Annotated in this window: 108 protein-coding genes (1 of these 108 only partly in view); 65 read left to right on the forward strand and 43 right to left on the reverse strand. The window is 74.9% G+C overall.

Translation table 11 applies throughout. From position 1 onward, the window contains the following. Positions 1 to 91: 91 nt before the first annotated feature. Positions 92 to 520 (reverse strand): ester cyclase, encoded by a 429-nt coding sequence (locus EV188_RS28370; protein WP_166660136.1) that lies wholly within the window; start codon positions 518 to 520, stop codon positions 92 to 94. 45 nt (positions 521 to 565) lie between these two features. Further along, positions 566 to 1,138, reverse strand: a complete 573-nt coding sequence (locus EV188_RS28375) for an HD domain-containing protein (RefSeq protein WP_133829704.1) — start codon at positions 1,136 to 1,138, stop codon at positions 566 to 568. 31 nt (positions 1,139 to 1,169) lie between these two features. Here EV188_RS28375 and EV188_RS28380 point away from each other — a divergent pair, with 31 nt between their 5' ends. Together EV188_RS28380 and EV188_RS28385 are read left to right on the forward strand one after the other, a co-directional pair. Further along, positions 1,170 to 2,747 carry an HNH endonuclease signature motif containing protein gene (locus EV188_RS28380; protein WP_133829705.1) on the forward strand — a complete coding sequence of 526 codons (1,578 nt, stop codon included), beginning with the start codon at positions 1,170 to 1,172 and terminating at the stop codon, positions 2,745 to 2,747. Positions 2,748 to 3,112: 365 nt separating this feature from the next. After that, complete coding sequence (locus EV188_RS28385; RefSeq protein ID WP_243742062.1) at positions 3,113 to 3,916, forward strand: GAF and ANTAR domain-containing protein; 804 nt, start codon at positions 3,113 to 3,115, stop codon at positions 3,914 to 3,916. Positions 3,917 to 3,964: 48 nt separating this feature from the next. Here the strand turns inward: EV188_RS28385 and EV188_RS28390 are convergent, their stop codons facing one another. After that, a complete protein-coding gene (locus EV188_RS28390) occupies positions 3,965 to 4,603 on the reverse strand; it encodes a VOC family protein (protein ID WP_133829707.1) in 639 nt (212 codons plus the stop codon). A gap of 85 nt (positions 4,604 to 4,688) precedes the next feature. On the opposite strand from EV188_RS28390, the gene EV188_RS28395 reads away from it, so the two are divergent. Together EV188_RS28395 and EV188_RS28400 are read left to right on the forward strand one after the other, a co-directional pair. Further along, a complete protein-coding gene (locus EV188_RS28395) occupies positions 4,689 to 6,248 on the forward strand; it encodes an MFS transporter (RefSeq protein ID WP_133829708.1) in 1,560 nt (519 codons plus the stop codon). A 54-nt stretch (positions 6,249 to 6,302) separates the two neighbouring features. Next, positions 6,303 to 6,515, forward strand: coding sequence for a hypothetical protein (locus EV188_RS28400; RefSeq protein WP_133829709.1), 213 nt, complete (start codon positions 6,303 to 6,305; stop codon positions 6,513 to 6,515). Positions 6,516 to 6,525: 10 nt separating this feature from the next. Here EV188_RS28400 and EV188_RS28405 read toward each other — a convergent pair whose 3' ends face one another. Then, entirely contained in the window at positions 6,526 to 6,849 is a 324-nt protein-coding gene (locus EV188_RS28405) for a MarR family winged helix-turn-helix transcriptional regulator (protein ID WP_424922959.1), read from the reverse strand. A 313-nt stretch (positions 6,850 to 7,162) separates the two neighbouring features. Here EV188_RS28405 and EV188_RS28410 point away from each other — a divergent pair, with 313 nt between their 5' ends. Then, a complete protein-coding gene (locus EV188_RS28410) occupies positions 7,163 to 7,834 on the forward strand; it encodes a maleylpyruvate isomerase family mycothiol-dependent enzyme (RefSeq protein ID WP_243742063.1) in 672 nt (223 codons plus the stop codon). On the opposite strand, the gene EV188_RS28415 is transcribed toward EV188_RS28410, so the two are convergent. The 8 genes from EV188_RS28415 to EV188_RS28450 form a co-directional block, all read right to left on the reverse strand. Beyond that, on the reverse strand, positions 7,821 to 8,669 hold the full coding sequence (locus tag EV188_RS28415) for an FHA domain-containing protein (protein ID WP_133829710.1): 849 nt from the start codon (positions 8,667 to 8,669) through the stop codon (positions 7,821 to 7,823). The genes EV188_RS28410 and EV188_RS28415 overlap by 14 nt on opposite strands. A gap of 25 nt (positions 8,670 to 8,694) precedes the next feature. Further along, positions 8,695 to 9,837, reverse strand: coding sequence for a hypothetical protein (locus EV188_RS28420; protein WP_133829711.1), 1,143 nt, complete (start codon positions 9,835 to 9,837; stop codon positions 8,695 to 8,697). Then, complete coding sequence (locus tag EV188_RS28425) at positions 9,834 to 10,346, reverse strand: CvpA family protein (protein WP_133829712.1); 513 nt, start codon at positions 10,344 to 10,346, stop codon at positions 9,834 to 9,836. Before EV188_RS28425 ends, EV188_RS28420 begins: the two co-directional genes overlap by 4 nt. 98 nt (positions 10,347 to 10,444) lie before the next feature. Then, positions 10,445 to 11,935: a hypothetical protein gene (locus EV188_RS28430; protein ID WP_133829713.1), complete on the reverse strand. Its 1,491-nt coding sequence runs from the start codon at positions 11,933 to 11,935 to the stop codon at positions 10,445 to 10,447. Then, entirely contained in the window at positions 11,932 to 12,756 is an 825-nt protein-coding gene (locus EV188_RS28435) for a polysaccharide deacetylase family protein (RefSeq protein ID WP_133829714.1), read from the reverse strand. The genes EV188_RS28430 and EV188_RS28435 overlap by 4 nt, the downstream gene beginning before the upstream one ends. A gap of 4 nt (positions 12,757 to 12,760) precedes the next feature. Continuing rightward, positions 12,761 to 12,940 carry a hypothetical protein gene (locus tag EV188_RS28440; RefSeq protein ID WP_133829715.1) on the reverse strand — a complete coding sequence of 60 codons (180 nt, stop codon included), beginning with the start codon at positions 12,938 to 12,940 and terminating at the stop codon, positions 12,761 to 12,763. A gap of 45 nt (positions 12,941 to 12,985) precedes the next feature. Then, the gene (locus tag EV188_RS28445) at positions 12,986 to 14,311 is read right to left on the reverse strand and encodes a glycosyltransferase family 2 protein (RefSeq protein ID WP_133829716.1); all 1,326 of its coding nucleotides are present in this window, start codon (positions 14,309 to 14,311) and stop codon (positions 12,986 to 12,988) included. A 146-nt stretch (positions 14,312 to 14,457) separates the two neighbouring features. Further along, on the reverse strand, positions 14,458 to 15,573 hold the full coding sequence (locus EV188_RS28450) for an N-acetylglucosamine-6-phosphate deacetylase (RefSeq protein ID WP_166660137.1): 1,116 nt from the start codon (positions 15,571 to 15,573) through the stop codon (positions 14,458 to 14,460). An 80-nt stretch (positions 15,574 to 15,653) separates the two neighbouring features. On the opposite strand from EV188_RS28450, the gene EV188_RS28455 reads away from it, so the two are divergent. Continuing rightward, positions 15,654 to 16,214, forward strand: coding sequence for an MOSC domain-containing protein (locus EV188_RS28455; RefSeq protein ID WP_243742064.1), 561 nt, complete (start codon positions 15,654 to 15,656; stop codon positions 16,212 to 16,214). 63 nt (positions 16,215 to 16,277) lie between these two features. After that, the gene (locus tag EV188_RS28460) at positions 16,278 to 17,489 is read left to right on the forward strand and encodes an MFS transporter (protein WP_208114411.1); all 1,212 of its coding nucleotides are present in this window, start codon (positions 16,278 to 16,280) and stop codon (positions 17,487 to 17,489) included. A gap of 30 nt (positions 17,490 to 17,519) precedes the next feature. On the opposite strand, the gene EV188_RS28465 is transcribed toward EV188_RS28460, so the two are convergent. Both EV188_RS28465 and EV188_RS32035 read right to left on the reverse strand, forming a co-directional pair. Then, on the reverse strand, positions 17,520 to 18,239 hold the full coding sequence (locus EV188_RS28465; RefSeq protein WP_166660138.1) for an IclR family transcriptional regulator: 720 nt from the start codon (positions 18,237 to 18,239) through the stop codon (positions 17,520 to 17,522). After that, the gene (locus EV188_RS32035) at positions 18,236 to 18,688 is read right to left on the reverse strand and encodes a hypothetical protein (RefSeq protein WP_166660139.1); all 453 of its coding nucleotides are present in this window, start codon (positions 18,686 to 18,688) and stop codon (positions 18,236 to 18,238) included. The genes EV188_RS28465 and EV188_RS32035 overlap by 4 nt, the downstream gene beginning before the upstream one ends. A 69-nt stretch (positions 18,689 to 18,757) precedes the next feature. On the opposite strand from EV188_RS32035, the gene EV188_RS28470 reads away from it, so the two are divergent. From EV188_RS28470 to EV188_RS28480, 3 genes are all read left to right on the forward strand, one after another. After that, complete coding sequence (locus EV188_RS28470) at positions 18,758 to 19,843, forward strand: mandelate racemase/muconate lactonizing enzyme family protein (RefSeq protein WP_133829719.1); 1,086 nt, start codon at positions 18,758 to 18,760, stop codon at positions 19,841 to 19,843. Between the two features lie 25 nt (positions 19,844 to 19,868). After that, positions 19,869 to 21,035 carry an iron-containing alcohol dehydrogenase family protein gene (locus EV188_RS28475; protein WP_243742065.1) on the forward strand — a complete coding sequence of 389 codons (1,167 nt, stop codon included), beginning with the start codon at positions 19,869 to 19,871 and terminating at the stop codon, positions 21,033 to 21,035. Between the two features lie 270 nt (positions 21,036 to 21,305). Beyond that, complete coding sequence (locus EV188_RS28480; protein WP_208114417.1) at positions 21,306 to 22,460, forward strand: fatty acid desaturase family protein; 1,155 nt, start codon at positions 21,306 to 21,308, stop codon at positions 22,458 to 22,460. A 16-nt stretch (positions 22,461 to 22,476) separates the two neighbouring features. Here EV188_RS28480 and EV188_RS28485 read toward each other — a convergent pair whose 3' ends face one another. Continuing rightward, complete coding sequence (locus EV188_RS28485; protein ID WP_133829721.1) at positions 22,477 to 23,727, reverse strand: helix-turn-helix domain-containing protein; 1,251 nt, start codon at positions 23,725 to 23,727, stop codon at positions 22,477 to 22,479. A 118-nt stretch (positions 23,728 to 23,845) separates the two neighbouring features. Between EV188_RS28485 and EV188_RS28490 the strand changes: the two genes are divergently transcribed. The 5 genes from EV188_RS28490 to EV188_RS28510 are packed head-to-tail and all read left to right on the forward strand — an operon-like array spanning position 23,846 to position 29,445. Next, positions 23,846 to 25,105, forward strand: a complete 1,260-nt coding sequence (locus EV188_RS28490; RefSeq protein WP_133829722.1) for an alpha/beta hydrolase — start codon at positions 23,846 to 23,848, stop codon at positions 25,103 to 25,105. Positions 25,106 to 25,146: 41 nt separating this feature from the next. Then, positions 25,147 to 27,210 carry a threonine--tRNA ligase gene (thrS, locus tag EV188_RS28495; RefSeq protein WP_133829723.1) on the forward strand — a complete coding sequence of 688 codons (2,064 nt, stop codon included), beginning with the start codon at positions 25,147 to 25,149 and terminating at the stop codon, positions 27,208 to 27,210. Then, complete coding sequence (locus EV188_RS28500; protein WP_133829724.1) at positions 27,210 to 27,848, forward strand: HIT family protein; 639 nt, start codon at positions 27,210 to 27,212, stop codon at positions 27,846 to 27,848. Before thrS ends, EV188_RS28500 begins: the two co-directional genes overlap by 1 nt. Next, complete coding sequence (gene pgsA, locus EV188_RS28505; protein ID WP_133829725.1) at positions 27,845 to 28,528, forward strand: phosphatidylinositol phosphate synthase; 684 nt, start codon at positions 27,845 to 27,847, stop codon at positions 28,526 to 28,528. The genes EV188_RS28500 and pgsA overlap by 4 nt, the downstream gene beginning before the upstream one ends. Further along, complete coding sequence (locus EV188_RS28510; RefSeq protein ID WP_243742066.1) at positions 28,525 to 29,445, forward strand: phosphatidylinositol mannoside acyltransferase; 921 nt, start codon at positions 28,525 to 28,527, stop codon at positions 29,443 to 29,445. Before pgsA ends, EV188_RS28510 begins: the two co-directional genes overlap by 4 nt. Before the next feature lie 4 nt (positions 29,446 to 29,449). Here EV188_RS28510 and EV188_RS28515 read toward each other — a convergent pair whose 3' ends face one another. From EV188_RS28515 to EV188_RS28525, 3 genes are read right to left on the reverse strand one after another with little or no spacing between them, the layout of a single operon-like run. After that, positions 29,450 to 30,187 carry a DUF899 family protein gene (locus tag EV188_RS28515; RefSeq protein WP_133829726.1) on the reverse strand — a complete coding sequence of 246 codons (738 nt, stop codon included), beginning with the start codon at positions 30,185 to 30,187 and terminating at the stop codon, positions 29,450 to 29,452. After that, positions 30,177 to 30,545 carry a metalloregulator ArsR/SmtB family transcription factor gene (locus tag EV188_RS28520; protein WP_133829727.1) on the reverse strand — a complete coding sequence of 123 codons (369 nt, stop codon included), beginning with the start codon at positions 30,543 to 30,545 and terminating at the stop codon, positions 30,177 to 30,179. The genes EV188_RS28515 and EV188_RS28520 overlap by 11 nt, the downstream gene beginning before the upstream one ends. Beyond that, entirely contained in the window at positions 30,535 to 30,981 is a 447-nt protein-coding gene (locus EV188_RS28525; protein WP_133829728.1) for an SRPBCC domain-containing protein, read from the reverse strand. The genes EV188_RS28520 and EV188_RS28525 overlap by 11 nt, the downstream gene beginning before the upstream one ends. 159 nt (positions 30,982 to 31,140) lie before the next feature. Here EV188_RS28525 and EV188_RS28530 point away from each other — a divergent pair, with 159 nt between their 5' ends. From EV188_RS28530 to EV188_RS28565, 8 genes are all read left to right on the forward strand, one after another. Beyond that, positions 31,141 to 32,340, forward strand: coding sequence for an ROK family transcriptional regulator (locus EV188_RS28530; protein ID WP_133829729.1), 1,200 nt, complete (start codon positions 31,141 to 31,143; stop codon positions 32,338 to 32,340). 151 nt (positions 32,341 to 32,491) lie between these two features. Then, positions 32,492 to 33,352 (forward strand): trehalose-phosphatase, encoded by an 861-nt coding sequence (gene otsB, locus EV188_RS28535; RefSeq protein ID WP_243742067.1) that lies wholly within the window; start codon positions 32,492 to 32,494, stop codon positions 33,350 to 33,352. A 49-nt stretch (positions 33,353 to 33,401) separates the two neighbouring features. Continuing rightward, complete coding sequence (locus EV188_RS28540; RefSeq protein ID WP_243742068.1) at positions 33,402 to 36,023, forward strand: glycoside hydrolase family 65 protein; 2,622 nt, start codon at positions 33,402 to 33,404, stop codon at positions 36,021 to 36,023. Then, positions 36,020 to 36,769 carry an HAD family hydrolase gene (locus EV188_RS28545; protein ID WP_133829730.1) on the forward strand — a complete coding sequence of 250 codons (750 nt, stop codon included), beginning with the start codon at positions 36,020 to 36,022 and terminating at the stop codon, positions 36,767 to 36,769. The genes EV188_RS28540 and EV188_RS28545 overlap by 4 nt, the downstream gene beginning before the upstream one ends. Then, the gene (locus EV188_RS28550) at positions 36,766 to 37,743 is read left to right on the forward strand and encodes an ROK family glucokinase (protein ID WP_166660140.1); all 978 of its coding nucleotides are present in this window, start codon (positions 36,766 to 36,768) and stop codon (positions 37,741 to 37,743) included. The genes EV188_RS28545 and EV188_RS28550 overlap by 4 nt, the downstream gene beginning before the upstream one ends. Continuing rightward, entirely contained in the window at positions 37,740 to 39,182 is a 1,443-nt protein-coding gene (locus EV188_RS28555; RefSeq protein WP_133829731.1) for a sugar porter family MFS transporter, read from the forward strand. The genes EV188_RS28550 and EV188_RS28555 overlap by 4 nt, the downstream gene beginning before the upstream one ends. Positions 39,183 to 39,333: 151 nt before the next feature. After that, on the forward strand, positions 39,334 to 40,530 hold the full coding sequence (locus EV188_RS28560; protein WP_133829732.1) for a glycosyltransferase family 4 protein: 1,197 nt from the start codon (positions 39,334 to 39,336) through the stop codon (positions 40,528 to 40,530). After that, entirely contained in the window at positions 40,527 to 41,576 is a 1,050-nt protein-coding gene (locus EV188_RS28565; protein WP_243742069.1) for an NUDIX hydrolase, read from the forward strand. The genes EV188_RS28560 and EV188_RS28565 overlap by 4 nt, the downstream gene beginning before the upstream one ends. Here EV188_RS28565 and EV188_RS28570 read toward each other — a convergent pair. Continuing rightward, positions 41,573 to 41,974: a VOC family protein gene (locus EV188_RS28570; RefSeq protein WP_133829733.1), complete on the reverse strand. Its 402-nt coding sequence runs from the start codon at positions 41,972 to 41,974 to the stop codon at positions 41,573 to 41,575. The two genes, EV188_RS28565 and EV188_RS28570, sit on opposite strands and share 4 nt — an antisense overlap. Positions 41,975 to 42,057: 83 nt before the next feature. Here EV188_RS28570 and EV188_RS28575 point away from each other — a divergent pair, with 83 nt between their 5' ends. The 7 genes from EV188_RS28575 (at position 42,058) to pdxT (ending at position 46,623) form a co-directional block, all read left to right on the forward strand. Beyond that, a complete protein-coding gene (locus EV188_RS28575) occupies positions 42,058 to 42,642 on the forward strand; it encodes a TetR/AcrR family transcriptional regulator (protein WP_133829734.1) in 585 nt (194 codons plus the stop codon). A 101-nt stretch (positions 42,643 to 42,743) separates the two neighbouring features. Continuing rightward, positions 42,744 to 43,646, forward strand: a complete 903-nt coding sequence (pdxS, locus tag EV188_RS28580; protein ID WP_133829735.1) for a pyridoxal 5'-phosphate synthase lyase subunit PdxS — start codon at positions 42,744 to 42,746, stop codon at positions 43,644 to 43,646. A 43-nt stretch (positions 43,647 to 43,689) separates the two neighbouring features. Next, positions 43,690 to 44,199, forward strand: a complete 510-nt coding sequence (locus EV188_RS28585; protein WP_133829736.1) for a hypothetical protein — start codon at positions 43,690 to 43,692, stop codon at positions 44,197 to 44,199. Positions 44,200 to 44,219: 20 nt separating this feature from the next. Further along, a complete protein-coding gene (locus tag EV188_RS28590) occupies positions 44,220 to 44,666 on the forward strand; it encodes a hypothetical protein (RefSeq protein ID WP_133829737.1) in 447 nt (148 codons plus the stop codon). A 133-nt stretch (positions 44,667 to 44,799) separates the two neighbouring features. Then, positions 44,800 to 45,594, forward strand: a complete 795-nt coding sequence (locus EV188_RS28595; RefSeq protein WP_133829839.1) for a glucose 1-dehydrogenase — start codon at positions 44,800 to 44,802, stop codon at positions 45,592 to 45,594. 103 nt (positions 45,595 to 45,697) lie between these two features. Then, positions 45,698 to 45,970 (forward strand): hypothetical protein, encoded by a 273-nt coding sequence (locus tag EV188_RS28600; RefSeq protein ID WP_133829738.1) that lies wholly within the window; start codon positions 45,698 to 45,700, stop codon positions 45,968 to 45,970. A gap of 20 nt (positions 45,971 to 45,990) precedes the next feature. Further along, complete coding sequence (gene pdxT / locus EV188_RS28605) at positions 45,991 to 46,623, forward strand: pyridoxal 5'-phosphate synthase glutaminase subunit PdxT (RefSeq protein WP_133829739.1); 633 nt, start codon at positions 45,991 to 45,993, stop codon at positions 46,621 to 46,623. Here pdxT and EV188_RS28610 read toward each other — a convergent pair. Both EV188_RS28610 and EV188_RS28615 read right to left on the reverse strand, forming a co-directional pair. After that, the gene (locus EV188_RS28610; protein ID WP_133829740.1) at positions 46,592 to 46,984 is read right to left on the reverse strand and encodes an SCO5389 family protein; all 393 of its coding nucleotides are present in this window, start codon (positions 46,982 to 46,984) and stop codon (positions 46,592 to 46,594) included. The genes pdxT and EV188_RS28610 overlap by 32 nt on opposite strands. A gap of 25 nt (positions 46,985 to 47,009) precedes the next feature. Next, positions 47,010 to 47,954, reverse strand: coding sequence for an ATP-binding protein (locus tag EV188_RS28615; RefSeq protein ID WP_133829741.1), 945 nt, complete (start codon positions 47,952 to 47,954; stop codon positions 47,010 to 47,012). Positions 47,955 to 48,030: 76 nt separating this feature from the next. Here EV188_RS28615 and EV188_RS28620 point away from each other — a divergent pair, with 76 nt between their 5' ends. Beyond that, positions 48,031 to 49,050: an LLM class flavin-dependent oxidoreductase gene (locus EV188_RS28620; RefSeq protein ID WP_133829742.1), complete on the forward strand. Its 1,020-nt coding sequence runs from the start codon at positions 48,031 to 48,033 to the stop codon at positions 49,048 to 49,050. Here the strand turns inward: EV188_RS28620 and EV188_RS28625 are convergent. Further along, on the reverse strand, positions 49,026 to 51,209 hold the full coding sequence (locus tag EV188_RS28625) for a heavy metal translocating P-type ATPase (RefSeq protein WP_279536778.1): 2,184 nt from the start codon (positions 51,207 to 51,209) through the stop codon (positions 49,026 to 49,028). The genes EV188_RS28620 and EV188_RS28625 overlap by 25 nt on opposite strands. Next, positions 51,187 to 51,474, reverse strand: coding sequence for a DUF1490 family protein (locus tag EV188_RS28630; protein ID WP_133829743.1), 288 nt, complete (start codon positions 51,472 to 51,474; stop codon positions 51,187 to 51,189). Before EV188_RS28630 ends, EV188_RS28625 begins: the two co-directional genes overlap by 23 nt. Before the next feature lie 139 nt (positions 51,475 to 51,613). On the opposite strand from EV188_RS28630, the gene EV188_RS28635 reads away from it, so the two are divergent. Genes EV188_RS28635 through EV188_RS28645 form a run of 3 tightly spaced genes read left to right on the forward strand, consistent with a single transcriptional unit; the run spans position 51,614 to position 53,647 of the window. Continuing rightward, positions 51,614 to 52,123 (forward strand): SRPBCC family protein, encoded by a 510-nt coding sequence (locus EV188_RS28635; protein ID WP_133829744.1) that lies wholly within the window; start codon positions 51,614 to 51,616, stop codon positions 52,121 to 52,123. A gap of 10 nt (positions 52,124 to 52,133) precedes the next feature. Next, a complete protein-coding gene (locus tag EV188_RS28640; RefSeq protein WP_133829745.1) occupies positions 52,134 to 53,177 on the forward strand; it encodes an LLM class flavin-dependent oxidoreductase in 1,044 nt (347 codons plus the stop codon). After that, on the forward strand, positions 53,174 to 53,647 hold the full coding sequence (locus EV188_RS28645) for a winged helix-turn-helix transcriptional regulator (protein ID WP_243742071.1): 474 nt from the start codon (positions 53,174 to 53,176) through the stop codon (positions 53,645 to 53,647). Before EV188_RS28640 ends, EV188_RS28645 begins: the two co-directional genes overlap by 4 nt. Positions 53,648 to 53,650: 3 nt before the next feature. Here the strand turns inward: EV188_RS28645 and EV188_RS28650 are convergent, their stop codons facing one another. The 3 genes from EV188_RS28650 to EV188_RS28660 form a co-directional block, all read right to left on the reverse strand. Continuing rightward, positions 53,651 to 54,124: an SRPBCC family protein gene (locus EV188_RS28650; RefSeq protein WP_133829746.1), complete on the reverse strand. Its 474-nt coding sequence runs from the start codon at positions 54,122 to 54,124 to the stop codon at positions 53,651 to 53,653. 59 nt (positions 54,125 to 54,183) lie between these two features. Next, a complete protein-coding gene (locus EV188_RS28655) occupies positions 54,184 to 55,578 on the reverse strand; it encodes a PQQ-dependent sugar dehydrogenase (protein ID WP_243742072.1) in 1,395 nt (464 codons plus the stop codon). A 74-nt stretch (positions 55,579 to 55,652) separates the two neighbouring features. Beyond that, positions 55,653 to 56,147 (reverse strand): PaaI family thioesterase, encoded by a 495-nt coding sequence (locus EV188_RS28660; RefSeq protein WP_133829747.1) that lies wholly within the window; start codon positions 56,145 to 56,147, stop codon positions 55,653 to 55,655. Between the two features lie 246 nt (positions 56,148 to 56,393). Here EV188_RS28660 and EV188_RS28665 point away from each other — a divergent pair, with 246 nt between their 5' ends. Genes EV188_RS28665 through EV188_RS28675 form a run of 3 tightly spaced genes read left to right on the forward strand, consistent with a single transcriptional unit; the run spans position 56,394 to position 58,652 of the window. After that, entirely contained in the window at positions 56,394 to 57,155 is a 762-nt protein-coding gene (locus EV188_RS28665; protein ID WP_133829748.1) for a YebC/PmpR family DNA-binding transcriptional regulator, read from the forward strand. A 1-nt stretch (position 57,156) separates the two neighbouring features. After that, a complete protein-coding gene (locus tag EV188_RS28670) occupies positions 57,157 to 57,654 on the forward strand; it encodes a GNAT family N-acetyltransferase (protein WP_133829749.1) in 498 nt (165 codons plus the stop codon). A 5-nt stretch (positions 57,655 to 57,659) separates the two neighbouring features. Then, the gene (locus tag EV188_RS28675) at positions 57,660 to 58,652 is read left to right on the forward strand and encodes an endonuclease/exonuclease/phosphatase family protein (RefSeq protein WP_133829750.1); all 993 of its coding nucleotides are present in this window, start codon (positions 57,660 to 57,662) and stop codon (positions 58,650 to 58,652) included. Here the strand turns inward: EV188_RS28675 and EV188_RS28680 are convergent. After that, complete coding sequence (locus EV188_RS28680) at positions 58,636 to 59,715, reverse strand: winged helix DNA-binding domain-containing protein (RefSeq protein WP_166660141.1); 1,080 nt, start codon at positions 59,713 to 59,715, stop codon at positions 58,636 to 58,638. The genes EV188_RS28675 and EV188_RS28680 overlap by 17 nt on opposite strands. After that, a complete protein-coding gene (locus EV188_RS28685) occupies positions 59,712 to 59,978 on the reverse strand; it encodes an acylphosphatase (protein ID WP_133829752.1) in 267 nt (88 codons plus the stop codon). The genes EV188_RS28680 and EV188_RS28685 overlap by 4 nt, the downstream gene beginning before the upstream one ends. 54 nt (positions 59,979 to 60,032) lie before the next feature. Here EV188_RS28685 and EV188_RS28690 point away from each other — a divergent pair, with 54 nt between their 5' ends. After that, positions 60,033 to 60,653, forward strand: a complete 621-nt coding sequence (locus EV188_RS28690; protein ID WP_133829753.1) for an alpha-ketoglutarate-dependent dioxygenase AlkB — start codon at positions 60,033 to 60,035, stop codon at positions 60,651 to 60,653. Between the two features lie 6 nt (positions 60,654 to 60,659). On the opposite strand, the gene EV188_RS28695 is transcribed toward EV188_RS28690, so the two are convergent. After that, positions 60,660 to 61,781 (reverse strand): mandelate racemase/muconate lactonizing enzyme family protein, encoded by a 1,122-nt coding sequence (locus tag EV188_RS28695; protein ID WP_133829754.1) that lies wholly within the window; start codon positions 61,779 to 61,781, stop codon positions 60,660 to 60,662. A 79-nt stretch (positions 61,782 to 61,860) separates the two neighbouring features. Continuing rightward, entirely contained in the window at positions 61,861 to 62,325 is a 465-nt protein-coding gene (locus EV188_RS28700; protein WP_208114419.1) for a nuclear transport factor 2 family protein, read from the reverse strand. Between the two features lie 154 nt (positions 62,326 to 62,479). On the opposite strand from EV188_RS28700, the gene ruvC reads away from it, so the two are divergent. The 9 genes from ruvC (at position 62,480) to EV188_RS28745 (ending at position 72,777) form a co-directional block, all read left to right on the forward strand. Further along, a complete protein-coding gene (gene ruvC, locus EV188_RS28705) occupies positions 62,480 to 63,076 on the forward strand; it encodes a crossover junction endodeoxyribonuclease RuvC (RefSeq protein ID WP_133829755.1) in 597 nt (198 codons plus the stop codon). Between the two features lie 14 nt (positions 63,077 to 63,090). Then, positions 63,091 to 63,936, forward strand: coding sequence for an alpha/beta fold hydrolase (locus EV188_RS28710; RefSeq protein WP_166660143.1), 846 nt, complete (start codon positions 63,091 to 63,093; stop codon positions 63,934 to 63,936). 55 nt (positions 63,937 to 63,991) lie between these two features. After that, positions 63,992 to 64,600 (forward strand): Holliday junction branch migration protein RuvA, encoded by a 609-nt coding sequence (gene ruvA, locus EV188_RS28715; protein ID WP_133829756.1) that lies wholly within the window; start codon positions 63,992 to 63,994, stop codon positions 64,598 to 64,600. Positions 64,601 to 64,635: 35 nt separating this feature from the next. Next, positions 64,636 to 65,706, forward strand: coding sequence for a Holliday junction branch migration DNA helicase RuvB (gene ruvB, locus EV188_RS28720; protein ID WP_166660144.1), 1,071 nt, complete (start codon positions 64,636 to 64,638; stop codon positions 65,704 to 65,706). Between the two features lie 69 nt (positions 65,707 to 65,775). Next, the gene (yajC, locus tag EV188_RS28725; protein ID WP_133829757.1) at positions 65,776 to 66,246 is read left to right on the forward strand and encodes a preprotein translocase subunit YajC; all 471 of its coding nucleotides are present in this window, start codon (positions 65,776 to 65,778) and stop codon (positions 66,244 to 66,246) included. A 115-nt stretch (positions 66,247 to 66,361) separates the two neighbouring features. Continuing rightward, on the forward strand, positions 66,362 to 68,176 hold the full coding sequence (gene secD, locus EV188_RS28730) for a protein translocase subunit SecD (RefSeq protein ID WP_133829758.1): 1,815 nt from the start codon (positions 66,362 to 66,364) through the stop codon (positions 68,174 to 68,176). After that, a complete protein-coding gene (gene secF / locus EV188_RS28735; RefSeq protein ID WP_424922960.1) occupies positions 68,173 to 69,582 on the forward strand; it encodes a protein translocase subunit SecF in 1,410 nt (469 codons plus the stop codon). Before secD ends, secF begins: the two co-directional genes overlap by 4 nt. Beyond that, the gene (locus EV188_RS28740; RefSeq protein ID WP_133829759.1) at positions 69,579 to 70,121 is read left to right on the forward strand and encodes an adenine phosphoribosyltransferase; all 543 of its coding nucleotides are present in this window, start codon (positions 69,579 to 69,581) and stop codon (positions 70,119 to 70,121) included. Before secF ends, EV188_RS28740 begins: the two co-directional genes overlap by 4 nt. Before the next feature lie 232 nt (positions 70,122 to 70,353). Beyond that, entirely contained in the window at positions 70,354 to 72,777 is a 2,424-nt protein-coding gene (locus tag EV188_RS28745) for a RelA/SpoT family protein (RefSeq protein WP_243742073.1), read from the forward strand. A gap of 3 nt (positions 72,778 to 72,780) precedes the next feature. On the opposite strand, the gene EV188_RS28750 is transcribed toward EV188_RS28745, so the two are convergent. The 5 genes from EV188_RS28750 to EV188_RS28770 all read right to left on the reverse strand — a co-directional run bounded on the left by EV188_RS28750 (position 72,781) and on the right by EV188_RS28770 (position 77,403). Beyond that, a complete protein-coding gene (locus EV188_RS28750; protein ID WP_133829760.1) occupies positions 72,781 to 73,596 on the reverse strand; it encodes an ABC transporter permease in 816 nt (271 codons plus the stop codon). Continuing rightward, positions 73,593 to 74,552, reverse strand: a complete 960-nt coding sequence (locus EV188_RS28755) for an ATP-binding cassette domain-containing protein (RefSeq protein WP_133829761.1) — start codon at positions 74,550 to 74,552, stop codon at positions 73,593 to 73,595. Before EV188_RS28755 ends, EV188_RS28750 begins: the two co-directional genes overlap by 4 nt. 86 nt (positions 74,553 to 74,638) lie before the next feature. After that, positions 74,639 to 75,478, reverse strand: a complete 840-nt coding sequence (locus tag EV188_RS28760) for a DUF4097 family beta strand repeat-containing protein (protein ID WP_133829762.1) — start codon at positions 75,476 to 75,478, stop codon at positions 74,639 to 74,641. 66 nt (positions 75,479 to 75,544) lie between these two features. Beyond that, positions 75,545 to 76,024 carry a type II toxin-antitoxin system HicB family antitoxin gene (locus EV188_RS28765; RefSeq protein ID WP_133829763.1) on the reverse strand — a complete coding sequence of 160 codons (480 nt, stop codon included), beginning with the start codon at positions 76,022 to 76,024 and terminating at the stop codon, positions 75,545 to 75,547. Between the two features lie 68 nt (positions 76,025 to 76,092). Beyond that, positions 76,093 to 77,403, reverse strand: coding sequence for an AI-2E family transporter (locus EV188_RS28770; protein ID WP_133829764.1), 1,311 nt, complete (start codon positions 77,401 to 77,403; stop codon positions 76,093 to 76,095). A gap of 87 nt (positions 77,404 to 77,490) precedes the next feature. Between EV188_RS28770 and pyk the strand changes: the two genes are divergently transcribed. After that, complete coding sequence (gene pyk, locus EV188_RS28775) at positions 77,491 to 78,909, forward strand: pyruvate kinase (RefSeq protein WP_133829765.1); 1,419 nt, start codon at positions 77,491 to 77,493, stop codon at positions 78,907 to 78,909. Between the two features lies 1 nt (position 78,910). Then, positions 78,911 to 80,080, forward strand: coding sequence for a MalY/PatB family protein (locus tag EV188_RS28780; RefSeq protein ID WP_208114412.1), 1,170 nt, complete (start codon positions 78,911 to 78,913; stop codon positions 80,078 to 80,080). A 55-nt stretch (positions 80,081 to 80,135) separates the two neighbouring features. Here EV188_RS28780 and EV188_RS28785 read toward each other — a convergent pair whose 3' ends face one another. Continuing rightward, on the reverse strand, positions 80,136 to 83,069 hold the full coding sequence (locus EV188_RS28785) for an FAD-binding and (Fe-S)-binding domain-containing protein (RefSeq protein ID WP_133829766.1): 2,934 nt from the start codon (positions 83,067 to 83,069) through the stop codon (positions 80,136 to 80,138). 111 nt (positions 83,070 to 83,180) lie between these two features. On the opposite strand from EV188_RS28785, the gene EV188_RS28790 reads away from it, so the two are divergent. From EV188_RS28790 to acs, 4 genes are all read left to right on the forward strand, one after another. Continuing rightward, positions 83,181 to 83,615 (forward strand): CoA-binding protein, encoded by a 435-nt coding sequence (locus EV188_RS28790; protein WP_166660145.1) that lies wholly within the window; start codon positions 83,181 to 83,183, stop codon positions 83,613 to 83,615. Next, positions 83,612 to 84,127 carry an STM3941 family protein gene (locus EV188_RS28795; RefSeq protein WP_133829768.1) on the forward strand — a complete coding sequence of 172 codons (516 nt, stop codon included), beginning with the start codon at positions 83,612 to 83,614 and terminating at the stop codon, positions 84,125 to 84,127. Before EV188_RS28790 ends, EV188_RS28795 begins: the two co-directional genes overlap by 4 nt. Then, positions 84,127 to 84,738 (forward strand): protein-L-isoaspartate(D-aspartate) O-methyltransferase, encoded by a 612-nt coding sequence (locus EV188_RS28800; protein ID WP_133829769.1) that lies wholly within the window; start codon positions 84,127 to 84,129, stop codon positions 84,736 to 84,738. The genes EV188_RS28795 and EV188_RS28800 overlap by 1 nt, the downstream gene beginning before the upstream one ends. 91 nt (positions 84,739 to 84,829) lie before the next feature. Further along, positions 84,830 to 86,749 carry an acetate--CoA ligase gene (gene acs / locus EV188_RS28805; RefSeq protein WP_133829770.1) on the forward strand — a complete coding sequence of 640 codons (1,920 nt, stop codon included), beginning with the start codon at positions 84,830 to 84,832 and terminating at the stop codon, positions 86,747 to 86,749. 9 nt (positions 86,750 to 86,758) lie between these two features. Here acs and EV188_RS28810 read toward each other — a convergent pair whose 3' ends face one another. Further along, the gene (locus EV188_RS28810) at positions 86,759 to 87,670 is read right to left on the reverse strand and encodes an SDR family oxidoreductase (RefSeq protein WP_133829771.1); all 912 of its coding nucleotides are present in this window, start codon (positions 87,668 to 87,670) and stop codon (positions 86,759 to 86,761) included. A gap of 38 nt (positions 87,671 to 87,708) precedes the next feature. Next, positions 87,709 to 89,430: a malto-oligosyltrehalose trehalohydrolase gene (gene treZ / locus EV188_RS28815; protein WP_243742074.1), complete on the reverse strand. Its 1,722-nt coding sequence runs from the start codon at positions 89,428 to 89,430 to the stop codon at positions 87,709 to 87,711. 130 nt (positions 89,431 to 89,560) lie between these two features. Here treZ and EV188_RS28820 point away from each other — a divergent pair, with 130 nt between their 5' ends. Continuing rightward, positions 89,561 to 94,573: a SpoIIE family protein phosphatase gene (locus EV188_RS28820; protein WP_166660146.1), complete on the forward strand. Its 5,013-nt coding sequence runs from the start codon at positions 89,561 to 89,563 to the stop codon at positions 94,571 to 94,573. Between the two features lie 11 nt (positions 94,574 to 94,584). Here EV188_RS28820 and EV188_RS28825 read toward each other — a convergent pair whose 3' ends face one another. After that, positions 94,585 to 95,229 carry a response regulator transcription factor gene (locus EV188_RS28825; RefSeq protein WP_133829774.1) on the reverse strand — a complete coding sequence of 215 codons (645 nt, stop codon included), beginning with the start codon at positions 95,227 to 95,229 and terminating at the stop codon, positions 94,585 to 94,587. After that, on the reverse strand, positions 95,226 to 97,331 hold the full coding sequence (locus tag EV188_RS28830; RefSeq protein ID WP_133829775.1) for a sensor histidine kinase: 2,106 nt from the start codon (positions 97,329 to 97,331) through the stop codon (positions 95,226 to 95,228). The genes EV188_RS28825 and EV188_RS28830 overlap by 4 nt, the downstream gene beginning before the upstream one ends. Positions 97,332 to 97,473: 142 nt before the next feature. Here EV188_RS28830 and EV188_RS28835 point away from each other — a divergent pair, with 142 nt between their 5' ends. The 6 genes from EV188_RS28835 (at position 97,474) to EV188_RS28860 (ending at position 102,203) form a co-directional block, all read left to right on the forward strand. Then, complete coding sequence (locus tag EV188_RS28835; protein WP_133829776.1) at positions 97,474 to 98,229, forward strand: hypothetical protein; 756 nt, start codon at positions 97,474 to 97,476, stop codon at positions 98,227 to 98,229. A gap of 44 nt (positions 98,230 to 98,273) precedes the next feature. Continuing rightward, positions 98,274 to 98,912 carry a hypothetical protein gene (locus EV188_RS28840; RefSeq protein ID WP_133829777.1) on the forward strand — a complete coding sequence of 213 codons (639 nt, stop codon included), beginning with the start codon at positions 98,274 to 98,276 and terminating at the stop codon, positions 98,910 to 98,912. A 149-nt stretch (positions 98,913 to 99,061) separates the two neighbouring features. Then, positions 99,062 to 100,057, forward strand: coding sequence for an aldo/keto reductase (locus tag EV188_RS28845; RefSeq protein ID WP_243742075.1), 996 nt, complete (start codon positions 99,062 to 99,064; stop codon positions 100,055 to 100,057). A 56-nt stretch (positions 100,058 to 100,113) separates the two neighbouring features. Continuing rightward, the gene (locus tag EV188_RS28850; RefSeq protein ID WP_133829779.1) at positions 100,114 to 100,911 is read left to right on the forward strand and encodes an alpha/beta fold hydrolase; all 798 of its coding nucleotides are present in this window, start codon (positions 100,114 to 100,116) and stop codon (positions 100,909 to 100,911) included. Positions 100,912 to 100,987: 76 nt separating this feature from the next. Further along, the gene (locus tag EV188_RS28855) at positions 100,988 to 101,167 is read left to right on the forward strand and encodes a hypothetical protein (RefSeq protein WP_133829780.1); all 180 of its coding nucleotides are present in this window, start codon (positions 100,988 to 100,990) and stop codon (positions 101,165 to 101,167) included. Positions 101,168 to 101,177: 10 nt separating this feature from the next. Beyond that, positions 101,178 to 102,203 (forward strand): ferric reductase-like transmembrane domain-containing protein, encoded by a 1,026-nt coding sequence (locus EV188_RS28860; RefSeq protein ID WP_133829781.1) that lies wholly within the window; start codon positions 101,178 to 101,180, stop codon positions 102,201 to 102,203. A 142-nt stretch (positions 102,204 to 102,345) separates the two neighbouring features. On the opposite strand, the gene nhaA is transcribed toward EV188_RS28860, so the two are convergent. The 3 genes from nhaA to glgX are packed head-to-tail and all read right to left on the reverse strand — an operon-like array spanning position 102,346 to position 108,797. After that, a complete protein-coding gene (gene nhaA, locus EV188_RS28865; protein WP_133829782.1) occupies positions 102,346 to 104,226 on the reverse strand; it encodes a Na+/H+ antiporter NhaA in 1,881 nt (626 codons plus the stop codon). Between the two features lie 18 nt (positions 104,227 to 104,244). Beyond that, on the reverse strand, positions 104,245 to 106,581 hold the full coding sequence (treY, locus tag EV188_RS28870; protein ID WP_133829783.1) for a malto-oligosyltrehalose synthase: 2,337 nt from the start codon (positions 106,579 to 106,581) through the stop codon (positions 104,245 to 104,247). Next, positions 106,578 to 108,797, reverse strand: coding sequence for a glycogen debranching protein GlgX (gene glgX, locus EV188_RS28875; RefSeq protein ID WP_133829784.1), 2,220 nt, complete (start codon positions 108,795 to 108,797; stop codon positions 106,578 to 106,580). The genes treY and glgX overlap by 4 nt, the downstream gene beginning before the upstream one ends. 146 nt (positions 108,798 to 108,943) lie before the next feature. Here glgX and EV188_RS28880 point away from each other — a divergent pair, with 146 nt between their 5' ends. From EV188_RS28880 to EV188_RS28900, 5 genes are all read left to right on the forward strand, one after another. Beyond that, the gene (locus EV188_RS28880) at positions 108,944 to 109,372 is read left to right on the forward strand and encodes an HIT family protein (protein ID WP_133829785.1); all 429 of its coding nucleotides are present in this window, start codon (positions 108,944 to 108,946) and stop codon (positions 109,370 to 109,372) included. Continuing rightward, positions 109,369 to 109,983 carry a histidine phosphatase family protein gene (locus tag EV188_RS28885; RefSeq protein WP_133829786.1) on the forward strand — a complete coding sequence of 205 codons (615 nt, stop codon included), beginning with the start codon at positions 109,369 to 109,371 and terminating at the stop codon, positions 109,981 to 109,983. Before EV188_RS28880 ends, EV188_RS28885 begins: the two co-directional genes overlap by 4 nt. Beyond that, a complete protein-coding gene (locus EV188_RS28890) occupies positions 109,980 to 110,612 on the forward strand; it encodes a TMEM175 family protein (RefSeq protein ID WP_133829787.1) in 633 nt (210 codons plus the stop codon). Before EV188_RS28885 ends, EV188_RS28890 begins: the two co-directional genes overlap by 4 nt. Positions 110,613 to 110,650: 38 nt before the next feature. Continuing rightward, a complete protein-coding gene (locus EV188_RS28895; RefSeq protein WP_133829788.1) occupies positions 110,651 to 112,333 on the forward strand; it encodes an MFS transporter in 1,683 nt (560 codons plus the stop codon). A 91-nt stretch (positions 112,334 to 112,424) separates the two neighbouring features. Next, positions 112,425 to 113,244: the 5' portion of an amidase gene (locus tag EV188_RS28900; protein WP_133829789.1), read on the forward strand. The gene runs 737 nt beyond the window's last position; only the first 820 of its 1,557 coding nucleotides appear in the window; the start codon lies at positions 112,425 to 112,427; its stop codon lies beyond the right edge, outside the window.

Here is a 113,244-nt window from a genome sequence, read left to right on the forward strand (position 1 = left end):
CGGGCGGCGTCAGACACCCCCACCTCGCCCGAAGGGCCTTCCTCGTTCAATCAGCCACGCCGACCGTCACCAACGTCCTGGCCGAGTACAGCTAGGTCGGCGGCGGGACGGCGCCGACCTGGACCAGCAGGCCCAGCATGTCCGAGCACGTCCAGCGCTCGGCGCACCGGCCGTCGCGGAAGTGCAGGATCGTGATGCCCGGCAGCGCGATCTCGCGGCCGGTGGCCGGGACGCCCATGAAGTCGCCGTCGTGCCTGCCCGCCAGCGTGAAGCGGCTCGTCAGGCGATCCCCGTCGCCGAAGGTCTCGTGCAGCTCGATCCGGTTGCCGGGGAACGCGGCGAGGAGTGCCTCGTAGAACGCGCGGACGGCGCTCTTGTCGAGGGGGCCCGGCGCGAATCCGTGCAGGAGGACGTCGTCGGTGTAGAGATCGAGATAGCCGTCGAGATCACCCGCGTTCCACCGCTCGATCGCCTGTACGAGTGCGTTCTCGTGGCGCGTCCCGGGAACGGTCGTGCTCATGGCGGGCGTCCGTGACCCGGGCATCCGCGCCGAGATCTCCTCGCGCTACGACTCGACGCTGGCCTGGTCCCGCTCGAGGCCCGCGGCGTCCATGCGGGCCGTCGTGCGGTCGACGGCGGCGCGGAGCTCTGGTTCGGCCCGGTCGAGGAAGGCCGTGACCAGGTCGTCGGGCCCGTAGCGGCGGCGGATCTCGGTCCAGCGCTCGTCGGGCGTCAGCCGCTGGCCCTGCGGCCCGGTGACGGCGTCGCAGTACCAGAGCGCGTCGCGGGTGGGGCTCGCCTCGTCTGGGAGGGGGTCGAGGCCCTCGACGCCGCGCATCCCGGCCTCGATCGCCGCTCCCGAGTGGTGGGCGACGAGCGCCACGACGCGCGCGTCGTACCCGCGTGCGGTGAGGAATCGCGCGCCGTCGAGCGGGTGGAAGCGGACGCGCGCGACGACGGGGGAGTAGCCGATGTCGTGCAGCACGGCCGCCTGGATCAGCGGCTCGCGGTCGACCCCGGAGAGCGCGGAGATTCGCAACGCCTCGCGCGCGACCGACTGGACGTGGAGCCAGCGATCGGGGAGATGGTCGGCGAGGAGCGTCTCCGCGAGCGACCGGGCGTCGGCGAACGTCGGCATGCTGAGACGGTCTCAGTGAACGGGCCCGGCGTTGTCGGGGGTCGGGTCTACATTCGAACACATGAGCGAATACGTGGTGGGGGCGGCGGAGCGCGAGGCGCTCGAGTCCGCTCGTGCCGAGATGATCGCTCAGCGCCGCGCCTACTACCGCCGCCTCGAGAGCATCGCTCGGATCGCCGACCTCGGGACGGCGGCGAACACCGGATATCGATCAATCGAGTCGCTGGTCGCGGATCGGGACAACCTCGACCTCGCCGACGCCAAGCGGCTGGTCATGGAGGCGGCGGACCTGTGTGCGCGGTCCTCGTTGCTGGGGGAGGCGCTGCCGGCGCGGTTGCCCTGCACCGGCGCGGCGTTGTCGGCGGGGCTGGTCGACCCGGCCCACGTGAAGATCATCCGGGAGACGATGGCCCACCTGTCGGGGTTGGCGTCCCCGCCGCCGCCGGATGAGCTGGCCGGGGTGGAGGAGACCCTCGCGGAGAAGGCGCAGGTGTTGCCGCCGCGGATGTTGCGGCAGTTGGCGAAGGGGTTCATCGATTTCTACGACCCTGATGGCGCCGCTCCGCCCGACGGTGAGGCGTGCCGCGACGAGATGCACCTGTTGCGGTGCAAGAACGGGTCGCTGGTGTTCAAGGGCACGCTGCACGATCGCCTGGACGCCGAGGCGGCGGTCGAGGTGTTCGGGGTCCTGTCCGAGCGGGCCGGCGCCGACGACGAGCGCACGCTGCCGCGGCGCCAGGCGGATGCGTTCAAGGACCTCACCCAGGACGCCCGCGGCCCGCGAGGTCTGGCCACCGACGCCCGCCAAGAACAGCACGACGCCGACGCTGCCGACGATCCGGCCGACGATCCGGCCGACGATCCGGCCGACGATCCGGCCGACGATCCGGCCGACGATCCGGCCGACGAAGCGGACGGCTCCGCCGGCACCGACTCGAGCAACGCCGAGGCCAGCGACGAAGCCGGCAGCGGCGCGACGGCCGACAGCGGGACGGCCGACGGCGCGGCCGGCGGCGGCGATGCACCGGGCGAGGCGCCGGGCGAGGCGCCGTTGGCGTTGATCCCCGAGCCGCGGCGCGCCGACTCAGCCAAGGCCGGTTGGACCGAGCGGCCCGGGCGCGCGCTGCTCACCATCACCATCGACCACCGCTGGCTCTGCGAAGCCCTCACCGACAAGGGTGGCTACGGCACCCTCGATTCCGGGCACCACGTCGACGCGGCCACGGTTCGGCGGTGGGCGTGCGACGCCGAGATCATCCCCATGGTCCTCGGCGCGAAATCCGAACCCCTCGACGTCGGCCGCAGCCAACGCACCGCGCCCGACGCGATCCGCCGCGCCTTGAACCACCGCGACGGCGGCTGCGCGTTCCCCGGCTGCACCCGACGACCCCGGCGCTGCGAAGCCCACCACGTCCGGGAATGGCTCCAGCACCGCGGTCCGACCGCGCTCGACAACATGTGCCTGCTCTGCCGGCACCACCACCAGCTGCTCCACCACGGCCACTGGACCATCCAGATGATCAACGGCCGGCCGTGGTTCACCCCGCCCTGGATCATCGACACCGAACGACGACCCCGACCCGGCGGACGACCACGCGTCCCCACCTGACCGCGCCGAACGCTTCGGAAACCGAAGCGTTTCCGCCAGAGAGTTCGAGGTCCGGGGGATGCGGAGCAGCCGCGCGCCCCACGCCCGGCCACCCGTCCGGCGGTCACGTCGAACGTCGCCGTGTCCCGTCACACCGCCGCGTCGGGCTCTGTTTAGTATTTCCGGGCCGCGGTCGAACAGACGGCCGCTTCGTGGATCGGGGCGCGGGCTCTCGCCGTGCGCTCGCGTGGTCCTCCTGTCGTGCCTGACTGCTCGCGCCCATGTCCGGGGTGGGGGCGACGGTCGTGCGCGCGGAGCACCAGCGGCACGACTTCTCCCTGTGTCGCCCCGGGTCTCGTAGCGACCGTGGAAGGTGGGGGAACCGCGTGCACCCGGGCCAGGCCGAGCAGCTCGTCGTCGCTCTGCGCAAGGCAGCCCAGACCCTGCTCGAGCGCAAGAGCATCCGGGATCTCCAACAGACCCTCTCGGAGATCGTCGCCGCCGCCGTCGAGACCGTCCCCGGCGCGACCGCCGGGGGGATCTCGGTGAGCGAGGACGGGATCGTCGACACCCGCAACCCGACGAGCCGCGGCATCTCCGAGCTCGACCGGCTCCAGGGCGAGCTGCACGAGGGGCCGAGCATCACCGCGATCGAGAGCCCGACCGAGGACGGGGTGGTCATCGCGCAGGACCTCGCCGGGGCCGACGCGCAGCGGTGGCCCCGGTTCGCGCCGGCGGCGGTCGCGGCGGGCTACCGGTCGATGCTCTCGGCCCAGCTCGCCACGGCGGGTCCGATGTGGGCGTCGCTGAACCTCTACGCCGCCGAGGCCGACGTCTTCGACCTCGAGGCGCGCCTGACGGCCGGGCTCTTCGGGGTGCAGGCCGCGATGCTCCTGCACGGCAGCGAGCAGGCCGTCCACCTCGGCAAGGCCGTCGACAGCCGCGACGTCATCGGCCAGGCCAAGGGCATTCTCATGGAGCGCTTCGTCGTCGACGAGACCGAGGCGTTCCAGATGCTCGTGGAGTCCTCGCAGAGCACGAACCTCAAGCTCGTCGACGTCGCGCGGTGGCTCGTCGGGGAGGTCAAGCGCCGCCGGGCCCGCCGGACGCCCGGCGAGGGAGCCCGTATCGACGGCGCCCGGATCGAGGGTTCCCGCCTCGACGGCGAGCTGTTCCCGCCCGAGCGCTGACGGTCAGAGCGCCGTCGGTCAGAGCACCGTCGGGCAGAGCGCTGACGGTCAGAGCAGCACGACCCCGGCCGGCGTCCGCAGCTCCGCCCGCAGCGCCGGGGGACCGTCGGCGACGGTGACGCACCCCGAGAGCCCCAGCGCGGCGAGGCGTCGCCGCAGGTCCGGGGCGTCGGGCGACGAGAGGACCAGGCGCTCCAGGCGGACGCCGACGTCCTCGAGGGCGTCGGTCGGGTGGGCGCCGCCGGGGGAGTCCCAGGCGATCAGCGAGGGAACGAGCCCGCTGCCGTCGCCGGGCAGGGTCCCGTCGCGCGGCACGGTCAGCGTCCACGCGAGCGCGTCGCGGGTGAGGTGCAGGCGCTCGCCGTGGTCGTCGGGAACGGGCGGCAGCACGGCCGGGCGCGCGACCCAGTGCACCAGCCGCGGGCCCTCGGCGAGGCGCCCCCGGAGGTCGGCGGTGTCGAGACCGAACCACCGCGGGCGGCCCGGCGCCGGCGCCTCGGGGTCGACGGCGATCAGCTCGAGGTAGGTGGCGCCGCCGAGCGCCAGCAGGGCGTTGTGGGTGCCGAACAGGGCATGGCGCCCGCCGGGGCCGAGGCGCACCCCGAGCTGCTCCTCGAGCGCGGGGACGCCGTGGGTCAGGTCCTCGGCGGCCACGACGAGGTGGTCGACGGCGGGTGCGGGCGGCACGGGTCCGACCGTACCGAGCAGACTGAGATACGAGAAAACAACGAGTCAGTTGTTCTATAGGACCAAGACTGTTAGCGTCGCTCCGATGACACCCCCCGCGACCACGGGACGCCGTGCCTGGATCGGGCTCGCCGTCCTGGCGCTCCCGACGCTGCTGCTCTCGCTCGACATGAGCGTGCTCTACCTGGCGCTCCCCGCCCTGTCCGCGGACCTCGGCCTCGGGCCGACCGCGCAGCTCTGGGCGATGGACGTCTACGGCTTCATGATCGCCGGCTTCCTCGTCACGATGGGCACGTTCGGCGACCGCATCGGGCGCCGGCGGCTCCTGCTCATCGGGGCGGCGGCGTTCGGGGTCGCGTCGGTGGCCGCAGCGTTCTCCACCGGGCCGGCGATGCTGATCGCGACCCGCGCGCTGCTCGGGATCGCCGGGGCGACGCTGATGCCCTCGACGCTCGGCCTGATCCGCACGATGTTCCCCGACCCGCGGGCACGCGGCACCGCCATCTCGATCTGGATGAGCTGCTTCATGGGCGGCATGACGGTCGGCCCGCTGCTCGGCGGAGTGCTGCTCGAGGCGTTCTGGTGGGGCGCGGCGTTCCTCATGGGTGTGCCGGTGATGGTGCTGCTGCTGGTGGTCGGGCCGGTGCTGCTGCCCGAGACCCGCGACGCCGCCGCCGGGCGTCTCGACCTCGCCAGCGTCGCGCTCTCGCTGGGCGCCGTGCTCCCGGTGGTGCACGGGCTCAAGTCGCTCGCCGCGTCGGGCCCGGAGCCCGAGGCGCTGGTGGCCCTCGCGGTCGGGATCGGTCTCGGCGCGCTGTTCGTCCGCCGCCAGCTCCGGCTCGACGCCCCGCTGCTCGACCTGCGGCTGTTCCGCCGCCGGGCCTCGGCCGGCGCGCTGGGCATCAACGTGGGCGGCGGTGTCGTCATGGCCGGCACGTTCCTGCTGCTCACGCTGTACCTGCAGCTCGTCGCCGGCCTGTCCGTGCTGACCGTCGGGCTGGTGCTCGCGCCGCTGCAGGCCGCGATGGTGGTGGCCTCGCTGCTCGCCCCGCGCCTCGCCCGCTCGATCCGCCCGGCCCGCGTGACGGCCGCCGGCCTGCTCGTCGGCGGGGTGGGGCTCGCGATCGTGGGCCTGCTCGGCGCCGGCGCGGGCGGCGGCACGGTGGTGCTGCTCGCGGGCTTCCTGCTCGCGTCGGTGGGCATCGCGATGCCGACGGCGCTCGGCACCGACCTGCTCGTCGGCTCGGTGCCCGAGGAGAAGGCGGGGTCGGCGGGCGCGCTCTCCGAGACCAGCGGCGAGCTGGGCATCGCGCTCGGCGTCGCGACGCTCGGGAGCCTCGCGACGGCCGTCTACCGCGACGTCCTCGTCGTCCCGGCCGGCACGCCCGCCGAGCTCGCCGACGCGGCCCACGCCGGGATCACCGAGGTGGCCGCCGCCGGGCCGTCGCCCGCCCTCGCGGCGGCCGTGGACTCGGCGTTCACGGCCGGCCTCGGCGTGGCGGCCACGGTCGGCGCGGTCGTCTTCGCCGGACTCGCGGTCGTCGCGACGGTGGCCTTCCGTCACGTCCCCGTGACGGCCGCCGCCGAGACCGCACCCGGGACCGACGACCACCCGGCGGAGCAGCGCGAACCCGCGATGGCCTGAGCCCGGCACGACGGCCCCGGCAGACGGCACGGCGGCACCGGCTACGGTGCCGCCATGCCGGGCTTCACGTGGCCGCCGCCAGCCACCGACCGCAACCGGTTCCTGTGCGGCCTGCAGGTGGTGGTCTACGCGCTGGTCACCGTGTACTTCGGGATCTTCGCGATCGCCACCGGGGCGTTCCTGCCCTGGGCGATCTTCACGGTGGCGCTGGCCGCGACGTTCGTGGCCGGCGTGGCGCTCGTGCTCATGCGCGCCGAGCGCCGCTGAGCACGGACCGTCAGCTCGCCGAGCCCGTCGCCACGGTCTCCCAGCGCCGGGACAGGGTGTCGAGCCGCTCGAGGAGCTCCGAGAGCCCCGAGGCGTGCTCGGCCATCAGCTCGTGCTCCAGGGCGTTCACCCGGTCCTGCAGGCGCTGCAGCGCGGCGCGCCCCTCCTCGGTGAGGCCGAGGAGCTTGCGGCGTCCGTCGGCCGGGGCCTGGGTCCGTTCGATGAGCCCGCGGTCCTCGAGGCGACGGCACACGTCGGCCATCGTCGAGCGATCCAGCGCGACCGTGTGGGCCAGCGAGCCCTGGTCGAGCTTCGGGTGAGCCTCGACGGTCACCAGAACGGCGTATTGCGGACCGGTCAGCACCGGATCGACCCGGCGTGCCCAGGCAGCGATGTAGGCCTGGTGCAGACGTCGGGCCAGATATCCGGGCGCTTGGCGTATGACGGCTGGAGTGGCCGGGCCACCCTCCGAGTTCGTCGCGTCCCCCTCGCGTGACATTCGTCCACTGTGACACAACTCAGTGACACACAACGCATTACCCGCGGTCACGAGACTGACAAGCGGTCGTGTGACGCGCTCACCGGGGCGCGCGGTCGGTTGTTCGTACAGTGAGCGAACGTCCGGGCACGGTGGGATCGTTCGTTCCGTGGACGAGATCGCGGAGTGGAGCCGCGCGCAGCAGCGCGTCATCGCGCTGGTGGACGGGCTGACGGCGCAGCGGGCGGAGACGACGGTGCCCGCCTGCCCCGACTGGACGGTGCGGGACCTTCTCTCGCACATGGTGGGTCTGGGGGCCGACGTCCTCGCCGGCGACGAGCCCGACGACCACAACGAGGAGTGGACCGCGAGGCAGGTCGACGCGCGCCGCAGCCGCGACGTGGCCGCCCTCGTCGCGGAGTGGGAGGTCGTCGCCGAGCCGCTGCGCGCGTGGATGGCCGAGCACGGGACGCGGCCGCTCGGGGACGTCACGATCCACGAGCAGGACCTGCGGGGCGCGCTGGACGCGCCCGGCGGCCGGGACACCCCGGCGATGGCGGCGCTGCGCGACCGGTTCGTCGGGCGCCTGGCCCCGCGGCTCGATCCCGGCCTGCCACCGATCGCGCTGGTGGGGGAGCAGTGGTCGTGGTGCTCGGCGGGCGAGCCCGCGGACGCCGCGGTCGAGGTGCGCGCCTCCGACTTCGACCTCGCCCGCGCGCTGATGGCCCGGCGCTCCGCGGCGCAGCTGCGCGCGTGGACCGTCCGCGGCGACGTGGAGCCCTACCTGGACGCCTTCGCCACGCTGGGTCCGCTGCCGGAAGAGGACCTCACGGACGGGTAGAGGCACCCGCCCGCGGCACCTGGCTCGGGAACAGCAGGCGCACGTCGTCGAGGGTCACCAGCCGCAGGTGGATGACCTGCTCGACGACCGCGATGCGCCAGCCCCGGGTCTTGTCGTTGAGGCGCAGGCCGCGCAGCCAGCGCTGGGCGTGCCGGAACGCCTCGCTCTGGGTCTTCGGGCTCGGCGCGGGGCGCCCCTCGGCGCGGTGCCAGTCGGCGATCTGCTCCGCGTCGCCGTGCACGTCGCGCGGCACGCTGCCCGGCGCGCTCGCCGCGGCGATGATCGTCGGGCCGCACGCGGCCACCAGCACCGACCACCACGTCTCGGCGGTCGGCAGCGACGTGTCGATCGTGCGGCCGCCCGCGAGCCCCCCGCTGGTGGTCGGCCCGGCGCCGGCCGTGGGCGCGAAGCGCAGCAGCGCCAGGGTCAGCTCCTGGCCGTCGGGGAACCAGAGGCCGAGCGAGGACCGGTCGTCGCGGACGAGCAGGCCGTTGCCCGTGCGGATGCGGTCCTTGCCCGGCACCCCGGGCACGAAGAGCGTCAGCAGGGCGCCGTGCCGCTGCCGGTTGATGATCAGGTAGGCGTCGTCGCGGACCTCGATCTCGGCGGCGAGCCGCGAGACCCGGTCGTCGGGGACGGTCACGTGACGGGTCCCGCCCTGACCCGGGCCGCGCCCGGAGGCGTCGCCGCGTCCGAGCGTGATCCGCTCGCCCCACGGCACCGACTGCGTGTACTCGGTGCGCACGTCGAGGACCGCGAGGCCGCCGACGGGCATGCGGGGCGAGGGGGCGTGCGGGGGACCGGACCGGGGCGGGCGCGCGGCGGGTCGCGTCACGCCACCTCCCGGGTCGGGTGGGGCCTCACTCGCCCCTGCTGCGGCGGGGCTCCGCCGGTCGACGCCAGGATACGCCGGGGCGCCCGGTGCCCCGGGCCGTCGCGACGACCCGGTCGACGAGGGTCGGGCGCGCCCTGACCTGTGTGGCGACCTGCGTCCCGACCCGCGCGGTGTCCGGCGCGGTCGGCGCCGTCACGGTGGCGTCGGTGCGGCGGTGGACGACGGTCCGTGGGCCGTGCCCACGACCGTCTCCCCGGCCGATGGTCGAGCTCCGCTGCGCTCCGTCTCCCCGGCCGATGGTCGAGCTCCGCTGCGCTCCGTCTCCCCGGGACCCCCCGACGAAGTCCCGGGGAGCCCCCGCCGACCCCCGCGCCGGGGCCGGCCGAGGCGGTCGCGCCGGCGGACGCGGTAGCGCCGGGCCCGGCCGGCCGGCTGCCCCCGGCACGACCGGGCCGGGCAGTCCCGGCGGGGAGGGGGGACCCGCCGGAACAGGGGGCGCCGACACCGACGAGGGGGTCGGGTCGGTGGCGGACGTGGTGGCCGCGGGCGTCGCGGCGGGCCGGGAGAACGCGGCGGTGACGATCACGCGGCCGACGGGGACGTCGGGGCCCGCGAGCAGGTGCAGGAACGTCCGCTCGGCCATCCGGCGCGCCTCGGTGCTGCGGGCGTGCTCGAGGTAGCCGCTGAGCAGCTCGTCGGCCAGCACCTCGAGCGGCCAGCGGGCGGCGACGTCGGCGAGGTCGTCGGGGTGCAGCTCGACCCACAGGTGCGGCGCCGTGACGCGCTGGCCGCGCGGCGTCCACACCAGCGCCTCCTCGGAGGCGAGCCGTCGCGCCGCGGCGCGGACCAGCCCGTCGCCGTGCACCCACGGCCGCCCGAGCACGCCGCGCAGGGCCCGGCGCACGCGGTCGCCGGTCGAGGCCGGGCCGAGGTCGGTGGTGGGCAGGGCGTCGGCGACCCCGGCGAGGGGCCCGGTGAGGGAGCCGGACGCGCCGCGCGTCGAGCGACCGCTCCAGGAGACAGCGAGCCAGGCGCCGACGGCGGTCGCGCCGACGAGGACGACGAGCAGCAGGGCCAGGAGGAACGATCCGGAGCCCCACCAGGTCAGCAGGAGCAGCGCGAGCGCGCCGCCGCCGACGAGCCGGGGGAGCGTGGCGGGCGGCCTCATCGCGTGCCCCCGTCGGCCAGCGTCGGTGCCTCGGCCGGCAGCAGCACCAGCGGGTTCGGCAGGTGCTCCGCGGCCGCACCGAGCACGGTGCTGCTCCGCGCGGCGTCACCGAGCCCGGACGGGCCGAACGCCGTGATGACCCCGGTGGCGAGCACGAGCAGCATCAGCGCCAGCGCGCCGTGCGCGGCGACGCCGAGGACGCGGTCGGTCAGGCCCGGCCGACGGAAGCCGCCCCCGGTGCGCCGGGCGAGGGCGTCGCCGAGCCGGTGGCCCACGCCCCAGCCGATCAGCGCGCCGACCAGCGCGGCGCCGATGACGAGTGCGCCACGGGAGACGCCGTCGTCGGTGGTCACGAGCATCGGGACGAGCCAGCGGGCCAGCGCGCCGGCCAGCAGGACGCCGGCCACGGCGCCCGCGACGCGCAGCACGAGCCCGGTGCCGCCCCGGCGCCAGCCGCGCAGCGCGGCGATCGCCACCACCGCGAGCACCACCACGTCGACGACGGTCATGGCACCTCCCGAGACTCGGCCCCTGCCCCGGCCACACGTCGCCGGGTGACACCGAGTCAACGCCCCCCGCGACGGTGCCGGCGGGGGACGTTCGGGAACTAATTCCCGGAATCGGCGGGGCCGGTCCCCTCGAGGGGGACCAGCACCTCCTGCATGCCGGGGCTGTCCACGGGTCCGCCGGCCATGCGCGTCAGGAAGCCGATCACCCCGGCCGACCCCCAGTGCCACGACGGCTCCCCGCCGAGGGTCCACGCGCCCGCCTCCCGGGTCGCGCCCCACCGGTGCTCCGGGGTCGCGACCGCGAGCAGCCAGTTGCGGGCCGCGCGGGCGGCGCCGGAGAACTCGTCGTCGCCGGTGACCCGGCCCAGCGAGTCGAGGAACCAGCCGGTGCCGGCCGCGCCGCTGTTGGTGGCGGTGTGGACGATCGGGCTGCCCTCGTACTCGGCCCAGGCGCGCCCGACCGGCTCGGTCAGCGACACGTCGACGAGCCAGCGCCCGGCGGCGCGGGCCCGCTCGAGGTGGCGGGCGTCGCCGAGGATCGCGTGCGCCTGCAGCGACACCCAGCCGATCCCGGCCGCGCCTTCCTCCATGCCGGTCGCGCGGTTCGGGTTGTCGGGGACGAGGGCCTGCGACCCGGCGCCGAGCAGTATCGGCCAGGTCACCCCCCGCCCGGCGGGCTGCGCGGTCAGGTCGAGGAAGCCCAGCGCGGACTCGGCGTCGCGGCGCCAGCGCTCGTCCCCGGTGGCCTGGTACATCCGCAGGAACACGAAGGCCGCGCCGGCGGTGCCCGAGAGGAACCCGGTGTTGCGCCGCGGCTCGTCGTCGCGCTCGGGCAGGCCGCCGTCGTCGTCGAGACGGCTCGACAGGTACGCCGCGCCGCCGGCCGCGTGGGCGGTGAGCTCGGGGTCGCGCAGGCGCTCGCCCATCACCGAGAGCGCGTAGACGATGCCGGACTGGCCCTCGCCCATCCCGTGGCGGTAGGAGGGCTCGCTCCCGCCCTCGACGTCCGCCCACGCCCAGCGGCACCGCTGCGGGCAGGGGAGGCCGTCGACGCCCTCGGCGCGGTCGAGCACCCACTGCAGCGACGCCCGGGCGCCCTCGCGGTAGCGCTCCTCGCCGGTGGCCTCGCCGATCCGCCACAGCACCTCGGCCACGCCCGCCGCGCCGTCGTCGAACGACGTGTAGGCGCGGTCGGCCGGGCCGCCCGGGTTGACGTAGTCGGGGACGCGGCCGGCGCGCGAGGCGCCGAGCAGGAAGTCGCCCGCCCCGCGGGCCCCGGCGAGCCAGGGCTCCCGGGCGGCGGGGTCCGGCGTCGCGGCGGCGAGCGCGAGGAACCCGTGCGCGATCCCCGCCGCGCCGACGTCCCGGTCGGTCTGGCGGTTCGGGGCCTGGATCGAGCTCGTCCAGGCCCGCGCGCCCGGGAAGCCCTCGCCCAGCGGGTCGGGCACCGCGTCGGCGAGGAGGCGCTCGGCGAACGCGGTCGGCAGCGGCGGGGCGCCGGTGCCGGGGTCGGGCTCGTCGGCGGGCGCGGTGGCGCAGCCGGCGGCGAGCAGGCCCGCGGCGAGGACCATGACGATGCTCCTGATCACGGGACGACCGCCGCCGGCGACCCCTGGTTGACCGCCGAGCGGACCGGCGACGGCGCGACGACCCCGAAGGTGAAGCCGCGTGCGCGCAGCTCGTCGATCGCGCGCGGCAGGTACTCGAGCTGGTCGGGCGCGCAGGTGACGACGTCGCCCGCGTCGTGGAGCAGGATCATCGCCTGGTCGGCGGCCTCGGTGACCACGTACCGGGCGACGGCGTCGGCGCCGGGGCACTGGAAGTCGCCGGGCTCGTTCGAGGTCCACTTCCAGTGGACGCCGCCGGAGATGCGCAGGCGCGCCAGCGCGGCGTCGCCGTCGGGAGAGGGCTGGCCGAAGGGGTAGCGGAACAGGGTGGGGCGCACTCCGGTCTGGTCGGTGAGGAGCTGGTTCGTGCGCTGGATCTCGACCTCGGCCTCCTCGGGCGTCAGGTCCGGGAACCACGCGTGCTGCCACCCGTGGTTCGCGACGACGTGGCCCTCGGCCTGCACGCGGCGCACCAGCTCGGGGTTGTCGGCCGAGTGGTTGCCCTGCAGGAAGAAGGTGGCCCGGACGCGCTTGGCGGCCAGCACGTCGAGGATGTACGGGGTCAGCTGGCGGGACGGCCCGTCGTCGAAGGTCAGGGCGACGCGGGGGCCCGGGCGCTGGTCGGGTGCCGGCGGGAGCGCCCGGTCGGCGGCCGTCGGGGTGTACCGGGGTCCCAGGGCGAGCTCGCCGCGGTCGGCGGCGCCGGCGAAGTTCGCGCCGAACGTGATCACGACCGTCGCGAGCAGCGCGACGAGGAAGAACAGGAGCGATCGGACGTTGCGACGCCGGTCGTCGAAGGACACGCGCTCAGCGGCGGAGGCGGGCGCCGCGGCGCACGATCCGGACGAGCAGCATCGTCGTGAACAGCACGGTCACCGCCATGAGCACCGCGGCCATGGCGTTGATCCCCGTGGCCGCGGCCAGGGCGAGGCCGGTGGTGCCGCCGCCGACCCCGCTCGTCAGGTACATCGAGTGCTCGCCGTACATCCCCGCGTCCGTCCCCTTCCGAACCCTGATCGATTCCGTGCCGAACTACCAGGCCTGGCGCCGCGCGTTGAGGCACCGCCAGGCCGCGACCACCGCACACAGCTCCAGGAAGAACCCGTAGAAGTCCTCGACGACGAGGATCGCCACGAGAGCGACGTCGGTGACCGACCGCCCCGGCAACCGCCACATCGACGTCACCCGCTCCAGCCACATCACCGCGAGCGGGATGAGCCCGATCAGCGCGTACCGGAACGGCACGGCGTAGACGATCATCAGCGTGAGCATCGTCAGGAACAGCACCCGGAAGAACACGCTGAACGCGAACAGCACGTAGGACAGGCAGTCCTGGCGCGTCGCGGTCGACCAGCCGCGCTTGAGGCACTCGTCCATGCCGCCGCGGCCCCAGCGCAGCCGCTGGACCCAGAGCTCGCGGAACGTGCCGGGCGGGGTCGTGTAGACGTGGGCGCGCTTCGCGGCCGCGACCCGGTAGCCGCGGGCCTTGAGCTCGAGGGTCAGCGCGTAGTCCTCGATCAGCGAGGACCCGTCCCACGGCTCGCCGGCCTCGCGGGCCTTGGCGACCGCCGCCAGCGCCGCGCCGCGGTACATCGCCGCCGCGCCGCTGGCCACCGAGACCCGCCAGCGCCGCAGGTCGCGCAGGTCGTCGTAGCGGGTGTACTCGAGGCGCTGCAGGCGCCAGACCAGGCCCTTGCCCGGCGTCGCCCAGTAGCGCGCGCAGACCGCGCCGAGCACGGCGTTGTCGCGCAGCTCGCCGGCCATCTCGGCGACCGTGTCGGGCAGGAGGACGGTGTCGGCGTCCATCGTCAGCACGAGCTCGGCGTCCTGCGCCGCCACGCGCCAGCCGTGGTTGAGCGCGCCGGCCTTCTTGTCCGGGTTGTGCGCCATCTCGAGGACGGTGACCGGGTAGCGGCGCGCGATCTCGGCGGTGCGGTCGGTGCAGTTGTTGGCGACGACGACGATGCCGGAGATCTCGAGCCAGTCGGGGACGTCCTGGGCGAGCAGGCCCTCGACGGTGGCCGCGATGCCCTCCTCCTCGTTGTGCGCCGGCACCAGGACCGCGACGGTGGTGGTCCGGACGCGGGTCCTCGCCGGGGCCTTCGCGGGGACCTCGGCGGCGGGGGTCTTCGGCGCGGGGGTCTTCGGCGCGGGGGGCTTCACCGCGGGGGGCTTCGCCGCAGGGGCCTGGGCGGGTGCGGGCGCGGCGACCGTGGTGCGCAGCTGGATCGTCGGCGCGTCCGGGTCGCTCGAGCGGCGGGCCGGGCGGTGGCGCGTGCCGGTCGGCGCGGCGGAGGAGGGGGTGCGGGACGGGGACCCGGTCGGTCGCCCGGTCCGTACGGCCTGGCTGCTCGCCACGTCACCTCGCTCGCGTCGTCGGGTCCTCGGGCCTCACTCGAACGGGCATCACCCGATCGGTGGGCCGCTCGCCGGACATACCGTACACAGCCGGGATTTCGTTACACCATCGTGAGAAATCGGGTGTTCCGCGTGACACCACCGTGTCACTCAGTGGTGGCCTGTTGGTCCACCTCACGGCCCTCGACGAACACCCGCGTGACGCTCAGTGTGTCCTCCAGGAGGACGAGATCCGCGGCGACACCCGGCGTGAGGCGGCCCACGTCGCGGCGTCCGAGAAGCCGCGCGGGCACCGTCGTCGCGGCGCCGACGGCCGCCACGAGCCCCACCCCGGCCCCGACGGCCGTGCGGACGCCGCGGACCAGGGGCGCCGCGGCACCGGCGAGCCCGCCCGCCGCGTTGCGCACCGTCCCGTCCGCGAGCGTGACCGGCACCCCGGCCAGCCGGAACGGGCCGTCGGGCATCCCGGTGGCGGCGGTCGCGTCGGTGACGAGCGCCCAGCGCCCGGGGGCCGCCGCCGCGGCCAGGCGCAGCATCTCGGGGGCGACGTGGTGGCCGTCGCCGATGAGGGTCGGCACGACCTCGGGGCGGGTGAGCGCGACCGCCGCGAGGCCCGGCGTGCGGTGCTCGAGCCCGCTCATGGCGTTGTGGAGGTGCGTGACGGCCCGGACGCCGCGGTCGATCGCCGCGTGCGCGGCGGAGGTGTCGGCGTCGCTGTGGCCGGCGGACACGACGACGCCCCGCGCGCGGAGGAGGTCGACGAGCGCGCCGGCACCCGGGAGCTCGGGGGCCAGGGTGACGACGTCGACCCGGCCGGCGTCGAGGAGGCGGGCGAGCAGCGCCGGGTCGGGGTCGCGGCGGTGCTCGGGCGGGTGCGTGCCGATCCGGGCGGGGGAGAGGAACGGACCCTCGAGGTGGGCGCCGAGCAGGTGGGCGCCCGGCGCGTCCCGGGTCCGCGCCTTGTCGAGGCGGGCCAGCGCGGCGGCCGTGCGCCCGGGGTCGTCGGTGATCAGCGAGGGGCACAGGGCGGTCGTGCCGTCGCGGGCGGCGGCCGCCCGGACCGTCGCCACCTCCTCGACCGACGCGCTCGCGAGGTCGACGCCCGCGTAGCCGTGGCAGAGCAGGTCGACCAGCCCCGGGATCGCGATCCGTCCGCCACGCGCCGCCGGGAGGCCGACCGCGGCGACCCGCCCATCGGCGATCTCGACGTCGCCCGGGCACCACGCGCCGTCGACGATCGCCCCGGACGCACCCAGCCGCACGAGCCCCAGTGTGGAGCGACCGTGACGACCCGTGTCCCGCGGACACGGGTCGGCGCCACCGACGCCTACCGTGGACGGCGGTGACCGCCATCGAGATCGTGGGCTTCGTCGTCTCGCCCGCGCACGCCTACGAGGGACGACCCGGCGACGGACCGCTCCCGGTGCCGACGAGCACGCCCGACGAGATCAGCATCCGCGCCGGTCACGGCGTCGTCGGCGACCGCTACGCGGGCCGGGCGGCGCACCGGGAGGCGGCGGTCACGGTGCTCGCGATCGAGGCGCTCGAGGCGGTGGCCGCGGAGCTCGGCGTGCCGCCGTTCGACCCGGCGGCGGCCCGGCGCACGATCCTCACGCGCGGGCTGGAGGTCGAGGCGCTGCGCGGGCGCGAGTTCACGCTCGACTCCGGCGACGGGCCGGTGCGCCTCGGCGGCGGGCGCCCGGCGGCGCCGTGCGCGTGGATGGACGCGGTGCTCGCTCCCGGCGCCCACGCGGCGCTGCGGGGGCGCGCGGGGGTCCGGTGCGCCGCGCTCTCGTCGGGGATGCTGCGCCTCGGGCCGGCGACCGTCACGGTGGCCGACGGGCTCGGTGAGCCGGACCCCGCCCGCGCCGGCGAGCCCCGCCGGCGGCGCGCCCGCGTGTGAGGCCGGCGTGGGATCCGTCTCGACCATGAGCCCCGGGCGGCCCCGGACAGGCAGGGTCGTGCGGTGAGCGCGGAGACCGGCACCACGGCCGGCACCACAGACGGCACCACTGGGACGGCCCGGCCGAGCATCGGGCGCGCCCGCACGCTGCTGCTCGCGGTGCTGTGCGGCGCCGCCGTCGCGAACATCTACTACGCGCAGCCCCTGCTGCACACGATCGGCGAGGCCTTCGGGGTCGGCGACGGCACGGCGGGGCTCCTCGTCACCGCCTCGCAGGTCGGCTACGCGATCGCGCTCGCGCTGCTCGTGCCGCTCGGCGACCTGCTCGAGCGCCGCCGGCTCGTGACCGTGCTGCTCGCGGCCTGCGCCGTGGTGCTCGCGCTCGCCGCGGCCGCGCCCGGCTTCGCGCTGCTCGCCGCCGCGGTCGTCCTGATCGGCGTGACGTCCGCGGTGGCCCAGATCGCCGTCCCACTCGCGGCGTCGCTGGCCGGCGACCACGAGCGCGGCCAGGTCGTCGGCACCGTGATGAGCGGGCTGCTCATCGGCATCCTCGGCGCCCGCACGGTCGCCGGATTCGTGGCCGAGGTCGGCGGGTGGCGCTGGGTGTTCGGGGCCGCGGCGGGCGTGATGGTGCTGCTCGCGGTGGTCGTGCGCCTCGGGCTGCCGGTGGTCCCACCCACCGAGTCCGCGACCTACCCGCGCCTGCTCGGGACGGTGCTCACGCTCGTCCGCGACCAGCCCGAGCTGCGCCGCCGGATGATGCTCGGCGCCGTCGGCTTCGGGTGCTTCACGATCCTGTGGACCTCGATCGACTTCCTGCTCTCCGCGCCGCCGTACTCCTACGGTCCGGGGCTGGTCGGGCTGTTCGGGCTCGCGGGCCTCGCCGGGGCGGCGATGGCGATCCTGGCGGGGAAGCTCGCCGACCGCGGGCACCAGCGCCTCGTCGTCACCGTGGCGCTCGGCGTGCTGGTCGGGAGCTGGGCGCTGCTCGGGCTCGGCGGTGTGTCGGTGATCGCGCTGATCGCCGGCGTGATCCTGCTCGACCTCGCCCAGCAGGGCCTGCAGATCAGCCACCAGAGCGTCATCTACGCGCTCGCCCCGGAGGCCCGCAGCCGCGTGACCACCGCGTTCATGGTCTCGACGTTCATCGGCGGCACGCTGGCCTCGGCGGGCGTGGCGGTCGTCTACCCGGCGGCGGGCTGGCTCGGGGTCTGCGTGCTCGGCGCGGCGGTCGCCCTGGTCGGCGTCGTGATCTGGTTCCTGCCCCGTACGTGAGTACTTTCCGGGCGGAGGCCCGGAAAGCACTCACATGGGGTGAGCACCCAGGGTGGCGGACAGGTCCGAGGCGGCGGCCGCCGTGGCCGCCGCGTGGGCCGCGAGGTGGGGGCGCAGGCGGGCGGCGGGCCCGGAGACGGTCAGCGCGCCGACGATGCCGCCGTGGAACCCGCGGACGGGGGCCGCGGCGCCGGCCAGCGCCGGGTCGAACTCGCCGTCGACGACCGCGAACCCGGCGTCGCGCACGGCCGCGAGCACCTCGGGGTCGGCGCCGACCGCCCGCGCCGCCGCGCCGTCGCGCTCGGAGAGCAGCACCCGCCCGGTGGACGTGGTCGCCGCGGGGACGTCGTCGACGTCGAACCGGGCCCGCGGGGCGCCCCCGCCCGCCTCGGCGGTCAGCAGCGTCGCCACCCGGGGCCCGTGCAGGCGGCAGAGGTGGGCGTTCTCGCCGGTGCGCGCCGCGAGCGCGACGAGCGCCGGGCCCGCCGAGCGCACGAGCCGGGCCTCCGCGGTCCCGGCGGCGAGGGCGTACAGGCGCCAGCCCAGGGCGTAGCGACGCGAGCGGTCGTCGCGCTCGACGAGGCCCTCGTCCTCCAGCGCCGCGAGCGCACGCGAGACCTGGCTCGCCTCCCGCCCGGTGATCGCGGCGAGCCTGCTCACCCCGAGCCCGGCGGCGCGGGCCTCCGGGGCGGCGAGGACGGCGAGCAGGTCGACGTCACGGCGCAGGCCCGCCGACCGGGGGCGGGTCACGCGGCCAGCTCGAGCATCGCCAGCGCGACCACCCCGCCGAGCGTCCAGGCCGCCGTGCGCCACCAGTTGGTCCGGGTGAGCCGGGTGAGGACGTCCGCGTCGAAGCTCTGCGCCAGCCGCTCGTGGCAGGGCACGGAGATCGCGAGCGTCACGGCCACCGTCGCCGCCCCGCACGCCCCGGCCGCCACCGCGAGGAGCAGCGGGACGCCCGCCGGCCGCCAGATCAGCAGCACCGCGCACGTCACCCCCTGCACCAGCCACGGCAGGCCGATGAGCCGCCCCATGAGCCGGGTGTGGCGGCCGTGGACGTCGACCCAGCCGGACCGGTCCATGGCCGCGAACCCCGGGTAGACGAGCAGCTGGACCGTCCACACCAGGCCGACGCAGAACCACACGGCGGCCGCGTGCAGGCCGAGCAGCAGCGTCCCAGCCAGGTCATTTGCGCTCACCGCACGGATTGTTGCCGATCGGGGCGGCGGGTTCTCTACTGGCGTCGACCAGCCCCGGGAGTTCGCCGCGTGAAGATCACCGACATCCGCCTCGAGCACCGCGAGACCGTGCTCGACCCGCCCTGCTACGCCGCCTGGGACCCCGAGCCCCGCACCCGGTTCGCCGCCACGATCGTGCGCGTCGAGACCGACGAGGGCGTGGTGGGCGTCGGGTCCGGCGACACGATGGCCGGGTTCGCCGACCACCGTGAGCTCTTCCTCGGGACCGACCCGCTCGCCACCGAGGTCCAGGTCCGCCGCATCGAGTCGGTCGGTTTCCACGCCGGGCGGTTCTGGCCGCTCGAGGCCGCGATCTGGGACATCGTCGGCCAGGTGGCCGGGCTGCCGGTGGCCACGCTGTTCGGCGGCGTCACCGACCGCCTGCCCGTCTACGCCTCGTGGTGCTCGGAGCAGGCGCCGGGCCGCCGCGCCGAGGACGCGCACCGGCTCGTCGAGCAGGGCGTCCGCGCCGTGAAGATCCGGGCGCACCCCCAGCGGCTGCGCCAGGGCGTCGCCGCCGTCGCCGCGGTCCGCGAGGCCGTCGGCGACCGCCTCGACATCATGGTCGACCTCAACCAGGCCTGGCGGATGGCCGGCGACGTCACCGAGCCCCTCGAGATCGCCGACGTCCGCCGGGTCGTGCGCCGGCTCGCGGAGTACGACGTCGCGTGGGTCGAGGAGCCGCTGCCCTACGCCGACGCCGACGGCCACCGCCTGCTGCGCGCCGACAACCCGGGCCTGCGGATCGCGGCGGGGGAGATGCTCGACTCGCTGCCGCAGACGCTCGCGCTGCTCGAGGCCGACGCGCTCGACGTCTACCAGGCCGACGTCGTGCTCGCGCTCGGCATGACCCGCGCGCGCCAGCTCGCCGAGGCCGCCCGGGTGCGACACCGCCGCTTCACCCCGCACACGTGGACCAACGGCCTCGGCCTGCTGGCGAACCTGCACGTCGCGGCCGGGGTGGGCGCCGGGCCGTACCTGGAGTTCCCCGACGACCCCGCCGGCGGCTGGACGCCCGAACGCCGCGACTTCCTGCTCGCCGAGCCGCTGCGGCCCGACGCCGACGGCATGCTGGTCGTGCCCGACGCGCCCGGCCTGGGCGCCGTGCTCGCCTGACGCCGACCCGAGACCGAGGAGATCCGTGACCGGCCCCCTGACCACCTCCCCGTGCGCCGGCGTCGCCGCGGGCACCGCCTTCCTCTCCGGCTCCGGGCCGGTCGTCGACTTCGGGCCCGGCGCGGTGGCCCGGATTCCCGACCACCTCGCGGCCCAGGGTGCGCGGCGGGTGCTCGTGGTCACCGACGCCGGCCTGCGGGCCGCGGGCGTCGTCGACGCGGTGACGGCACCCGTCGCGGCGGCCGGGCTGGCCGTCGAGGTGTACGACGCCGTGCGCGGCAACCCGTCGGTGGAGGTCGTCGAGCAGGGCGCCGAGCACGCGCGGGCCCTGGGCCTCGACGCCGTCCTGGCGCTCGGCGGCGGCTCGAGCCTCGACGCGGCCAAGGGCATCGCCCTGCTCGCGCCGAGCCCGGGGGCGCGCGCCGACGGCAGCGGCGCGACCCCGGCGACGGGGCTGCCGGTCGTCGCGGTCCCGACGACCGCGGGCACCGGGGCCGAGACCAACGGCTTCGGCGTCCTGGAGGATGCCGCGACCCGCCAGAAGGTCTACTGCGGCGACGCCAGCGTCGTGCCCCGCGTCGCGCTCCTCGACCCCGAGCTCACCTACGGCCTGCCGGCGTCCGCCACGGCGGCGACCGGGGTCGACGCGCTCGTCCACGGGCTCGAGTCGCTGGCCTCCCGGGGCCGCGACCCGATGTCGGAGGCGTTCGCCGCCGAGGCCGTGCGGCGCGCGTGGACGTGGCTGCCGGTGGCGGTCGCCGACGGCAGCGACCCCCGGGCGCGCGCCGAGATGCTCGTCGCCGCCCACCTCGCGGGCCAGGCGCTCACGCGCAGCGGCCTGGGGCTGGTGCACGGGCTCGCCCACGCGCTGTCCCTGCACACGGGCGCGATCCACGGGCTGGCGCTCGCCGCCGTCCTGCCCGAGGTCGTGGGCTGGTCGCTCGACGCCGACCCCGCCGGATGGGGGCGCGCCGCCGAGGCGGCCGGCCTCCCGGCCGCCTCTGCGCTGCCCGACGCGCTGGCCGGTGTGGTCGACGCCACCGGGACGCGGGTCACCGTCGCGGACCTGCACGCCGGCCCCGACCTGTACGAGCCGCTGGCCCGCACCGCGCTCGCCGATCCCGTCAGCCGGAACGCCCCGCGGCACCCGACGTCGGCGGACGAACTGGTCTCGCTGCTGGGCAGATGCTGAGCGTTCGCCCGGATTTGAGGTCATGCAACAGGTTTTCGCCCGGAGTCCTCGCTGTGCGCGTAGAGCCGGGAGGAAGGCGGTCCTTACCGTCGGGAGTGTGATCGACCAGCGGGCCTGCGCGGGCGCAGCAGACAGCAGGCCGCCCCGCTCCCCCCGGATCCCGCAGGAGGACCCGTGACCGCACTCGAGACCATCCCCGAGCACATCACCCGGATCAACGAGGCGAAGACGCCGACCGGCCCGGGCCGCCCGGGCGCCAGCACGGCGCACATCACGCCGTCCACCGAGCACCTCTCGACCGACGACATCGAGCGCCTCGGCGCCGAGCTGGAGGCCATCCGCGACCGCGTGATGTCCTCGCTGGGCGACGACGACGCGCGCTACATCCGCCGTGTCATCCGCTCGCAGCGCGGCTTCGAGGCGGCGGGACGCATCCTGCTGCTCGGCGCGCTGTTCCCGCCGGCCTTCCTCGCCGGCACCGCGTCGCTCGCCGTGGCCAAGATCCTCGAGAACATGGAGATCGGCCACAACGTCCTGCACGGCCAGTGGGACTGGATGCGCGACCCGGAGATCAACTCGACGACGTGGGAGTGGGACCACGTCTCGACGGCCAGGAGCTGGCAGCAGACCCACAACTACCTGCACCACACGTACACCAACGTGCACGGCAAGGACCGCGACATCGGCTACAACGTGCTGCGGGTCGACCCCGAGCAGCCGTGGCAGCCGATCTACCTCTTCCAGACCTTCACGAACGCCGGCCTGGCCATGATCTTCGAGTGGGGCATCGCGGCCTTCGACCTCGAGCTGGACGAGATCCAGCGCGGCGAGAAGACCTGGAAGGACAAGCTCCCCGAGCTCAAGAAGATGGGGCGCAAGGCGGGCAAGCAGGCGCTCAAGGACTTCGTGGTGTTCCCGGCGCTGTCCGGCCCCTCGTTCGTCCCCGCCCTCGTCGGCAGCGTGCTGGCCAACATCATCCGCAACGTGTGGTCGCACGCGGTGATCTTCTGCGGGCACTTCCCGGTCGAGGTCGAGACCTTCGACGAGGAGCGCCTCGAGAACGAGTCGCAGGCCGAGTGGTACGTCCGCCAGATGCTCGGCTCGGCGAACATCGACGGCTCGGTCCTGCTCCACATCATGACCGGGAACCTGTCGCACCAGATCGAGCACCACCTCTTCCCGGACATGCCCTCGCGGCGCTACCGCACGATCGCGCCCGAGATCCGCGACATCTGCCGCCGCTACGGCCTGCCGTACCACTCGGGGCCGATGTGGAAGCAGTACGGCGGCGTGCTCGCGAAGATCGCGCGCCTGTCGTTCCCCGGCGGGCACAAGCGCACCGCCAAGCAGCGTCTGCGCGCCCTGCCGTTCGGCCGCCGGCGCGCCGAGTCGCTCGACGCGGCCGCCACGCCGGCCGCGGCCTGACCTCGCCCCGGGCGGGTCAGCCCTCGGCGAGGGCCGACCCCCCGGCGCGCAGCGCCAGGGCGACCTCGAGGCGGCCCACCGGGTCGTCGAGGACGCCCGCGAACGCCTCCTTGAGCCGCGCGAGCCGGTAGCGCACGGTCTGCGGGTGCACGTGCAGGCGGGTCGCCGCCTCGGCCACGTCGCCGTGGGCGTCGAGCCACGCGGTCAACGTCGTCACGGCCCGGTCTCGCGCCGCCGACGTCATGCGCCGCAGCGGCTCGAGGCGCTGGGCGACGAGGTCCGCGGTGAGCGTGACGTCCGCGTGCAGGAGCAGGGCGAGCAGGTGGTCCTCGGAGCGGATGAGCCCGTCGCCGGGCAGCGTCCCGTCGACCTGCAGGGCCCGGGCCGCCCGGGCGCGCGTGACGGTGCGGGGGATCTGGTCGGGCGTGACCGTCGGCCCGAGGACCGCGGCGGTCCCGCGCGCGGCGTCGGTGAGGGCATCGGACCGTCCGGGGCCGTCCGGGTCCGGCACGAACACGACCCCCACGCCGTCGACGACGGACGCGGCCACCTCGGGCGGCAGGCGGCGGCAGACGACGCCGAGCGACTCCTCGGCCATCACCAGCGCGCCGACCTCCTTCGGCGGCGTCCACCCGGCCTCGCGGGCCAGCGCCTCGAGCTCCGGCGGCTCCGGGGCCGGCGTGCGGCACAGGCGCTCGACCAGCGCGTGCTGGCGCGCCTGGCGCGACCCGGCCGCGAGCGACTGCTCGTAGGCGTAGCCCGACACCGAGGCCGCGGCGAGCTGCTCGATGTAGGCGAACAGGGCCTCGGCGAGCCGGAAGATGGCGTCCGAGCCGAGCCCCAGGTCGTCCGGGGCGTCGGCCACGCCGTTGCCGTTGACGGCGCTGCCGTCGCTCGCGGCCGCGATGCGCCGCCACAGCACCCGCGAACCGATCCGGTAGGCGCTCTGCAGGGCGTCCATCGTGCGGCCGTGGCGGTGCTCGACGCGCCCGAGCTCGAAGTAGACGGTGGTGTCGGGCAGCGCGTCGTCGGTGCCCAGCAGGTCGAGGAACTGGTCGAGCGCGACCGAGACGCCGAGGCGGATGCGGCGCCCGAACTCGCCGTCCATCGACAGCGCGTACTCGGCGATCTCGGCACGCACCGTCGCGATGATCTCGTCGCCGGTGCCGAGGACCACCGGGCGCAGGCGCGCGCCGGCCGTCGCCGGCACGTCCGCCCACGGATGCCGTCGCGATGCGTCCGTCACCGGGCACACACCGTCGCTCACCCGGCCAGTGTCGCAGGAACGCGGGGAGACGCCAGGATCCGAGCGACACGGCCCGGGGCGACGTGCCCCACGTGACTCGCCCGGGCGGTGGCGCCGGGCACGGTCCACGATGATCGGTGTGATCCCGCCGGTGCGTGCGCTGCTCCGCACGGTGCGCACCGAGCTGGCCGAGCAGCTCCGCGCCCCGGGCGCGCGCACGTCCCTGCTGGTCGGGGCGGGGGCCGCGCTGGTCGCCGGGTCCGGGCTGCGACCGCTGACCCGGCGCTGGCCCGCTGCCCTGCTGGGGAGCCTGCTCTCCTCGACGGCCACCGAGACCCCGCGGGCGACGGCGCTGCTCGTCGGCGCGGGCGCCGGGGTGGCGCTGCGGCGCGGGGCGGCGGGCAACCCGGCGGGCCGTGTCGGGCTCGCCGTCGCGGGCGGCGCGGTGGCCGTGCTCCTCGCGCTCGACCAGGGGGCGCGCGCCGACGCCGAGAACCTCGCCGAGGCCCTGTCCGCCGAGCTCGGTCCCGTCGACCTCCCCGATCGCGGCCGCGTGCTGCGCTCGATCCTCGGCCGCAGCCGCTACGCCACCGCCCGCGACGTCCCGTACGGCCCCGACCCCGTCGCGAACCTCCTCGACGTGTGGCGCGACCCGCTGCTGCCGCCGGACGCCCGCGCCCCGGTGCTCGTGCAGATCCACGGCGGGGCGTGGTCGTCGGGCAGCAAGGCCGCCGACGCCCACCCCCTGATGGCGCACATGGTCGGCCGCGGCTGGGTGTGCGTCAGCGTCGACTACCGCCTCGGGCCCTCCGAGCGCTGGCCCGCGCAGATCGTCGACATCAAGCGGGCCCTGGCCTGGACGCGCGCCCACATCGCCGAGCACGGCGGCGACCCCGCGCGGATGGCGATCACCGGCGGCTCGTCCGGCGCCCACCTCGCGGCCCTCGCCTCGCTGACCCCCGGCGCCTGGCAGCCCGGGTTCGCCGACGCCGACACCTCGGTCGCCGCCGCCGTCTGCCTCTACGGCATCTACGACCTGACCAGCGACGACGGCAGCGGCACCCTCGACGAGCTGCTGGCCGAGACGATGATGCCGACCGCGCTGGACCAGGACGCCCACCCCTACGTCGCGGCGTCCCCCTCGGCGCGGGTGCACGCCGGCGCGCCGCCGTTCATGGTCCTGCACGGCACCGGCGACGCGATCGTGGTGCCGGCGCAGAGCCGGGCGTTCGTGGCGCGGTTGCGGGCGGTGTCGCGCGCGCCGGTGGTGCACGCCGAGCTCGCGCACGCCCAGCACGGCTTCGACCTCGTGCCGACCGCGCGCACCCTGGCCGCCGTCCGGGCCGTCGCGGCGTTCCTGGAGGCGGTGGTCGGACGGGGAGCGCCGGTCGATCGATAGGCTGGTGACACCCCGGTTCGACATCTTCAGGAGAGTCCGTCGTGTCCTCGCTCGCCCCGCCCCAGCCCCTCGTCGCCGACAGCGTCCGGGTGACCGCGGGCACCACCGCGGGGCAGGCGGTCCGCGAGGCGGGCCTGCCGACCACCGGGCCGCAGACGGTGGTCGTCGTCCGCGACGCCGACGGCGCGCTCAAGGACCTCGCGTGGAGCCCGGCGGAGGACGCCGACGTCCAGCCGGTCGCCGCCGACACGGAGGACGGCCGCGCCGTCATCCGCCACTCGGCCGCGCACGTGCTGGCCCAGGCGGTCCAGCAGATGTTCCCCGAGGCCAAGCTCGGGATCGGCCCGCCGGTCACCGACGGCTTCTACTACGACTTCGCCGTCGACCGCCCGTTCACGCCCGAGGACCTCGAGGCCCTCGAGAAGGCGATGCGCAAGATCATCAAGGCGAAGCAGCGGTTCGTGCGCCGCGAGTACGCCTCGCTGGACGCCGCCCGCGAGGAGCTGGCCGGCGAGCCGTTCAAGCTCGAGCTCGTCGACCTCAAGGGGGCCGCGGACGACTCGGTCGACACCAGCGAGGTCATGGAGGTCGGCGAGGGCAGCCTCACCGCCTACGACAACGTGCACGCCCACACCGGCGAGCGCGTCTGGGGCGACCTGTGCCGCGGCCCGCACATCCCGACCACCGGCTTCATCCCGGCCTTCAAGATCACACGCAGCGCGGCCGCCTACTGGCGCGGCGACCAGCGCAACGCGCAGCTGCAGCGGATCTACGGCACGGCGTGGGAGTCGCCGGAGGCCCAGGACGCCTACCTGGAGCGGGTCGCCGAGGCCGAGCGCCGCGACCACCGCCGCCTGGGCGCCGAGCTCGACCTGTTCAGCTTCCCGGACGAGATCGGCTCCGGCCTGCCGGTCTTCCACCCCAAGGGCGGGATCGTCCGCAAGGAGCTCGAGGACTACAGCCGGAAGCGCCACGCGGAGGCCGGCTACGAGTTCGTCAACACCCCGCACGCCACCAAGGGCGACCTGTTCCAGACCTCGGGCCACCTCGACTGGTACCGCGAGGGCATGTTCCCGGCGATGCACCTCGACGCCGAGTACGGCGACGACGGCGAGGTGAAGCGGCAGGGCGTCGACTACTACCTCAAGCCGATGAACTGCCCGATGCACAACCTGATCTACCGGGCGCGCGGGCGGTCGTACCGCGAGCTGCCGCTGCGGCTCTTCGAGTTCGGCACGGTCTACCGGTACGAGAAGTCCGGCGTGGTGCACGGCCTGACCCGCGCCCGCGGCTTCACCCAGGACGACGCGCACATCTACTGCACGCGCGACCAGATGCGCGACGAGATCCGCTCGCTGCTGCAGTTCGTGCTCGACCTGCTGCGCGACTACGGGCTCGACGACTTCTACCTCGAGCTCTCGACGCGCAACCCGGAGAAGTCGATCGGGTCGGACGAGGCGTGGGAGGAGGCGACCACCGTGCTGCGCGAGGTCGCCGAGGGCGCGGGGCTCGACCTCGTGCTCGACCCCGGCGGCGCCGCGTTCTACGCCCCGAAGATCTCCGTGCAGGCCAAGGACGCCATCGGGCGCACCTGGCAGATGTCGACGATCCAGGTCGACCTCATGCTCCCGGACCGCTTCGAGCTCGAGTACACGGCGCCGGACGGCTCGCGCCAGCGCCCCGTGATGATCCACCGCGCGCTGTTCGGGTCGATCGAGCGCTTCTTCGGCGTGCTCACCGAGCACTACGCGGGCGCCTTCCCGGCGTGGCTCGCGCCGGTGCAGGTCGTCGGCATCCCGGTCTCGGGCGACCAGGCCGACTACGTCGCCGAGGTCGCCGCCCGGCTGCGGGCCGAGGGCCTGCGGGTCGAGGTCGACGACTCCGACGACCGGATGCAGAAGAAGATCCGGACGCACACCCTGCAGAAGGTGCCGTTCCTGCTGCTCGCGGGCGGCAAGGACGTCGACGCGGGCGCGGTGTCGTTCCGGTTCCGCGACGGTTCGCAGCGCAACGCCGTGCCGGTGGACGACGCGGTCGCGGCCGTCGTCGACTGGGTGCGCCGGCGCGAGAACGCCTCACCCGACGCGGAGAAGTTCACGCCCTGATGTCCGACGACGTGGGCCAGACGCCAGGAGACGCAGCGCAGCGGAGCTCGACCGATGTCTCGTCGGACCTGGACGAGCTGTGGGGCGCCGGGACCCCCGACGGCTTCCGGCGGCTCTGGGCGCCGCACCGGATGGCCTACATCGCGGGGGAGACGGGCACCGGCGAGGAGTCGGGGAAGTGCCCGCTGTGCCGGATCCCGACCCTGTCCGACGAGGACGGCCTGGTCCTGCACCGCGGCGTGCGGGTGTACGCCGTGCTCAACCTACACCCGTACAACCCCGGCCACCTCATGGTCGTGCCCTACCGCCACGTCGCCGGGCTCGACGAGCTCGACGCGGAGGAGTCCGCGGAGCTGGTCGGCGTGACCCAGCAGGCGGTGCGGGCGCTGCGCGCGGTCGCGGCGCCGCACGGCTTCAACGTCGGCATCAACCTCGGCCACGTCGCCGGCGGCTCGCTCGCCGACCACCTGCACCAGCACGTCGTGCCGCGCTGGGGCGGGGACGCCAACTTCATCACCGTCGTCGGCCAGACCAAGGTGATCCCGCAGCTCCTGGCCGAGACGCGCTCCCGTCTCGCCGAGGCGTGGCCGGGAGACGGAGCGCAGCGGAGCCCGACCCCGCAGGCGAGAACGTCGTGATCAACGAGTGGGCCCGGGCCGCGATGAGGGGCGGCGTCGAGCCGACGGCGGCGTGGCTGGTCCGGCGCGGCGTGCACCCGGACGTCGTGACGATCGTCGGCACGGTCGCCTCGACGGCCGCGGCGCTCTGGCTCATCCCGTCCGGGCACCTGTTCGCGGCGTCCCTGGTGGTCGGGGCGCTCGCGATGCTCGACGTCCTCGACGGCGCGATGGCCCGCGCGCGGGGGGTGAAGAGTCCGTTCGGGGGCGTGCTCGACTCGGTCGGCGACCGGCTCGTCGACGGCGCGGTGTTCGCCGGCATCACGTGGTGGGCGTTCGGCGTGGACCGCCCGCTGCTCGCCGGGCTCGCGCTCGCCTGCCTCATCACCGGCCAGCTGATCTCCTACATCAAGGCCCGCGCGGAGGCCGCCGGGCTGCGCGCCGACGGCGGGCTCGTCGAGCGCGCCGAGCGCCTGATCCTCGGTCTCGCGGGCGTCGGCCTCGTCGGGCTCGGCGTGCCGTACGCCCTGGACGTCGCCCTCTGGCTGCTCGTCGTGGGATCGGTGGTCACGGTCGGCCAGCGCGTCGTCGCCGTGTGGCGCAGCGCCCGCGACCAGTACGGAGCCGCCACCGGGCACACGCCCGACCACCCCGCGCCCGAGCGCACGACCACCCCCGACGACGGCGCGGGCAGCGCGTGACGGCGACGGCGGACGCGCCGCCCCGGCTGTCGGTGGGGGAGCGGGCGAGCGAGCTGGGCTACGCGGCGGGCTGGCGCCTGGTGCGCGCGGTGCCCGAGCCGGCCGCGCGCTGGGCGTTCCGCGCGGGGGCCGACCTCGCCGCCCGCCGGGGCGGGCGGGGCACCGAGCGGCTGCGCGCCAACCTCGCCCGGGTGCGCCCCGACCTCGACGCCGACGGGCTCGACGCGCTGACCGCCGCCGGCCTGCGCTCCTACGCCCGCTACTGGCGCGAGGCGTTCCGCCTGCCGGCGATGGACCACGAGGCGCTGGCGCGCCGGCCGGTGGTCGAGGGCCAGGAGCACCTCGACGAGGCCCTCGCGGCGGGGCGCGGGGTCGTCGTCGCGCTGCCCCACTCGGGCAACTGGGACATGGCGGGGCTCTGGCTGGTCGCGCACTCCGGCCCGTTCACCACGGTCGTCGAGCGCCTCAAGCCCGAGTCGCTCTACGAGCGCTTCGTCGCCTACCGCGAGTCGCTGGGCTTCGAGATCCTGCCGATGACCGGCGGCGAGGCGCCGGTCCGCGGGCTCGTGCGCTCGCTGCGCGCGGGCAAGGTCGTGTGCCTGGTCGCCGACCGCGACCTCTCCGCCCACGGCGTCCCCGTCACCTTCTTCGGCGCGCCGGCCTCGATGCCGCCCGGGCCGGCCTCGCTCGCCGCGAGCACCGGCGCCGCGCTGCTGCCCGTCGGGCTGTGGTTCACCGAGGACCCGGTGACGGGGGAGGAGGGCTGGCACTTCCGCATCCACCCGCCGGTCGGGGTCCCCGACCGCGAGGCCGTCCCCGCCGCCACCCAGCGCGTCGCCGACGTCTTCGCCGGCGACATCGCCGAGCACCCCGAGGACTGGCACATGCTCCAGCGGGTGTGGCGCGACCTGCCCTGACCGCTCAGGGCGCCGGCGTGTGGCCCGCCGCCATCCGGGGCCACTGGGCGGCCGGGCGGCCGTCGAGGTGCAGGTCGGTGCCGTCGACGACGACCGGCTGCGGCCAGCCGGCGGGGGAGTCCTCCCACGGCTCGCCGCGGCCGTAGACGGTCATGTCGATCAGCCCGTAGGTCGGCGACATGATCTCCACGCCGCGCCCGGTGGTCCGGTAGGTCTCGTAGACGCGGTCGCCGACGCGCAGGTAGCACAGCAGCCGGAACCCGCCGTCGAGCCCGAGTGCCTCGTTCGGGCGCCCGACCGCGTACCAGGGGACGTCCCACCCCATGAACGCGCGGTAGGCCTCGGACTCCTCGTACGGGCCCTGGGCGAAGGTCGCGTACGTGACGCCGCGGGCGTGCAGGTAGGCCAGCTCGCGGACCTGGCTGTTGTAGTACGTGCAGCCCGGGCACTGCTCGGCGGCCGGCCGGCCCTCGTGCCACATCTGGGCGTAGGCGACGAGGCGGGCGCGGCCCTCGAACGCCGCGAGCAGCGTCGTCGGCCCGTCCGCGCCGGTCAGCGGGGTGGCGGCGTCGACCTCCACCATCGGCAGCCGGCGGCGGGCCGCGGCGATCTCGTCGCCCGCGCGGGTGTGCTCCTTCTCGCGCACGAGCAGGGCGTCGCGCGCCTCCTGCCACGTGGCGCGGTCGACGACGGGCGGGAGGGCGGTGGTGCCCTCGGTGTCGATCACGGCGTCAACGGTCATCGGTCTCTCCTTCTGTGTCGGTGCCGTCCAGATGGGCGACGAGGGCGTCGAGGCGCTCGTCCCAGTCGCGGGCGAGCGCGTCGAGGAAGCGCTGGGCCACGCGCATCGGCGCGGAGCGCAGCCGGAAGCGGACGCGGCGGCGCTCGCCCGGCTCGGCGGTGACCAGGCCCGCATCGGCGAGCAGGGTCAGGTGCTTGGCGATCGCCTGCCGCGAGATCGGCAGGCGCGCGGCGAGGTCGGTGGCGGTGGCGGGGCCGCCCGCGGCGAGCGCGGCGAGGACGGCCCGCCTGCTCGGGTCGGCGAGGGCGACGAAGACCTGCTCGGCCACCGCCTCCCGGTCGCCGGGGTCAGGCGCCATCTCGGCCGGTGTCGAGGTACGCCACGAGCTCGCCGAGCTCGTGGGTCCAGCCCTCGTCGTGCGACGTGTGGCCGCGCCGGTGGTCCTCGTCGCCGAGCTGGGCGAACCCCGACTCCACGAGGTGCAGCCGGGTGCCCGCCGGCGTCGGCTCGAGGGTGAACTCGACGTAGGTGCGCCGCGGGTCGTCGCGCGCCACGCCGTCGACGCGCCAGGTGAAGCCGAACACGCGGGGCTCCTCGACCCGCTCGACGCGGATCTCGGCGATCTGGCCCTCGGTGGTCCAGGCGACCTCGGCGGTCCCGCCGGGGCGCAGGTCGATCGACGCCCGGTCGCCGAGCCAGGAGCGCAGCCCCTCGGCGGTGGTCAGCGCGCCCCAGACGACCTCCGGACGGTGCGCGAGCTCCACGGTGCGTTCGATGCGGTCGGGGAATCCCACGGCGCCTCCTCGGGTAGCAACTGCTGGGTTGCGAAAGTATGGCAACCGAGCAGTTGCGTCAAGGTGCTCTCGCCGGGCGGACAGACCGTGCGCACCGCGGGCGCGTCCGTTCGGCGCAACGTGACGTGGAGCACACAGGGACGCGGTATCGTTCATCGCATGAACACGGCGTCGCGGCCCGGTTCGCCGGCCGGCCTGCGCGACGCGAACCGGCGGCGGGTCCTGGACGCGGTGCGCGCCGCCGGGGCGCCGACGCAGGCCGAGATCGCCGTGGCCACCGGGCTGGCGCCCGCCACGGTGTCGAACATCGTGCGCGACCTGGGCGCCACGGGCGTGCTCGTGGCGGGCGACGAGGTCCGCGCCGGGCGCCGGGTGCGGGCCGTCCGGCTGGTCCGCGGCGCCGGGATCGTGGCCGGCATCGACTTCGGGCACCGGCACGTGCGGGTCGCCCTCGCCGACGTCGCCGACCCCACCGCGGCGGCCGGTCACCCCCTCCCGCCGGAGTACACCGAGGTGCGGGCCGACCTCCCCGACGGCCACGGTGTCGCCGACGGGCTCGACACCGCCGCGGGCCTGCTCGACACCGCGCTCGAGCGCGCCGGGATCCGTCGCGCGGCGCTGCGCGGCGCCGTGGTCGGGCTGCCGGCCCCGCTCGACCTCGCGACCGGGGCCGTCGGGGCGTCCGGCGTGCTCCCCGGCTGGGTCGGCGTCCCGCTGGCGGGCCGGGTCTCCGAGCACCTCGGGGTGCCGAGCTCCGTCGACAACGACGCGACGCTCGGCACCTTCGCCGAGCAGCGGTGGGGCGCCCTGCGCGGGGTGCACGACGGGATCTTCCTCAAGCTCTCCGACGGCGTGGGTGCGGGGCTCGTGCTCGGCGGGTCCCTGTACCGCGGGCCCGACGGCACGGCGGGCGAGATCGGCCACGTGGCGGTCGACCAGGGCGACCGGTTCGCCGCCGTGTGCCGGTGCGGGCACCGCGGCTGCCTCGAGACGGTGGTGTCCACCCGCACGGTGACGGCGATGCTCGAGCCGCTGCTCGGCGCGCCGCTCACGGTCGCCGAGGTCGTCGCCCGCGCCCGCGAGGGCCACGCGCCTGCCTCCCGCATCCTCGCCGACACCGGGCACCACGTCGGGGTCGCGCTCGCCGGGCTGTGCACCGTGCTGACCCCGCGGCGCATCGTCGTCGGCGGCGAGCTCGCGCAGGCCGGCGACCTGCTGCTCGGCCCCCTGCACGCCGCGCTCGCGGCCGCCGCGCTGCCCGGCACGACCCGCACGGCCGAGGTCGTCGCCGCCCGTCTGGCCGAGCACGCGATGGTGCTCGGGGCCCTCGCGCTGGCCCTCGACCGCTGCGCGGCCTGACCAGCCCGAACGGGTGCGGCTCCGACTGGCGCGCCGCCCGGCGGAGGTCCAAGATCGCCCCGCTGTGTTCATCCGTTGACGACGTCCGGGCCGTCGCCCTAGCCTGTGGTTCGCATCACACGCAACGGCGCCCCGAGATGCGGAGGCCCTGGTGACCGTGCCCGCCGACGAGTCCGCCGACCACTCCGCCGACCACTCCGCGCCCGCGACGGCGGACACGCTGCCGTCCGCGCTCGACGCCCCCGCGGTGGCGCGACGTCTCGACGGCCGCCGCCCCGCCGTCTTCCTCGACTACGACGGCGTCCTCACCCCGATCGTCCCGCGGCCCGAGGACGCGGTCATGACCGACGGGATGCGGGCGATCCTGCGCTCGCTCGCGGGCCGCTGCTCGGTCTGCATCGTCTCGGGGCGCGACCGGGCGGTGGTCGAGGAGCTCAGCGGCGTCGACGACCTCGTGATCGCGGGCAGCCACGGCTTCGACATCTGGGACCCGCAGCGCGGCGCCATCGAGCACGAGGCCTCCCGCGGGTGGGAGGACCTCGTCGCCGAGGTCACCCAGCGGGTCCAGGTCGCCGCCGCGGACATCGAGGGCACCCAGGTCGAGCCCAAGCACGCCTCGGTGGCCCTGCACGACCGCCACGTCGCCGCCGACGAGCGCCCGCGGGTGGCCGCCCTCGTCGACGAGGTGCTCGCCGAGCACCCCGGGCAGCTGCGCGTGACGCCGGGCAAGTTCGTCCACGAGATCCAGCCGAAGATCGACTGGAACAAGGGCAAGGCCGTCGACCACCTCATCGGCGTCCTCGACCTCGACCACCCCGACATCGTGCCGATCTACCTCGGCGACGACATCACCGACGAGGACGCGTTCCGCGCCCTCGCCCGGCGGGAGACGCCCGGTCTCGGCGTCCTCGTGATCGACCCGGCCGACGCGGCCGGCCGCGAGACCGCCGCGACGGCGGTGCTGGCCACGGTCGACGAGGTCGGCCGCTTCCTCGACGGTCTCGCTCGGTGAGCCCGATGACCCCGATGACCCCGCCCGTCCCTCGAGTACGGAGACGTCAGTGACGAGCCCGACCGACCAGCAGACCACCGCGACCGCCGCGGGCACCGACACGGGCGACGTCCTGCCCGGCGGCGCCGTCGTCGACGACTTCACCCTGACCTGGACCGGCCTCGAGCCCGACGACGAGGGCCTGCGCGAGGCGCTGACCAGCACCGGCAACGGCTACTTCTGCACCCGCGGCGCCGCCGAGTGGGAGGACACCGACGCGCCGAAGCACTACGCCGGCACCTACGCCCACGGCGCGTACAACCGCGAGACCACGATCCTGGGCGGGCGCCCGGTCCTCAACGAGGACCTCGTCAACCTGCCGAACTGGCTTGTCCTCAAGCTGCGGATCGAGGGCGAGGAGGCCATCCGTCTCGACAACGTCGAGGTGCTGGACTACCGCCACTCCTACGACATCCGCACGGCGATGGTCACGCGCGAGTTCCGCTTCCGCGACCGCGCGGGGCGCGAGACGACGCTGCGCAGCCGCCGCTTCGTGTCGATGGCGCACAGCCACCAGGCGGCCATGGAGTGGACGGTCACGGCCGAGAACTGGTCGGGGCGGATCGGCATCGTCTCGGCGATCGACGGCCGCGTCGACAACACGATGGTCGCCCGCTACCGCGACCTCGAGGGCCGCCACCTCGACCCCGTCACCCCGCGCACGTTCGGGCCGGAGATCATCGCGCTCAAGGTGCGGACGCGGCAGTCGAACCTCTACGTCTCCGAGGCCGCCCGCACCCGGGTGTACCGCGGCCGCGGGCGCGGCTGGGAGAAGGTGGAGCCGGTCCGCACGCTCCACCAGATGAACGACTACGTGCAGCAGGTGCTCGACCTCGACCTCACCGAGGGCGAGACCGTGCGCGTCGAGAAGATCGTCTCGTTCTTCACCAGCCACGACAACGCGATCACCGAGACGCTGACCGCCGCCGGGCGCCACGTCGAGCGCTACCCGGACTTCGCGGGCTGCCTCGCCGAGCACGTCGACGCCTGGGACGAGTACTGGGACGTCTGCGACCTCGAGGTGCCGGGCGTCCCGCGCGTCCAGCTGCTGCTGCGCTTCCACCAGGCTCACGTGCTGCAGGTCTGCTCGCGGCACACCGCCCGCCACGACGCCGGCGTCCCGGCCCGCGGGCTCAACGGCGAGGCCTACCGCGGCCACGTGTTCTGGGACGAGCTCTACGTCTACCCGTTCCTCAACTACCGGCTCCCGGAGATCACCCGCGGGCTGCTGATGTACCGCTACCGCCGCCTCGCCGAGGCCCGCGCGGCCGCGGCGCTCGAGGGCTACCAGGGCGCGATGTTCCCCTGGCAGTCGGGCAGCGACGGCACCGAGGAGACGCAGGTCGTCCACCTCAACCCGCTCTCGGGCCAGTGGGACCCGGACCACTCGCACAACCAGCGCCACGTCAACGCGGCGATCTTCTACAACGTCTGGCAGTACTACCAGGCCACCGACGACCTGGAGTTCCTGCGCGACTACGGCGCCGAGCTGATGCTCGAGATCGCCCGGTTCTGGGCGTCGATCGCGCACAAGAACCCGAACACGGGCCGCTACGAGATCCACGGCGTGATGGGGCCCGACGAGTTCCACGAGCGCTACCCGGGCGCGGAGGCCGGCGGGCTGCGCAACAACGCCTACACCAACGTCATGGTCGCGTGGATCGCCGCGACCGCCCCGAAGGTGCTGGCGCTGCTGCCGAAGAGCCGTCGCCGGGCGCTGCGCAGCCGTCTCGGGATCACCGACGACGAGATCGCGCGCTGGGCGGAGATGAGCACGTCGATGACCGTGCCCACCCACCGCGACGACGACGGGCACCCGGTGATCACGCAGTTCGAGGGCTACGAGGCGCTCGGCGAGCTGAACTGGGACGCGTACCGCGCCAAGCACCGCAACATCCAGCGGATGGACCGCATCCTCAAGGCCGAGGGCGACGACCCGGACCACTACAAGCTGGCCAAGCAGGCCGACGCGGTCATGCTGTTCTTCCTGTTCGGCGACGACGAGCTCCGCGAGATCTTCTCCCGGCTCGGGTACGACGCGATCGCCGACGACACCGACCTCGCGCGCCGCACCATCGACTACTACGACCGGCGCACGTCGCACGGGTCGACGCTCTCGCTGGTCGCGCACGCCGCGGTGCTGGCCGGCATCGACCCCGAGAGCTCCTGGGAGCGCTTCCTCGTCGCCGTCGAGTCCGACATCGGCGACGTGCAGGGCGGCACCACCAAGGAGGGCATCCACATGGGGGTCATGTCGGGGACCCTCGACCTCCTCCAGCGGGCCTACCTCGGGGCCGGCGCCCGCGACGGCGTGCTCACCTTCGAGCCGCGGCTGACCCAGCGCCTCGACGGGCTGGCGCTCTCGCTGGTCTTCCAGGGCACCGCCCTGCGCGTGTCCGTCGGCGGCGGCGCGCTGACCGTCGCCGTGCAGTCCGAGGGCTTCAGCCACCCCGTGCGGATCGGGCTCGGCGGCGAGGTCCGCGAGCTCGGGGCCGGCCAGGAGTGGACGGTGCCGCTCGACCAGCAGGGGCGCATCAGCCCGACCACGACGTCCGCACCGGTCACCGCCGGGATCACGACCACAGCGGGCTCCGCCGACGGCGGCCACGACCACGAAGGGAACGGCGCATGAGCGGGTTCACGGGAGCGATCTTCGACGTGGACGGCGTCCTCGTCGACTCCCCGCACGAGGAGGCCTGGCGCGAGTCGCTGCGCGAGCTCATGGAGGGGCCCTGGTCGGACATCGTGTCGCAGACCAGCTACACGCCGGAGAAGTTCACGCCGGCGCTCTACCACGAGCGCATGTCGGGCAAGCCGCGCAAGGCCGGCGCCACCGCGGCGCTCGAGTACTTCGGCGTGCCCGACATCGACCGCCGGGTGCAGGAGTACGGCGAGTACAAGCAGGAGATGATCATTCGGCTGATCTCCGAGGGGCGGTTCTCGGCCTACGACGACGCCGTGCAGTTCGTCGTCAACGTCAAGCAGGCCGGCATCCCGATCGCCGCCGCATCGTCGTCGAAGAACGCGAAGCTCTTCCTCGAGCGCGTCGACCTGTCCCGCTTCGGGGCCGAGGGCAACCTCCACGGCTACTTCGACGTCGACGTCTCAGGCCGCGACTTCGCCCAGGGCAAGCCCAACCCGGAGATCTTCCTGACGGCCGCCTCCGAGCTCGGCGTCGACCCGTCCGCCGCGTTCGTCGCGGAGGACGCCGTCAACGGCATCCAGGCGGCGAAGGCCGGCGGCTTCGGCGCGCTCGGGGTGTCCCGGGCCGACGACGTCGACGCGCTGGCCGCCGAGGGCGCCGACGTCGTCGTCACCGACATGGGGACGATCGACCTGTCCGCGCTCGGCCGGGGCGAGCTGGTGAGGAAGTCATGAGCGGGCTGACCGTCGGCGTGGACGTCGGCGGCACCAAGATCGCGGCGGGGGTCGTCGACGAGGCCGGGAAGCTGATCGCCTCGACCCGCCGGGAGACGCCGGCGACCGACACGCACATGGTCCTCGAGGCCATCGCCGACGGCGCGCGCGAGCTGCGCGCAGGCCACGACATCGTCGGCGTCGGCATCGGGGCGGCCGGGTTCGTCGACGCCGGGCGGGCCAAGGTGCTCTTCGCGCCCAACCTGGCCTGGCGCGACGAGGACCTGCGCGGCGAGCTGTCGATGGCGCTCGACCTGCCGGTGGTGGTCGAGAACGACGCCAACGCCGTGGCCTGGGCGGAGTCACGGTTCGGCGCGGGCCGCGACCACGACGACCTCGTCGCCATCACGATCGGCACGGGCGTCGGCGGCGGCATCGTCAGCAACGGGCGGCTGCTGCGCGGCGGGTTCGGGGTGGCGGCCGAGATCGGCCACATCACGATGGTCCCGTACGGGCGCCGGTGCGGCTGCGGGCTGCAGGGCTGCTGGGAGCAGTACGGGTCCGGGCGGGCGCTCGTGGGGGAGGCCCGGGAGATCGCCCGGCACTCGCCCGCGTTCGCGGCCGGCCTGCTCGCGGCCGCCGGCGGCGACCCCGAGGCGATCACCGGGGAGATGGTGACGGCCGCGGCACAACAGGGCGACGTGGGTGCGCTGCACTGCTTCGACGAGATCGGCCGCTGGATCGGCCTCGGTCTCGCCCAGCTGGCGGCCGTGCTCGACCCGAGCCTGTTCGTCATCGGCGGCGGCGTGTCCGCGGCCGGTGAGGTCCTGCGGGGCCGGGTCGAGGAGACCTTCCGAGCGAATCTCACGGGACGCGGCCACCGGCCCGTCGCCGAGGTGCGGCTCGCGGAGTTGGGGTGGGAATCCGGGATGGTCGGCGCCGCCGACCTCGCCCGGACCAGTGACGACAGTGCCGTACCGGGGAGTGACCAATGACCGATCCAACACCGGGGGCACCCGGTTCCAGGGAGAAGACGACCGCCAAGGCGATCCTCATCTCGATCGTCGCCGCGGTCGGCGGCTTCTTGTTCGGCTTCGACTCCAGCGTCATCAACGGCGCCGTCGACGCCCTGAACGACCAGTTCGGCCTGCAGGACAGCCCGCTGCTCTCGGGCTTCGCGGTGGCCGTGGCCCTCCTGGGCTCCGCGGTCGGCGCCTGGTTCGCCGGCCCGTTCGCGGACCGCTACGGCCGTGTCCGCGTCATGCTCATCGCGGCCGCGCTGTTCGCGATCAGCTCGATCGGATCCGGTCTCGCGTTCGCGGTCTGGGACCTCATCATCTGGCGCTTCCTCGCCGGCGTCGGCATCGGCATCGCCTCGGTGATCGCCCCCGCCTACATCGCGGAGATCGCGCCCGCCCACATCCGCGGGCGGCTCGCGTCCCTGCAGCAGATGGCGATCGTGCTCGGCATCTTCGTCGCCCTGCTCTCCGACGCCCTGCTCGCGGGCGTGGCCGGCGGTGCCGCGAACACGTTCTGGCTGGGCCTCGAGGCCTGGCGCTGGATGTTCCTCGTCGGCATCATCCCGTCGGTCATCTACGCCATCCTCGCCCTGCGGATCCCCGAGTCGCCGCGCTACCTCGTGGCCAAGGGACGCATGGAGGAGGCGAGCCGGGTCCTCGCGAACGTCCTCGGCCAGTCCGTCGAGTCGGTGCAGCACAAGGTCGGCGAGATCGCCGAGACGCTGCGCCGCGAGGACAAGCCCAGCCTGCGCGACCTGCGGGGGAGCGCCGCGGGCCTGCGCCCGATCGTCTGGGTCGGCATCCTGCTGTCGGTCTTCCAGCAGTTCGTCGGCATCAACGTGATCTTCTACTACTCGACGACGCTGTGGCAGGCCGTCGGGTTCTCGGAGAGCGACTCGTTCCTGGCGTCGGTCATCAACTCGCTGGTCAACGTGCTCGCCACCGTCGTCGCGATCCTCATCGTCGACAAGGTGGGCCGCAAGCCGATGCTGCTCGGCGGGTCGGCGGGCATGGTCGTCACGCTCGCGATCATGGCGATCGCGTTCTCGCAGGCCGTGATCACGGTCGGCGAGGACGGGTCCGAGACCCCGAACCTGCCCGGCCCGTGGGGCCCGATCGCGCTCGTCGCGGCGAACCTCTACGTGGTCGCGTTCGCGGTCTCGTGGGGCCCGGTCGTGTGGGTGCTGCTCGGTGAGATGTTCCCGAACTGGCTGCGTGCCGCCGCCCTGTCGGTCGCCGCGGCCGCGCAGTGGATCGCGAACTTCCTCATCACCGTGTCGTTCCAGGCGCTCGCCGACATCGGCCTGACCCTGGCGTACGGGCTCTACGCCCTGTTCGCGCTCCTGTCCTTCCTGTTCGTCAGCAAGTACGTGCAGGAGACCAAGGGCAAGGAGCTCGAGGAGATGGTGGCCTAGCCGCGCTCCCGGGGGCGGTCGCGCCCCGACCTCGCGGAACGAACGCGCCGTTCGCTGCTTCCGTCGCAGCGAACGGCGCGTTTGTGTCCACGTCGAGCCGTGCGGACGGCGTCACGAGGGCATCACCGGGCGCCGATAGGCTGGCGGCGCCATGCGCATCGGGATCGTGTGTCCGTACTCGCTGGACGTCGCCGGCGGGGTCCAGGCGCACGTCCTCGACCTCGCCGCGGCCCTGACGGGTCTGGGCCACCACGTCGACGTCCTCGCGCCGGCGGGCCAGGACACCCCGGTGCCCGCGGGGGTCACGCGGGCCGGGCGCTCGCTCGGCATCCCGTACAACGGCTCGGTGGCGCGCCTGACGTTCGGGCCGGTCTCGCTGGCCCGGGTCCGGCGCTGGCTGCGGGACGGCGACTTCGACGTCCTGCACGTCCACGAGCCGACGGCCCCGAGCCTGTCGTTCCTCGCGCTCGTGGTCGCCGAGGGCCCGGTGGTGGCGACGTTCCACACGTCGACCCCGCGCTCGCGGACGATGACCTTCTTCGAACCGGTGCTGCGCCCCCTGCTCGAGCGCGTGACCGCGCGGATCGCGGTGTCGCCGCTGGCGCGCCAGGTCTACGTCGAGCACCTCGGCGGCGACGCCGGGGAGATCCCGAACGGCGTGGACGTGTCCGCGTTCGCCGACGCGCCCCCGCTGCCGGGCCACACACACCACGGCAACGGCGCGACGGTCGGGTTCGTCGGGCGCTACACCGAGCCGCGCAAGGGCATGCCGCTGCTGCTCGAGGCCCTGCGCCCGCTCGCCGCGCAGCGCCCCGACCTGCGGCTCGTCGTGGTCGGGCGGGGCGACGAGGACGAGCTGCGCGAGCAGGCGGGCCCCGGGCTCGCCGACCGGATCGAGCTCCTCGGCGCCGTCGACGAGCCGACCAAGGCGGCCATGCTCGCCTCGGTGGACCTGCTCGCCACCCCCAACACCGGCGGCGAGAGCTTCGGCGTCGTACTCGCCGAGGGCATGGCGGCCGGGGCGCCGGTGGTCGCGAGCGACATCGACGCCTTCCGCCGTGTGCTCGGCGACCCGCCGGCGGGCGTCGCGGTGCCGAGCGGGGACGCCGCCGCCTGGAGCGCCGCGGTCGGCGCGCTCCTCGACGACCCCGCCCGCCGCGACGCCCTGCGCGCCGCCGGGCGCCGCCGGGTGGCCGCGTTCGACTGGTCGGTCGTGGCCGCTGCCGTCCTGCGGGTGTACGAGGTCGCCGTGGCGGCCGATCCCCGCCGGGTGGGGGCGAGCGGGTCCCTCCCGACGGGATCCCGCGAGCACGGCCGTCGCGCGCACGACCTACCGTCGTCGCCGTGACCCTCCTCGGCCCCACCGGCGTGCTGGTGGTCATCGTCGCCACCGCGGTCCTCCTGCTGGTGATCGTCACCGGGGCGGTGCTGGTGGCGCGGGCGCGCCGGCTCGACCGCCTGCACGTGCGCACCGACGCCGCGGCGGCCGGGCTCGCGGCCGTGCTCGACCGGCGGGCCGCGGTCGTGCGGGCCATCGCGGCGACGGCCGGGCCGGTCGCGCTCGCCGACGCCGACCGGCGGACCCTGCGCGCCGCCGCCCGCGCGGCCACCGCGACGCGCGCGGCCGGCGAGGGCGTCCTGGACGCGGAGCGCGAGGCGGCCGAGAACGACCTGACCCGCGCCCTCGCGCCCCTCGACACCGCCGCGCTGCCCGCCGACCTCGCCGCCGAGCTCGCCGACGCCCACGCCCGGGTCTCCGTGGCACGCCGCATCCACAACGACGCCGTCCGCGACACCCGGGCCCTGCGCGGGCGCCGCATGGTCCGCCTCCTGCGCCTCGCCGGCACGGCGCCCGTGCCGCGCTACTTCGAGATCGCCGAGCCCGGGCCCGACGGCCTGCCGCTCGAGCCCGCCGTCCGCGTCGCCCAGGACGCCGTGCGGGCGATCGTCATCGACGCCGACGGCCGGGTCCTGCTGTTCGAGGGCGTCGACCCGGCCCGGCCCGCCGAGACGTTCTGGTTCGCCCCCGGCGGCGGCGTCCGCGCGGGCGAGGAGGCGGTGGCGGCCGTCGTGCGCACGGTGGGGGAGGAGACCGGGCTCGCCGTGCTCGCGAACCAGGTCCGCGGGCCGCTGTGGGTGCGCGAGGTGGTCTTCGAGGCCGACGGCACGACCTACGCCGGCCGCGAGCTCTTCCACGCCGTGCACGTCCCGAGCGGCGACGTCGACTCGAGCACGTTCACCGAGCACGAGGCGCGCACCGTGAAGGGCCACCGCTGGTGGACCCCCGCCGAGCTGGCCGTGACGCTCGACGTCGTCCACCCCCACCAGCTCCCCGGCCTGCTCGCCGACCCCCGCACGCTGGAGCCGGGCCCGGTCCCGCTGGCCATCCACTAGCCCACGACGGCGTCCGCGTACTCCGCCCCGACGGGGATCTCGGTGATGACGTCGACGAGCACCCCGGCGGGGTCGGCGACGATGAAGTGGCGCTGCCCGAACTCCTCGGAGCGCAGGTCCAGCTCGGGGCGCAGGCCCCCGCGGACGACGAGGCGCTCGTACTCGGCGTCGACGTCGGGCACCTCGACGTTGAGCAGCAGGCCGCGCGCCGTGGCCCGGAAGCCGGCGGGGACCGTCGGGTGGTCGGCGGCGACGAAGGCCAGCTCATGGGCGCCCCGGCGCAGGCTCACGTACCAGTCGACCTCGAAGACGACCTCGAAGCCGAAGTGCTCGACCCAGAAGCGCCGGGAGGCGGCGACGTCGTCGACGCCGAGGACGGGGTAGAAGCCGATCTCCATGGTGGGGTCCTTTCGCGTACCGTTGGTACGTGAAGAATGCTGACGTACCATCGGTACGTCAAGTCCCTTCCCGAGGAGGTCGCGTGGCCGGGGTGCGGGTGGAGCAGCGGGAGCGGACGCGCCGCGCGCTCGTCGAGCAGGCGCGGGCACTGTTCGCGACGCGCGGGTACGGCGACGTCGGGCTGGCCGAGATCGTGGCCGCGGCGGGCGTCACCAAGGGGGCGCTCTACCACCAGTTCGACGGCAAGACCGACCTGTTCCGCGCGGTGCTCGCCGACGTCCTGGACGGGGTCGCCGCGGCGGTCGTGGCGGCGGCCGAGGCGCAGGGTGACGACCCGTGGGCGCAGTTCACGGCCGGGAGCCGGGCCTTCCTGGTGGCGAGCACCGACCCCGCGGTCGCGCGGATCGCGCTCGTCGACGGGCCGGCGGTGCTCGGCTGGACGGAGTGGCGCGCGGTGGACGAGGCCACCTCGGGGCGCCACCTCGTCGAGGCACTCGAGACGCTCGTGGCCCGGGGCGTGCTCGCGCCGCGCCCGGTCGAGCCGCTGGCCCACCTGCTCGGCGGGGCGATGAACGAGGCGGCCCTGTGGCTCGCGGTCACCGACGAGCCCGGCGCACTGGAGCGGGTGTGGGCGGAGCTGCTGGCGATGATGGAGGCCCTGCGCTGAGAGGGGCGGTAGGCGTGCACCGCATCACGTCACCGGGGCCTCACGCGGCCGTACCATCGCGACGAGACGCCGCCGTCGATGTGCACCACCGGAGGACCACCGTGACCAGGCCCGACACCGCCCCCGCCACCGGCACCGGAGGGGTCAAGCGCGGCCTCGCCGACATGCTCAAGGGCGGCGTGATCATGGACGTGGTCACGCCCGAGCAGGCGAAGATCGCCGAGGACGCCGGCGCCGTGGCCGTCATGGCGCTCGAGCGGGTCCCCGCCGACATCCGCGCGCAGGGCGGGGTCGCCCGCATGTCCGACCCCGACATGGTCTCCGGCATCGTCGAGGCGGTCTCGATCCCGGTGATGGCCAAGGCGCGCATCGGGCACTTCGTCGAGGCCCAGGTGCTGCAGTCGATCGGCGTCGACTACGTCGACGAGTCCGAGGTGCTCACCCCGGCCGACGAGGCCCACCACATCGACAAGTGGGCGTTCACCGTGCCGTTCGTGTGTGGCGCGACCAACCTCGGCGAGGCCCTGCGGCGCATCGGCGAGGGCGCGGCGATGATCCGCTCGAAGGGCGAGGCGGGCACCGGCAACGTCGTCGAGGCGACGCGGCACATGCGCGCGATCCGCTCGGAGATCCGCGCGCTGTCGCGGATGGAGACCCAGGAGCTCTACGCGGCGGCCAAGGAGCTGCGGGCGCCGGTGACGCTGGTGCAGGAGGTCGCGGAGGCCGGGCGCCTGCCCGTCGTCCTGTTCACCGCCGGCGGCATCGCGACCCCGGCCGACGCGGCGATGATGATGCAGCTCGGCGCGGAGGGCGTGTTCGTCGGCTCGGGCATCTTCAAGTCAGGCGACCCGGCGAAGCGCGCCGAGGCGATCGTGCGGGCGACGACCTTCCACGACGACCCCGACGTCATCGCCAAGGTCTCGGCGGGGCTCGGCGAGGCGATGGTCGGGCTGACGACCTCCGACATGCCCGAGAGCGAGCGTCTCGCGACCCGCGGTTGGTGACGCTCACGGGTCGATCACCCGGACGCGTGGGACGATGGTCCCGATGAGCACCTCGCACGGCTCCCCGGTCGACCCCGAGGCGCGGACCGAGACGATGCGTGCCGTCGGGAACGACACCCCTGCGGCGTCCCCGCGTCCTGCCCGCCGCAAGCCCGTCGAGCAGGAGCCGGTCGAGGAGCCCGCGAAGCGCAACGGCATGGGCACCCCGGCCCTGGTGCTGGGCCTGCTCGCCGCCGCGACGTGCTGGACGGGCTGGGCGGGCGTGGTGCTCGGCCTGCCCGCGGTGGTCGCCGGCTACCTCGGCGCGCGCCGCGCGTTCCACAACCTCGCCACCGACGGCGCCTCGTCGCTCGGCGGCCTGGTCACCGGGGCCATCGGGCTGGTCGCGGGCGCGATCATCGTCTGGCCGACGCTGTTCGGCTCGGGCGGCTTCGGCGACGGGCTGACGCTCGACCAGTGCATGGAGCAGTCGTCGACGGCCCGCGAGATGCACATGTGCAAGTCGCAGCACCTCACGGAGTTCAACGAGCGGTACCCGAACGCCGCCGAGTGAGCGCCTGGCACGATCGCGCCATGACGTCCGCCCCGCCCCCTGCCCGCGAGAGCGCCGATCCGCGGGAACGTGACGGTGGTCTGGGCACCGGTGCGCTCTCCCTCGGCATCCTGGCCGTCGGTACCGGTCTCTCCGGCCTGATCTGGGATACGGACTGGCTGGGGTGGCTCGGCGTCGCCCTCGGCGTCGTCGGCGTCGTGGTCGGGTTCGTCGGGTCGCGTCGCGCGTTCCACGACCGTCACCGCAGCGGCGGCGCCTCCCTCGGCGGCTTCGTCCTGTCCCTCGTCGGACTGGTCGTCGGGGCGGTGCTGGTCGTGCCGGGCCTGCTGGGGATCGGCACCTACGGCGAGGGCCTCACGCTCGACGAGTGCATGGCGCAGGCCCAGGGCCAGCACGAGGAGCGCATGTGCGCCTCGCAGCACGTCGACGAGTACCGCGCCCGCTTCGGCGACCCCGGCACCGGCTGACACCCGGCCTGACCCCCCGGCCGCCGCATGCGCGGCGCCCCGATCGGTGACCCCGTCCGGTGACGGCAGTCCCCGATCGGGAGGAGTCGCCGTGGGCGGCCACCAGCAGGAGCACCCGGGCCACGAGCACCTCATGTCGCCGCTCACCGACTGCGGCGAGGAGTCCTACCGCGGCCACGGCCGCCTGACCGGCAAGATCGCCCTGATCACGGGCGGCGACAGCGGCATCGGGCGGGCCGTCGCGATCGCCTTCGCGCGCGAGGGCGCCGACCTGGTGATCGCCCACCTGCCGGCCGAGGAGGAGGACGGGCGCGAGGTCGAGCGCCTGGTCACCGAGGCGGGGCGCACGGCGGTGCGCGTGCCCGGCGACCTCTCGGACCCCCAGGCCTGCCGCGACCTGGTCGCCCGCACGGTCGAGGCGTTCGGCCGCATCGACGTCCTGGTCAACAACGCGGCGTTCCAGATGGTGCGCCCCAGCCTCGAGGACGTCCCGGACGAGGAGTGGGACCGCACGATCGCGGTGAACCTCGACGCCCTGTTCCACGTCACGAAGGCCGCCCTGCCGCACATGGGCGCGGGCGGCTCGATCATCAACACCACGTCGGTGAACTCCGACAACCCGCCGCCCGGGCTGATCGCCTACGACGCGACGAAGGCCGGCATCGCCAACTTCACCGCGGCCCTGGCCCGGCAGTACGGCGAGCGGGGCATCCGCGCGAACAGCGTGGCGCCCGGGCCGATCTGGACGCCGCTGATCCCGGCGACCATGCCCGCGGAGGACGTCGAGGGGTTCGGCAAGGACACCCCGCTGGGCCGCGCCGGGCAGCCCGCCGAGCTCGCGCCGGTGTACGTGCTGCTCGCCTCCGACGAGGCCAGCTACGTCTCGGGCGCCCGGATCGCCGTCACGGGCGGGACGCCGATCCTGTGACCGGCCGGCCGCCGGGTCCGGGTGACCGAGGCGCCTGCGCCGGATGCGACCGGGGCGTCCGCCGGGTCCGGACGGGGCTGCTCGGTCCGTAGCGTCGGAGGACATGAGCAACCGACCCCTGACACCGGTCGAGATCTGGGCGCGCGCCGCGCGGATCTGGGTCGAGACGCCCGTGAAGGCCTGGAACGAGGGCGTCACCGCCGTCGCGCTGTCCCCGATCACCGCGTGGACGCGCGCCGCGACCTCGATCGCCGAGGCTCCGATCGACGCCTGGAGCCGCGGGGCGAAGTCCGTCGTGACCGCCCCGATCAGCGCCTGGAACCACGCGGCGACGTCGGCGACCCAGCGCGTCCTGCGGTCGGTCCTGCCCCGCTGAACGGTTCCTAGACTGGAGGCGTGAGCACCCCCGTCGGCGTCCTGGCCCTGCAGGGCAACGTCCCCGAGCACCTCGACGCCCTGCGGGCCTGCGGCGCCGACGCGCGCCCGGTGCGCCGCGCCGCGGAGCTCGCCGAGGTCGCGGGCCTCGTGCTGCCGGGCGGCGAGTCGACGACGCTCTCGAAGCTCCTCGAGGCGTTCGAGCTGCTCGAGCCGCTGCGGGAGCGCCTGCGCGCCGGGATGCCGGCGTTCGGCTCGTGCGCCGGGATGATCCTGCTGGCCCGCGAGGCCGTGGACGCGCGGCCCGACCAGCACCAGCTCGGCGCGCTCGACATCACGGTGCGCCGCAACGCGTTCGGCCGCCAGGTGCAGTCGTTCGAGACCGACCTCGCCGTCACCGGGGTCGCGGGCGGCCCGGTGCGGGCCGTGTTCATCCGCGCGCCGTGGGTCGAGTCGACGGGCCGGGGCGTCGAGGTGCTCGCCCGCGTCCCGGGCACCGTGCGCGGACCGGCGTCGGGCAAGGTCGTCGCCGTCCGCCAGGGGTCGGTGATCGCCACCGCGTTCCACCCCGAGCAGACCGGCGACGCCCGCCTGCACGACCTGTTCCTGCGCCAGGTCCGTGCTAGCAGTCCCGGAGTTCCGGCGACTGGTTGAGCAGCTGGCCCCGCGGCGACGTGAACTCGCGGTACGTCGCGCCGTCGACCGCCGACGGTCGGAACGCGGCGACGCGGTGGCAGTTCTGGAACGCGAGCCTCACGCCGAAGTGGCGCTCGAGGCCGCCGCGGATCGCGTCGGACGCGAGCGCGCGCAGCAGCTGGCCGCGCTCGGCCTCGCTCGGCGGCGGGACCTCGTGGTCGGCGAGCTCGCCGTCGGAGAGCTCCAGGTCCGCGACGGTCGAGGAGATGACCGTCCACGCGTACGGCAGCGAGGTCCGCACGCAGTCGACGAAGTCGGCGTCGCTCACCTCGCCGCGGGCGGCGCTGTCGAGCAGCTCGGGGGAGACGTCCAGGGACATGGTGTGACCTCCGGGTGGGTTGTCGTCAGAGCGTGACGGGTGCGGGGACGAAGTCCGGGTCGACCTGGTCGGCGAGCGCGGGGCCCGCCCAGGCGCCGGCGTTGCGCAGGTGCATCGCGACCGCGTCGGCCTGATAGCGGTCGGGGTCCTTGTCGACGGCGTCGACCGCGGCGCGCAGGTCGTCGAGCACGGCGGCGTTGTCGGGCTCGAGGCCCGCGACGTCCCGGGAGGCGCCGCGGTCGCCGGCGCGCACGTGACCGGAGTGGCCGAGGACGCCGACCAGGTCGTCGCCGACCTCGTCGCGCAGGAACGCGACGTCGCCCTCGTCGGCGACCTTGTTGCCGACCACGGCGAGCCGTACGCCGAAGTCGCGGGCGTAGCCGGCGTACTGGCGGTAGACGCCGACCGAGCCCAGGGTCGGCTCGCAGACCAGGAAGGTCAGGTCGAAGCGGGTGAACAGGCCGGAGGCGAAGGCGTCGGCGCCCGCGGTCATGTCGACGACGACGTACTCGCCGGGACCGTCGACCAGGTGGTTGAGCAGCAGCTCGACCGCGCCGGTCTTGGCGTGGAAGCAGGCGACGCCCAGGTCGGCGTCCTCGAAGGCTCCGGCGAGGCCGACCCGCACGCCGGGCACGACCTCGCGCACGGCGGCGTCGTAGATCGGGTTGTCCTCGACGACGCGGAGCAGCCGCGACCCGCGCCCGGGCGGCGTGGTCTTGATCATCTGGTCGGCCGACGGGATGCGGGGGTTGTCGCCGCGCAGCCACTCCTTGATCAGCCCCAGGTGCCCGGGCAGCGTCGGGAGCCCGGCGGCGTCCTCCTCGGTCGCGCCGAGGGCGACCGCGAGGTTCTGGTTGATGTCGGCGTCCAGCGCCAGCACCGGCGCGCCGGCGGCGGCCGCCCGGAGCGCGAACAGCGAGGCGCAGGTGGTCTTCCCGCTCCCACCCTTGCCGACGAACGCGACCTTCACCCGGGACCCCTCTCGTGACGCTGCGCCGAACGAGTGGTTACTCTAAGTCATGCGCGGCGATGCATGTTCAAGCACCGTGCGTCTCGGGCTCTTCCTGGTCTCGCCGCAGTGGCCCGGGCGATCCCACGGCGAGGCGCTCGCCGAGACCGTCCGCCTGGCCGTGCTCGCCGACCGTCGGGGACTCGACGACGTCTGGCTCGCCGAGCACCACTTCGTCTCCTACGGCGTCTGCCCGTCGGCGACGACGCTCGCGGCGCACCTCCTCGCCGCCACGCCGCGGATCGGCGTGGGGACCGCGGTCAGCGTCCTGCCGGTCGGGCACCCGGTGGCGCTCGCCGAGCAGGCGGCGATGCTCGACCAGCTCGCGCCCGGGCGCCTCACGCTCGGCGTCGGGCGGGGCGGGCCGTGGCGCGAGCTGGTGGTGCAGGGCGGCGGGACCGCACGGTTCGAGCGGGGGTTCGCCGAAGAGCTCGACGCGCTGCTCGGGGCGTGGCGGGGGCCGGTCGCGGGGGAGGGGCCGACGCTCACGTTCCCCGAGGTCGGCGTCGTGCCGTGCCCGGCGACACCCGGCGGCCCGCCGGTGCGGGTGGCGGCGACGTCCGCCGCCACCGTCGACCTCGCCGCCGACCGCGACCTGCCCCTGCTACTCGGGATGCACGCCGACGACGCCGAGCGGGGCGCCATGGTCCGGCGGTGGGACGCGCGGGCGGGGCGCGCCGGGGAGCACGTCGGCGTCGGGATCGCGCACGTCGCGAGCACGCGCGCCGCGGCGCAGCGGGCGGTGCGCGCGGCCCTGCCGACCTGGCTCGGCCCGGGGCTCGCGGGCCACGTGCGCGCCGACGGCGCCCCGCGGACCCTGCGCGACCCCGTCGCCTACACCGACCTGCTCTGCGGCCTGCACCCCGTCGGGACGGTCGACGACCTCGCCGAGCACCTCGAGGGCACCGCCGCCGCCACCGGCCTGCGGCGCTTCGCGCTCATGGTCCAGACCACCGGCGACCCCGCCCGCACCACCGAGACCGTCGAGGCCCTGGCCCACGTGCGTGATCTTCTGAGTGATAGCTCAGAAGATCACGCACGTGGGGTCAGGCGGTAGCGGATGAGACGGGAGGAGTTGGCGACGACGGCGACGGACGAGGCGTTGTGCAGGATCGCCGCGACGACGGGGGACAGCGCGCCGCCCGCCGAGACCAGCAGGCCCACGGCGTTCACCGCGATCGACATGCCGTAGTTCTGCCGGATCAGCGCGATGGAGTGCCGGCCGAGGTCGCGCAGGTCGAGCAGGCGGGCGAGGTCGTCGCCGGCCAGCGCCACGTCCGCGGTCTCGACGGCGACGTCGGTGCCGCCGACGCCCATCGCGATGCCGATGTCGGCGAGGGCCAGGGCCGGCGCGTCGTTGGTGCCGTCGCCGACCACGGCCACCGTGTGCCCGGCGGCCTGCAGCTCGCGGACCACGTCCTGCTTGTCCTCGGGCAGGACCTGCGCGCGCCACTCGTCGACGCCCAGCTCCGCGGCCACCGCGGCGGCCGTCTCGGGGTGGTCGCCGGTGAGCATGACGATCCGCTCCACGCCGTCGGCCCGCAGCGCCGCGAGCACCTCGGTGGCCTCGGGACGCACGGTGTCGCGCAGGCTGATGAGCCCGGTGAGCTGCCCGTCGACCGCCAGGAGCAGCGGGGTCTCCGCTGCGCGCTGCAGCTTCCGGACCCACCCGTGGGCCTTCCGCGAGATCGTCACCTTCTGCGCCCTGAGCAGCTCCCGCGAGCCCAGCAGCAGGGTGCGGCCGTCGGCCTGCACGCGCATGCCCTGGCCGAGCAGCACCTCGCACTCCTCGTGCGGCGGGATCTCGATGCGCCGCTCCTCGGTGGAGCGGATGACGGCCTGGGCCAGCGGATGCCGCGAGTGGATCTCCGAGCTCGCCGCCAGGGCCAGGACCTGCTCGGGGGTCACGTCGTCGTCGAACGACACGACGTTCGTGACGACCGGCCGCCCGACGGTCAGCGTCCCGGTCTTGTCGAACACGACGGCGTCGACGCGCCCCGCCTCCTCGAGGTGGGAGCCGCCCTTGACGAGGATGCCGCGCCGGGCGCCGTTGCCGATCGCCGCACTGATCGCCGTCGGCGTCGCCAGCCCGACCGCGCACGGGCACGCCACCAGCAGCATCGTCATCGCCCGCCGCACGTCGCGGGTGACGACGAGCGTGGCGAGCGACACCGCGAACGACGTCGGGACGAAGCGCCGCGAGAACGTCTCGCCGACGGTCTGGATCGGTGCGCGGTCGGCCTGCGCGGACTCGACACGCTCGACGATGCGCCCGAGGGCGGTCTCGGTGCCCACGCGCTCGGCCCGCACGACGATTCGTCCGCGCAGCAGCACCGAGCCCGCCGGCAGCGCCGCGCCCGCCTCGACCTGCACCGGGAGGTTCTCGCCGGTGATCGCGGCCTGGTCGACGACCGCCCCGCCCTCGCTCGCCTCCACCACGACGCCGTCGACCGGCAGCACCACCTGCTCGTGCACGACGACCTCGTCGCCCACGGCGAGGCGGGCGATGTCGACCTCCACCTCGGTGCCCCCGTCCGCACGCACCCAGATGCGGGTCCGCGAGCCCGAGAGCAGGTCGGAGATCGCGCGCCGGCTGCGCCGCAGCGTCAGGTCCTGCAGGTACTCGCCGATGTTGAGCAGCCACAGCACGGTGAGCGCGACGACGTTCTCGCGCAGCGCCAGCGAGGCGATGGTGGCCGCCGAGACGAGGGCGTCGGTGCCCGCGCCGCGCCCGCCGGCCAGCGAGCGCAGGGCCCCGCGCAGGAAGGGGTAGCCGGTGACGATCGTGACGCCGGTGGCCGCGAGCCGGCTCGTCGGCCCGAGCACCGGGGGACGGCGCAGGACGTAGCGCCGTCCGCCGAGCAGCAGGAGCGCGACGGCGCCGAGGGCCATGCGCAGCAGGTCGCCGTTGCCGACGTCCGCCGAGCGGGGTGCGCGACGGGCCGGGGCGGCGGCGGTCACCCCGGTGATGACGGAGGGCAGGGCCGCGCGCGCCGTCGAGCCCGGGTCGTACCAGACGACGACCGCGCCGGTCCGGGGGTGTGCGTGGGCCTGGCGGACACCCGGGACCGCGTCGAGCGCGTCCTCGACCGCCACGGCCAGGGCGACACGATCGCGCAGCCAGGGCGTCGCGAACCGGACGCGACCGGCCGCGTCGGAGACGACGGGCAGGTCCGTGGGCAGGTGCGTTGGCTCAGTGCTCGTGATCGTGCCCACCCGTCCCGGAACCGGGCGCCGGCGCCTCCTCGCCGAGCCGCCCGCGGGCCTCGGCCACGATGTCGCCCGCCGAGAGGCGGACGCGCTCGGCGCCGGCCTCCGCGACCCGCGCGCCGCGCAGGCCCGCCGTCGTCACGCTCACCGCCGCCTCGTGCAGGCGCGCCCCGGTGGCGATCTTGCGGACGCCCTCGACCACGGCCACGCCCACCACCCCGGTCGCGATCGTGCCCGCCGCCCGTGCCGCCAGTCCGGCCCACGCCGTCATGCCCACCGCCCTCTCGGAATCGATCTCCGTCGGCAGGCTAGCCGCGGTTCCGCGCCGCGTCATGGCAGGTCATGCGCGTGAGTGCATGGGACCGCGGCTGGATATCGCGGGCGAACCCAGCTCGGTCTACCCTGCGACGATGCGCTACGCCGACCGCCCCACCGTCGAGGCCGAGGTCCACATCGCGGCGCCGCCCGCGCAGGTGTGGCCGCTGGTCCGCGACATCGAGCTCGTCGCCGACACCTCCGAGGAGCTGCAGGAGGCGACGTGGCTCCCGGCGCCGGAGGGGCCCGGCGAGGGGGACGCGCCGGCGGTCGGGCACCGGTTCCGCGGCCGCAACGCCCACCCGCAGGCCGGCGAGTGGGAGACCGTCTCGACCGTCGTCGAGTGCGACGAGGCGCGCCGCTTCACCTGGGCCGTGATGGACACCGACAACCCCTCGGCGCTGTGGCGCTTCACGCTCACGCCGGTCGAGGGCGGCACCGAGCTCCACCAGTGGGCGCAGATGGGCCCCGGCCCGTCCAACCTGAACAAGGTCATCGAGAAGATGCCCGACAAGGAGGAGCGGATCGTCGCCGGCCGCCTGCGCGAGTGGCAGGCGAGCATCGAGCGCACGCTCGCGGGGATCAAGGCGCGCGCCGAGTCGTGAGGGCCGAGTCGTGAGGACGGCCACCACGATCGAGGCCTCCGGGGCGCCGTGGGCCGAGACCGTCGACTTCGTCGTCGAGGCCGAACGCCTCGGGCTCGACGTGTGCTGGGTCGCCGAGGCGTGGGGCTCCGACGCGCCGTCGCCGCTGGGCTACCTCGCCGCGCGCACCGAACGGATGCTGCTGGGGTCCGGGGTGGTCCAGGTCGGCACGCGTTCCCCGGCCCTGATCGCGCAGACCGCCCTCACCCTGCAGACGATGTCGCAGGGCCGCTTCCTGCTCGGTCTCGGCAGCTCGGGGCCGCAGGTGCTCGAGGGCCTGCACGGGGTCCCGTTCGCCCACCCGCTGGGCCGGATGCGCGAGACCGTCGACGTCGTGCGCCGCGTCATGGCCGGCGAGAAGGTCACCTACGAGGGCCGCCACGTGACGCTCCCGCTGCCCGGCGGGGAGGCGCGCCCGATGCGGGTGTCGGTGACCGCCGAGCGGCCGGTCCCGATCCACCTCGCCACCTTGTCGCCGCGGATGCTGCGCCTGACCGGCGAGGTCGCCGACGGCTGGCTGGGCACGAGCTTCGTCCCCGAGGGCGCCGCGACGTCGCTGGAGCCGCTGGCCGAGGGGGCGGCGGCCGCGGGGCGCACGCTCGCCGACCTCGACCTGTGCCAGGGCGCCGAGATCGCCTTCGCGCGGGACGACGACGAGCTCGCCACGATGCTCGACGAGCGGCGCGCCGGGCTCGCCTTCAGCCTCGGCGGCATGGGCTCGGCGAGCCGGAACTTCTACCACGATGCCTACGCCCGCCAGGGCTGGAAGGACGTCGCCGCCGAGGTCCGCGCGTTCTGGCTCGACGGGCGGCGCGACGACGCGGCCGCGGCGGTGCCCCGCGAGATGGTCGCGGCGACCACGCTGATCGGCACCGAGGACGGGGTCCGGGAGCGCCTCGGGGTGTGGCGCGACGCCGGCGTCACGACGGTGCGGCTCTACCCGGCGGGGGCGGACCTGGAGCAGCGGCTGGACACGCTCGCCCGGGGCATCGAGCTGGTGAAGGAGATCGGATGACCACACCACTGCGCTGGCGCGACGTCGACAGCGGCGCCTGCTCGATCGCGCGCACGATGACCGTGCTCGGCGAGCCGTGGACGATGCTCGTCGTGCGCGACCTGCTGCACGGCGTCCGGCGCTTCGACGACCTCGTCGCGCACCTCGGGATCGCGCGCACGGTGCTCACCCGCCGTCTCGCCGTGCTGGCGGAGGCGGGGCTGGTGGAGACGACGGAGTACCGGGAGCCGGGGCGCCGGACGCGCCGCGAGTACCGGCTCACCGAGGCCGGGCTGGATCTCCGTCCGGTGCTGCTGGCGCTGATGGCGTACGGCGACCGGCACCGCGCCGACGGGCCGCCGGTGGTGGTGCGCCACGACGGCTGCGGGGAGCCGGTGACCCTGGTGGCGGAGTGCGCCGCCGGTCACCGCCTCGGCGCGGACGACCGGATGCGCAGCACGCCGGGGCCGGGAGCACCGGCCCCGGCGTGAGCACTACTGCGCGGCGTCGGCGACCTTGTCGATCGTCTGCGTCATCTGGTCCTCGGTGACCAGCGGGAAGAAGCCCTTGAACTGGGCGTCCTGCACGCCGCTCCAGTCGTAGACCTGGGTGACCTCGGTGCCGTTGCCCGAGGGCGCGAGCTTCCAGGTCCAGACGTGGCCCTTGGCGGTGACGTCGCCGAGCTTGTCGGTGTAGCCGTCGAGCGGGTGGAGCTGGGGCGCCCAGGCGATCTCGCGGCCCTCCTCGTAGGAGGTGACGGTGTTGAGCATCTGGTAGTCGCCCAGCACGTCGTTGCGCATGTTCATGACGAACTGGTCGCCGACGCCGCTGACCGTCGCGTTGCCCTCGACGCCCTTCAGCATGCCCGCGCCGTCGAACTCGTGGTGGCGACCCGGCGTCGCCAGCAGCGAGAACAGCTGGTCGGGCTTGGCGTCGACGGTGCGGGTCACGGTGATCTGGTCGCTCATGACGGTGTCGTGCCCGTCACAGCCCGGGTCGAAACGGTTGGGCACGACCGGCGCCGGGGTCAGCGTCCGGGCGGCGCCAACCGGTACACCGCGTTCGCCCCGTCGTCGGTGACGTAGACGGCGCCGTCGGGCCCCGGGACGGCGGCGACCGGGCGCCCCCACCGCGAGCCGTCGGGCCCCTGGAAGCCGCCGACGAGCGTGCGCTGCCCGTCGAGTCCGCCGTTGCGCCACGGGTAGAACGACACCTCGGGCGCGCGCGGCGTCTGCCGGTTCCACGACCCGTGCACCCCGACCAGCGCGCCCTGCCCGTAGGGCGCCGGCAGCGTGCCGAACGCGAGGCCCAGCGGCGCCGAGTGCGCCCCCATCGTCTGCTCGACCGGGGTCAGCGTCGCGCAGTCCAGCGCGCGGCCGTCCGGGTTGGTCTCGGCGTCGGCCACGAACGGCACGTCGGAGGGGTCGAGCGCGCTGTCCGGGACGCCGGGCTGCACGTCGGGGTCGGGGTTGCAGTACGGCCAGCCGACGTCGCGGCCGGGATAGAGGCGGGCGAGCTCCTCGGGCGGGTGGTCGTCGACGTAGTCGGGGATGACCTGCCCGCGCGCCGAGCCGTCGTTCTCGCCGTAGGGCCGGTCGTAGGGGAACGGGATGTTGTCGCGGTTGTTCACCGCGGTCCACACCGCGCCGTCCGGGGCGATCGCGAGGCCGGTGCCGTTGCGCACGCCGCGGGCGTAGGGCTCGGCGGGTCCGCCGCCCGGCGGGACGCGCAGGATCGCGGCGCGCTGCGGGGTCGACTCGCGGTCCTGCGGGGACACGTTGGCCGTCGAGCCCACCGAGATGTAGACCGCGCCGTCCCGGCCGACCGCGACGCTCTTGAGCGCGTGCGCGTAGGCGCCGCGCAGGTCCGGGCTGCGCGCGTCGGGCAGGTCGTCGACGACCGTCGTGGGCGTGCCGAGCCGGCCGTCCGCGTAGGGGTAGGAGCGCACCGCGTTGCTCTCGGCGACGTAGAGCGTCGAGCCGGAGAACCACAGCCCGTGCGGCTGGGTGAGGTCGGCGACCAGCGTCGTGGACGTCGGGCCGCCCGGACCGGCGACGAGGCGCACGACCTCGCCCGCGCCGGGACGGGAGACGAGCAGCGCGCCGTCGGGGGCGAAGGCCGCCATGCGGGCCCCGTCCACGCGAGCCCAGACCGACATTGTCCAGCCCGCGGGCACCAGCGCCTGGCGCGCGACGTCGAACGGCTCCGCGCCGAGGCCGGGCGGGACCGTGACGGGCGCCGGGACCAGCGCGGCGGTGGCGGCGCCGGCGGGGGCGGGCTCCTGCTCACCGACCGGGCCCGCCGACGCGGTGCGGGCCGGGTCGGGCGGGTCCGCGGGGGCCTGCGGGGCGGCCGCACCGCCGCCGCACGCGGTCACGAGCGCGAGGACCGCGGCGGCCATCAGGACCAGCGAGCGCCTCATACGGACCCTTCGTCCTCGACGGCACGACGGGTCGAGCCCACCACACGCCCGACCGCACCCAGCGGCGGGTCTCCTCAGTCGCGCAGGATCAAACAGCTCGAGGTCGCCTCGGCCACCAGGCGGCCCCGGCCGTCGACGAGCTCGGCGCGGGCGAGCGCGGTGCTGCGCCCGGAGTGCACGACGTACCCGGTGGCGCGGCTGGTGCCGGAGTCGGCGGTGAGCCGGCGCAGGAACTTCACGTTCAGGTCGAGGCTCGTGTAGGCGACGCCGGCGGGCAGCGTGCTGTGCACGGCGCACCCAGCGGCGGAGTCGAGCAGCGTCGCGTAGATGCCGCCGTGCACCGAGCCGATCGGGTTGTAGTGGTACTCGGCGGGCTCGACGGCGAAGACCACCGTGCCGCGCTCCACCGACTCCACGCTCGCCCCGACCAGGGTCATGATCGGCGGGGGCGGGAGCGTCCCGTCGGCCATGGCCTGCAGGAACGCGAGCCCGTCGCGCTCGGTCGCCGCGGCGGCGAGCGCGCGGGGGTCGGACCAGGTGTGGGTGCGCTCGCGCGTCGTGACGTCCATCGGGCTCCTGTCGTCGCGTGCTGGGTATCGAACGACAACCCAGCTGTGTCAGCACCGTACCGTCCCACCGCCGTCGGGAGGACCTCGGTAGACTGGATCGTCGGAAGCGTGGGCGGCGCGGAGTCGCCGTCTGTGTCGCCAGTGCTGTGTCGCCAGTGCCGGCCGGGACACCCGGGAGCGGCGCCGCGGGAGCTCCGGTGCGCATCCGGACCGACCGCGAGGCACGTGCGAGACGAAGGGGAGACGATGAGCGGCCACTCCAAATGGGCGACCACGAAGCACAAGAAGGCCGCGATCGACGCCAAGCGCGGCAAGATGTTCGCCAAGCTGATCAAGAACATCGAGGTCGCGGCGCGCACCGGCGGCGGTGACCCGGCGGCCAACCCGACGCTCTACGACGCCATCCAGAAGGCGAAGAAGACCTCGGTCCCCAACGACAACATCGACCGCGCGGTCAAGCGCGGGTCCGGCGCCGAGGCGGGCGGCGCCGAATACCAGGCGATCACCTACGAGGGCTACGCCCCGGGCGGCGTCGCCGTGCTCGTCGAGTGCCTCACCGACAACAAGAACCGCGCCGCGGGCGAGGTCCGCACGGCCATGAACCGCAACGGCGGCGCCATGGCCGACCCGGGCTCGGTCGCCTACCTGTTCAACCGCAAGGGCGTCATCATCGTCCCGAAGGAGCAGGCCAACGGCGCGCTGGCCGAGGACGACCTGCTCATGGCGGTCCTCGAGGCCGGCGCCGAGGAGGTCAACGACTACGGCGAGAGCTTCGAGGTGCTCACCGAGTCCAACGACCTCGTCGACGTCCGCAAGGCGCTCCAGGAGGCGGACATCGACTACGACTCCTCCGAGGTCTCGTTCGTCCCCTCGATGAACGTCGAGGTCGACGCGGACGGCGCGCGGAAGGTCCTGCGGATCATCGACGCGCTCGAGGACTCCGACGACGTGCAGAACGTCTACTCGAACTTCGACGCCTCCGACGAGGTCATGGCCGAGGTCGGCTGACGTGGTCGACCTCGCCCCGTGCGTCGTCGCCGAGCTCGGCGCGGCGGACGCGGGCGAGGCCCTGACCGTGCAGTACGCGGCGTACCTGTCCGAGGCGCGCCGCTACGGCACCACCGAGATCCCGCCGCTGCGCGAGACCGTCGCCGGGCTCGCCGCCGACCTCGGACGTCCCGACGTCCGCGGGTTCGGGGCGTGGGCGGGGCAGCGGCTGATCGGGTCGGTGCGCCTGCGCGGGGACGGCATCGGCAGCGGGTCGGGGTGCGCCGAGCTCGCGCGCTACTCGGTCGCCCCGGACGCCCAGGGCCACGGCGTGGGACGGGCGCTGCTCGAGCGCGCCCACGCCGAGCTCGCGGCGGGCGACGTCAGCTGGCTCGTCACCGGCGCCCGCAGCGACGAGAACCTGCGGCTCTACCGGCGCGCGGGCTACGAGGAGACCGGCCGGCTCGTCGACGGCGCGGGCGTGGACCTGCTGCGCCTCGAGCGGCTCGCCCCCCGGTGAGCCGCATGGCGCGGTCGCGCGTGGTCGGCGTCCTGCTGATGGCCGCCGCCGTGGTCGTCGCCTCCTGGGTGCCGTTCTGGTGGTGGGCGCCGGTCGGGTCGCCGCTCGCCTTCGGGCTGCTGGCGCTCACGCCGGTCGTCGCGGCGGTCGCGGTCGTCGTCGCGGCGGTCTGCTTCCTGGCGCGGCGGCACGTGGCCGGTGTGGTCGCCGGGGTGGCGGCGGTCGCCCTGCTGACGGTGGTGGTGCCGCGGGCGGTCGACGACGGCGACCCGATCGTCACGCCCGGCCCGACGAGCGCGCCGGTCACCGTCGCCACGGTCAACATGAAGTTCGGGCAGGCGAGCCCCGAGGCGATCGTGGGGCTGGTGCGCGAGCAGCAGGTCGAGGTCCTCGGCCTGCAGGAGGTGACGCCGAGGGCCGAGCAGGCGCTCGCCGCGGCCGGCCTGCGCGCCGAGCTGCCCTTCGTCGTGTCCCGGGCGCGCAACGGTGCGGGCGGCACGGCCCTGCTCGCGCGCCACCCGCTCGCCCCCTCGGGCCTGGTCCTGCGGGAGGGCGTGTTCTCGCAGGTCACCGCCCGGGTGCTGGCACCGAGCGGGCCCGTCGACGTCGTCGTCGCCCACCCCGCCGCGCCCGTGTTCCGCGACGAGGCGCAGGGCTGGGCGCGCGAGATCGAGAACCTGCCGGGGCCCGCGCCGCTCGAGGGCCCGCCGCGGCTCGTGCTCGGTGACCTCAACGCGACGCTCGACCACCGGCCGCTGCGTCAGCTCCTGTCCGGGGAGTGGAGCGACTCCGCCGCGGCGATCGGCGCCGGGCTGCGCGGGACGTGGCCGACGGACTCGACGCTGCCGCCGTTCGCGGCGATCGACCACGTGCTGGTGTCCGGACCGGTCGCGCCGGCCGACCTGACCACGCACGTCGTCCCCGGCTCCGACCACGCCGGGGTGGTGGTGCGGCTGCTGGTGCGCGACGGGCGCGCGCCGGTCACGCCGGGAGCGTGAGCGGGCGCCCCAGGACGCGGGACCAGACGGCGGGCTCGGCGCCCGGGTCCACCGGACCGGCGAACGGGGCGAGCACGAGGCGGTCGTCGTCGGCGCTCCACGTGCCGACCACCCGACCGTCGTCGACCACCACCGGCGCGATCCACCCGGCGGCGCGGCTGACCTCCTTGCGGTGCTCCGCGGGCAGGAGGTCGGTGTCCGCGGTGCCGGCGCCGAGCACGTAGGGGTCGAAGGGGCCGAGGAGTCTCGTGCCCACGGGCGGCGCGGCGGCGAGGTCGTCGAGGTCCTCGGTGCGGGCGTACCGGACCTCGCCGTCGACCGTGACCTCGGTGAGCGTGCCGTCGGCGAGCAGGTCGGTGAACCAGCGCCGCAGCCGCGCCTTCGGGGTCATGCCGCGCAGGAGCCAGGCGTCGAAGGCGGTGGGCGTCGCCGGCCCGTGGGCGGCGAGGAACGCGGGGACGATCGTGCGCGCGGCCTCGTCGGCGTCGGGCAGGCCCGGCCAGGCGGGACGGGTGAAGGTCACCCGCGTGCCCGCCGGCGGCCCGTGGCAGATCAGGCCCTGCCAGGCGAGCGGCTTGAGCACCGTGCCCCAGCCCGACCGGATGGCCTCGGCGAGCCCCTCGTCGCCGCTGTGGGCGACGAGCGCCGCGGTGAGCTCCTCGCGGGTGAGGACGGCGCCGTCGGCGAGGACGTCGACGACCGCGGCCTCGAGCGCGGTCATCTGCTCGGCGGTGGCGAACTCCCGCTGCCACGAGCCCTTGTCCCACGACCGCGCGGCGGCCAGCAGGGCGAGCAGCGACGGCGCCTGGTCGGCGGCGAGCAGGTGCAGCGTGCCGCGCGCGGCCCAGGTGCGGACGAGGGTCCCGGCGGCCAGGGCGGCGTCGACGGTGCCGTCGTCGGCGGTGCCGTCCGGGCTCCGCACGGCCACGGCCTGCGCCGCGGCCGACGGCACCTGCGCCTGGACGCCGAGCAGGCGGCGGGCCGTCGCGACCGGGTCGGTGCCGTCCCGGTCGGCGAGGAACTGGCGGTGCAGGCGGAAGCGCCGGACCTGCTCGGGCCTCACGTCTGCTCGAAGGAGCGGTGCCCCTGCGGTTCGGTGTCGGTGACGTCGACGCCGCTGACCCAGGCCTGCGACGAGCCCTCGCGCGCCCAGGCGATCATCTGCTCGACGGCGTCGTCCTCACCCTCGACGACCATCTCGACCGTGCCGTCCTCGCGGTTGCGGACCCAGCCGCCGACCCCGAGACGGCCCGCGGCGTCCTCGGCGCTCGCGCGGAAGAAGACGCCCTGGACGCGCCCGTGGACCACGATGTGCTTGCTCTGCACGCCCCTCGCACTCCGTTCTCGCCGTGTGTTCGAACATGTGTTCTACTGGTCCCGATGACGACAGCCTGGACGCCCTCGCTCTTCGGCGGTGGCGAGACCGCCGAGGACCCCGGGGTGGATCCGGCCGTCGTCCCGCGCCGCATCGTCCTGGACGAGCGCTCGTGGGTCGACCTGGCCCCCGCGTGGATCACCGGGGCCGACGCCTGGTTCGACGCGATCGTGGCGCAGGCGCCGTGGAACCAGCGGCGCCGTCGGATGTACGACCAGGAGGTCATGGAGCCCCGGCTGACCTGTGGGTGGCGCATCGACGAGGCGCCCGACCCGATGCCGGCCGTGGCCGACGCCCTCTCGCGGCACTACGGCGTGCGCTTCGACCGGGTGGGGTGCAACTACTACCGCCACGGGGACGACTCGGTGGCCTGGCACGGCGACCGCGTCCGCTTCACCCACGAGGCGCCGATCGTCGCGATCGTGTCCCTCGGGGCCGAGCGGCGCTTCGGCCTCCGGCCGCTCGGTGGCGGGGCGTCGACGCGGCTGACGGTCGCGGGCGGCGACCTGCTGGTCATGGGTGGGCGCTGCCAGCACGACTGGCAGCACACGGTGCCGAAGTGGCCCGGCGCCGGGCCGCGCGTGAGCGTCACGTTCCGCCACGACGATCCGGGGCCCCGGCCCTAGCTGTCCCTAGCTCTCCCAAACCGCCACCGGATCGCCGAGCGCCTCCTCGTCCACCGTCGCGCCGAGCCCCGGCGAGCGCCCGGGCAGCACGCCGTCGGGGGTGACCACGGTGTCGAGGGCCGCCACCTTGCGGGTGACCATGTCCTCGCAGTCCAGCACCCCGCGCAGCGAGCGCGGCGGCACGGTGGCGCCGAGGTGCAGGATCGCGGCGTAGGCGAGCGAGGAGCCGACGGTGTCCTGCACGCTGATCGTCAGGCCGGCGGCCCGGGCGATGTCGCGGTGGCGCCGGCCCGGCGTGAGCCCGCCCGCCTTGGAGATCTTGAGACCGATGCCGTCGGCGGTGTCGAGGGCGCCGAGCACGACGTCGGCGTCGCTCTGGGCGAGCTCGTCGAGCACGATCGGGTACGGGCACCGCGGGCGCAACGAGGCCGTCTCGCGCCACGACGCGCACGGCGACTCGAGGGCGAAGTCCAGCCCGGGCGGCAGCAGGGCGAGCAGGCGCAGGGCGGTCTCGGGGAGCAGCCCGCCGTTGGCGTCGACGATGAAGAACTCGCCGGGCCGCCGGTCGGCGAGGCTCGCGGCGATGCGCTCGGCGTCCAGCGCCGGGCCGCCGTCGGCGTCGAGCGCGCCGATCTTCACCGAGTGCGCCCGGTACCCGCGGGCCCGGTGGTCGGCGACCCGGGTCCGCATGTCCTCGGGGTCGCACGCGGGGATCGACGAGATCGGCGCCATGGGGACGTCGGTCGAGCCGCCGAGCAGGTCGCACACCGGCAGGCCGACCGATTTCCCGAACGCGTCCCAGCACGCCACGTCGAGCGCGGTCCGGGCGTCGTGGTGGCCGGTCAGCGTCGCGTCCATGACGTCGCCGACCCGTTCGGACCGCCGCGGGTCGAGCCCGAGCAGGGCGGGGGCCAGCAGCCCGATGCCCGCGCGGGTGCCCGCCGGGTGCGCGGCGACGTACGTCGACCCGAACGGCGTGCTCTCGCCCCAGCCCTCAGTGCCGTCGTCGCAGGTCAGGCGGACGATCGCCGCCTCGAACGAGGTGTAGGTGCGCCCGCCCGAGAGGTGGTAGACGCCGCCCGAGTACGGGAGCTCGACGGCATAGAGCGCGATCCGCGTGATCCTCACGGATCCGGGAGTCTCGACGCGTGGACCGTGCACGTCCATCGCCGCGTCGGACACGTGATCGTGTCCGGGACGAACACGATCAGATCGGAATCTCGCTCGTGTCGCCGTCCGCGCGCGGGCCGTGGAGCCGGCGCTCCTCCTCGGCGATCCGCACGTCGTTGATGCTCGCCTCGCGCCGGGCCATCAGCCCGTTGTCGGCGAACTCCCAGTTCTCGTTGCCGTAGCTGCGCCACCACTGCCCGGCGGCGTCGCGGCACTCGTACTGGAAGCGCACGGCGATCCGGTGCCCGCCGAAGGTCCACAGCGACTTGCGCAGCACGTAGTCGCGCTCGCGCTCCCACTTGCGGGCCAGGAACTCGACGACCTGCGCGCGCCCGGTGACCCACTCGTCGCGGTTCCGCCAGACCGTGTCCAGCGTGTACGCGAGCGCGACCTTCTCCGGGTCGCGCGTGTTCCACGCGTTCTCCGCGGCGAGCACCTTCGCCCGCGCCGACTCCTCGTCGAACGGCGGGAACGGCGGGCGGGGCTCCTCGGGGCTGCTCATGGCGGTCAGCATGCCGCGCCCGGAGATCACGGGCGACGTCATCGACCTCAACCGGTGGCGACGGTGCACCACGTCGCCCCTGATCACCGGCGACACACCGGCACCGGGGGACGAACGCCGGTCTGCGGCCCGCCGCCGCGTAGCGTCCCGCCCCATGCGGGTGCTGGGCGTCGACCCCGGGCTGACGCGCTGCGGCCTCGGCGTGGTCGAGGGCGGCGGCGGGCGGGTCGTGCGCGCGGTCGCCGTCGACGTCGTCCGCACCCCGCCGGAGGCCGAGGTGGCCGACCGGCTCGTCGCGGTCGCCGACACCGTCGAGGCCTGGATCGCCGAGCACCGGCCCGACGTCGTGGCCGTCGAGCGGGTGTTCGCCCAGCACAACGTGCGCACGGTGATGGGGACGGCGCAGGTCGGCGGGGTCGTCGCGCTGGTCGCCGGGCGCGCCGGCCTGCCGGTCGCGTTCCACACGCCCAGCGAGGTCAAGGCCGCGGTGACGGGGTCCGGGCGCGCGGGCAAGGAGCAGGTCACGGCCATGGTCACGCGGGTGCTCGCGCTGGCCGAGGCCCCGCGTCCCGCCGACGCCGCCGACGCCCTCGCGCTCGCCGTCTGCCACTGCTGGCGCGCCCCGATGATCGCGCGCATGGCCGAGGCCGAGGCGCGCGCGGCCGAGGCCACCAAGCGTCATCGCGCCCGCCTCAAGGCCGCCCAGAAGGCCGCCGCACCCACGCCGGCAGTTCCGAAAGCCGGACGCTGAGCACCACGGGGTGGGTGACGTCGTCGGACGGCACGGCGATCGCGGTCGAGACGGTCGGCGAGGGGCCGCCGCTCGTCCTGACGACCGGCGCGCTCCAGGGCCGCGCGAGCGTCCGCCTGCTCGCCGAGGCCCTCGCCGACCGCTTCACCGTGCACCTCTGGGACCGCCGGGGCCGCGGCGACAGCGGGGGAGTGCCCGACTCCGCCCGCGACCCGCTCGGGCCGGACGGCGCGGCGCTCGTGGCCGCCGAGGTCGCCGACCTGGAGGCCGTCGTCGCGGCCACGGGCGGCGCGCCGGCCCACTACGCCCACTCCGCGGGCGGGATGCTCGTGCTCGAGGCGGTCCTGCGGGGCCTGCCGGCCACCCGGGTCGTCGCCCACGAACCCCCGTGGCGCGTGGACGGCGACGACCCGGGCCCGCGCCGCGACCTCGGCGCCGCCACGATGGCCGCCCTGCGCGCCGGCAGCCCGGACGACGCCGCGGCCGCGTTCCTCGGCGGGTTCCCGGCGGCCGCGCCCGCGCCGGTCGAGCGCCTGCGCCGGACCCCGTTCTGGGCCGGCACCGTCGCGCTCGCGCCGTCGCTGCCCCACGACGTCGCCCTCGTGGTGGGCGACCCCGTGCCGACCGAGCGCGTCGCGGCGCTGGACATCCCGCTCCTCGCCCTCGACGGCGACCTCAGCCCCGCGTGGGTGCGGGCCGCGGTCGCCGCGCTGGCGGCCTCGGTCCCCGGCGCGGTGCACCGCACGCTGCCCGGGCAGGTCCACATCGTCACCCCGACCGTGCTCGCCCCCGTCCTCACCGGGTTCCTGGCCCCGGACGGGGGCGCGCCGGTGCGCGGCGCCGTCGGGGGCGGCCGGTAGCCTTCGAACGCGTGTTCGCTGCGGTGATGAGTCGCTCAGTCGGGAGGGTCCTGCCGTGATCTCGTCGGTGCGCGGGGAGGTCCTCGCGGTCGGGCTGGACCACGTGGTGGTCGAGGTCGGCGGGATCGGTCTCGCCGTGCAGGCCACGCCGTCCACGCTCGCGCGCCTGCGCCGCGGCCAGCCCGCGCGGCTCGACACCGCGCTGGTGGTCCGCGAGGACTCCCTGACCCTCTACGGGTTCGCCGACGCCGCCGAGCGCGAGCTGTTCCTGCTGCTCCAGACCGTGTCGGGCGTGGGTCCGCGGCTCGCGCTGGCCGCCCTCGCGGTGCTCGACCCGGCGGCGCTGAGCCACGCGCTCGCCGACGGCAACATCACGACGCTGACCAGCGTCCCGGGCATCGGGCGCAAGGGCGCCGAGCGGCTGATCATCGAGTTGCGCGACAAGGTGGCCCCGCCGAGCGCTGCCGGCAGCGACGAGGACGTGCCCGCGTCGCCCGTGGCCGCCGGCACGCTGCGCGACCAGGTCGTCGAGGCGCTCGTCGGCCTCGGCTTCGCCGCCAAGCCGGCCGAGAAGGCCGTCGACGAGGTGCTCGGCGCGGACGGCCCGTCCGACTCCTCGGGCGTCCTGCGGGCGGCGCTGACGCGGCTGGGGCCGTCGCGGTGAGCGGGCCGGGAGACGAAGCGCAGCGGAGCTCGACCATGAGCGGGAACGGGCAGGACCTGGAGGACAGCCTCCAGCGCGCCCTCGACGCGACGGTCGAGGACGGCGAGTCCGACCTCGAGAACCGGCTGCGCCCGGCCCGCCTGTCCGAGTTCATCGGCCAGCCCCGCGTGCGCGAGCAGCTCGACCTCGTCCTGCAGGGCGCGCTGCGCCGCGGCCGCCCGCCCGACCACGTGCTGCTCTCCGGCCCGCCCGGGCTCGGCAAGACGAGCCTCGCGATGATCATCGGCACCGAGCTCGGCAGCGCCGTGCGCATCACCTCCGGGCCGGCGCTGGAGCGCGCGGGCGACCTCGCGGCGATGCTGTCGAACCTGCTCGAGGGCGACGTCCTGTTCATCGACGAGATCCACCGCATGGCCCGGCCCGCCGAGGAGATGCTCTACCTCGCGATGGAGGACTTCCGGGTCGACGTCGTCGTCGGCAAAGGGCCCGGGGCGACGTCGATCCCGCTCGACGTCGCGCCGTTCACGCTGGTCGGGGCCACGACCCGGGCGGGCGCGCTCACGGGCCCGCTGCGCGACCGCTTCGGCTTCACCGGGCACATGGAGTTCTACGAGCCCTCCGACCTCGAGCACGTCGTCGCCCGCAGCGCCCGGATCCTCGACGTCGACCTGCGTCCCGACGGCGGGCGCGAGATCGCCGGCCGCTCGCGGGGCACGCCGCGCATCGCCAACCGCCTGCTGCGCCGGGTGCGCGACTACGCGGAGGTCCGCGCGGACGGCGCGGTGACCCAGGAGGTCGCCCGCGCCGCGCTCGCGGTCTACGACGTCGACGAGCTCGGCCTCGACCGCCTCGACCGGGCCGTGCTCGCCGCCCTGGTGCGCTCGTTCGGCGGCGGCCCGGTGGGCGTGTCGACGCTGGCCGTGGCGGTCGGCGAGGAGCCCGGGACCGTCGAGGAGGTGTGCGAGCCGTACCTCGTGCGGGCCGGGATGCTGGCCCGTACGCCACGTGGGCGTGTCGCCACACCCCTGGCGTGGCGCCATCTGGGGCAGGAGCCCCCCGCCGACCGGCCGGAGGAGGACCGGGGCCAGGGGACCCTGTTCACCTGAGCTGGCAGACTCGGAATCGGACAGTGCGGGGTGCGGAGACCGACGCGCCCGCCCGGTGAACGGAGAACGATGGACCTGATCTTCCCCCTGCTCATCCTGTTCATGATCGGGCTGGTGTTCATGTCCAGCCGTCAGCGCAAGAAGCAGGAGAACCAGCAGAAGGACCTGCAGAACAGCCTGCACGTCGGCGACGTCGTCGTCATGACGTCCGGCATCAGCGGCACGATCGTCGACACCGACGACGAGCGCACCATCGACCTCGAGATCGCCCCCGACGTCGTGACCACGTGGCTGCGTGCCGCGGTGCGCGAGAAGCTCGTGGCCGAGGACGCCGTCGTCGACGACGTCGACGACCACACCGAGGACGCGCTGCCGGAGTCGTCGGTGCCGACCGAGTCGACCCCGGTCGTCGAGGCCCCGGACACCACGGCCACGACGACCTCCGCCACGACCTCGACCGCGCCGAAGGCAGACACGAAGGACGCCGCGGACACCAAGGCGGACACGACGGACAACGTGTCCTCGCCGCGCTCCTCCTGACCCTCGTCAGGACCCTGAGCGGGCGGGGCGGCGCGGGGAGCGCCGGGCCCGCCGCCTACCCTCGCGTCGAGCCCCTCCCCGGCTGAACCCACCCGATCATCTGGAGCAACACAGCGTGGCCCCTCCGACCGTCCGCTTCCAGCCCGGGCGCTACCTCGCCGCCTTCCTGGTGATCGTGGCCGCGCTCTACGGGCTGGTGTTCTTCACGGGGGACGGGTCGCCGACGCCGAAGCTCGGCATCGACCTGCAGGGCGGCACGCGCGTGACGCTCACGGCGCGCACCGAGACCGGCGCGGCGCCGACGCCCGACCAGCTCAACCTGGCGCGCACGATCATCGAGCAGCGCGTCAACGGGCTCGGCGTCAGCGGTGCCGAGGTGGTCCAGGACGGCAGCAACCTGGTGATCACGGTGCCGGGCCAGGAGGGCGACCAGGCGCGCTCGCTCGGGCAGACGGCGCGGCTGTACTTCCGCCCGGTGCTCGGCGGCCCGATCCCGGCCGGCCCGCAGCCGGGTCAACCCGGCCAGCCGGCCCAGCCCGGCGCGCCGCCGGGCCAGGGCACGGCCGAGCAGGGCGGGGCGAGCGGCGCCGGGACGCCCGGGCAGACCCCGGGTGGTCAGAGCGCGCCGATCGCCGCCCCGAACCAGCCGGCACCGAACCAGCCGGCACCGCCGCCCACGCCGCCGCCCGGGGGCGGGGACACGTCGCAGGACCCGCGCCAGGCCCAGGCCATTGCCGAGGCCAAGGCGACCCGCCAGAGCGAGGACCCCGCGGTCCAGGAGCAGGCGGCCCTGGCGCTGAACTGCGCGGTCGAGGACCCGCTGCGCGGCTACGACGACCCGACGAAGCCGCTGATCGCCTGCAACCGCGAGGGCACCGAGAAGTACCTGCTCGGGCCGTCGATCCTCTCGGGCACCGACGTCGCGAGCGCGACGCCGAACCCGAACCCGCAGGGCGTCGGCTGGGTCATCAACCTCGCCTTCAAGGGCGGCCAGCCCGCGACGACCTGGGCCGACTACACGAGCGCGAACGTCAACAACTCGAACGCGGTCGTGCTCGACACGCAGGTGGTCTCGGCGCTGCGGATCCAGCAGCCGCTGCTCGACGGCAACGCGATGATCTCCGGTCAGTTCAACCAGGGCTCGGCCACCGACTTCGCGAACGTCCTGCGCTACGGCTCGCTGCCGCTGTCGTTCGACACCTCCGAGGCGCAGACCGTCTCGGCGACGCTGGGCCTCGCGTCCCTGCAGGCCGGGCTGATCGCGGGCGTCGTCGGGCTCGCGCTGGTGTTCATCTACTCGCTGTTCTACTACCGCGCGCTCGGCGTGCTGACCATCCTGTCGCTGATCCTGTCCGGCGCCGTCGTCTACGCCGTGCTCGTCCTGCTCGGGCGCACGATCGGCTTCACGCTCGACCTCGCCGGCGTCGCCGGGTTCATCGTCGCGATCGGCATCACCGCCGACTCGTTCGTGATCTTCTTCGAACGGATCAAGGACGAGGTCCGCGACGGGCGAAGTTTCCGGTCGGCGGTACCGCGGGGCTGGACACGCGCCCGGCGCACCATCCTCTCCGGCGACGCCGTGAGCTTCCTCGCGGCCGTGGTGCTCTACGTGCTCGCCGTCGGCCAGGTCAAGGGCTTCGCCTTCACCCTGGGCATGTCCACCGTCCTCGACCTCATCGTGGTCTTCCTCGTGACGCACCCGCTGCTCGCCCTCGCCTCGAACTCCAAGCTGTTCGCCAGCCCCGCGTGGTCCGGCCTCGGCCAGGTGGTGCACAACGCGCCGCGGGCCGGCGCGGCCGGGCCGCGGCCCGGCGGGCGCGGCAACACCCGCGGCGGTGCCCGTGACGGTGCCCGCGAGGGCGCCCGGTCCGGCGCCCGCAACGGTTCCGGCGCGTCGCGCACCCGCGCGGGACGCGGAGGTGACCGATGACCCGCTCCACCGGACGCCCCGGCGGCCGTCGCCACGTCGAGGAACTGACCGGCGAGATGGCCGAGGACCGGCTCGACGGCAGGGACGAGGACAGGGACGACGAGGTCCTCGACGACGCCGACGACGTCGACGACGTCGACGACGTCGACGAGGGCGCCGACGAGGCGCGTCCCCGCCCGGGCAAGAAGCCCAGCCGCCTCGACATGCTCTACCGCGGCAACGGCGGGCTCGACATCGTCGGGCGCTCGAAGACCTGGTACGCCGTCTTCGGTGCCGCGCTGGTCATCTGCATCCTCTCGATGGTCATCCGGGGCTTCAACTTCGGCATCGACTTCGAGGGCGGCACCAGCGTCCAGATGCCGGCGAACGGCGCGGGCGGCGTCGTGCAGACCGGCCAGGTCGAGCAGGTCTACGCCGAGTCGCTGGGCTTCCCGCCCACCTCGGTGCAGAGCGCGGGCCAGGGCGCGACGGCGACGATCATCATCCGGTCCGAGAGCCTGGACATCGGCCAGGTCATCGCCCTGCGCCAGGCGCTGTTCGACCGCTTCCAGCCGATCGGCAGCACCGGCGTCCCCGACCCGGCCGCGATCTCCGACAGCGCCGTCAGCGCGAGCTGGGGCGGCGAGATCACCCAGCAGGCGCTGATCGCCCTCGCGGTGTTCCTGGTGCTCGTGACCATCTATCTCTCGTTCTACTTCGAGAGACGCATGGCGTTCGCCGCGCTCATCGCGCTGGCGAACGACATCATCATCACCGCCGGCGTGTACTCGCTGGTCGGGTTCGAGGTCTCGCCGGCCACGGTGATCGGCCTGCTGACCATCCTCGGGTTCTCGCTCTACGACACGGTCGTCGTGTTCGACAAGGTCCGCGAGAACACCCGCGGCCTGCTCGGGCTCACGCGCCGCACCTACGCCGAGGCCGCGAACCTGGCCGTCAACCAGACGCTGATGCGGTCGCTGAACACCTCGCTCATCGCCGCGCTCCCGCTGATCGGGCTGTTCGTGGTCGGCGTGGTGCTGCTCGGCGTCGGCGTTCTCGGCGACCTCGCGCTCGTCCAGCTCGTCGGCACGATCGTCGGCGCGGCGTCGTCGGTGCTGCTCGCGACGCCGATCGTCGTGGACCTCGCCATGCGCGACAAGCGCTGGATCGCCCAGGCGGACAAGGTCAGGGCGCGGCGGGCGAAGGCGGCGCGCAAGGCCGCAGGAGGTACCGGCGAGGCCGGTGCGGCCGGCGACGCCTCCGGGCCCTCCACCGACGTCCTCGACACCCGCGAGGTCGCCGCGGCCGGGGCGGGTCGCGCCCGGGCCGGCGGCACGAGCCGGGAGGCGGCGGCGTCCACCGCCCCGCGTCCGGGCGCGCGCCCGGCGGGCAAGACCGGCCGGCCCTCGGGCAAGCGGCGCAAGTGACCGCACCGGAAGAAGCGACCACCGACCTCGACGTGGTCGCCGGGCTCCTGCGCGACGTCCCCGACTTCCCGAGCCCCGGGATCCGGTTCTGGGACCTCAGCGCGCTGCTCGCCGACGGCCCGGGCCTCGCGGCGACGACGCGCCTGCTCGCCGCCCCCGGCGGGCCGGCGCCCGAGATCGTCGTCGGCATCGAGGCGCGGGGCTTCCTGCTCGGCGCGGCAGTGGCGCACTCGCTGGGCCTCGGCGTGGTGGCGGTCCGCAAGAAGGGCAAGCTCCCGATCGTCGCGGCGAGCGAGTCGTACGACCTCGAGTACGGGTCGGCGACGCTCGAGCTGCCCGCCGGCGTGCTGCGCCCCGGCGCGCGGGCCCTGCTCGTCGACGACGTCCTCGCCACCGGGGGCACCGCGGCGGCGGCGTGCGCGCTGGTCGAGGGTGCGGGCGCCACGGTGGCGGCGGTGTCGATGGTGCTCGAGCTGCCGGCCCTCGGCGGCCGCGAGCGCCTCGACGGGCACCGCGTGCACACCCTGCTGACCCGCTGACCGCACGTCCGCGGACCGCCCGTCGCAGCGGCGTGACCTCGCCGTCGGCGCCGAACGGCGATCATCCACGCGCACCGATCGTGGGCGACCGATGAGCCGATCGGAGCGCGACCGTCCGGACACACCGCCACCTCGGACGTATCCTGGATGGATTCCGGGCACGACGGCTCCCAGGACGGACACCCCGTGACGACGGGGGCCGGTCGCCCGCCCGGTGGGAAGGGGACGACGCGTGAGCCAGGACGTCGACGCCGCGGGCACGCCGATCCCTCCTGACCAGGGCACGGACACCCCGCCGGACGCCCGCGAGGACGCCGTCCTCGACGCCGCCGGCCTCTCGCCCACGCCGCCCGTCAGCGCCACCCGCCCGCCGTCGGCGACGCGCCGGGTCCGGGCGCGCATCGCCCGGCGCATCACCGCCCAGCGCTCCGGAGCCGTGAAGCCGGTGCTCGAGCCGCTGGCCGCCGTCCACCGCGAGCTGCACCCGTCGGCGGACATGGGCACGCTGCAGCGGGCCTACGACACCGCCGAGCGCTTCCACGACGGGCAGATGCGCAAGAGCGGCGACCCGTACATCACCCACCCGCTGGCCGTCGCGACGATCCTGGGCGAGCTGGGGATGGACACGACGACGCTGGTCGCGGCGCTGCTGCACGACACCGTCGAGGACACCGCCTACTCGCTCGACAAGCTCTCGGGCGACTTCGGGGCCGAGGTCGCCCACCTCGTCGACGGCGTCACCAAGCTCGACAAGGTCCAGCTCGGGGCGGCCGCCGAGGCCGAGACGATCCGCAAGATGGTCGTCGCGATGGCCCGCGACCCCCGGGTGCTCGTCATCAAGCTGGCCGACCGGCTGCACAACATGCGCACGATGCGCTTCCTCAAGCCGGAGAAGCAGGCCAAGAAGGCCCGCGAGACGCTCGAGGTGCTCGCGCCGCTGGCCCACCGCCTCGGGATGTCGACGGTCAAGTGGGAGCTCGAGGACCTCGCGTTCGCGATCCTGCACCCCAAGCGCTACGACGAGATCGTCCGCCTCGTCGCCGACCGCGCGCCGTCCCGCGACACCTACCTGCGCACGGTGATCGACGAGGTCTCCGGCCAGCTCACCGAGGCGCGGGTGAAGGCCGAGGTGCTCGGCCGCCCGAAGCACTACTACTCGATCTACCAGAAGATGATCGTCAAGGGTAAGGACTTCGACGACATCCACGACCTGGTGGGCGTGCGGGTGCTCGTCGAGGACGTGCGCGACTGCTACGCCGCGATGGGCATGGTCCACGCCCTGTGGCAGCCGATGCCCGGGCGGTTCAAGGACTACATCGCCCAGCCCCGGTTCGGGGTGTACCAGTCGCTGCACACGACGGTGATCGGGCCGGACGGGCAGCCGCTCGAGGTGCAGATCCGCACCCACGAGATGCACCGCACCGCCGAGTACGGGATCGCGGCGCACTGGCGCTACAAGGAGACGAAGGGCGCCCACAAGAACGGCTCGGGCTCGGCCGGCGACGGCACCCTCGAGCTCGACGAGATGGCCTGGATGCGCCAGCTGCTCGACTGGCAGCGGGAGGCCGCGGACCCCGGCGAGTTCCTCGAGTCCCTGCGCTACGACCTGGCCACCCGCGAAATCTTCGTGTTCACGCCCAAGGGCGACGTCATCACGCTGCCCAGCGGCTCCACGCCGGTCGACCTCGCCTACGCCGTGCACACCGAGGTCGGCAACAAGTGCATCGGCAGCCGCGTCAACGGCCGGCTGGTCGCCCTCGAGCGCGAGCTCGAGAACGGCGAGGTCGTCGAGATCTTCACGTCGAAGGCCGAGGGCGCCGGGCCGTCGCGCGACTGGCTGCAGTTCGTCGCCTCGCCGCGGGCCAAGCAGAAGATCAAGCAGTGGTTCGCCAAGGAGCGGCGCGAGGAGGCGATCGAGGCCGGCAAGGAGGCGATCACCCGCGAGGCGCGCCGCACCGGCCTGCCGCTGCAGCGCCTGGTCTCCGCCGACTCGATGACCGCGCTGGCCCACGAGCTGCGCTACCAGGACGTCTCAGCGCTCTACGCGGCGGTCGGCGAGCACCACGTGTCCGCCCGCCACGTGGTGCAGCGCCTCGTCGCCCTGCTCGGCGGCGTCGAGCAGAACGAGGAGGAGCTCGCCGACCGCGCGACCCCCTCGACGGTGCAGCGCCGGCGCGGCACCGGCGACGTCGGCGTCGTCATCGACGACATGGACGAGGGCGACAGCTCGTCCGACGTGTGGATCAAGCTGGCGCGCTGCTGCACCCCGGTGCCCGGCGACGGCATCCTCGGCTTCATCACCCGCGGCGGCGGGGTCAGCGTGCACCGCACCGACTGCACCAACGCCGACGAGCTGCGCAGCGAGCCGGAGCGCCTGGTCAACGTCCACTGGGCCTCCTCGTCGAGCGCGCTGTTCCTCGTCGCGATCCAGGCCGAGGCGCTCGACCGGCACCGCCTGCTCTCCGACATCACCAAGGTCCTCGCCGACGAGAAGGTCAACATCCTGTCGGCGTCGGTCACCACGTCCCGCGACCGCGTGGCGGTCAGCCGGTTCTCCTTCGAGATGGGCGACCCGAAGCACCTCGGGCACGTGCTCAAGGCGGTCCGCAACGTCGAGGGCGTCTACGACGTGTACCGGGTGACCTCGGCGAGCTGACCCTCAGCTGTCGGTGCGCCGGGCGTAGAGGCGCTTCGCCCAGAGGTAGCTCGCGGCCGTGATGACCACGCACCAGGCGACGGCGGCCGCGGCCGGTGCGGCGAGGTCCGGGGCGCCGGTGAGCAGCCCGCGCAGCGTGTCGATGATCGGGGTGAACGGCTGGTGCTCGGCGAACCAGCGCAGCCCGGCGGGCATCGAGTCGGTGGTCACGAACCCGCTGCCGAGGAAGGGCAGCAGGAGCAGGAACATCGGGGTGTTGCTGGCGGTCTCGACGGAGCCGGCGGCCAGCCCGAGGGCGACGGTGAACCAGGTCAGCGCGACGGTCGCCAGCGCCAGGACCCCGACCACGCCGAGCCAGGCGAGCGGCCCGGCGCCGGTGCGGAACCCGAGCAGCAGGGCGACGGCGAGGACGACGGCGAGCGCGATCGCCGTCTGGATCACCGCGCCGACGACGTGCCCGGTGAGCACGCTGACCCGCGCGATGGCCATGGTCCGGAAGCGGGCGACGATGCCCTCGGTCATGTCGGTGGCCACCGCGAGCGCGGTGGCCAGCGCGACGCTGGCGACGGTCATGAGCAGGATCGTCGGCGTGATGAAGACGAGGTAGTCGGTGCGCCCGCCACCGGGCCCGGCGAGCCCGGCGCCCATGGTGGCGCCGAAGACGAAGGCGAACAGCAGCAGGAAGACGATCGGCTGCCCGATCAGCATGATCGTCAGCGACGGGTAGCGGCGCATGTGGACGAGGCGGCGGCGCACCATCGTCAGCGAGTCGGCGACGGGGTGGGTGACGGGACGGGCGGCGAGCGTCGGCGCGGTCATGGTGCGGGCACCTCTCGGGTGGTCTCGGTGGACGTCGCGTGTCCGGTGAGGGCGAGGAACACGTCGTCGAGGTCGGGGGTGTGCACGGTCAGCTCGTCCGGGGCGGCGCCCGCCGCGTCGAGCCGGTCGAGCAGGGCGCGGAGGTCGGGCACCCCGGTCGCGGGGACCTGGAGGGTCAGCGCGTCGGGGTCCGGGACGCCGGCGGGCACGGCGCCGGCGGCGGCGGCGAGGTCGTCGTGGCCGGCGAATCGCGCGCGGACGTGGCCGCCGGGGACGAGGGTCTTGAGGTGGGCGGGGCTGCCCCGGGCGACGAGCCGGCCGCCGTCGAGGACACCGACGTCGTCGGCGAGCTGGTCGGCCTCCTCGAGGTACTGCGTCGTGAGGAAGACGGTGACGCCGGTCTGGACGAGGGCCCGGACAGTCGTCCACAGGTCCCGCCGGCTGCGGGGGTCCAGCCCGGTCGTGGGTTCGTCGAGGAAGATCAGCTCGGGGGTGCCGACGAGGGTCATGGCCAGGTCGAGGCGCCGGCGCATGCCGCCGGAGTAGGAGCCGGCCGGTCTCCCGGCGGCGTCGGCGAGGTCGAACTGCTCGAGCAGCTCGCGGGTGCGGGCCCGGCCCCGGGCCCGCGGCAGGTGATGCAGGTCGGCCATGAGCTGCAGGTTCTCGGTGCCGGTGAGCAGCCCGTCGACGGCCGAGAACTGGCCGGTCACGCCGATCGCGGCGCGCACGGCGTCCGGCTCGGTCGCGAGGTCGTGGCCGGCGACACGGAGGCGGCCGGCGTCGGCACGGACGAGCGTGGACAGGATCTTGACGACGGTCGTCTTGCCGGCGCCGTTGGGCCCCAGCAGCGCGAACACCGTGCCGGGCGCGACGTCGAGGTCGACGCCGCGCAGCACCGGCCGGGTGCCGTACGCGTGGTGCAGGTCCGCGACGCTGATCGCGGGTTCGGTCGCCATGGTGGGCTCCTCCCGGAGGCCGTGCGTGGGCAGGTTCGGTCGGCGGGCCGCGCCTCGGGGCGCGGTCCGCGGGTGGGGCGGGTGGGTCAGGCGCGCCGGACGACGACGTCGCCGTCGCGGGAGCGGGCGTGGATGGCGACGGTCTCGGCGAACCCCTCGGGGCTCGGCCGCGGCTCAAGGGCGTTGCGGACCTGGCCGCGGGTGTCGGCGTCGAGCCAGACGGCACTGGCGGGGTCGACGCCGATCTCGAGACGCCCGTAGGTGCTGGTCAGGGACACCTCGCCGCGGATCACCCGGGCGAGGCGCACGGCGCCGTACGCGCTGCGGGCCACGACGTCGCCGGCGGCCGCGTCGACCTCGAGATCGCCGTGCACGCCGGTGAGGCGCACGGTGCCCCCGGCGTCGTCGAGGTGGACGCCACCGTGCTTGGTGGTGAGGTCGGCGTCGCCGCCGATGCGGTGCACGCGCACGTCGCCGTGCTCGGCGCTCACCGTGGCGTCGCCCTCGACGGCTCCCGTGACGCGGACCTGGCCGTAGCTGGTGGCGAGGTCGGCGGCCGCCGCATCCTCGATGCGCACGTCGCCGTAGGTGGCCTGGGCGCGGCAGCCCGCGATCCGGCCCTCGACGGCGATGTTGCCGTAGGTGGTGCGGGCGCTCACCGAGGAGTCGCTCGGCAGGCCGATCTCGACCTCGAGCGACCTGCCGGGGGTGCGGATGCGCAGGGCGCGCAGGCCGAGGCGGCGGCCCTGGACACGGAGCTCGGCGCCCAGCATCTCGACCGAGACGGCCTCGGCCTCCGCCTGGTCGGCGGGGGAGTGGTGGACCTCGACGGTGGTGTCGGGGCGGTCGGTCGCGACGACGCGGACCTCGCCGATCGGGAGGTCGATCGTCGCGGTGATGGGCTCGGGGGTGTCGAACGTGGGCACGGGTCATCGCCTCCTCGGGGTCCGGTGGACCCCGTGAGCTCGCGGGTGGGTTCTCGATGTGCGTGATCAGCCGAACCAGCCGGCGCGGCCGGACGTGGTCGGCGTCGTCGAGCGGGGCGTGGCGTCGGCGCGGGTGCCGAGCGCGGCGGTGGCGGCGCGGACGAGCCAGGTGTTCACGGACAGGCCGTCGCGCGCGGCGGCCTCCTCGATGCGGGCCTTGAGGCTCTCGGGCGGGCGGAAGTTGACGCGGGCCGAGGGCCCGTCGTGCGTCTCGGGCTCGGCGGACGGCTCCGGTGCCCGCTCGACCGCCGGGGCGACGACGAAGTCGGGGTCGCGGCCGCGCAGCCGCAGGTGCACCGAGCCCGGGGCCAGGTCGAGGGTGATCTCCTCGGTGGCGGCGGCAAGCGCCTCGAGCAGCACGAGGCGGGTGGCCGCGTCGAGGGGCGTGACGAGGCGTTCGGCGACGTCGCGGACGTCGTCGCCGGCGGCCTCGGCGGCCGCCGCGAACTCCTCGCGGAGCCGGTCGACGTAGACGTTCAGCTGCATGACGCCACGATGGCGCATCGTGGCGCCATACGCAAGAGACTATGGCGCCACAATGACGCCACGGTGGCTCAGCCCGGGCGCCGCCGCCGGAACAGGCCCCGGAGCCCGGTGGCCGACGGCTCCACGTCGTGCCACTCCGGGCGGGCGGAGCGGGGGTCGAGCGGGTTCACCGTCGCCGGGTCGAGGCCGGCGCCGTCCGAGGGGCGCACGAGCGAGCGGATGCCGGAGTCGAGCACGGTCACGATCGGCACCGCGAGCAGGGCGCCGGGGATGCCGGCGATGACGAGGCCGCACGCGATCGGCAGCACGACGGCCAGCGGGTGCAGCTTGATCGACCGCCCGAGCAGCAGGGGCTGGAGGATGTAGCCCTCGATGTTCTGCACGGCGATGAGCAGCAGGACGACGAGCAGGGCGTCGGTGAGCCCGCCGCTGACCAGGGCGACGAGCACGGCGACGACGCCGGTGACGACGGCGCCGAGGGTCGGGACGAAGGCGCCGAAGAAGATCAGCGCCGCCAGCGGGACGGCCAGCGGCACCCCGATGAGCCAGAGGCCGAGGCCGGCGGTGACCGCGTCGGCGGCCGCGACCAGCACCGTCGCCCGCGTGTAGCCGACGAGCGAGGCGAAGGCCCGCCGCCCGGCGATGTCGGTGCGGTTCCGCGCGGCCTTCGGGACGGCGCCGAGCAGGAAGCGCCAGACGAGGCCGCCGTCGTAGACGAAGAAGATCAGCGTGAACAGCGTCAGCAGCATCTCGGTGAATAGCTCGCCGACGGTCCCGACCGCCCCGAGCGCGCTGGTCGCGAGCGTGGACTGGCTGGACTGCAGGTAGGCGATGACCTGGGTGCCGATGGCGTTGAACTGCTCGTTGTTGAGGCCGAGCGGGCCGGTGCGCAGCCACTCCTGGATACCGGTGAGGCTCGCGGTGAGCTGCGTGGTCAGGTCGGGCAGGCCGGAGATGAACGCGAGCACGACGCCGTAGAAGACGGCGGTGACGATCGCGATGCCGGCGAAGAGGACGAGCGCCGTGGCCAGCGCGTGCGGCACGTGGCGCCACCGACGCGACAGGGCGTGGGCCTCCGGTGCGAGCAGCGAGGCGGCGATGACCGCGAGCACCACGGGGATGAGGACCGCCGAGAGCAGCCCCATGACGTAGACGACGATCGCGCCGGCCGTGGCGAGCAGCAGCACCCGCCACGCGAGGCCGCTGGCGATCTCGAGCGCGACCGGGACCTCCCACCGGCGCGCCGGGCGGATGATCGCCTCCGGGCCGCGGTCGACGGTCTTGCTGCCGGTCAGGTCGCCGATGTCCTTCGGGGGACCGGGACCGTCGGCCGGGCCGGGATCCCCCTCGGGCTCCGGCAGTGACGACGACGCGGTCATCGGTCCACATTAGTCCGGGGCCCCGGACGGCGCGTCGTGCTCGCGCCGCCGCTGCTGGATCGGTGCAGAACCGTCTAGCATGGGGCCGTGAGCCGACGAGCCAAGATCGTGTGCACGCTGGGGCCGGCGACGTCCTCACCGGAGGCCATCCGCGACCTCGTCCGCGCCGGGATGGATGTCGCCCGCCTCAACTTCAGCCACGGCACCCACGCCGAGCACGAACGCGTCTACCGCCTCGTGCGCGAGGCGGCCGACTCCGAGGGCCGCGCGGTCGGCATCCTCGCCGACCTGCAGGGTCCGAAGATCCGCCTGGGCACGTTCGCGGACGGCCCGCAGATGTGGGCCACGGGCGAGACCGTGCGCATCACCACCGAGGACGTCGAGGGCACCCACGACCGGGTCTCCACCACCTACTCCGGCCTCGCCGACGACGTGCGGGCCGGCGAGTCCCTGCTGGTCGACGACGGCAACGTCGCCCTCGAGGTCACCGCCGTCGAGGGCCGCGACGTGGTCGCCCAGGTGATCGAGGGCGGCCGGGTCTCCGACCACAAGGGCATCTCGCTGCCCAACACCGCGGTCTCCGTCCCCGCGATGAGCGACAAGGACGAGGCGGACCTGCGCTTCGCGCTCGGGCTGCGCGTCGACATGATCGCCCTGTCGTTCGTGCGCTCGCCGGCCGACGCCGAGCTGGTCCACAAGATCATGGACGAGACGGGCGCGCGCCTCCCGGTGATCGCGAAGCTCGAGAAGCCCGAGGCGGTCGACGCGCTCGAGGCGATCGTCCTCGCGTTCGACGCGATCATGGTCGCGCGCGGCGACCTCGGCGTGGAGCTGGCGCTCGAGGACGTCCCGCTGGTGCAGAAGCGGGCGGTGCAGATCGCGCGCGAGAACGCCAAGCCGGTGGTCGTCGCGACGCAGATGCTCGAGTCGATGATCCACAACTTCCGGCCGACCCGGGCCGAGGCCTCCGACGTCGCGAACGCCGTGCTCGACGGCGCCGACGCGGTGATGCTCTCCGGCGAGACGAGCGTCGGGGACTACCCGATCGAGACGGTGTCGACGATGGCCCGCATCGTCTCCGCGGTCGAGGTCGGGCCGGCGTCGGTGCCGCCGATCCAGCACGTCCCGCGCACCCAGCGCGGCGTGGTCACGACGGCGGCGCGCGACATCGGCGAGCGCCTCAACGCCCGGGCGCTGGTCGCGTTCACGCGCACCGGCGACACGGTCCGGCGCCTCGCCCGGCTGCACACCCGGCTGCCCGTGCTGGCGTTCACGCCGATCCCCGAGGTGCGCAGCCAGCTGGCGCTCTCGTGGGGGGTGGAGACCTTCCTCGTCCCGTGGGCCGAGACCACCGACGCGATGATCCGCCAGGTCGACGCGTCGCTGCTCGAGATCGGGCGGTTCGCCGCGGGCGAGCTGGTGGTGATCGTGTCCGGCTCGCCGCCCGGCACGGTCGGCAAGACCAACCTGCTGCGCGTGCACAAGATCGGCGAGGACAGCCGCTGACGTGGCACACCGGTTCGACGCCCTCACCGCCGAGCACATGCGGGCCGGCGGGTCGTGGAAGTGGTCGACGCCGGGGGAGTCCCGGGGTCGCGGCCTGATCGGCGCCTTCGTCGCCGAGATGGACTACCCGGTGGCGCCGCCCGTCGCCGACGCCGTGCGGGCGGCCGCCGACGCGTCGGCGTTCGGCTACCTGCCCGACGACTGGGTCGCCGACATGGCCGCGGCGTGCTCGGCGTTCTGGGGCGACCGGCTCGGGTGGGCCCTGGACCCGGCGTGGGTGCGCCCGGTGCCCGACGTGCTCACCGCGTTCACGGCCACGGTCCGGCACTTCACGCGACCCGGGAGCCCGATCCTGTTGCCGACGCCGGCCTACATGCCGTTCCTCACCGTGCCGGGGATGATCGACCGCGCGCTGGTGCAGGTGCCGATGCCGCGCTCGGCCGGCGGGCGCTTCGAGCTCGACCTCGAGGCGATCGACCGCGGGTTCGCCGACGGCGCGGGGCTGCTCGTGCTCACGAACCCGCACAACCCGACGGGGCGGGTGTTCGACGACGCCGAGCTGGCGGCGGTCACCGAGATCGTCGAGCGCCACGGCGCGCGGGTGTTCAGCGACGAGATCCACGCGCCGCTGACGTTCGGCGGGGCGCGCCACCGGCCCTACGCGACGACGTCCGACGCGGCCGCGGGGCACACGATCACGGCGACCTCGGCGTCGAAGGCCTGGAACCTGCCGGGCCTGAAGTGCGGGCAGGTGATCCTGTCCAACGCCGCCGACGCCGAGCACTGGACCGCCACCGGCTACCTCGCCGAGCACGGGACGGCGACCCCCGGGGTGCTCGCGTCGACGGCGGCGTACCGGGACGGGCGCGCCTGGCTGGACGAGGTGCTCGCCTACCTCGACGGGAACCGGGCCCTGCTCGCCGACGCCGACCTGCCCGGGATCGAGGTGACGGTCCCCGACGGGACCTACCTGGCGTGGCTGGACGCGCGCGGCCTGGGCCTCGCCGAGCCCTCGTCGGCGTTCTTCACCCGCGAGGCCGGCGTGGTCATGACCGACGGCGCCGCGTGCGGCGAGGCGGGTCGCGGCGGCATGCGCCTCAACCTCGCCATGTCCCGCCCCGTCCTCGCCGAGTCCGTCGACCGCCTTAGCTCGGCCATCCGGAGTATGTGAGCGAATTTCCCGGCTATAGCCGGGAAATTCGCTCACAGAGGCCGGACGGAGTACCTCACCAGGGGAGGGGTTCCGGGGGGAGGCCGGCGGCGAGGAGGGTCGCGAGGTGGTCGCCGCGCCGGTCGGTGAGCTGGTCGATCTGTGTGCGGCACGAGAACCCGTCGGCGACGACGGCCGTGTCGGTGGAGGCCGACCGCACCCGGGGGAGCAGCACCTGCTCCCCGCACGCCACCGACACCTCGTAGTGCCCCTGCTCGAACCCGAAGTTGCCGGCGAGCCCGCAGCAGCCCGAGTCGAGCACCTCCACCTCGGCTCCGCCGCGGCGCAGCACGGCGGTCTCGGCGCCGTAGCCGCCGGTCGCGTGCTGATGGCAGTGCTGCTGCACGATCACCTCGCGGCCGGCGATCCCCGGCGGCGCCCAGTCCGGCGCGCGCTCGGCGAGCAGGCGCCCGAGGGTCGTCGTCGCCGCGGCGATCGCGTCGGCGCGCGGCCCGGGCAGCAGATTCGGGGCGTCGTCGGTGAACACCGCCGTGCAGCTCGGCTCGAGGCCGACGATCGGCATCCCCGCGCCGACCGCCGGGGCCAGCGCATCGAGCGTGCGCCCGAGCACCCGCGCGGCGACGCCCAGCTGGCCCGTCGTCACCCACGTCAGCCCACAGCACAGCTCGCGCTCGGGCAGGCGCACCCTGAACCCCGCCGCCTCCAGCACGCGCACCGCGTCGGCGCCCGCGCGCGGGTGCAGGAACTCGGTGAACGTGTCGGGCCAGAGCAGCACCTCGCCGCGCTCGCCGGTGCCCCGCGGCCCGCGGGCGCGGTACCAGTGCGAGAACCGCGGGGTGGCGAACGCGGGGATCGCGCGGCGCTCGTCGATGCCGCCGGCGCGCTTGAGCAGGCCGGAGAGCCGCGACGACGTCACGCGATTGACCAGGGAGGCCAGCGGTGACGCCACCCGCGACAGCGCCGGCAGCCAACCCATCGACAGGTGCGACCGCGGCCGGCGCCACGGCCGGCGGGCGTAGTGGTGGTGCAGGAACTCGGCCTTGTAGGTCGCCATGTCGACGTTGACCGGGCAGTCCGACAGGCAGCCCTTGCACGCCAGGCAGAGGTCGAGGGCGTCGCGGACCTCGGTGGAGCGCCAGCCGTCGGTGATCGGCGAGTCCGCGTGCCCGCGCAGCATCTCCCAGAGCAGCCGCGAGCGCCCACGGGTGGAGTGGTGCTCCTCGCCGGTGACCCGGTACGAGGGGCACATGACGTCCCCGTCGGTGCGCCGGCACCGCCCGACGCCGATGCAGCGCTCGATCGCGCGGGTGAAGCGCCCGTCGTCGGACGGGTAGGCGAACGCCGACGCGGGCTCGGCGGGGTCGTAGTCGGCGCCGACGTGCAGGTGCTCGTCGAGGCGGTAGGGGTGCACGACCTTGCCGGGGTTCATCCGGTTCCGCGGGTCGAACAGGGCCTTCACCGACTCGAACGCCCGCACCAGCTCCGGGCCGTACATCCGCTCGAGCAGCTCGCCGCGCGACTGCCCGTCGCCGTGCTCGCCCGAGAGCGACCCGCCGTACTTCACGCACAGGTCCGCCGAGCGCTCCATGAACGTGCGGTAGTCGGCGACGCCCGCGGGCGTGCGCAGGTCGAAGGGGATGCGCGTGTGGATGCAGCCGTGCCCGAAGTGCCCGTAGATGGCCGTGCTCCCGGTGAACCCGTACTCCTCGAGCAGCGCGACCCACTCGGCGAGGTAGTCGCCGAGCCGGTCGGTGGGCAGCGCCGCGTCCTCCCAGCCCTCGTAGTTGTCGACGCCGGTGCGCGGGTCGCGGGCCGACACCGGCAGCGCGGACTCGCGGATCGCGAACAGCTCGGCCTGCTGGGCGCGGTCGGTGACGGTGAGGATCGTCGGGCCCTGCGCCGTGAGGTCGGCCGCCAGCGCCTCGGCGCGGGCCACGGCGCGGCCGGCGTCCTCGTCGCGCATCTGGACCATCAGCCAGCTGTGGCCCTCGGGCATCGCGGCCATCGCGTCCTGGTGGAAGCCGCGGACCCGCTCGAACTCGACGATGTTGCGGTCGATGCACTCCAGGAAGTGCGGCGCGTGCGGCAGGATCGCGTCGACGCACCGGGCGGCCGCGACGACGTCGGGGAACCCCAGCACGACCAGCGCGGTCTCCGGCGCCTCGACGACCAGGTCCAGCTCGGCGTGCAGCACCGTGACCAGCGTCGACTCCGTGCCGACCAGCGCGCGGGCGAGGTCGAACCCGGCTCCCGGCACGAGATCGTTGAGGTTGTAGCCCGAGACGCGCCGCGGGATGTCCGGGAAGCGCGCCGCGACGAGGCCGGCGTGGTCCTCGGCGATCGCCCGCAGCCCGCGGTAGATCTCCGCGCGGCGGCCGCCCGCCGCCTGGATCGCCGCGTACTCCTCCTCCGACGTCGGCCCGACCCACATCCGCAGGCCGTCGTAGGTGAGCACCTCGAGGCGCCGGACGTTGTCGGCGACCTTGCCGAACACCTGGGCGGTCGAGCCGCAGGAGTTGTTGCCGATCATCCCGCCGAGCGTGCAGCTGACGTGCGTCGCGGGCTTCGGGCCGTAGATCAGGCGGCCGGGCAGGGCGGCGTTGAGGTCGTCGAGCTTGATGCCGGGCTCGACGACGCAGGTGCGGGCGTCCTCGTCGACCGAGACGATCCGGGTGCAGTACTTCGACCAGTCGATCACCACGGCCGCGTTGCAGCACTGCCCGGCGAGGCTCGTGCCGCCGCCGCGCGAGAGCACCGGCACGTCGTGCTCGCGGCACACCGCCAGCGCCTCGACGCCGGCCTCGATCGAGCGCGGGACGACGACGCCGATCGGCACCTGGCGATAGTTCGAGGCGTCGACCGCGTACGCGGCCTTCGAGCCGGCGTCGAAGCGGACCTCGCCGTCGACGCGTTCCCGGAGAGCCCGTTCGAGCGACTCCTCCGCGCTCTCCGGACGGGTGCGGGGGGAGGGGAGATCGACGGTGGCCACGGCACGACTGTCTGTGCGTCCCCGGTGCGACGCAAGTTTCCCAGCCCCGTGAGCACTTTCCGGCGCTGGAGGGCAGGAATGTACTCACGTGGGGTGCGGGAGGATGGGGGCGTGGGATCGGGGACGGGGCTGGTGGACGACGCCGCCGTGGGCGCGCTGCTGACGCAGGTGCGGCGCGTCGCGGTGCTCGGCGTCTCCGACCGCTTCAACCGCCCCAGCTTCCGGCTCGCCGCCTACCTCCTCGACCGCACGGCGTGGACGGTCGACCTGGTCAACCCGCACGTCGTCGAGACCCTCGGCCGGCTGTGCGCCCCGGTGCTCGCCGACGTGCCGACGCCCGACCTCGTGGTGGTCTTCCGTGCCCCCGCCGCCTGGGAGGCCGTGGTGGACGAGGTCGCGGCGGTCGGCGGGCGCGCGGTCTGGCTGCCCGCCGGGGTCGCCGACGGCAACACGACGGCCCGGACCATCGCGCGCGCCCAGCGCTCCGGCGTCGAGGCCGTCGCCGACCGCGACCTGCGCGCCGACCACAAGAGGTGGTGCCCGTGAGCTCCGGCCTCACCCGCGAGCCCGACCGTCTCGAGGTCCGCGCGCCCCGCACCGCGCCGGTGGTCACGCTGGTCACCGGCGTGATCGGCCTCGCCGCCGGTGTGTGGCTGGTGCTCGCCGGCGGCACCGCGAGCGTGGTCCTCGGCGTCGTGCTCGTCCTGTTCTTCGGCGTGGGCGCGGTCCGGGCCGCGCTGCGCCTGGCCCGCGGGAAGCCGTTGCTGATCGCGACCGGAGACGGCATCGACGACGGCGGGTCGATCGTCGCCGCGGGGTTCCTGCCCTGGTCGGAGATCGGCGGGATCGACGTCCTGCCCGCCCGCGGCGGGTCGATGCTGGTCATCGGCGTCCGCGACCCCGAGGCCGTGCTCTCCCGGACCACCCCGGCGCGGGCGCGCGTCGGGCGGGCGCAGGCCGGGCGGCTGGGGAGCCCGGTCGTGCTGCCGCCGACGGTGCTGCCGGTGCCCGCCGACGAGCTCGCGGCCGATCTGGAGCGTCTGCGGCCGGACGTCTGATGAGCGACCACGGACGGCGCCGGCGGGAGATGGTCGCGGGCCTGCGCGAGCAGGGGATCACCGACGAGCGGGTCCTCGCGGCCATGGGCCGGGTGCCGCGGCACCGGTTCGTGCCGGCGCACCGGGCGGACGAGGCCTACGGCCCCGGGCCGCTGCCGATCGCCTGCGGCCAGACGATCTCGGCGCCGGCGATGGTGGCCGCGATGGCCGCCCTGCTGGGCCTCACCGGACGCGAGCGCGTGCTCGAGGTCGGCGCCGGCAGCGGCTACGCGGCCGCGGTGCTCTCCCTGCTCGCGCGCCAGGTCGTCACCGTCGAGTACCACCCCTCGCTCGCCGCGTCCGCCCGCGCCGCGCTCGCCGCGACCGGCCACGCCGTCGAGGTCCGACACGGCGACGGTCGCCTCGGCGCCCCCGACCGCGCGCCGTTCGACGCGATCTCGGTGGCCGCGATGGCCGAGGGCGAGGTGCCCGCCGCCCTGCTCGAGCAGCTCGCCGACGACGGCGTCCTCGTCTGCCCCGTGGGGCACGGGCGCCACGGCGACCTCGTGCGGATGCGCCGCGACGGCAGCGCGGAGCGCCTGATCCCCGTGTCCTTCGTCCCGTTGCTGTGATGGCCGACGGCCACGTGAGTGATCCGGGTCGTCATGGCGACCCGGATCACTCACGTGGGCCGCAGGCCCCTCCACCGGGCACACGCCGGGCATGACCGAGGTCGTCCCGCCCCCGCCCGAGCTCGCGGCCACCGCGACCGTGCCCGCCGCCGAGGCCGCGGCGCTGCGCGAGCGCGCCGCCGCCGACCCCGCGGCGTTCTGGCTCGAGCAGGCCCGCCGCCTGGAGTGGTCGACGCCCCCGACCGAGTCCTACGACGGCGCCGACTTCCCGTTCGTCCGCTGGTTCGCCGACGGCACGCTCAACGTGGCGCGCAACTGCGTCGACCGGCACGTCGAGGCCGGGCAGGGTGACACGACCGCTCTGCTGTGGGAGGGCGAGCCCGGCGACGAGCGCCGCGTGACCTACGCCGACCTGCAGGCCGAGGTCGCCCGCGCCGCCCATGCCCTCACCGCGCTGGGCGTCGGGCGCGGCGACGTCGTCGTCGTGTACCTGCCCGTGCTGGTCGAGACCGTCGTGGTGATGCTCGCCTGCGCGCGGATCGGGGCAGTCCACTCGATGGTCTTCGGTGGCTTCTCCGCCGAGGCCCTGCGCTTCCGCGTGCAGGACGGCGGGGCGAAGCTCGTGGTCACCACCGACGGCCAGTACCGCCGCGGGAAGGCCGTGCCCGTCAAGGAGAACGCCGACGCCGCCGTCGAGGGCGTCCCCTCCGTCGAGCACGTCCTCGTCGTGCGGCGCACCGGTCAGGACGTCCCGTGGACGGCGGAGCGCGACGTGTGGTGGGACGAGGCCCTCGCCGACCGGCCGGCCGAGCACACCGCGGAGGCGTTCCCGGCCGAGACGCCGCTGTTCCTGATCTACACCTCGGGGACGACCGGCAGGCCCAAGGGCCTCGTCCACACCATAGGCGGCTACCTCACCCAGACCGCCTGGACCGCGTGGGCCTGCTTCGACCACCGGCCCGACGACGTGTACTGGTGCCAGGCCGACCTGGCGTGGGTCACCGCCCACACCTACGAGGTGTACGGGCCGCTCGCCAACGGCGTCACGCAGGTGCTCTACGAGGGCACGCCCGACACCCCGCACCGGGGCCGCCACTTCGAGATCATCGAGAAGTACGGCGTGACCGTGTACTACACGGCGCCGACGCTGGTCCGGACGTTCATGCAGTGGGGCGAGGAGGTCCCGGCCGCCCACGACCTGTCCTCGCTGCGCCTCCTCGGGTCGGTGGGCGAGGCCATCAACCCGGAGGCCTGGCGCTGGCTGCACCACCACGTCGGGGCCGGCCGGTGCCCGATCGTCGACACGTGGTGGCAGTCCGAGACGGGCGCGGCGATGGTCGCCCCGCTGCCCGGCGCCACGGCCCTGAAGCCGGGGTCGGCGACCCTGCCCCTGCCGGGGATCTCGGTCCGGGTCGTCCACCCGGACGGCACCGCCTGCGGGCCCGACGAGGGCGGGCTGCTGGTCGTCGACCGACCCTGGCCCGCGATGGCACGGACGGTCTGGGGCGACCCCGACCGGTTCGTCTCGTCGTACTTCGCCGACTTCCGCGACCAGGGCTGGTACACGGCCGGGGACGGCGCCCACGTCGACGCCGACGGGTACGTCTGGCTCGAGGGCCGCGTCGACGACGTCATGAACGTCTCCGGCCACCGGCTCTCCTCCATCGAGGTCGAGTCCGCGCTGGTGAGCCACCCGCGGGTCGCGGAGGCCGGTGTCGTCGGCGGCCCCGACGAGACCACGGGGCAGACGATCGTCGCGTTCGTCGTGCTGCGCGGTGAGGACGACGCGACCGACCCGACCGCCGACCTCCGGGCGCACGTGGCCCGCGAGCTGGGGCCGGTCGCCCGGCCCTCGCGCGTGGTCGTCGTCGACGCCCTGCCCAAGACGCGGAGCGGGAAGATCCTGCGCCGCCTGCTGCTCGGCGTCACCCGCGGCGAGGAGACGGGCGACACGACCTCGCTCGTCGATCCGGAGGGCTTCGCGGCCCTCGCGCGGAGCTACCGCGCCTGATCAGGACGATCACCGGTACCCCGTGACGTCCGCCGGCCTCCCCGCGTCCTGCACCTCCACGATGTAGCGCCACGCGTCGGGCCGCGAGCCGTCGAGGTCGTCGACGCCGTACGCGCGGGCCAGCTCGCCCGACGACGTCGACGCCGCGTTCCACCGGTGCCGCGCCGGGTCGGCGGCCAGCGCGGCGATGCCGCGCCCCACGAAGCGCGGGGTCTCGGAGATCGCGAAGTGCGGCTCGCCGTCGAGGGCGTCGCGCCAGGTCTCCTCGGTGACCCCGAAGTGCTCGAGCATCATCTCCGAGCGCAGCCAGCCCGGCGTCACGGCGACCGCGGTGCCGCCGTGGCCGGCCAGCTCGTGCGCCCACGACCGCGCCAGCCGGATCGGCGCGATCTTCGCCAGGTCGTAGTAGACGTTGAGCCGGTACTGCGCGGCGTTGTACTCCGCGGTCCCGTCGGTGACCTCGACGACGAGCCCGCCCGGCCGTCGCGCGAGCAGCGGCAGCGCGTGGTGGGCGGTGACCAGGTGGGTGTCGATCGCGAGCCGCAGCGTCCGCAGGCCGTTGGCGAGGTCGTGCTCCCAGACCGGGACGTCCCACTCGACCAGGAGCTCGCCGCCCCAGATGTCGTTCACGAGCACGTCGAGGCGGCCCTGCTCGTGCTCGATGCGGGCCACGAGCGCGGCGACGGCGTCCGGGTCGAGGTGGTCGGTCGGCACCGCGATCCCCGTGCCGCCCGCCGCGGTGACGAGGTCGGCGGTGTCCTCGATGGTCTCGGGCCGCCGGTACTCGGAGCGGCGCTCGCGGGTGCTCCGTCCGGTGCACCACACGGTCGCGCCCGCGGCCCCGAGCTCGACGGCGATCCCGCGTCCGGCTCCCCGCGTGGCCCCGGCGACGAGCGCGACACATCCGCTCAGATCGGTCATAGGGGGCACGCTCGCACGGCCCCCCGACAACCCCGGACCTACGTCCGCACCAGGGCGAACGACTCCGCGGGAACGGTCAGGGAGGAGTCGGCGGCGTCGACGCCCGCCGGCGCGAACAGCACGTCGGCGGCGGCCACGGGCAGCGTCGCCGGGGACGCCCCCAGGTTCACCGCCAGCCGCAGCCCGCCCCGGTGCACGACCAGCGTGCGCGCGTCGTCGTCGTGCTCGACGCGGACCGGGTCGAGGTGCGGGTCGGTGAGCTCCGGGTGGGCGCGGCGCAGGGCGATGAGCCTGCGGTAGACCTCGAGCAGCTCGGCGTGCGGCGTCCGCGAGGGCTCCGACCAGTCCAGCCGCGACGCCTCGAACGTCGCGAGCGCCGTCGGGTCCGGCACCTCGGCGGCGCCCCAGCCGTGCTCGGCGAACTCCTTCGTGCGCCCCTCCCGCACGGCCTCCTGCAGGCCCGGGTCCTCGAAGCCGACGAAGAACGCCCACGGTGTCGCGGCGCCCCACTCCTCGCCCATGAAGATCATCGGGGTGTAGGGCGAGCAGAGCACCAGCGCCGCGCCGCAGGCCAGCAGCCCGGGGGAGACGGTGGCCGAGAGCCGGTCGCCGCCCGCGCGGTTGCCGACCTGGTCGTGGTCCTGCAGGTAGGCGAGGAACCGGTGCCCGGGCGTGCGCAGCAGGTCGACGGGCCGCCCGTGGGTGCGGCCGCGGAACGTCGACCAGGTGCCGGCGTGGTGGAAGGGGTGGTGCAGGACCTCGGCGAGCGCCGAGAACGCGCCGAAGTCGGCGTAGTACCCCTGGGTCTCGCCGGTGAGCGTGGAGTGCAGGGCGTGGTGGATGTCGTCGCACCACTGCGCGTCGAGCCCGTACCCGCCGGCCTCGCGCGAGGTGACGAGGCGCGGGTCGTTGAGGTCCGACTCGGCGATCAGCGTCAGCGGGCGGCGCAGGTGGGCCGACAGGGAGACGACGTGGTCGGCCATCTCCTCGAGCAGGTGCGTCGCCCGGGCGTCGCGCAGCGCGTGCACGGCGTCGAGGCGCAGGGCGTCGACGCCGTAGTCGCGCAGCCACATCGTGACGTTGTCGAGGATGTAGGCCCGCACCGTGTCCGAGCCCGGGCCGTCGAGGTTCAGCGACGGCCCCCACACGTTCTCGCCGAGGAAGTACGGCCCGAACCGGTCGAGGTAGGCGCCCGAGGGTCCGAGGTGGTTGTAGACGACGTCGAGCACCACGCCCAGCCCGCGTGCGTGGCAGGCGTCGACGAAGCGGCGGAACGCCACGGGGCCGCCGTAGTTCTCGGTGACCGCGTACCAGAGCACGCCGTCGTAGCCCCAGCCGCGCGTGCCGTCGAAGGCGTTCACCGGCATGACCTCGACGAGGTCGACGCCGAGGTCGACGAGGTGGTCGAGGCGCTCCTCGGCCGCGGCGAACGTGCCGCCCGGCGTGAAGGTGCCGACGTGCATCTCGTAGATCACCGAGCCCGGCAGCGACCGGCCCGTCCAGGCGGCGTCGGCGGGGGAGGGCTCGACCTCGATCAGCCGCGACGGCGCGTGGACCCCGTGCGGCTGCCACCGCGACCGCGGGTCGGGCAGCGGGTCGCCGCCGTCCAGCGAGAACGCGTAGTCGGTCCCGGGGCCGGCCCCGGGCACGGTGACGGTCCACCAGCCCTGGTCCCCGGCGGCCATCGCCTCGGTCCTGTCGTCGAGCACCAGCCCGACCGAGGTGCTCTCCGGCGCCCATACCGCGAACTCGTGTGCCACGGCAGCGATGCTTCCCGACGAGCCCCCTGCGCATGCGTGGTGCGCCACCGGGATGATGAGCCCGGATCGAGACGTCCACCACGGCGAGGTGGGACGATCCGGTCGTCCACAGCGGCACGGGGGCGGTGACATGGGGAGCGACGTCTCACCCGGCACGCAGGCGCTGGTCGCGGGCGGCGGGCGGGTCGGCGCCGACATGGCCACGGTCGACTGGACCGCGACGCCGCTCGGCGAGCCGGAGCAGTGGCCGACGCCGCTGCGCACCGTCGTGCGGATGCTCCTGACGTCGCGCTTCTCCATGTGGATGGCCTGGGGCCCGGAGCTCACGGTCTTCTACAACGACGCCTACTGGCGCGACACGCTGCAGTCGAAGCACCCGTGGGCGCTCGGCAAGCCGGCGCACGTCATGTGGTCGGAGATCTGGCCCGACATCGGCCCCCGGATCGCCTCGGTGCTCGAGACGGGCATCGCGACCTGGGACGAGGACCTGCTGCTGTTCCTCGAGCGCAGCGGCTACCCCGAGGAGACCTACCACACCTTCTCCTACAGCCCGCTCGCCGACGCCGACGGCGGCATCGCCGGGATGCTGTGCGTGGTCACCGAGACCACCGAGCGCGTCATCGGTGACCGGCGGCTGACCACGATGCGCGACCTCGGCACGGCGATGGGCCCGGCGCGCTCGCGCGACGAGGTCCTCGGCGCGGTGGAGCGCACGCTCGGCGAGAACGACCGCGACCTGCCGTTCTCCCTGGTCTACCTGGTCGACGAGGACGACGGCGTCGCGCGCCTGGCCGCGAGCTCCGGCGTCGCCCCCGGCTCGCCGGTGGCCCCGGCGACGGTCGTGCGCGGCGCCGGTCCCTGGCCCGCCGAGCGGCTCACGACGGGCGCCCCGGTGCTCGTCGACGACCTCGCCGCGCGCTGGGGCGACCAGGTCCCGCACGGCGCGTGGGACCGGCCCGCCACGCAGGCCGTGCTCGTCCCCTTCGCCGCCGCCCCCGGGGAGGGCGAGGCCGGGATCGCGGGCTTCCTCGTCGCGGGCGTCAACCCGCACCGCCGCTACGACGACCGCACGGCGAGCTTCCTGCAGCTGCTGGGCGGGCAGATCGCCGCGGGCCTCACGCACGCCGGCGGCTTCGAGGCCGAGCGGCGGCGCTCGGACGCGCTCGCCGAGCTGGACCGCGCCAAGACGGAGTTCTTCTCCAACGTCAGCCACGAGTTCCGCACCCCGCTGACCCTGATCATGGGCCCGGTCGAGGACCTGCGCGACGCGCGCGAGATCGACCCGGAGCACTGGCGCCACGAGCTCGAGATCATCTACCGCAACGGCAGGCGGCTCGGCCGGCTGGTCAACAGCCTGCTCGACTTCTCGCGGCTCGACGCCGGCCACCGGCAGGCGCACTACGTGCCGACCGACCTCGGGCAGGCCACGGAGGAGCTGGCCGGCATGTTCCACTCGGCGATGGAGCGCGCCGGCCTCGAGTACGTGGTCGACAGCGCCCCGCTGGGACGCCCGCTGCTGCTCGACCGGGACGCCTGGGAGAAGGTCGTCCTCAACCTGATCTCCAACGCGCTGAAGTTCACCACCTCCGGCTCGGTGTCGGTCCGGGTGGAGGCCACCGACGACGAGGCCGTCCTGCACGTCGCCGACACCGGCGTCGGGGTGCCCGCCGCCGAGCTGCCCCGCCTGTTCGAGCGTTTCCACCGCGTGGAGGGGGAGGGCGCGCGCTCCGGGGAGGGCAGCGGCATCGGGCTCGCCCTGGTCCGCGAGCTCGTCGGGCTGCACGGCGGCGAGGTCAGCGCGGCGAGCGAGTTCGGCGTCGGCACCACGATGACCGTCACGCTGCCGTTCGGGCGGGCACCCATCCCTGCGGACGAGGTCGTCGACGAGCCCGCGCCCGCGGCGGGGCCGTCCGCGGACGCGGAGTCGTTCGTCGCCGAGGCGATGCGCTGGCTGCCCGATCCCGACGAGCCCGGGACCGGTCGACCGGAGGAACGCACCGACCTCGCCCGGGGCCGCATCCTCGTCGCCGACGACAACGCCGACATGCGCTCCTACCTGCACCGCCTGCTCGCCCCGCAGCACGACGTGCGCGTCGTGACCGACGGCGAGGAGGCCCTGGTCGCGGCGCAGGAGAACCCGCCCGAGCTGGTCGTCTCGGACGTGATGATGCCGCGGCGCGACGGCCTCTCGCTGCTCACGGCCCTGCGCGCCGACGAGCGGACCGCGCGGGTGCCGGTGCTGCTGCTCTCGGCCCGCGCCGGGCAGGAGGCCGCGGTCGAGGGCCTCGCCGCGCAGGCCGACGACTACCTGGTCAAGCCGTTCACCGCCGCCGAGCTGCGGGCCCGCGTCGACGCCCACCTGCAGCTCGGCCGGGCGCGCCGCCGCGCGGAGATCCGGTTCACGGCGATGGCCGACCTCGCCCCGGCGATGATCTGGGTGGCCGACGCCGACGGCGCACGCACCTTCCACAACGCCGGGTGGCGGCGCTTCACCGGGCGGGCCGACGCCGACGAGCGCGGGCAGGGCTGGTTCGCCGGGATGCACCCCGACGACCGCGAGCGCTACCGGGACACCACGTCCGCGGCGATGGCGGGCGGGCGCGGCTGGGAGATCGAGTACCGGCTCCGGCGCGGCGACGGTCACGACGGGGCGTACCACCGGGTCGCCGAGCACGCCGTCCCGCTGCCCGGCGAGGCCGGCGTCTCGGGCTGGGTCGGCAGCTGCATCGACGTCCACGCGCGCTGGCTCGAGACGGAGCGCCAGCGGCTGCTCGCCCGCGTCGGGGCCGAGCTCGACGGCGAGCCCGAGATCATGGACCGGCTCGAGAGCCTCGTGCGCCTGCTCGTCGAGGTGGGTCTCGCGGTGCGCGCCACCGCGCGGTCGGTCGACGAGGACGGCGTGCCCGGCCGGGGGCGCGCGGCCACGGCCGCCGACGGCGCGGACGTCACCACGGTCCCGCTGTCCCCCGACGGGGTCGGCGAGGGCGAGCGGCGGGCCCTGGACGCCCGCGCCGCGGTGACCGAGTCCGGTGTCCTGCACCTCCCGCTGACGGTGCGCGACCACCCGGTCGCCCTGCTCACGCTCGCCCGCGCCGAGGGGGCGCCCGGCTGGAGCGAGGACGACCTCGACCTGGTCGAGGAGATCGCGGCCCGCGCCGCCCTCGCCCTCGACAACGCCCTCCTCCTCGCCGAGGAGCGCGCCACGGCCGCCCGGCTCTCCCTGCTCCAGCGCGCCACCACCGAGCTCTCCGCGGCCGCGACGCCCGCCGAGGTCGCCGACGTGACCGTCGGGCACCTCCGCTCGCTCTTCGGCCCCTCGGCGCGGGTCGCGGTCTTCGAGTACGACCCCCGCACCGGCAACCTCGCCCCGCTCGCCGCCGTGAACGTCGACCCGCCCGTCGTCACCCGCGGGCGCGAGTCGCCGACGATGGTCGGGGCCGCGATCGACAGCGGGGAGCCGCTGTGGCTGGTCGGCGGCGGCCCCGAGACGCTGGACGCCGAGCACCTGCGGGCGACGCTGCGCGAGGCCGGCATCCGGGGCGCGATGGCGCTGCCGCTGGTGGCCGCGGGGGTCACGGTCGGCGCCATCGGTGTGGGCCTGCCCGACCGCTTCCGCGTCCCGCGCACCGAGCGCATCGCCCTGGTCGCGCTCGCCGAGCCGTGCGCGATCGCCCTCGACCGAGCGCGGCTCTACCGCGCCGAGCACCAGATCGCCGACACCCTGCAGCGCAGCCTGCTCCCGCAGGCCCTGCCGACGCTCGACCGCCTCGGGCTCGCCGTCCGCTATCTGCCCGGCGCGACCGGCACCCAGGCCGGCGGCGACTGGTACGACGTCGTCGAGCTCGACGAGCACCGCGTCGCCATCGCCGTCGGCGACGTCGTCGGGCAGGGCACGGCGGCGGCCGCGGTCATGGGCCAGCTGCGCACGGCGCTGTCCGGGTACCTGCTCGCCGGGCACGGGCCCGCCGAGGCCCTCGGCCTGCTCGACGGCCTGACCTCGCGCATCCCGGGCTCGCAGGCCTCGACCGCCCTGTGCCTGACGCTGGACACGAGCACCGGCGAGATGCGCTACGCGCGCGCCGGGCACCTGCCCGCCCTGCTCGCCCCCGCCGACGGCGGCGCGGTCCACCTCCTCGAGGACCCGGCGGGCCACGGCCCGCTGCTCGGCCTGCCGCCCGGCCTGCGCGACCACGGCGAGGCCGTCATGACGATCGAGCCCGGCGGCGTCCTCGTGCTCTACACCGACGGGCTCGTCGAGCGCCGCGGCGAGACCCTCGACGAGGGGTTCGAGCGGCTCCTCGCGTCGACCGAGCGCCACCGCGCCGCCGCCCCCGACGCGCTCGCCGGGGCGCTGCTCGCCGACCTCGGCACCCGCTCCGACGACGTCGCCCTCGTCGTCGCGCGCCTCGCGCCCCCGCCCCTGGAGCTGACGCTGCCCGCGCGGGCGGACGCCCTGGCGACCCTGCGCCGGCGCACGTCGCGCTGGGCCCGGGCGGCGGGCCTGTCCGAGGTGGTCCTCGGCGACCTGCAGCTCGCCCTCGGCGAGGCCGCCACCAACGCCGTGGAGCACGGCTACCGCGACGACGACGGGTCCGGCGAGGTCGCGGTGCGGATCGCGCGGCGCGCCGACGGCTCGACCGACGCGAGCGTGGTCGACCACGGCACCTGGCGCCCCGCGCCGGCCGACCCCGGGTTCCGCGGCCGGGGCCTGACGCTGCTGCGCGAGGTCAGCCGCGACGCCACCGTGACCACCTCGCCCGACGGCGGCACCCGGGTCGCGTTCCGGATGGAGCCGGGCGAGGAGCAGCCGGTCGCGGCCACGGCGACGGGGGAGGAGCGCCGGCCCGGGACCCCGGCCTCGATCGCGGTCGACGACACGGGCGACGCCCGCCGCGTGGTGCTCGCCGGCGACCTCGACCTCGGCGGGGCCGCCGACTGCCGCGACGCGCTGCTCGGGGCGGTCGACGGGATGTCGCTGGAGATCGACCTGCGCGGCGTCGGGCACCTGGCCAGCGCCGGGGTCGGCCTGGTGCTCGAGGCGCTCCAGGCGGCGCGGCGCCGGGGCGGCGAGGTCCGGCTGACGACGGCGCCCGGGAGCCCGGCCGCGCGGGTGCTGACGCTCGCGCTGCCCGGCGAGCACTGACCGGGCCTGCCTCAGGCGCGCCCCAGCCCGGCCTCGCGGGCCCGGACGATGGCCTCCGCCCGGTCGGCGACGTGCAGCTTCGTGAAGATCGCCGACACGATGTTGCGGACGGTCTTGGGCGAGAGGAAGAGCGCCGAGGCGATCTGCGGGTTCGCCCGCCCCGCCGCCACCAGGTCGAGCACCTCGCGCTCGCGAGCGGTCAGCTCCGGGAAGACGTCGACGGTGGCCTGCCGCGGGGCGAGGAACTCGACCACCCGCCGGGCCAGCGCCGGCCCGAAGATCGCGTCGCCCTCGGCGACCGCGGTCACCGCCCGGACGATCTCGTCCTTGGTCGCGCCCTTGAGCAGGTAGCCGCGCGCCCCGGCACGCAGCGCGGCGAAGACGGTCTCGTCCTCCTCGCTCATCGTCAGCACCACGACGCCGACGGCGGGGTCGGCGTCGACGACCCGGCGGGTGGCGGCGATCCCGTCGAGCTCCGGCATCTGCACGTCCATGACGACGACGTCGGGGCGCAGCGCCGCGGCGGTCTCGACGGCGGCCATCCCGTCGGTCGCCGTGCCGACCACCTCGATCCCGTCGACCGTGGCCAGCAGGCCGGCCAGGCCGTCGAGGTAGACGGGGTGGTCGTCGGCCAGGACAACGCGGATGTCGCTCAACGGATCTCCAGCGGCAGGTCGGCGGTGACGACGGTGCCGCCGTCGGGCGGGCAGGACACGCTCGTGCGCCCCCCGAGCTCGGCGGCGCGCTCGCGCAGCGACAGCGTCCCGACGCCCGCGACGACGTCGGCGCCGATCCCGCGCCCGTCGTCGGCGACGGTGACGACGAGCCGGTCGGGCCGGTGCTCGAGGGTGACGTCGGCGCGGGTCGCGCCGGCGTGGCGGACGACGTTGGTCATGGCCTCCGAGGCGATCCGGAACGCAGCGACCTCGGCGGCGGCCGGCAGCTCGCCGACCTCCCCGTCGACCTCGATCACCAGCCCGTCGCCGGAGAGCCGGCGGGCCTGGCTGCGCAGCGCCCCGAGCAGCCCGAGCTCGTCGAGCGCGGGCGGGCGCAGGTCGTGGACGAGGCGCCGGACGTCGGCGAGCAGGGTGCCGACGTCGGTGACGGCCTGCGCGAGCACCCCGTCCGCGGCCGCGGGGTCCCTGGCGGCGAGGCCGCGCGCGGTCTCGATGCGCAGGGTCACCGCGCCGAGCCCGGGGCCGAGGCTGTCGTGCAGGTCGCGGCGCAGCCGCCGGCGCTCCTCCTCGCGGGCGGTCACCAGGTCCACGCGGGCCTGCTGCAGCGACGCCGACAGCGCGCCGGCGCGCGCCGCGGCCGCGGCCTGGCGCAGGAGGTCGCCGAGGAGGCGCTGGTCGGCGTCCGAGAGCCGGCGCCCCTCGTCGACGACGACGCGCCCGATCGTCTCGTCGCGGTAGCGGATGGGCAGCACGGCCGTCGGACGGTCGGTGTGCCCGTGCTCGACCACGGCCAGCGCGCCGTCGGCGCGGTCGATCTCGACGCGGACGTAGGGCAGCCGGAACGCCTCGGCCACCGACCGGGCCAGTGCCGCGAGCTGCTCGCCGGGCGCGACCGCGGTCTCCAGCCGCCCGGCCAGGGTGGCCACGGCGGCGTAGGGGTCGTCGCGGGAGCCGCGGGTCAGCCGGCGGGCGGCGCCCCAGAGCCTGCTGCGCAGCGGCGTGTAGAGCACGGCGACGATCGCCACGGCGAGCAGGCCCGCGTCGCGACCCCCGAACGCCGCGCCGGCGACGAGCAGGACCAGCCCGTCGACGGCGAGCACGAGCAGGCCCAGGGCGAGGGCGACGACGGTCGTGGGCAGGAGGCGGTCGATGTCGTAGAGGCGGTGGCGGGTGATCGCGACGACGACCGCGGAGCTGGTGACCGCGATGCTCGCGATCAGCCCGATCATGAGCCACGCCGGCGGCAGCGCCTGCACGACGGCCATCGCGAGCGCCGACACCGCCCCGGCCCACACCAGCCAGCGCATCTGCAGCCGGCGCCGGCCGCGCGCGGCGCGGTAGCGCGCGGCCACCACGACCAGGGCCGTCAGGAGGCCGACCGCCGGCAGGAGGCGCGCCACGGCGAAGATCGTCGGCCACCACGGCAGGTCCAGCGTCAGCTGGTCGAAGGGCAGGGCGGCGATCGGGGCGGGGGTGTCGCCGCCGGAGAAGGCGCGGGCGACGTCGGCGGGCACGAGCACGGCGACGACCGGCATGACCGCCGTCGCGGCGACCGCGAACACCGCCACGGCCCGCCAGGCGCGGGGGCGCGGGAACCGCCCGTCGGGGAACAGCACCATGAGCAGCGGGAGCCCCACGATCGCGAAGGCACCCCAGCGGTAGCCGAGGTGGAGGCCGAGGACCGCACCCGGGAGCTCGGGGTGGCGGTAGACCGCGAACACCATCCACGCCGACGCGAGGCCGCCGATCATCCACAGGACGCCGGACGCGACGAGGACCCAGCCGATCGGGTGCCGGGGACGGTCCCGCAGCACCAGCAGGCCCGGCAGCAGCTGCGCGAGGCCGGCGACCGCGTTGGGCCAGCCCGCCGCCGTGTCGATGGACCGCGGCAGCGTCAGCCCGCGGCCGGAGACGTCGAGGACGACCGCGAGCACCCCGAGCGCGACGGCCACGGCCCCGACGGCGAGGACGGTCGTGGGGCGGCGGCGTCGCGGGGTCTCGTCGTCCCGGTCGCTCGGGCGGCCGGCGGGGTCGGCGGGCGCCGTCGCGGGCGCGACCGACTCGCCGACCTCCATCGCCATGCGGTGATCGTGGCAGCTCGGGCGGGCGGTGTCCCCGGACCGGCGTCCCGTCGTGTGTCCCGGGGGACCGGGACATCGACGGGACCGGGGCGGGGCCCGCGGCCCTGCCGCCGGGGACGGCCGGGAGCCGAGAGTTCTCGTCATGCCGCAGGCCGACCGCAGCCCGACTCCTCGACCGGCCCGCCCGCTCGACCGACTCCTCACCGACCCCTTCACCCGGGAGCCCGCCGTGACGACGATCCGCACCACCCCCGCCCGCGTCCGCACCGACGCCCCCCGGACCGACGTGGATCGCCCGAGCGCCCCCGTGGCGTCGGCGGTCCCGTCGACGCGGTCGCTCCGCCTCCTCGGCGCCGGGCTCGCCGCCGGCGCCACGGCCTACGGCGCCGCGTTCATCGGCCTCGGCATCACCCGGGGCGAGGCGGCGACCGACGGCAGCTTCGCGTCGGACCTCTGCGGCCTGCTCTTCCAGCTCGGCGTCTTCTGCCTGCTCGCCGCGATGTGGCGCACCGGCGCGGCCGGCACGTCGCGGCTGGCCCGCACCATGATCATCGTCGAGGCCGTGATCCTGGCGGTCGCGACGGTGCAGTCGGCGCTGACCCTGCCGTCGATGGGCGGCGAGTGGAGCACCGCCGCGGTGGTCCTCGACCCGTTCTGGCCGCTGTCGATGCTCGGCATGGCGGTCCTGGGCGTGAAGGTCGCCGTGGCCGGCCGCTGGCGCGGGGTACTGCGGGCGTGGCCGGTGGTCGCCGAGACGTGGTTCTTCGTGGCGATGCCGGCGCTCCTCGTGCTCGGCCCGGCCCTCGGCGCGGTCGTCGCCGGCGCCCACTTCCTCGTCGGCTACGCCGTCCTCGGCCTGTTGCTCGTCACCCGTCCGGACCTCGCGGTCCGCGCCTGATCACCCCGACCCGAACGCCGTCCACCCTGCCGAAGGAGCCCACGATGACCACCGCCTCCCGCCCCGAGTTGCCCGCGACCGCCGGCGCCGCGCCGTCCACCCCGTCCCGATCGCCGGGGGTGTCGCCGCCCTCCGGCGCGCTCCGCGTGCTCGGTGCCGGCCTCGCGGTCGGCGCCGCGGTCTACGGCGTCTGCTGGCTGTTCTTCGAGGGCGCGACGGGCGGCGGCTTCGTCATCGACCTCAGCGGCATCGCCCTCCAGCTCGGCGTGTTCTGCCTGCTCGTGGCCCTCTGGATCACCCGCGGCACGGGGACCGGGCGCGTCGGTCGCGGCCTCCTGGTCGTCGAGGCGGTGATCCTCGGGATCGCGACGATCCAGTCGGCCTTCGCCGCCGCCGCGGGCGGCGGGGAGTGGGGCACGGTCGCGACGGTGCTCGACCCGTCCTGGCCCCTGTCGATGCTCGGGATGGTCGTCGTCGGCGTCACCGTCGCGGTCGTCGGGCGCTGGCGCGGCGTCCTGCGGGTCTGGGCGCCCTTCGCCTGCTCGTGGCTGCTGATCGGTGCGGCGGCCGTGCCCCTCGGCGACGTCGTCGGCCCGGTCGTGGCCGGCGTGCACTTCCTCGTCGGCTACGCGGTGCTCGGCGTCCTGCTGGCCGTGCGCCCCGACCTCACCTCGCGCGCCTGACCCGCTGTCCTGACCGAAGGGCACCTTCGCTCGGTCTCTCCGAGCGAAGGTGCCCTTCGCTCATGTCACGTTCCCGTCCGAGGGGTCGCGGGCAACCGACCGGCATGGAGTACCGCACTCTCGGACGGTCGGGCCTCAAGGTCTCGACGATGACCATGGGCACGATGACCTTCGGCGGCAAGGGTGGCTTCGAGAAGCTCGGCGCCACCGACGTCGAGGGCGCCACCCGCCAGATCGACCTGTGCGTCGACCACGGCGTCAACCTCGTCGACACCGCCGACATGTACTCGGCGGGCGTGTCCGAGGAGATCGTCGGCCAGGCGACGAAGAACCACCGCGACGACCTGTTCCTCGCCACCAAGTGCCGCTTCCCGATGGGTGACGGCCCGAACGACGGCGGGGCGTCGCGCCAGCACATCGTGAAGAGCGTCGAGGACAGCCTGCGCCGCCTCGACACCGCGCACATCGACCTCTTCCAGCTCCACGGCTGGGACGGCGTGACGCCGCTGGAGGAGACGCTCGAGGCGCTGGACACCCTCGTCAGCAAGGGCAAGATCCGCTACATCGGCTGCTCGAACTACTCGGCCTGGCACATCATGAAGGCCCTCGGCGTCTCCGAGCGCGGCGAGTACCAGCGCTTCGTGTCCCAGCAGATCCACTACACGCTGCAGGCCCGCGAGGCCGAGAACGAGCTCGTGCCGGTGTCGATCGACCAGGGGCTCGGCATCCTCGTCTGGAGCCCGATCGCCGGCGGGCTGCTCTCAGGCAAGTTCCGCCGCGGCCAGGACGACCCGGAGACCTCGCGGCACCTCGGCGAGTGGTCCGAGCCGCCGGTCCACGACCGCGAGCGCCTCTACGACATCATCGAGGTCGCCGCGGAGATCGGCGACGCGCACGGCGTCTCGGTGGCCCAGGTCGCCAACGCCTGGCTGCTGCGCAAGCCGGGCGTCACCTCGCTGGTCGTCGGCGCCCGCACCGAGGAGCAGCTGGCCGACAACCTCGCGGCCGCCGAGCTCGCGCTCACCGACGACGAGGTCGCCCGCCTCGACGAGGTCAGCGCGACGCCGCTGCTCTACCCGTACTGGCACCAGAAGAACACGATCACCGACCGCCTCTCGCCGGCGGACGCGACGCTGCTGGGCTGACGTCCGGCCCCGGACCGTCCTGGTGACGGTCCGGGGGCGGCGCCACACTCGGCGTCGTGCCGGGACCGAGCCACCACGTCGTCTCCGCCGACGGGACCGCGATCGCGCTCGAGCGCGTGACCGACGGGGCGCGGCCCCTGGTGACGTTCCCGGGCGCGACCGCGCCCCGGGGCATCTGGGGCCCCACCGCGGCGGGGCTCGACGGGCGGTTCGCCGTCTGGCTCGCCGACCGGCGCGGCAAGGGCGACTCGGGCGACACCGAGCCGTACTCCTTCGAGCGCGAGTACGAGGACGTCCGAACGGTGGCCGCGTGGTTCGGCGGCGAGGCGGTCGTCGCCGCTCACTCCTCGGGCGCGGTCTGCGTCCTCGGCGCCGCGGCGTCCGGTGAGCTGCCGGCGGCCGGCCTCGTGCTGTACGAGCCGCCGTGGCCGCTCCCGGGGCGCGCCGACGACACGGAGACGCTGGACGCCATGGACGCCCGGCTCGCGGCGGGCGATCCGGAGGGGGCGCTCGAGATCGGGATGCTCCGGCTGGTGCAGGCGCCGCCCGCTGCGGTCGAGGGCATGAAGCGCGCGCCGTCGTGGCCGCAGCGCGTCGCCGCGGTGCACACCTGGACGCGCGAGGGCCGGGAGCTCGTGCGGATGCCGGAGGGCACCGACGCCCTGCGCGGCGTCGGCCTGCCCACGGTGATGCTCCTCGGTGAGCAGAGCGCCGAGCACCTGCACGCCTCCACCCGCGCCGTCGCCGACGCGCTGACCGACGCCGTGGTCGTCGACCTCCCGGGCCAGGCCCACGCCGCCCTGATGACGGCGCCGGACCTCGTCGCGGCGGCGATCCTGCGACACGCCGGATGATCACGCCGACCCCTGACCGGGGTCACACTGCGCGATCGTCCATCCTGGTGGCCGGGGAACACGGAGGGAGACGCCGGTGCCCGGTCGCCGCACGGCGAAGGCCGCACAGCACGAGCAGAACAAGCGCACGATCGTCGAGCTGACCGCCTGGATCACGGTGGCGGCCGCGGTGCTGGTCGTCGCGCTGCACGCGGGCATCTCGGCGTCGTCGACGGCCGCGGACGTCCCGCGCGTCACCACCGCCGAGTACCGCTGAGTCCCGTCCCGTGATCGAGCTCTGGAACGTCTCGCGGGCGCTCGGCCTCGTCGCGCTCCTGCTCCTGGGCGTGGTGCTCGCGCTCGGCGCGCTGCACAACACGTCGCTGACCAGGGTCCTCGGACAGGCCCTGCCGCGCTTCGTGCTCGTGGCCCTGCACCGCAACCTCGCGCTCATCACCGTGGTCTTCGTGCTGCTGCACGTCGTGACGGTGCTGGTGACGCCGTACCTGCCGCTGCGGTGGTACCACCTCGTCGTCCCCTTCACGGCCTCGTTCAACCCGTGGCCGGTCGCGCTCGGGGCGGTGTCGCTCGACCTGCTGCTCGCCGTGGTGATCTCGTCGAGCCTGCGGAAGTACCTGTCCAAGCGCGCCTGGCTCGTCGTGCACTGGACGAGCTACGTGTGCTTCCCGGTGGCCGTCGCCCACGCGGTCGCGAACGCGTCGTTCCGCGGCGGGACGTGGTGGACGCTGCTCGTGCCACTGGTCGCCACCGGACTGGTCGTCGCCGCCCTGCTCTACCGGCGCGCCGCCCGCCGGCACCCGGCCCTCCCGCTCGCCGAGCGCGGCCGCACCGACCCCGCCGAGGCGAAACGCGCCGCCGACACCGCGACGGGCTCACAGCCGGTGGTGCGCGTGGACGACGCCGAGGCGCCGGGCGCACCCGCGCCGCGCGAGGGCGGGGCGAGCGAGGTCCCCGAGCGCGCGGACGGAGCGAACGCGCCGTTCGCTGCTCCCGACGCAGCGAACGCGCCGTTCGCTGCGTCGGCGTCGGGCGCGGCGGGCGGGGACACGCCGGCGCGGCGCGGGGTGCTGCGCGAGCTGAAGGTCGTCGCGCGGCCGGGGACGGAGACGCCGACGGACCGCGCCGCCCCGGCGGCCGCCGAGGTGCCGATGTCCCGCGCGGCCGACCGACCCCGCCGCAGCCGGCACGCCGCCGACCCGGACGACGACGCGGGCGCCGACGCGCAGACCGACACCATGGCCGGCCCGGAAGCGCCGACCGTCGCCCTCCCGCCGCGGCCTCGCCGACGCTGACGGGGACCCGCCCGCGGCGATTACTGGCTGGTACGTCTCGCCAGGCGAGGAATACCAGCCAGTAACCCATCTCGGCGCGCTGCGAACGGGGACTTCGCGCGCCGAGGAGCCGCGAACACCACGTTCGCTGCAGCAGGGTGGGTCAGCGCGGGTCGGCGACGTTCCCGCTGCTCGCGCGCATCCGCTCCAGCTCGCCGATGAGGGTCTTGGCGTCGTAGGGGCCCACGTGGCGCTGGGGGACCGCATCGCCGGCGGCGAGGTAGAAGGTCGGCGTGCCCGGGAGGTCGCTGCTCCGGGCGTCGATCTCGTCGTCCTCGACGTGGTTCTCGGGGTCGCCCTCGCGGAGGTCCTCCTCGAGGCGGTCGATGTCGAGGCCGAGGTCGGCGCAGTAGGCGATGAGGTCGTCGCGCTCGAGGGCGTCGGCGTGGGCGAAGAACGTGTCGTGCACGTCCCAGAACCGGTCCTGCCGGGCGGCCGCCTCGGCGATCTCGGCGGCGCTGCGGGCGTGGGGGTGGACGTCGTCGAGCGGGAGGTGGCGGAACACGTAGCGCATGTCGTCGCCGAAGTGCTCGCGGACCTGGCGGATGTTGCCGGTCGCCTTGCCGCAGAACGGGCACTCGAAGTCGCCGTACTCAACGATGGTCAGCGGCGCGCCGACGGGGCCGCGGATGTGGTCGCGGCGCGGGTCGACGGGACGCAGCAGGTCGCGCGAGGGCTCCTCGGGCAGGAACGACCGGCCCGCGCGGAACACCACGGCGCCCAGGCCCAGCGCGATCACCGACCCCGCGAGCACGCCGACGCGGGCCGTGTCGGCGAGCACCTCGTCGTCGAGCGCCAGGTCGACGATGAACAGCGAGATCGTGAACCCGATGCCCGAGAGCGCCGCGCCGCCCGCGATCTGCGGCATGGTCAGCCCGGGCGCGAGGCTCCCCGGCCGCAGGCGCGCCAGCACGGCGGTCGCGCCGGTGATCCCGACGAACTTGCCGACCACGAGTCCCAGCACGATGCCCCAGAACAGCGGCGACACGATCGCGGCGCGCAGCGTCTCGGCGGTCAGCGGCACGCCCGCGTTGGCCAGCGCGAACACCGGCACGATGATGAACGCGGTGTAGGGCTGCCAGAGGCGCATGAGGCGCTCGTTGACCGACACCGCCCGCTCGAGCCCGAGCCGGGCGCTGCGCGCGTACTCGGGGTTGGGCGACTGGCGGAACGCCCTGGCGAGGGCCGCGGCGCGCTCGACCTCCTTGCGCTTCGGCGGATAGACCGGCAGCAGGAGCGCGATCAGCACCCCGGCGAGCGTCGCGTGCACGCCGGACTCGTAGAGCGCCAGCCACGTCACGAGCGACACGACGAGGTAGCCCCCGCCGCGCCAGACCCGCAGGCGCCGCAGCTGCCAGATGATCAGCAGCCCGACGATGCTGACGATCAGCGGGACGACGTGGACCTCGTCGGTGTAGACGAGCGCGATGATCGCGAGCGCGCCGACGTCGTCGGCGACGGCGAGGGTGAGCAGGAAGATCCGGAGACGCTCGGCGCGCCCCGGCCCGATCACCGCCAGCGCGCCGAGCAGGAACGCCGTGTCGGTCGAGATGACGACGCCCCAGGCGGAGGCCGCCGGCCCCGACGGGTTGAGCAGCAGGAACAGCACGGCCGGCAGCGCCAGCCCGGCGACCGCGGCGGTGAGCGGGACGGCGGCCTTGGACCGGTCGCGCAGCTCGCCGAGGGCGAACTCGCGCTTGACCTCGAGCCCGATGACGAAGAAGAACAGGGCCATGAGGCCGTCGTTGACCCAGTGCTGCAGGTCGAGGTCGATCGACCAGTCGCCCAGCGAGATCGCCAGCGGGGTGTGCCAGAAAGCGTCGTAGGTCGAGCCCCACGGCGAGTTCGCCCAGAGCAGCGCGAGCACCGTCGCGCCGAGCATGAACACCGCCGCGAGCGACTCGCTGGCGTCGCCCCGGCGCGCCTGGGAGATCCGCTCGAGGACACCGTGCCAGCGGGGACGGCTGTCCGTCACGTCGGCCATGACCGAATCCAAGCAGGATCAGGCAGGGCGGACGAGCAGCGCCACCGGGAAGCGATCGAGCACACTCGCGAGCGTCGGCGCCGACCCCTCGACCGGGCGGCCGGTGACCACGTCGGTCCAGTCGTCGGCGCCGCCGGGCAGCGGCAGCACGGTGTCGCGCCAGCCCCCGGCGGCCTCGAGGCCCACCGGCAGCCGGGTGGCGACGGCGACGAGACGCTCCCGCCCGGCCGGACCCCCGCGGGCGAACGCGACCGCGTGCTCCGCCGCGACGCCGGACGCCGGCACGGGGGCGTAGCCTCGGAAGAGCTCGGGCCGGAAGCGCCGCAGCCGCAGGGCCGCGGTGACCACCGCGAGCTTGGTGGCGGCCACCGCGTCGGCGTCGGTGTCGTCCGCACCCGGCGTCCACCCGTCGTCGAGACGGCCGAGCAGCCGGCGCCGGAGGTCGAAGTCGACCGGCCTCCGGTTGTCGGGGTCGACCAGCGAGTACTCGAAGCACTCGGTGCCCTGGTAGACGTCCGGGATGCCGGGCCCGGCGAGCTGCAGCAGCTTCTGGCCCAGCGAGTTCACGCGGCCCGGGGCGTCGAGCCGGGCGACGAACGCCTCGATCTCGGCGACCGCGTCGGCGTCGGCGAGGACCTGGCCGGGCCACGCCGCGATCGCCTCGTCGACCTCGGGCACCGCGTCGACGTGCGCGGTGACGAGCTTGGCCTCCCTGGACGCCTTGGTCAGGTAGCCCGCCAGGCGCTCCTCGGTGATCGGCCACGCCCCGAGCACGGACTGCCAGGCGAGCAGCTCCAGCGACGGCGACGGGAGCGGGTGGCGCGCCGACGCCGAGCGCAGGAACGCCCCCCACTCGGCGGTCAGCTCGCTGAGCACGGCCAGGCGCGCCCGCACGTCCTCGGAGCGCTTGGTGTCGTGGGTCGAGAGCGTGGTCATCGTGGCCGGCGAGGCCGCGTCGCGGGCGGCGGCGCGGGTGTGGAACTCGGCGGGGGAGACCCCGAAGCGGTCCGGGGCCCCGCCGACCTCGTTGAGCGCGACGAACCGGTTCCACCGGTAGAAGGTGGTGTCCTCGACGCCCTTGGCGGTGACCATCCCGCTGGTCTGCTGCACGCGCCGGGCCAGCGTCCCGTCCGGCTCGGCGGTCATCGCCGCGTGGATGCGCCGGACGATGTCGGCGAGCTCCGGGCGGGCGGCGGCCGCGGTGTCGACGGCGCGGTCGAGGGTGTCGCGGCCCTCGGGCAGGTAGGAGCGGTAGACCGGGAACGAGCACAGCAGCTCGGCGACGGCCTCGCGCACCTTGTCCTCGTCGCCGTCGCCCGGGACGTGGCCGGCGATCCGGCGGACCTCGGCCACGAGGATCTCGTCGGTGACCAGGCGCCGGGCGGCGTGCTCGGTGGTCGAGAGCCCCTCGCGCACGCCGGTGTGCTGCGCGGCGACGGCGTCGACGAGGGCCTCGCCGCGCGGGTCGACGAACAGGCCGCCGATCTCGCGCAGCGCCTCGTAGCCCGTCGTGCCGTCCACCGGCCAGGAGCGGGGGAGCGTCTCGTCGGGACCGAGGATCTTCTCGACCAGCAGCCAGGCGTCGTCGCCGAGGGCCGCGCGCAGCCGGCGCACGTAGGCGCCGGGGTCGGTGAGCCCGTCGGGGTGGTCGATCCGCAGGCCGTCGAGCTCGCCCGCCGCGCGCCAGCGCAGCACCTCGGCGTGCACGGCGTCGAACACCTCGGGGTCCTCGACGCGGACGGCGGCGAGGTCGGACACGTCGAAGAAGCGCCGGTAGGTGAGCTCGGCGTTGCCGCGGCGCCAGTGCACGAGCTCGTAGTGCTGACGGTCGTGCACCTCCTGGGGCGTGCCCTCGCCCGTCCCCGGCGCCACCGGGTAGCGGTGCTCGTAGAAGTGCAGCTCCGAGCGGTCGTCGGAGAGCGTCAGCGCCTCGACGTCCTCGGGCGAGCCCAGCACCGGAATGAGGATCCGCCGGCTCAGGTCGGCGTCGTACCAGGACGCGTACGGCGACTCGGCGCCGAGCCGGAGCAGCGACCACCACGAGGGGTTGGCCTCGGGCGCCGCCACGCCCATGTGGTTGGGCACCAGGTCGACGAGCACGCCGAGCCCGGCCTCGCGCAGCGCGGCCACGAGCTCGCGCCGGCCCTGCTCGCCGCCCAGCTGGTCGTTGGCGCGCGTGGGGTCGACGACGTCGTAGCCGTGGGTCGACCCCGGCGAGGCCTCCAGGATCGGCGAGCAGTACAGCGTGCCGACCCCGAGGGCGTCGAGGTAGCCGACGAGCTCGCGCGCCGCGCCGAAGGGCTGCGCGGGGGAGAGCTGGAGCCGGTAGGTGGAGGTCGCTCGGGGCGTGGTCACGCGTTCTCCGTGACGTCGGTGCGCTGCAGCAGCACCATCGAGCGTGACGTGACGGTGAGGGCGTCCCCGCCCACGCGGTCGTCGAGGTCGTCCGGCAGCGGCGGGGTGTTCCAGGTCTGGGTGGTGCGGGTGGTGCCGACGGCGACCTCCCCGGTGGTGGTGTCGAGCACCGTGGCCCACCGGTGGGGGAAGCCCTCACCGGGCAGGGTGACCTCGACGTCCTCGTGGTGGGCGTTGAAGATCAGCAGGAACGTGTCGTCGACGACGCGCTGGCCGCGCGGGTCGCTCTCGAGGATGCCGTCGCCGTTGAGGAACACGGTGAGCACGGCGGCCTCGCCGGACTCCCAGTCCTGGTCGGTCATCTCCTCGCCCGACGACGTGAACCAGGCGATGTCGCGCTGCACCTCGGCGTCGGGCGCACCCGCCGCGGGCCGGATCGGGCGGCCGTTGAAGAAGCGGCGGCGCCGGAACACCGGGTGCGACGCGCGCAGCTCGGACACCTTGGCGGTGAAGTCCATGAGCTCCGAGTCGGCCTTCTCCGGCGACCACTCCATCCAGGAGATCTCGGAGTCCTGGCAGTAGCCGTTGTTGTTGCCGTACTGGGTGCGGCCCATCTCGTCGCCGTGCAGCACCATCGGCACGCCCTGCGACAGGAACAGCGTGGTGAGGAAGTTGCGGCGCTGGCGCTGGCGCAGCTCGAGGATCGCCGCGTCGTCGGTGGGGCCCTCGACGCCGTGGTTCCAGGAGTTGTTGTCGTCGGCGCCGTCCTGGCCGCCCTCGCCGTTGGCCTCGTTGTGCTTCTCGTTGTACGAGACGAGGTCGTTGAGCGTGAAGCCGTCGTGCGCGGTGACGAAGTTGATCGACGCGTAGGGCCGGCGGCCGTCGTCCTGGTAGAGGTCCGACGACCCGGTGAGCCGCGCGGCGAACTCGCCCAGCGTGCCGGGCGTGCCGCGCCAGAAGTCTCGCACGGTGTCGCGGTACTTGCCGTTCCACTCGGTCCAGCCCGGCGGGAAGTTGCCCACCTGGTAGCCGCCGGGACCGACGTCCCAGGGCTCGGCGATGAGCTTGACCTGCGAGATCACCGGGTCCTGCTGCACGAGGTCGAAGAACGTCGAGAGCCGGTCGACGTCGTAGAACTCGCGGGCCAGCGTGGACGCCAGGTCGAACCGGAAGCCGTCGACGTGCATCTCGGTGACCCAGTAGCGCAGCGAGTCCATGATCAGCTGCAGCGTGTGGGGCTGCCGGACGTTGAGCGAGTTCCCGGTGCCCGTGTAGTCCATGTAGTACTGCGGCTGGTCGTCGACGAGGCGGTAGTACGCCTGGTTGTCGATGCCGCGCATCGACAGCGTCGGGCCCTGGTGGTTGCCCTCGGCGGTGTGGTTGTAGACGACGTCGAGGATCACCTCGATGCCGGCGGCGTGCAGGTCGCGCACCATCGCCTTGAACTCCTGCACGTGCGCGCCCGGCGCCGGGCGACCGGTGATGCCGACGCTCGCGTAGCCGTAGTGCGGGGCGAAGAAGGCGATGGTGTTGTAGCCCCAGTAGTTGCGCAGCTCGCGCTGCACGAGGGCGTCGTCGTGCACGAACTGGTGCACGGGCATGAGCTCGATCGCGGTGATGCCGAGGCGCTGCAGGTGGGCGATGACCGCCGGGTGCGCGACGCCGGAGTAGGTGCCGCGCATCTCCTCGGGCACCTCGGGGTGCAGATACGTGAGGCCCTTGACGTGGGCCTCGTAGACCACCGTGTCGTGGTACGGCGTGCGCGGCGGGCGGTCGTCGTGCCAGTCGAAGAACGGGTTGATGACCACGGACTTCGGCACGTACTGCGCCGAGTCGTCGTGGTTGGTCTCGTCGGCGTCCTCGAAGTGGTAGCCGAAGAGCGCCTCGTCCCACGAGTACGTCGTGCCGAGCGTGCCGTCGAGCGCCTTCGCGTACGGGTCGATGAGCAGCTTGTGGGGGTTGCACCGCTGCCCCTGCTCCGGGTCGAGCGGGCCGGCGACCCGGTAGCCGTACCGCTGGCCCGGGACGATGCCGGGCAGGTAGCCGTGCCACACGAAGCCGTCGCGCTCGGGCAGCGCGATGCGGGTCTCCTCGCCGGCCTCGTCGAACAGGCAGAGCTCGACGGCGTCGGCGACCTCGCTGAAGAGCGCGAAGTTGGTCCCGGCCCCGTCGTAGGTCGCGCCCAGGGGGTAGGACGTGCCGGGCCACGGCTGCATTCGGGGTTCCTCCGCGGGGTGGGGATCGGGCGGGACGAGCGGGGGTGCCCGATCGTGCCCCGCGAGGATACGGGCCGGGACCGACAGCACAGGATCGATGCAGGACGGGGCCGCGGGCCGGCGCGCCGGTCGCTAGCATGCCCGCCGTGGCGACGGTCTTCACAAAGATCATCAACGGTGAGATCCCCGGGCGGTTCGTCTGGTCGGACGACCAGGTGGTCGGGTTCCTCTCGATCAACCCCCTCGGTCCCGGCCACGTGCTGGTGGTGCCGCGGGAGGAGGTCGACCAGTGGCTCGACGCCCCGGACGGCCTGTTCGAGCACGTCATGGGGGTGGCCAAGAGCATCGGCGCGGTGATCCGTGACGTCTGGTCGCCGCCGCGGGTGGCGCTGATGATCGCGGGCTTCGAGGTGCCCCACCTTCACGTGCACGTCCACCCGGCCTGGGGCCTCGAGGCGTTCGACTTCAGCCGGGCCGAGAGCGACCCGGACCAGGACGAGATGGAGCGCCACGCCGAGGCGATCCGTGAGGGGCTGCGGTCGGCGGGCCACGGGGACGCCGTCCCCGCCCGATGACCCAGCTCCTGCTCGTCCGCCACGCCGAGCCCCTCGCGGCGACCGCCGAGCCCGGCGCGGCCGGCGCCGACCCCGCGATCTCCGCGCGCGGAGAGGAGCAGGCCGACCGGTTCGCGAAGTGGCTCGCCGGCGCGCCCGACCGCGACGGCGTCGCCGAGATCGTCACCTCGACGATGCGCCGCGCCCGCGAGAGCGCGGCGCCGGCCGTGCGGCTGCTCGGGGCGCCGGAGCCCGCCGCCGTGGAGGACCTCTGCGAGTTCGACGCCGGACGCGCGAGCTACCGCCCGGTGCACCTGCGCGACGACGCCGACGAGGACTGGCAGGCCATCCGCGCCGGGGTCTTCCCCGCGTACGTCGACGGCCCCGCGTTCACGGCCCGCGTCCTGGCCGCCCTCGACGCGATCGCGGCGCGCCAGGACCCGCGGGCCACCGCCGTCGTCGTCTGCCACGCCGGCGTGATCAACACCTACGTCGCGGCGATCCTGGGGATCGAGCGGCCGCTGACGTTCCCGCTGCACCACACCTCGGTGACGCGGGTGCTGGTGTCGCGGTCGGGGACGCGCCGGGTGAGCTCGGTGAACGAGACGCAGCACCTCGCGGGCATGGTGTGACCGAGGAGCCGCGCGGGGACTGGCTCGGCCCCGAGCGCCTGCTCGCCTTCAGCGATGGCGTCGTGGCGATCGCGCTGACCCTGCTCGTGCTCCCGCTCGCCGAGCTCGTGCCCGAGGCGGGAGAGGCCACGCGCTCGGGGCTGAGCGTCATCACCGAGAACCTCGCGCCGATCGGCAGCTTCGTCCTGAGCTTCGTGGTCATCGCCCGGTTCTGGGCCGCGCACCACCGGGTCTTCAACGCCGCGACGCGGGTCAGCCCGCGGCTCGTGTGGGTCAACACGGTCTGGCTGTTCACGATCGTCGTGCTGCCCTTCCCCACCGAGATGGTCGGGGCGTTCGAGGACGACCCGTTCACGCTGCGCTTCTACGTGTTCACGCTGTTCGTCAGCAGCGCGCTCCTGTCGGTCATGACGATCATGGTGCGGCGCTCGCTGGAGAGCGAGGACCACCGGGCACCGCGTCACGTCGCCACCGGCAGCACGGCCTCGCTCTTCCTCCTCGTCTTCCTGGTGACGCTCGTGGCGCCGCAGCTCGGGTACTGGCCCCTGCTGCTGCTCCTCGCCACCAACCCCGTCGAGCGCCTCCTCGGCCCCGTCATCGACCGCCGGCTGAACCGCGCCCGGGGCTGAGCCTTGAACGCCGCGCCCCCGTGGACGACGCTCCGACCATGACCACGTCGGCGACCTCGCGCGCCGGGCAGCGGATGGTCCTCGCCGCGATGACCCTCGCGAACGCGATGATCCTCGTGGACCAGACCGCGGTCCCGCTGGCCCTGCCCGACATCGCGCAGGACTTCCGGGTGAGCTCGCTGCTCGTGCAGTGGGTGCTCACGGCGAGCCTGCTGCCGCTGGCGGGCCTGCTGGTGCTCGGTGGGCGCCTCGGCGACCTGCTGGGGCGCCGCCGGGTGTTCCTGCTCGGCTCCGTGGTCTTCGCCGGCGCCTCGGCCGTCGGCGGCGTCGCGCCGGACTTCACCGTCCTCATCGTCGCCCGGGTGCTGCAGGGCTCGGGCGGCGCGCTGATGCTGCCGGCGACCGTGGCCATCCTCAGCAGCGCGTTCGACGCGAAGGAGCGCGGCCGGGCCCTCGGCGCCATGGGCGGGATCGCGGCCACCGCGGGCGCGCTCGGCCCCACGATCGGCGGCCTGCTGACCTCGGCGATCAGCTGGCGCGCCGTCCTGCTCGTCAACCTCCCGCTGCTCGCCGTGACGCTGTGGGCGACCCTGCGCGCGGTGCCGCCGGACCCGCCGCGCCGGCGCGGGGTCCACGTCGACCTGCCGGGCGCGGCCCTGCTCGGGCTCGTCCTCGTCGGCCTCGTGTTCGGGCTCGCCCAGACGACCACCGAGGGCTGGACGGCCCCCGACGTGCTCGTCTCCCTGGCCGTCGCCGTGCTCGCCGCGGTCCTGTTCGTCGTCCGGGAGCGGCGCGTCGCCGACCCGCTGCTCGACCTCGGGCTGCTCGCGCGCAGCCGGGACTACCGCGGGGCGACGATCTCCCAGGCCCTCGCCGGCATGGCGGAGATGGGGCTCGGGCTGATCCTGCCGCTCGCCCTCGTGCTCAACCTGGAGATGGATCCCGCGCTGGCGGGGCTCGCGCTGCTGGCCACGACGGTGCCGATGGTGGCGATCGCCCCGCTGGTCGGGCGCTGGTACGACAAGGCGGGTGGGCGTCCGCCGCTGGTGGTGGGCTTCGCGCTCCTCGCGGTGTCCGGGGTCCTGCTCGCCCTCGGCATGCCGGCCAACGACTTCTGGGCGCTGCTGCCGGGCCTCGTCGTCTACGGCGTCGGGCTCGCGGTGGTGCTCACCGTCAACGACCCGGTCGGCCTCGACACCGTGCCCGAGCGCGACCACGGCCAGGCGTCGGGCGTGTCCGCGACGGCCGAGCAGGGCGGCGGCGCCGTCGGGATCGCGCTGCTCTACGCCCTGCTGCACCTGACCTACATCCAGTCGCTGGTCGACGGCGTCGCGGAGCGCGGGCTCCCGCCGCTGACGCCCGAGCGCGGCATCGAGCTGCGCGACGCCCTCGCCGACGCCCAGCAGACGGGGCTGGTGCCGAGGACGTTCGACCCGCAGGTCGTCGAGTACCTCGACGTCGCCGAGCGCGCCTCCGACCACGGCTACGTCGCGGCGTTCCTGGCCGTCACCGTGCTCGCCGTCATCGGCGCCGTCACCTCCGCCTGGCTGGTCCGGCGGCCGCCGGACCCCGCCACCGTGGAGGCCGAGGCCGAGGTGCCGGACACGGAGTGGGGAGCGGACGGGACCCCGGAGCCGGGACCCGGCGACCGCGACTACCGCCACCCGGTCCGCCCAGCGCGTCTCCCGTCGACACCCCGGTCACGCTCCGCGCCCGACTGATCGGCACCGTCATCCGGTCGTGACCCACGGGTGGTCCGCCGTGCCTACGGTGAGCCTTCCGCCGCCGCTCCCGACCTCCCGAGGAGATGCCGTGCCCGTCACGCCGCCCACCCCCGAAGAGCTCGCCGCCCTCGCCGAGCGCGACCGTCTGGGACTCGACGCCGAGGGACTCGCGGCGTTCGCGCCGCTGGTCACCGGCTCGTTCGGGGCGTACGACCGGGTCGAGGAACTGTGGGCCGCGGAGGCCCCGGTCGCGCCGGAGCGGGAGTGGTCGTGGCCCGCGGCGGGGGAGAACCCGTGGGGCGCCTGGTACGTGCGCTGCCGCGTCGAGGGCGCGCCCGAGGGCCCGCTGGCGGGGCGGACCGTCGCCGTCAAGGACAACACCGCTGTCGCCGGGGTGCCGATGGCCAACGGGTCGCGCCTCGTCGACGGCTACGTCCCGGCGCGCGACGCGACCGTCGTGACGCGCCTGCTCGAGGCCGGCGCCACCGTCACCGGCAAGTCCGTCTGCGAGGACCTCTGCTTCTCGGGCGGCAGCCACACCTCGCACACCGGGCCCGTGCGCAACCCTTGGGACCCGAGCCGGACCACCGGCGGCTCCTCCAGCGGGAGCGCGGCCCTGCTCGCGGCCGGCGAGGTCGACCTCGCGACCGGCGGCGACCAGGGCGGGTCGGTGCGCATGCCGGCCGCGATGAGCGGGATCGTCGGGCACAAGCCGACCCACGGCCTCGTGCCCTACACCGGCGCGTTCCCGATCGAGTCGACGATCGACCACCTCGGTCCCATGACCCGCACGGTCCCCGACGCCGCCCTCGCGCTCGGGATCCTCGCCGGCCCCGACGGCCTCGACCCGCGCCAGCCCGACGCCGTGGTGCCCGTCGACTACCTCGCCGAGATCGCCCGCGGGGCCG

Source organism: Actinomycetospora succinea (assembly GCF_004363095.1).
Taxonomy (GTDB): Bacteria; Actinomycetota; Actinomycetes; order Mycobacteriales; family Pseudonocardiaceae; genus Actinomycetospora; species Actinomycetospora succinea.

What these genes read in the sequence shown, in the direction of transcription:
- EV188_RS28545 (WP_133829730.1), top strand. Translation starts at nt 36,020, where the DNA reads ATGAGCGGGTTCACGGGAGCGATCTTCGACGTGGACGGCGTCCTCGTC.
- EV188_RS28755 (WP_133829761.1), bottom strand. Translation starts at nt 74,552, where the DNA reads ATGGCGACCGAACCCGCGATCAGCGTCGCGGACCTGCACCACGCGTAC.
- EV188_RS28440 (WP_133829715.1), bottom strand. Translation starts at nt 12,940, where the DNA reads ATGTACGGCGAGCACTCGATGTACCTGACGAGCGGGGTCGGCGGCGGC.
- EV188_RS28675 (WP_133829750.1), top strand. Translation starts at nt 57,660, where the DNA reads ATGGCGCGGTCGCGCGTGGTCGGCGTCCTGCTGATGGCCGCCGCCGTG.
- EV188_RS28690 (WP_133829753.1), top strand. Translation starts at nt 60,033, where the DNA reads ATGACGACAGCCTGGACGCCCTCGCTCTTCGGCGGTGGCGAGACCGCC.
- EV188_RS28600 (WP_133829738.1), top strand. Translation starts at nt 45,698, where the DNA reads ATGAGCAACCGACCCCTGACACCGGTCGAGATCTGGGCGCGCGCCGCG.
- EV188_RS28595 (WP_133829839.1), top strand. Translation starts at nt 44,800, where the DNA reads ATGTCGCCGCTCACCGACTGCGGCGAGGAGTCCTACCGCGGCCACGGC.
- EV188_RS28560 (WP_133829732.1), top strand. Translation starts at nt 39,334, where the DNA reads ATGCGCATCGGGATCGTGTGTCCGTACTCGCTGGACGTCGCCGGCGGG.
- EV188_RS28660 (WP_133829747.1), bottom strand. Translation starts at nt 56,147, where the DNA reads ATGGACGTCACGACGCGCGAGCGCACCCACACCTGGTCCGACCCCCGC.
- EV188_RS28650 (WP_133829746.1), bottom strand. Translation starts at nt 54,124, where the DNA reads ATGAGCGACCAGATCACCGTGACCCGCACCGTCGACGCCAAGCCCGAC.
- EV188_RS28770 (WP_133829764.1), bottom strand. Translation starts at nt 77,403, where the DNA reads ATGACCGCGTCGTCGTCACTGCCGGAGCCCGAGGGGGATCCCGGCCCG.
- EV188_RS28895 (WP_133829788.1), top strand. Translation starts at nt 110,651, where the DNA reads ATGACCACGTCGGCGACCTCGCGCGCCGGGCAGCGGATGGTCCTCGCC.
- EV188_RS28830 (WP_133829775.1), bottom strand. Translation starts at nt 97,331, where the DNA reads ATGGCGATGGAGGTCGGCGAGTCGGTCGCGCCCGCGACGGCGCCCGCC.
- EV188_RS28370 (WP_166660136.1), bottom strand. Translation starts at nt 520, where the DNA reads ATGAGCACGACCGTTCCCGGGACGCGCCACGAGAACGCACTCGTACAG.
- ruvB (WP_166660144.1), top strand. Translation starts at nt 64,636, where the DNA reads ATGAGCGGGAACGGGCAGGACCTGGAGGACAGCCTCCAGCGCGCCCTC.
- EV188_RS28885 (WP_133829786.1), top strand. Translation starts at nt 109,369, where the DNA reads ATGACCCAGCTCCTGCTCGTCCGCCACGCCGAGCCCCTCGCGGCGACC.
- EV188_RS28395 (WP_133829708.1), top strand. Translation starts at nt 4,689, where the DNA reads ATGACACCCCCCGCGACCACGGGACGCCGTGCCTGGATCGGGCTCGCC.
- EV188_RS28550 (WP_166660140.1), top strand. Translation starts at nt 36,766, where the DNA reads ATGAGCGGGCTGACCGTCGGCGTGGACGTCGGCGGCACCAAGATCGCG.
- EV188_RS28530 (WP_133829729.1), top strand. Translation starts at nt 31,141, where the DNA reads ATGAACACGGCGTCGCGGCCCGGTTCGCCGGCCGGCCTGCGCGACGCG.
- EV188_RS28835 (WP_133829776.1), top strand. Translation starts at nt 97,474, where the DNA reads ATGCCGCAGGCCGACCGCAGCCCGACTCCTCGACCGGCCCGCCCGCTC.
- EV188_RS28840 (WP_133829777.1), top strand. Translation starts at nt 98,274, where the DNA reads ATGACCACCGCCTCCCGCCCCGAGTTGCCCGCGACCGCCGGCGCCGCG.
- EV188_RS28590 (WP_133829737.1), top strand. Translation starts at nt 44,220, where the DNA reads ATGACGTCCGCCCCGCCCCCTGCCCGCGAGAGCGCCGATCCGCGGGAA.
- EV188_RS28655 (WP_243742072.1), bottom strand. Translation starts at nt 55,578, where the DNA reads ATGAGGCGCTCGCTGGTCCTGATGGCCGCCGCGGTCCTCGCGCTCGTG.
- EV188_RS28765 (WP_133829763.1), bottom strand. Translation starts at nt 76,024, where the DNA reads ATGCAGCTGAACGTCTACGTCGACCGGCTCCGCGAGGAGTTCGCGGCG.
- EV188_RS28400 (WP_133829709.1), top strand. Translation starts at nt 6,303, where the DNA reads ATGCCGGGCTTCACGTGGCCGCCGCCAGCCACCGACCGCAACCGGTTC.
- EV188_RS28820 (WP_166660146.1), top strand. Translation starts at nt 89,561, where the DNA reads ATGGGGAGCGACGTCTCACCCGGCACGCAGGCGCTGGTCGCGGGCGGC.
- EV188_RS28665 (WP_133829748.1), top strand. Translation starts at nt 56,394, where the DNA reads ATGAGCGGCCACTCCAAATGGGCGACCACGAAGCACAAGAAGGCCGCG.
- EV188_RS28630 (WP_133829743.1), bottom strand. Translation starts at nt 51,474, where the DNA reads ATGACGGCGTGGGCCGGACTGGCGGCACGGGCGGCGGGCACGATCGCG.
- EV188_RS28420 (WP_133829711.1), bottom strand. Translation starts at nt 9,837, where the DNA reads ATGAGGCCGCCCGCCACGCTCCCCCGGCTCGTCGGCGGCGGCGCGCTC.
- EV188_RS28610 (WP_133829740.1), bottom strand. Translation starts at nt 46,984, where the DNA reads ATGTCCCTGGACGTCTCCCCCGAGCTGCTCGACAGCGCCGCCCGCGGC.
- EV188_RS28645 (WP_243742071.1), top strand. Translation starts at nt 53,174, where the DNA reads ATGACCACACCACTGCGCTGGCGCGACGTCGACAGCGGCGCCTGCTCG.
- ruvC (WP_133829755.1), top strand. Translation starts at nt 62,480, where the DNA reads ATGCGGGTGCTGGGCGTCGACCCCGGGCTGACGCGCTGCGGCCTCGGC.
- acs (WP_133829770.1), top strand. Translation starts at nt 84,830, where the DNA reads ATGACCGAGGTCGTCCCGCCCCCGCCCGAGCTCGCGGCCACCGCGACC.
- glgX (WP_133829784.1), bottom strand. Translation starts at nt 108,797, where the DNA reads ATGCAGCCGTGGCCCGGCACGTCCTACCCCCTGGGCGCGACCTACGAC.
- EV188_RS28635 (WP_133829744.1), top strand. Translation starts at nt 51,614, where the DNA reads ATGCGCTACGCCGACCGCCCCACCGTCGAGGCCGAGGTCCACATCGCG.
- nhaA (WP_133829782.1), bottom strand. Translation starts at nt 104,226, where the DNA reads ATGGCCGACGTGACGGACAGCCGTCCCCGCTGGCACGGTGTCCTCGAG.
- EV188_RS28375 (WP_133829704.1), bottom strand. Translation starts at nt 1,138, where the DNA reads ATGCCGACGTTCGCCGACGCCCGGTCGCTCGCGGAGACGCTCCTCGCC.
- EV188_RS28500 (WP_133829724.1), top strand. Translation starts at nt 27,210, where the DNA reads ATGTCCGACGACGTGGGCCAGACGCCAGGAGACGCAGCGCAGCGGAGC.
- EV188_RS28520 (WP_133829727.1), bottom strand. Translation starts at nt 30,545, where the DNA reads ATGGCGCCTGACCCCGGCGACCGGGAGGCGGTGGCCGAGCAGGTCTTC.
- EV188_RS28570 (WP_133829733.1), bottom strand. Translation starts at nt 41,974, where the DNA reads ATGGAGATCGGCTTCTACCCCGTCCTCGGCGTCGACGACGTCGCCGCC.
- EV188_RS28425 (WP_133829712.1), bottom strand. Translation starts at nt 10,346, where the DNA reads ATGACCGTCGTCGACGTGGTGGTGCTCGCGGTGGTGGCGATCGCCGCG.
- EV188_RS28700 (WP_208114419.1), bottom strand. Translation starts at nt 62,325, where the DNA reads ATGAGCAGCCCCGAGGAGCCCCGCCCGCCGTTCCCGCCGTTCGACGAG.
- yajC (WP_133829757.1), top strand. Translation starts at nt 65,776, where the DNA reads ATGGACCTGATCTTCCCCCTGCTCATCCTGTTCATGATCGGGCTGGTG.
- EV188_RS28515 (WP_133829726.1), bottom strand. Translation starts at nt 30,187, where the DNA reads ATGACCGTTGACGCCGTGATCGACACCGAGGGCACCACCGCCCTCCCG.
- EV188_RS28585 (WP_133829736.1), top strand. Translation starts at nt 43,690, where the DNA reads ATGAGCACCTCGCACGGCTCCCCGGTCGACCCCGAGGCGCGGACCGAG.
- secF (WP_424922960.1), top strand. Translation starts at nt 68,173, where the DNA reads ATGACCCGCTCCACCGGACGCCCCGGCGGCCGTCGCCACGTCGAGGAA.
- EV188_RS28800 (WP_133829769.1), top strand. Translation starts at nt 84,127, where the DNA reads ATGAGCGACCACGGACGGCGCCGGCGGGAGATGGTCGCGGGCCTGCGC.
- EV188_RS28845 (WP_243742075.1), top strand. Translation starts at nt 99,062, where the DNA reads ATGACCATGGGCACGATGACCTTCGGCGGCAAGGGTGGCTTCGAGAAG.
- EV188_RS28750 (WP_133829760.1), bottom strand. Translation starts at nt 73,596, where the DNA reads ATGACCGCGCCGACGCTCGCCGCCCGTCCCGTCACCCACCCCGTCGCC.
- EV188_RS28810 (WP_133829771.1), bottom strand. Translation starts at nt 87,670, where the DNA reads ATGACCGATCTGAGCGGATGTGTCGCGCTCGTCGCCGGGGCCACGCGG.
- EV188_RS28555 (WP_133829731.1), top strand. Translation starts at nt 37,740, where the DNA reads ATGACCGATCCAACACCGGGGGCACCCGGTTCCAGGGAGAAGACGACC.